Origin of the sequence: uncultured Formosa sp., assembly GCF_947500765.1 — a bacterium.
GTDB lineage: Bacteria > Bacteroidota > Bacteroidia > Flavobacteriales > Flavobacteriaceae > Formosa.
The window spans coordinates 576,714-692,056 of record NZ_CANMTH010000002.1; the positions used below are offsets into that span (position 1 = coordinate 576,714).

Sequence of the window (115,343 nt, forward strand, 5' to 3'; positions counted from 1 at the left end):
AAAAAAGAAAGCGTATTTCTCAAATAGCATCTTTGTTAGCTATTGTTGCTATGATTCCTGCAATTTGGACGTTTATTGATGTTTTAAAAGAAAGTAATTTTAAAAGAGAAGCCCAAGTTTATTTAGATCATGAGTTGAAAGGATTACCTCAATATGATTACATTAAAAGAAATGTAGTCTATAAATATTCGAATGGAAAGGAAGGGTCTAGCTTTGTATTTAATACACATGGTATTGGTTATATTCCAGAAGAAACTATAGAGCTTTTAAAAGCTAAATTAGCCGATTATCCTGCATTAAGACATGCTCATTTCGAATTTAACCAGAGTAGACAAAATGTAGATAATGTAAAATACATGGAGCAATTGCGTTATCGTGATTCTCTAGATTTACTTTCTCAGACTCAAAAAATATCATATTTAGAGAAAAGGGTTGGTCAATTACAATACCTTGAGGAAAAAACTATTCCGTTTGAGAAGATCTTGAAAGAAGTTCATATCAATTATGATAACCTTGACTTGTTTAGTTATTCACCAGTAATCTCGTCAAATTTTGAAAAAATAGATACTATTCCTGTATTTGGTATACGTTGGAAAGCAGATAAGAATCTTAAAGAAGAGGCTATAAATAAAGAACAAGATAAATTAGAACGTTGGTTAAAATTTAAACTGAATTTAGATACTTTAATTGTAGAACGGGTAAAACATTAAACGTTTTCCTCAATATACATTTTTCTTACTTTCTTAAATAATTCTGAAGAATATACAAAGTCTGTAACAACTTCGTTATTGGTTTTAAAAATGGTTTCGTTAGAGCCTTCCCATGCTTTTAATCCGTCTTTAAGAAACACTATTTTTTCACCAATCTCCATTACCGAATTCATATCATGAGTATTTATAACGGTAGTAATATTGTATTCATCTGTAATTTCTTGAATAAGATTATCTATAACTATAGCCGTTTTTGGGTCTAGTCCAGAATTTGGTTCGTCACAAAATAAATACTTAGGTCTATTTACAATAGCTCGTGCAATAGCTACACGTTTTTGCATACCTCCAGAAGCTTCAGATGGTAGTTTATTGTGTGCGTTTTCTAAATTAACACGCTTTAAAACAAAGTTAGCACGGTCGTCCATTTCACTTTCACTAAGTTTAGTAAACATGCGTAATGGAAATTTTACATTTTCAACAATGGTCATAGAATCAAACAAGGCGCTACCTTGAAAAACCATACCTATTTCAGACCTTAAATCACGTTTTTGTTCGTCTGATAGTTTTGAAAATATTCTACCTTCATAAGATATACTACCTTCCTCATAATTAAACAAACCTAACAAACATTTTAAAAATACCGTTTTCCCAGAACCACTTTGTCCAATAATTAAATTTGTTTTTCCTTTTTCAAACGTAGTACTAATTCCTTTTAATATATGGACATCTCCAAATGACTTGTGCAAATCTTTAACTTCAATCATTAGCTTAATAGAATTTGAGTTAGTATGAAATTTAAAGTAATTATAGCTACACTAGTCCAAACAAAAGATACAGTACTAGCTTTTCCTACATCTAATGCCCCTCCTTTCATATAAAAGCCGTGATAAGATGGTATGGTAGCTAAAAAGAAAGCAAAACCAATTGTTTTTATAAATGCATATATAATATGGTAAGGAATAAAATCATCTTGTAAACCAGTTATATAATCATTAACTGTAGCAAAATTTCCAAAAGCACAAGCAGCTAATCCACCTAAAATTCCTAAAAACATTGAAATTGAAATTACAAAAGGATAAAGCATTAAAGCTACAAGTTTAGGAAATACTAAATAGTTAAGGGCATTTATTCCCATAACCTCTAGTGCATCGATTTGTTCTGTAACACGCATGGTTCCTATACTAGAGGTAATAAAAGATCCTACTTTACCTGCCATAATAATAGAAATAAAGGTAGGAGCAAACTCTAAAATCACAGATTGTCTTGTCGCGAAACCAATTAATGATTTAGGAATTAATGGGTTGTCCATGTTTAAAGCTGTTTGTATAGTTACAACACCTCCAACAAAGAAAGATATAAACGCAACGATTCCTAATGAACCTATAATTAGATCATCAATATCTTTAATAATGAGTTTTTTCATCACCGACCACTTGGTAGGCTTTCTAAAAAGCTCAATTATCATTAGTATGTAAGCGCCAATACTGTGTAGATAATTCATAGAATATTTTGTAAGTGCTAAAGTAAAAAAATACTATTACTTATTTAATGATTATTTAAATTAAGAAAGATTTTAAAAACCTTATTTTTGTATTCAAAATTACAATTATTATTTTATGAAAAATTCAATATTACTTTATCTAGCTTGTTTGCTTTGTGCATCGGGCTTTGCTCAACAGGCTCAAGAAGGTGAGTCTTCTGAAATATATATAAAACCAAAGTTAGTTGTTGGTATTGTTGTAGACCAAATGCGTTATGATTATTTGACACGTTTTTATGATAAATATGGAGATGATGGTTTTAAGCGCATGATGAATGAAGGTTTTAATTGTAAAAACAATCATTTTAATTATATCCCCACTTATACGGCACCTGGGCACACATCTATTTATACTGGTACCTCACCAATGAATCATGGTATTATAGGTAACAATTGGTATGATAAAGAACTTAAGACCTCTGTATACTGTGCTGAGGATTCTTCTGTATCTTCTGTAGGAACAGAGAATAAAGCTGGACAAATGTCTCCTCATCGTATGCTAACTACTACTTTTGCAGACGAAAATAGATTATTTACACAAATGGAAGGTAAAACAATTGGTGTTTCTATAAAAGATAGAGGTGCAATTTTACCAGCCGGACATACTGCTAATGCAGCATATTGGTTTTTTGGTGAAGATCAAGGAGATTTTATTACAAGTACTTATTATGAAGACCAATTACCAAAATGGGTAAAGAATTTTAATTCGTCTAAAAAAGCTAAATCATATCTAAAAGAATGGGATACTTTTTATAATATTAAAAAGTATACTGAAAGTGGTAGTGACTTAAATGATTTTGAAGGTGGATTTAAAGGGAAAGAAACAGCAACATTTCCTTATGATTTAAAAAAATTAAGTAAAGAAAATAATGGATTCGATATTTTAAAAAGCACACCTTATGGTAATAGTATAGTTGCAGATTTTGCAATTGAAGCTATTAAGGGGGAAGACTTAGGTAAAGATGATATTACAGATGTTTTAACAGTAAGTTTTTCTTCTACAGATTATGTAGGACATAATTTTGGTGTGAATTCTAAAGAAGTTGAAGACACTTATATTCGTTTAGATAAAGATTTAGGTCGTCTTTTTAAAATGTTAGATAGCTATGTTGGAAAAGGTGAATACACTGTGTTTTTAACCGCAGATCATGGAGGAGTAGATGTACCGTCTTATTTACATTCACAGCATGTTCCTGCTGGATATTTTGCCAAGCAAGAGTTTAAAAATGATTTAAATAGTTTTATGACAAAGAAATATGGAGCTTCAGATTTAATTGAAAATATTAGTAACAATCAAATCTTTTTAAATCGTGAAAAAATTAGTTTGTTAAACTTAAACCTAGAAAGCATGCAACAAGAAATTGCTAATGAATTAATTTCTTATGATAATATTCATTATGTAAGTCCTGCCTTTTCACTTTCTAGTGGTGGAAATGATATTGAAGCTTTATTGAAAAATGGATATAATCAAAAACGTTCTGGTGATGTGCTTTACGAATTAAAACCAGCTGTTATATCTTATAGTAAAACAGGATCGACTCATGGTTCTGGTTTAAATTATGATACGCATGTACCTTTAATGTTTTTCGGAAAAGGTATTAAACATGGTAGTACATTACAAAAAACAGAAGTTATTGATATTGCACCAACGATTTCTGGATTATTAGGAATCAGTTTTCCTAATGGAGCTACTGGTAAGCCATTAGAATTTCTTTTAGATAATTAATTGAAAGCAAAATATTTTTAAACTTTAAAAGCCCTCTATTTTTTATAGAGGGCTTTTCTATAGAATTTGATGTATATAATATACTTCGTAAAAATAAATACGAGTTGTTTTTTAAGAATGTATTTTGGATTAAGAAGGGGAAATATTAATGAGGTTTAGTTTCCTATTTAAGTATATAAAGTTTAATATACTGCTCTTAAATAAGGGATAAAAATAAGTTTAACGGATGAGTTCTTTAACTTGAACCAATAAAATAATACTATTTTCTGTATAGAGAGTAATTGTTAACTAGGTCTATGTAAATGCGTTTTGCCTCGTCTTGAGTAATGTTTTTTACTTGGAATAAAGCATTTGTTTTAAAAGCATTTATAATAGGTTTGTTACTGCTTGGTCTATTATAATCGTTTGTAGCCTTTTTGTAATACGCATATAAGCGCAATAGGAAATCTGCAGGAAAAGGTCCAGGAAGATTATTAATGCGTTTAACGGCATCCCTAAAGTCGATATCTAATTCTTCAGAAGTCATTATAATTCAGCAATAATACTTTCTCCACCTTTAACTTTGTCGTTAAGGCTGACATTAATATTTGTTCCCAAAGGTAAAAATAAATCTACTCTAGAACCAAACTTTATAAAACCAGAATCACTTGCTTGAATAACTTCATCTCCAACTTTAGCGTAATTTACTATACGTTTTGCAAGAGCTCCTGCAATTTGACGATGTAAAACTTTACCAAACGTTTTATTTTCAACTACAACGGTTGTACGCTCGTTTTCTTCACTAGCTTTAGGATGCCAAGCTACTAAAAATTTACCCGGATGGTATTTGCTGAACACTACTTTTCCTCCAATAGGATATCTCGTAACATGTACATTAATAGGAGACATAAATACACTTACTTGTAAGCGTTTTTCTTTAAAATATTCTTTTTCGAACACTTCTTCAATTACAACAACTTTTCCATCTACAGGAGATAATACTTGATTGTCATTAAGAACTCCTTTACGTTTCGGATTTCTGAAAAATTGTAAAATGATTATTAAAAAAGCGAATAGTATAAAAAGCAATAGATTTCGCAACCATGATATAGATACAAAATTGTCTACAGCCAAAAATGATGCAATCACTAAAATAAAAGTGATTAAAATAATTTTAAAACCTTCTTTATGAAACATAATCTATAATTCTTAAAAACAAATAAATAAATGGAGCCGCAAAAATAATACTATCTAACCTATCAAGTAATCCACCATGCCCTGGCATGATAACACCACTATCTTTTACATTAACTTGACGTTTAAATTTAGACTCTACTAAATCACCTAAAGTGCCAAAAACACTTACTATAATAGATAGAATTAGCCATTGGTTAAAGTTCAATGTGTCGGTAAAGGTAGCAATAAAATAGCTAGCAATACATGAAAAAAATAGTCCGCCAATAAAACCTTCTACTGTTTTTTTAGGAGAAATTTTTTCAAATAACTTTTGTTTACCAAAATTTTTACCCACAAAAAAGGCAAATGTATCGTTTACCCATACTAGAATAAATGATCCTAAAAGAATACTAGGATGGTATTCTTCTCCAAATCGGGCTGTTAAAATAAAAAATATGAATGAACTTGAGAGGTAAAAACTAGTTAAAAGAAATCGTTTGAATTTGAATAAAGGAATACCCCGTTTTGAAAATAAATCTTTTATTAGAAATAAATTAACAAAAATGGATAGAACAAGAAGTATTTGTGTTGCTTCGTTAAATCCTTTTAATTGAGGAAATGCGATATGCCAGTATCCAAAAATAAGATACATGATTGTAAATATTACATATGGAGTAAATGTACGAAGTCCTATAAGTTTTTTAAATTCGGCAATAGAAATGATTCCAAAAATAAAAAATAGTATAGTTAATGCATGCTCATTGTAAAGAGATCCAATTAATAAAGCAACGTATATAAAACCAAAAATAGCTCTGGTAAGAATTTCTTTCATGTTAGAGGTCTTCTAAAAGCAGCAAATATAGGTTTTTTGAATTACTACCATAGGTCATGAAGTTTTTTTCCTCCTCCAATTTAAAATGTTTTATTGTAGTAATATTTGTTGGTATTTTTTGCGTGTTTTTAGATTTTATAGCTCTTAACCCTTCACTTATACTGCCTACAATTTGACTTGTAGTAGAAAATACAATAAAATTACCTGGTAAATCTGCAAGTTTTTTTTCAGCGATTTGTTTAGAACAGATTAAAAGGGAACCATCGTCTGCGATTAAACTTTCACAACTAGTTAAAAAATAAGTAGCATCAGTATCATTTGGTAAAGCCATATGTAAACTAGATGAAGCAAATCGTTTTTTTAATTCGTTCTCTAGAATTAGGATTTTTTTGTCTTCCCAACTGTTCTCTTCAATTATATAATCTAAGGTTTGGAATATTTCATCTAAATTTTCGCAATACAAAAACTTACCACCATTTTCCTTAAAGTTTATTGTAAACTTTTCATCTATAGGTAGTTTTATTTCAGGCATGTATTTGCCCCTGTCTTCAGATTGAATTTCCTCTTCTGATTTATTTGATTTGGAACCAAAAAGTTTTCTAAATAGACTCATTAAGACATCTGCGATTAATCTGTGTTAAATAGGGTTTGTTCAAAGATAAAAAATCTTAAATTAACCAATGGTCAATTTAAGATTTTTCCTGCTATTAAGCTTAAATACTTAATAATTTATTTATCTAAAAGCGGTTTTAATTCAGAATCAAAAGGGCGTTTACCAAATATTTTTTCAAGATTATCTTTAAAGATTACTTCTTTTTCTAAAAGCACCTCTGCTAACTCAGTCAATTTGTCCTTGTTATCTTCTAGAAGTTTTATAGCTCTTTCGTATTCTGCTTCAATGATGTCAGATATTTCTTTGTCGATAAGTTCTGCAGTTTTTTCACTGTATGGTTTAGTAAAACCATATTCGTTTTGTCCTGAAGAATCATAATATGTTAAATTACCAACTTTATCACTTAATCCATAAACCGTAACCATAGCTCTGGCTTGCTTCGTTACTTTTTCAAGATCACTTAAAGCACCAGTAGATATTTTATTAAAAATAACTTTTTCTGCAGCACGACCTCCTAATGCAGCACACATTTCGTCTAGCATTTGTTCTGGTCTAACAATTAGACGTTCTTCTGGTAAATACCAAGCAGCACCTAAAGAGCGTCCACGTGGCACAATAGTTACTTTTACTAAAGGTGCAGCATGTTCTAACATCCAGCTAACTGTAGCATGACCTGCTTCATGAAAAGCAATAGCTTTCTTTTCGCTAGGTGTAATAATTTTATTTTTCTTTTCTAATCCACCAACAATACGGTCTACAGCATCAAGGAAATCTTGCTTATCAACAGCCTTCTTACCTTGTCTAGCAGCAATTAATGCAGCTTCGTTACATACGTTTGCAATATCTGCTCCAGAGAATCCAGGCGTTTGTTTTGCTAAGAAATCTGTATCAAGGTTTTCAGATTTTTTAATTGGTTTTAGGTGAACTTCAAAAATTTCTTGACGTTCTCTAATGTCTGGAAGATCTACAAAAATTTGTCTATCAAAACGACCTGCACGCATTAAGGCACTATCTAGAACATCGGCTCTGTTTGTTGCAGCTAATACAATTACATTTGTATTAGTACCAAAACCATCCATTTCTGTTAGTAATTGGTTTAGCGTATTTTCTCTTTCATCGTTAGAGCCAGACATATTGTTTTTACCTCTAGCACGTCCAATAGCATCAATCTCGTCAATAAAAATAATCGCAGGAGATTTTTCTTTAGCTTGCTTGAATAAATCTCTTACACGAGATGCACCTACACCAACAAACATTTCTACAAAATCAGATCCTGATAAAGAGAAGAAAGGCACTTTAGCTTCACCTGCAACAGCTTTTGCTAATAATGTTTTTCCTGTTCCTGGAGGGCCTACAAGTAATGCTCCTTTTGGAATTTTACCACCAAGAGAGGTGTATTTTTCAGGATTTTTCAAGAAATCTACAATCTCTTGTATTTCTTCTTTAGCTCCTTCTAAACCAGCAACATCTTTAAATGATGTTTTTACATCTGTGTTTTGGTCGAATAATTTAGCTTTAGATTTACCGATGTTGAAGATTTGACCTCCAGCACCACCTCCGCCACCAGAAGACATTCTACGCATTATAAATATCCAAACTCCAATTAATAGAATAAAAGGAAGAATACCAATAAGGAAATCTCCCCAAAGGTTTTGTTCTGTTTTATAATTAACAGCAGTTTTTAAATTTTGTTCTTTTATTGTAGATTTTACATCATTTTCAAAATTTTGTAAATCTCCAAATTCAAAACTATAATTTGGTAGTCGCGATGCTGTAGGAAGCAATGTTGACGGTTTCGATTTTTTATGCTCTTCTTTTTGTAATGCTTCGTCTGTTAAAAAGACTTCGGCTTCTCTTTTATTTACAATCTCTACCGTTTCTATATCTCCAGCTCTCAAGTAGTTCATGAACTCTGAGGGAGTTGTAGTACTAGCGTCTTGTAAACTATTACTATTAAAAAGTTGCATTGCAATAAAAATTGCAATAATTGCTCCGTAAATCCAATACGGATTTAATTTAGGTTTCTTATTTGGAGTTTTCTTTTCGTTTGCCATTAAATTTAATAATTTGTTTCAATTATAGTTGTTTTTGCGTCGCCCCATAGGCTTTCAATGTCGTAGTATTCACGTATTTGTTTCTGAAAAACATGTACTACTACATTAACGTAGTCCATTAATACCCATTCTGCATTGTCTTGTCCTTCTATATGCCAAGGTTTGTCCTTAAGTTCTTTACTAACTTTTTTCTGAACAGCATTAACAATAGCATTTACTTGAGTGTTTGAGGTTCCTTCACACACTATAAAATAGTCGCAAACAGTATTTTCAATTTCACGTAAGTCTAAAATATTTATTTCTTTTCCTTTAACATCTTCAATTCCACTTAATATGGTAGAAATTAGCAAGTCTACATTTATATTATCTTTCGCCATTAATTTTATTTAATTTGTACAAAGTTATTATTTTTTAGTTCTTTATACTTTAAAATTTGCAGAAGTTTTCATCCTGCCTATATAAATTATCTATAATGCATATTATCAAACTTGATGCCATCGATTCAACTAACACTTTTTTAAAACAATTAAGTACATGTGAATTGTTGGAAGATTATACAGTCGTAGTCGCTAAACAGCAAACTATGGGACGCGGTCAAATGGGTACTGTTTGGGACTCCGAAACTGCTAAAAATCTAATGTTTAGTGTGTTTAAAGATGTGTCGTTTGTGCCTATAGAAAAACAATTTTATATAAGTATGGTAACTGCTATAGCTATTTATAAAGCTTTAAATAAATTAATGTTACCAAGAGTTCGGATAAAATGGCCTAACGACATATTGTCAGAAGACAAGAAGATTTGCGGAATATTAATAGAAAATATAGTTACACAAAGCGGGTTAAGAGATAGTGTGCTTGGAATTGGTTTAAATGTTAATCAAACAAATTTTAAGAAACTGCCAAAAGCATCTTCAATAGTAAATAAAATAGGAAAAACTCAAGACTTAGATGAAGTACTTCATTATATATTAGTCGAGTTAAAAGAATGCTTTTCTTGGCTAGAAAACGGACAATTAGAACGCATTAAGCAAGAATATGAAAGTGCGTTGTTTAAAAAAAATAAGCCTTCAACATTTTTAAATGCAGAAGGCAATATGTTTGCTGGGTTTATTCTTGGTGTCTCAGAACTTGGTCACTTAAAAGTTTTGTTAGAAGACCAAATTATAGAAGAATATAATTTAAAAGAATTAACCTTATTGTATTAAATAGATTCAGGCATTTTAGTGACTAATGTTTCAATAAATTTTGAAATAGGTCCCTTTACCATCATTGCCATCATCGGGTTAAAATCACCTTCAAATAAAAGTTTTACATCGCTTTTACCTTCAGTAGTTTCGTTAATGTGTCCTACTAGAGAAAAATCTAATTTTCCACCTGCTGCCCCTAATACTATTTTGTTTGGAGGAACAACTTCCTTCTTTTTCAAAATAATTTCAGGCATACCTTTTAATGCAAAAAGAAATTTGTCGTCATCTAAAATTTCAAACTTACTAATATTGTCAGGCATTAGTTTTTCGAAATTTTTAATATCCGAAAGAAAATCAAATACTTCTTGAGATGATTTGTCTAATGTTACTTTTGGAGATTCTAAATTCATGATTTTTTATTTGTTTACTTTTAATCAAATAGCGTTCCATTCACTAGGATTGGAATTCCAATCTGTCAAAGTTTGTACTTCTGCTTGCGAAATATAGTTTGTTTCAACAGCTTGCTCAATTAAACTTTCGTAATTACTTAAGGTTTGAAGTAGTACATTCTCTTTCTCAAAATTTTCTTTAGCGACATTAAATCCGTAAGAGAAAATGGCAATCATGCCTTTTACATTAAGATTTGCATCTCTAAGAGCACGTACTGCGTTTAAGCTACTTTTTCCAGTACTTATTAAATCTTCAATAACAATTACATTTTGTCCTTTTTGGATAAATCCTTCAATTTGGTTTTGTCTACCATGACTTTTTGCCTCAGGTCTGACATATATAAAAGGAACACCCAAATATTCTGCTACTAGCATACCAATACCAATCGCTCCAGTGGCTACGCCAGCTATAACATCTGGTTTACCATATTGCTCTTCTATATATTTAGCCATGGTTTCACGTATGTAATTTCTAATAAGCGGAAATGATAATATAATCCTGTTATCGCAATAAATAGGAGATTTCCATCCAGAGGCCCATGTAAAAGGAGCGCTAGGGCTTAGTTTTATCGCATTTACTTGCAATAATACTTCAGCAGTTTTTCGAGCTGTTTGTTTGTTTAAAATCATAGATACAAAATTACACATTAATTAAAATAATAGTTCTTGTGTATTAAAATAATTTTTTTAAAGTTAATATGTTTGCTTTAAAAATTGATACTTTTACCGCAATTAATACAGGATATTTTTTAATATGTATAAAATATTTGTCAACGACAAGCCAATCATTTTAACCACGGAGGTTGAGAAAGAGACACATTTTAAGAATTACTTATTAGACACCGTTCAAATAGGTAAAGTTATTAAGGAATTAAATACCACTTCTTTAAAGGAAGTGAGATTAATTCATAAAAACCCAGATAAGTTACTTAAAAAGTTTTTAAAAAAACTACCTAATGTTGTTGCTGGAGGTGGAAAGGTTTATAATAAAGATGGAAACATTCTATTTATTTATAGAAATGATAAATGGGATTTGCCTAAAGGAAAAGCTGAGGCTGGCGAAACTATTGAAGAAACATCTTTGCGTGAAGTAGAGGAAGAAACAGGGGTAACTGGGTTGAGAATTACCAAGCCTTTGCATACCACATACCATATATTTAAACGTAACGGAAAATTTAAAATTAAGGTAACACATTGGTTTGAAATGTCTACAGATTTTAAAGGTAATTTATGGCCACAAACTAATGAAGGAATTACTAAGGTAGAATGGTTAAATGAGGTTGAAGCAATTCAGGCTTTAGAAAATTCGTATGCTAATATTAAGCCTCTTATTTAATTAAGCTAGACTTTAAAGCACTGTATAATTGATGTTTTAAAGGTGAAGGTATAACATTTTTTCTAGCAAATTTTTGATTGATTTCTATTTCAATACCTAAATAATTTTCTGGAAACTGTTTGCGTAAATAGGTTGTGAAACCATCTGCGGTACCTAAATATGGGTAATTAAAACGGATTTTTAGATTCGGATTTTCAATACTTATATTCGATTTTAAAGTTTTGCAAAATTCAGATTCTCCACTGTTGGCTGAATCATATAAAAGTCCGATGTCACAAGTTCTAGTCACGTCGTCTAAAACAGGAGTAAAGCTGTGTACAGACAGATGGAGTATAGATTCTCCTATTTGTATGTTTTTTAAAATATAGTTCTCGATAGCATTTCGATATACCATATAATAGGAGTCTATTAAGTATTGTTTTTCTGAAGTTAAAAGAGATTTTGAATATTTTGAAAACAAATTTTTATGATGTAACGATCTGTTTAATTCAATTAACAACCTACTGGTTTCACTATAGTTTGTAAAATTGGCCAATGGTTTCAAGTATTTAAAAACATCTAAAGCACCAATATCAAAACCACGATGCGATTGCAACGTGGTTTCTTTATTTATAAAGTATGGAGAAAACCGTTTTGGAATGTAATTTTCTCCGTGTTCGCAACTTAAAAGTAATTTCATTTTAAAAACAGCGTATTATGTTCAAGACAATTCGCTAAAGATTTATATACGCTTAAAATATTGGTTTCCGAAATATCATTGCCTAAAGCTTTTTCAATTCTAGTTGCCAATGTGCCTTCGTTTAAAATAGTTTCAATAGCATTGTAATGTGCCTTATTAATATTTGGTTTTGCTAATGCGTATAAATGTTTCCAAACGTTTTGGATAGTTGTTGCATCTTCAATATCGAATACATTTAAATAATCTAAATTTTCTATTACTGCAGTTTCTCCGTGTTTAATCGCATCGTTAAGAATAGCAAATAAGTCTTCTTTTATCCAACGTTTTTGTGCAGCTAAAGGAGATAGCTTTTTGTTAACTAATAATTTTAAAGTTTCTATAATTAATGCACAAATGGCTAAATCTGCTTTCGGACATTCTTGAATATCAACCAAGCGAATTTCAATTGCATTTCTGTCGAATCTCGCTATAGCTCCACGAGAATTTAAAAAATGATGATCTAAAATATGATGGGTATCGTACGGTTTAATCGCTTTTTTTATAGGTTCGAAAATTGTAGCGTAATAATCTAATTTAGTAAATACACGTTCTGGAATAACAAGGCCTGTCATTTCAGGAATCTCTTTCTGATTGGTTTTGTAATATTCTAAACGTGTGTCTTTAAAACCTGTTTTTTTTCCTTCTAAAATAGGAGAACTTGCACTTAAACCTGGAATTAAAGGCAAAATAATTCGAATGGCTGCATGTAGTTTTTCAAACTCCTTATCGTCAAAAAAAGGTAGATTTATATGTACGCTTTGCACATTGCTCCAACCGTGATTTTTACAATTAAAAATGCGGTTATATAATTCGTAAACTTCGCTGTAACTGTGTTTCCAAAGTTGTGTGTCTGTAGCCGGATTCATAAATGGATGTGCTGCAGATGGCAATAACTCTGCCTGAAACGGTTTTAAAAGCGCATTAATTTCTGTAATATTTTTATGAAATAATTCGGATAAACCATTTAAACTCTTTGTTGGTCCGTTAGTTTTTAACTCTACAACATGTGCAACCAATTCGTTGCTCCACGCAATTTTACCATTAGAAATGTCTGAAGTTAATTTGCCTTGCTTTTTTGTTAAAAGCGCATCAACAATTGGAACAATTTTTAAATCGGATTGATTTACTAGCATGTATTCTAGTTCAATCCCATAAACATCAAAAAGATGATATTTTTTATTCATTTGAATCTATACGTTTTTTTAATGCTGATAAAATTTCAGTGTAAACTAAATCGCCGTAATAGGCATCTTCTACACCAAAATCGATATTTGGGTTATCGTTAATTTCAATAACCATTGGGACTTTATTTACTACTTTTATATCGACACCATACAGGCCTTTGCCTATTAATTTAGCCGATTTTATAGCCATATTCAATACTTTTTTTGGAACAGATTCTATTGGTAAGCAATCTGCATCTCCATCTTGGTCGTCTTTTTTCTTAGCGTTCCAATTGTAAATTTGCCAATGACCTTTTGCCATATAATATTTACAAGCAAAAAAGGGCTTATCGTCTAATATTCCAATACGCCAATCGTAATCTGATGGGCAAAATTCTTGCGCAATAATTAAATCAGATTCTTTTAACATTTCAGAAACAAGTTCGTAATATTCGGCTTCTGTTTTCGCTTTTTTTACTCCAAAAGAGAATGTAGAATCTGGTGCTTTTAAAACACATGGCAGTCCAACTTTATCTAAAACCATTTGCTTATTGTCTTTATGTACAATTATAGTTTTAGGGGTGTTTATGTTGGCATTCTGTAATGCTTCTGCCATATATACTTTATTACAGCATTTTAAAATGGCATCTGGATAATCTATAATGGCTAGACCTTCTCGCTGTGCTTTTCTGGCAAAAGCATAGGTTTCGTTATTTACTTCTGTGCTCTGGCGAATAAATAAAGCATCAAAAGACGATAAACGCGATAAATCTTTTGGATCGATGATTTCTGCATAAATATTCATCTTTTCAGCTAAATCGATAAACTTTTTTAAAGCTTTGGCATTACTTGGTGGTGCTGGATCTTTCGGGTTTACTAAAATAGCTAAATCAAAATCACTTCTATTTAACTTCGGAATATCATACCGTTTTTTAGAGAAATATTGATTAGCAAATTCTTGAACACTTTCTTTGTGCTCTAAAGGAATTTCAGATTCAGAAATTGCCTTTATGCTTAGTATATTCCACTTTGTGGTATGATTAAATTTTATGCGTAAAAAAGGGACTTGAAAATGCTTGTAAAACAGTACACTTAACTCCTTGTATTTATGAGCCACATTCTGACCAAAATAAATACTTAATGTAAAGTCTTGCGATTTTATATTCTTTAAGCTTTGCTGAATAATATCATCAAACTCGTCGGATACAATTTTAACTAGAGTTAAAGCTTTTAAATCGACAATATTTTTAATAGTAGGTATAGGTAAATGTCCTCTAGCTTCAGCTAAAAGTGATACATAATATCCTTTAGATTGATAAGAATAATCTTTACATAAATTAAATATTCTGGCTTTTTTAAGCAGTGAATACTCTGGATTAGTAAGGTATTCTTGTGAGGAAATTACTTTAATATTTTCAATCGAAAAATTCCATTTTTCAGGTTGATTGACAACAATATACTTATTCATTAATACGCGTCATGGCGATGTAAATTTTAATCAAATGTATATTATTTTTAAATATGATTTACGATGAAGACTTCTTTTTTTATTTTTTTTTAAGGTCTTAGTTTTGATGCTTTTGAGAACTAATAAACGGAATTTTAGGCGCTAGAAAATATCCAGTTAAACTCGCAAATAAAATAGGGATTAGATGTCCGAAACCTGTAAGCGTTGTTAGTAAAATAGTAGTGCTCATTGGTGTTCTTGTAACACATGCATTTATGGCGGCCATACAACTAACAATAGTTAATGTTAAACTAACCGATGGAATAAATTGATGAATGATTAAACCTAAGGTTGTGCCTACGAAAAATAGCGGTATTATAAAGCCACCACGCCAGCCAGAAGTAACCGTAATTGCAATGGCAATAATTTTAAAAATTAAGATGATGAATAATAATTTTAAAGGAAAATGATCACTGATAATCTCGTTAATTTCATGATGACCAAAATAACGTGTAATAGGTAAGTAGTAAGCGATAACTCCTAAAAGTAGCCCGCCAATAAGTGTTTTTATGTAAATAGGAATTGGTCGTTTCTCAAATAATAATTTAAAAAATTTAACACAGTAAATAAAAGACCAACCTACAGCTGTAGCTATAATAGCAAAGAATACTGCGTACCCAAAGTCGAAAATTCCAGAATATTCGTAGGCCGATAAATTCCAAGCAGGTCCGAGACCTAAATGCACAATTAAGGCGAAAATAATATAACTAAAACTACTCGCAACAAGTGCGGGAATAATGGCACGATAATATTCAACAGCATGTTTGTAATGAAGAATTTCTAAAGCGAATAAGCTGCCTCCTAAAGGTGCTCCAAATAGTGCCGTAAATCCTGATGCCATTCCTGCTATACTTAGCGAACGTAGCGCTTCTCCTTTAAGACGAAAAAGTTTTCCTAACCAAGTTCCAATCGATCCTGTAACTTGAACTAATGGGGCTTCAGGACCTAAACTTCCGCCAGAGGCAATACACAGAAATGAAGATAAAACCATAGAGGGATTGTTCTTTGGGTTTAGTTTCCCTTTATTAAAACGGATGTTATTTACAATAAGTTGTATTTCTCCAGGATCTCCAATAAAGTGTATAATTAAGCCTGCCAATAAACCACTAATAGACATGACAGGTATAACTTGCCAACCTTCGAAAAAGGCGATTTTATCTGTTAAAAATTCTAAAATAATCCAATATAATCCTGCTGTTATACCTCCAATGATACCTAAAAAGGCCCAAAGTAAAAACGACCAACTGAAAACAAAAGGATTGAATTTCATGGGGTGATCTAAAATATTGAGATATTTAATTATCTTTTTTTTTCTATGTAATTTCACGTAAGAGAAGGGGTTAAAATAGATATTATAAATAAAAATTTGTTTTTATTTTACTCTAAAAATAGGGTAACGCATATGTGCTTTTTCATAATGATTGCTGTGCTTATGTATCCAATCTAATTGCGCATACCAATTACCAGAAAATGCTTTATCTGCTTGTTTTTTAGCTTCAAATCGGTGTTTAAGTTCTGTATCATTATTCAGTAGTTCTAAAGCTAAATCTTCCCAGACGTAAGGTGAAAAACCTTCTTTTTGCTGAAGAATGGTATCGAAGAAATTCCAGTTAAAAAAAGAATCTACGGCTTGGGGTTCTAAAGTTTCTAATAGATATCGAATTGCTGGCTGACGAGTTTCTATATAATAATCGCCAGTTCTAAATTGTATATCTTCTGTATTTGACTCTACCGCTGTATTTGTGTGTAAATAATGCCCTTCGTAAGGGGTTTTATTAGTGTCAAAATTTGCAATGTGATAGGTTTCTACAGTAAATGTTTTGTCTAATTCTAATCGAGACATTTTTACTTGATTTAGTTTCAATAACTCAATAATAGAATGCCAACCTTGCGGAATAATATATGCTTTTGGAATCTTAATTGTTATAGTTGGTTTAAAATAATTTTGGTATTTTACAGGTTTTGTGAACGGTTTAGATCTGTCGTATTTTAAACGTTTTAATCCCGTAACTTCACTTGTTATATATGTACCTTCAAATCCTTTAAATTGTAAGGTTGAAAATTTTGTTGTGTCTACTATCCAACCTAAATCGTATGTTTTAGCATTTAGAAATGTTTTATTGGCTTCCTCTCTTAATGTTTTAATTTCTTTATAATCTTTTTCAATAATAGAAATCATACTTTTCATAAGTTCATAGGTGCCTTCAACTCTAGGCTTGTACGGTTTAAGCATGTGTGTTTCTACCATCATTCCTAAGGTGTTAAATAACGTTGTATAGCCGGTAGAATATCTTGGGTGGTCTATAAACTGACTAAATCCAATTTCAGGAACTTCATTAAAAACATTAACATAGGGTGTAATGTCCCATTTTTTCGAAGAGAGATTATGTTCCAATTCAGGCATCATTTTAGTGTGTAAATACGTGCCCAAATTTCCGCCTAATTTATTGTGTTGTGTAAATAAATGTGTTAAAGTATATTGGTAATCGGCTCCATTACTTACATGATTGTCTATAAATACATCGGGTTGAACAGTATGAAAAATTTTAGCAAAAGTTCTCGCATTTTTAGTGTCACTTTTTATAAAATCACGATTTAAATCATAATTACGAGCATTTCCTCTAAAGCCATAAGATTTAGGACCATTTTGGTTGGTTCTTGTTGTAGCGTTTCTATTTAAACTACCTCCAACATTATAAATAGGAATGGTGACTAAAACTGTATGTTTAGGCATATCTGTCTTGCCTTGTACAATATCTCTATACAACATCATTGTGGCATCTATACCATCACTTTCTCCAGGATGAATGCCATTATTTATAAGTAAAATACGTTTGTTTGTTCTGATTTTAGAAAAGTCGAAGACTTTATCAGGGCTTAATGTTATAATATGTAAAGGCTCTCCAGAATCTGTTTCTCCAATGGTTTGTATGTTAATTTGTGGGTAAGTTTTGGCTAAAGCTTCATAAAATTGAATAACTTCAGCGTAAGTTGCTGTTTCTAAACCCTCACTCTTTTCAAAATGTGTGATAAAATTATTATGAATTTGTGAGTGTAAGGTGTTAGATAATAGTAATGTAATGAAAGCGGAGACGAATAATTTCATTCTTAGTGTTTTTAAGCAAACTTAATGAAATTATTACATTGAGAACTTGTGAGTCGCCATTTTAACTGTATTTTTGCCCCTCTTAAAAAAGAAAATATGACAGATTTTATAAGGAAAATAACACCAAATGCAAAGGATGATGTTTTGGCAGGGATTACGGTATCGTTAGCGATGATTCCAGAAGTTGTAGCCTTTGCTTTTGTAGCTCAAATTAGTCCTATTGTAGCACTTTTTGGGGCTTTTATAATAGGTATTGTTTCTGCGCTTTTTGGAGGAAGACCGGGTTTAATTTCTGGAGCAGCCGGAGCAGTCGCTGTTATTTTTGTACACATGATTCAAGAAGGACACGCTAAAGGTCTTTTGTTTGATACACCCGTAGAAAATATGGGATATTTTTATTTGTTGGCAGCCGTTGTTTTAATGGGGGTTATTCAAATATTAGCAGGAGTCTTCAAGCTTGGTAAATTTGTGCGTTTAATTCCGCATCCCGTAATGTTAGGGTTTGTAAACGGTTTAGCTATTGTGATTTTTATGGCACAATTGGGTATGTTTAAAGAGAATACTAAAGATGTTTTTGGACAAAACATGCGTAAAACCGAATCTAAAGAATTAGTGTATAATGTAAAGGATAATACAGTAACAGATTTAATTTCTGGTAGTACTCTGTTTTCAATAAACGGTAAATCTATAACCAATATAAATACAGGCAAAGAGGTTTTTATTATGTCGGACAATCAAGTTTTCGATGTAAATACTAAAAAAGTAGTGTTTAATGTGCAGGATAACGGTTTTTACACTGTAAAAGACAGTGGTGTTGTAAAATCTGTGATGGAAGGGAATAAGCTGTATATCATGATAGGTTTGGTTTTGTTAACCATGTTTATTATTTGGGGATTACCTAAATTAACTAAAAAAATGCCAGAGGCATTAACCGCAATTTTAATAGTTTCTCTGATTTCTATTTTTGGAGGACTAGAATCTATTAATGTAGGAGACTTTATAAGAGATGGAGGAGGAGCTGGTCTTAATGGATTTGATGAACTTTCTAGCAAGCTAAATCTTCCTGAACTTTGGAGCCATTTACCATTTAATTTAGATACGTTAAAATTTATTGCACCTTATGCGTTTTTAGCGGCTTCTGTCGGGTTAATAGAAACCTTAATGACTATGAATCTTGTTGATGAATTAACAGATTCTAGAGGAGATGGAAACAGAGAATGTGTAGCTCAAGGAGCAGGAAATATGTTAAGTGGTATTTTTGGTGGAACCGGAGGTTGTGGTATGATTGGACAAACGGTTATTAATATTAATGCAGGTGGCCGAGGACGCTTATCTGGTGTTATGATGGCGATTACATTACTTACTTTTATTCTATTTGCAGATAAATATATAGAACAAGTGCCAATTGCCGCTTTAGTGGGGGTAATGTTTATGATGGTTATTGAAACCTTTGCATGGTCTAGTTTAAGAATCATGAAAAAAATACCAGTTTCAGATGCCGTTGTACTTGTTATTGTTTCGGTTGTAACTGTGTTTTTCGATTTAGCAATTGCGGTATTTGTAGGAGTTATTATTTCGGCATTATCTTTTGCATGGGAAAATGCTAAAAAAATTAGAGCTAGAAAACGTTATTCTGAAGATAAGAAAATAAAAACTTACGAAATTTGGGGGCCATTATTCTTTGGTTCAATCACTGCTTTTAATGAAAAGTTTGATGTTAAAAATGATCCTGACGAAATATATATAGATTTTGTAGAATCTCGTGTAAGCGATCATTCAGCAGTAGAAGCTATTACAAATATTGTAAATAAGTATGAAGCCGAAGGAAAATCAATTAAATTAAAACATTTAAGTGAAGATTGTAAGTTGTTAATGTATAAAGCGAATCCGAAGTTTAAGGATGTTATTATTGAAGATGTTCACGATCCTAGATATCACTTAGCAGCAAATCCGGAGGAATTTCCTAAACCGTTATCAGAATATAAATTTTAAAAAAAAAAGGCACCTAATTAAGGTGCCTTTTTTACTCTTACCGTATCGGGAACGAGTAGCGTATAGTCTCCGTTATTTCTTATAACATCTCTAACAATACTAGAACTGATAAATGATGTTTTAGATGAAGTTAGCAAAAACACAGTTTCAATTTCCGACAGCTTACGATTTGTTTGCGCAATGGCTTTTTCAAATTCGAAATCGGCAGGATTTCTTAGTCCACGTAAAATAAAATCCACATTCATTTTTATACAAAAATCTACAGTAAGTCCTGTGTAAGTCGTTACCTTTACTTTTGGTTCATGTTTAAATGTGTCTAAAATAAACTGAAGACGTTCTTCTAGAGTGAACATATATTTTTTATCAGAATTAATTCCGATAGCTATAATAATTTCATCAAATACTTTTACGCCACGTGTAATTATGTCGTAATGCCCTAATGTTAAGGGGTCGAAAGACCCAGGAAATATGGCGCGTTTCATTGTTTGGTTTGTTAGTGTTTAGTTGTGTGAATTTACAATTTAATTCTTAAAGCTTCTTCTATGGCACTTTCAAATAAGTCTGACAAAGAAATACCTGCTACAGCTGCTTGTTGAGGTAAGATACTTTCTTTTGTCATTCCAGGAACCGTATTTATCTCTAACAAGTGTGGTTCTCCATCTTTAAAAATAAATTCACTTCTAGAAAATCCTTTCATTTTTAAAATCTCATATACTTTTTTAGCCAAAGTATTAACTTGATTTTCTTGCGTTTTTGTTAATCGTGCAGGTGTAATTTCTTGCGATTGTCCCAAATATTTGGCTTTGTAATCGAAAAAATCATTTTCACTTACTATCTCTGTAATAGGTAAGACTTTTGTTTCACCCTTATATGTAATAACGCCAACAGAGACTTCTATACCATCTAAAAACGATTCAATAATAATTTCATCATCTTCTTTAAATGCGGTCTCTATAGATGTTTTTAAGTCTTCTTTTTTATACGCTTTTGTTACTCCAAAACTACTACCTGCTTTGTTTGCTTTAACAAAGCAAGGCAAACCTACTTTTTCAATAATAGCATCTTCATTAACAACATCTCCTAAGTTTAAATAATAAGATTCTGCTGTTTTTATACCATAAGGTTTTAAAATACTTAAACAATCTCGCTTATTATAAGTTACTGCAGCTTGGTACATATTGCAACTTGTTTGAGGCAGATTTATAAGATTAAAATAGCCTTGAAGTTGACCATCTTCTCCTGGAGAACCATGAATTGCATTAAAAACACAGTCGAAGGTTGTCTTTTTACCTTGAATAATTACTGAAAAATCATTTTTATCCACAGGAAATTCTTCATCATTTGCATTCACATACACCCATTTATTTTTGAAAATATGGATTTTGAATACATTGAATTTTGATGCGTCAAGTGATTGGTAAACAACGTTTCCGCTGTTTAAGGAGATTTTATATTCACTAGAATAACCTCCCATGATTATGGCAATATTTTTTTTCATAATAGTAACAAATGATGGAAATAATCGTTTAGCTAAAATATCATTTATTAATCAAAAGTAAAAACAGAACGGTTTTTATATCTTTGCCAATCAAATTCTATAACATGAGCTTTATCAAATTCCTTACTAGTAAAACCTTTTTTCTGAATTTACTCTTAGCGGTAGTCGCTATTTTTGTGTTAAGTTATTTAACTTTAAGATGGTTAGACAGCACTACAAACCATGGTGAGTTTGAAACCGTTCCAGATTTAACTGGGACATCCATATCTGTAGCTAAAGCAGAATTAGAGAAGAATAAATTAGTGATGCAAATTCAGGATTCTGCAAATTATAATCCAGATTATCCTAAATTTTCGGTTATTGAACAAAATCCAAAACCAGGATTTAAAGTAAAAGAAAATAGAAAAATATACATTACACTTAATCCATCAGGATATAGAAAAGTGTTAGTACCCGAATTAACAAATCGTACATTTAGACAAGCAAAACCAACTTTAGAAGCCTTAGGCTTTGTTGTAGGAACCATTAGATATGTGGATAACATTGCTCGAGATATGGTTTTAGAAGTGTCTCATAATGGAGAAGATTTAAAATCAGGCGATATGTTACCTAAAACATCTAAAATCGATTTAGTATTAGGAAACGGTAATAGACCAAATTAAATTATGAGTGATTACACACCACAAAAAGAAGAGACTGAAGACGAGTTATACGAGCATTATGCTTTTACAGCAGAAAAGGGGCAATCACCACTTCGAATAGATAAATATTTAATGAATTTTGTTGAAAATGCTACGCGAAGTAAAATTCAGGCAGCAGCAAAATCAGGTAACATTTATGTAAATGGTATTCCCGTTAAGTCTAATTATAAAGTTAAAGGTAACGATGTTATTAAAGTGCTTTTTGCACACCCACCATACGAGAATTTACTTGTAGGTGAAAATATTCCGATAGATATTGTTTATGAAGACGACGATTTGTTGGTGGTAAATAAACCAGCAGGAATGGTTGTGCATCCAGGTCACGGAAATTATTCAGGGACGTTAATAAATGCCTTAATTTATCATTTCGATAATCTTCCAGAAAACTCTTCTGGACGTCCAGGTTTGGTACACAGAATAGATAAGGATACTAGCGGATTATTAGTTGTCGCTAAGACTGAAGAAGCCATGGCACATTTATCGTTTCAGTTTGCCGAAAAAACATCAGAACGTGAATATGTTGCTATTGTTTGGGGGAATGTAGATGATGAAGAAGGTACCGTTGAAGGTAATATTGGGCGTCACCCTAAAAATAGACTTCAAAACACTGTATTTTATGGAGACGATGCCGATAAAGGAAAAGTAGCAGTTACACATTATAAAGTTATAGAACGTTTAGGCTATGTAACTTTGGTGTCTTGTAAATTAGAAACTGGTCGTACGCATCAAATTCGTGTACATATGAAACATATTGGGCATACTTTGTTTAATGATGAACGTTACGGTGGAGAAAAAATATTAAAAGGAACAACATTTACAAAATATAAGCAGTTTGTAGATAACTGTTTTAAAATACTACCAAGACAAGCGTTGCATGCTAAAACGTTAGGTTTCGAGCATCCTAGAACAAAAGAATTCATGCGTTTTAATACAGATATTCCTGAAGATATGCAACAGTGTATCGAAAAGTGGAGACAATATGTAAAGCATCAAGAGATTGATGAAGCATAAGTATTAGTTATTTAATTATAAGAAATAACAGTATTTATCTATATGTTTTCAGTTGTTTCGGTTGTAAATTTGTATGATTTTAAAATTGAAATCAATTATAAAGTTGAATTGATATAATCCTACGTAAATGAAATTAGTAATATCTCCAGCAAAATCTTTAGATTTTGATCGTAAGTTACCAACAGAAGTTTCAACCGAAGCTATATTCTTAAAAGAAGCAGACCGCTTAAATAAAGTGGTGAAAAAGAAATCTGCAAAAAACTTATCAGAGTTAATGCGTATTTCAGATGCTTTAGGTCAGTTAAATTACCAAAGAAATCAAGAATGGACTTTGCCTTTTACTAAAGACAATGCAAGACAAGCGATTTACGCTTTTAACGGAGATGTCTATCGTGGTTTTGACGCCTATACCATACCAGAAAATAAATTAGAATCACTTCAAAATACGGTTAGAATTTTATCAGGATTATATGGCGTTTTAAAACCATTAGATTTAATTCAAGCCTATCGTTTAGAGATGGGAACAAAGTTACCTGTAGGTACTAATAAGAACTTGTATGAGTTTTGGAAAAAAACAATCACTAAAGCTTTAAATGAAGAATTGAAAGATGATGAGGTGTTTTTAAACTTAGCAAGTAACGAGTATTTTAAAGCTGTAGATGTAAAAACGTTAAAAGTTCCTGTAATAACAGCAGTTTTTAAGAATTTTAAAAACGGAGAATACAAAATGATTGCAACTTACGCTAAATTAGCAAGAGGCTTAATGGCGCGTTATGTTATAGATACTAATGCAGAAACCATAGAAGACCTAAAAGGATTTAATTACGAAAATTATAGATACGATGAGCAGTTCTCAACAAAAACCGAGTTGGTCTTTACAAGATAATAAACGCTCTGAAACAGAACGCGAAGCTTTTAAACCAACAGGAAAAGCCCCAAAAAGGTTATCGAAAATGTATGTAGGTATTGTAATATTAATTACATACCTAACCAGTTTAACATTAACAGTAGGTTCTAAGAAAACATTAGAAATGTGTCTAACTTCAGATTTCTGCTTCAACTCTAAAGACAATGTATTCCTTTATTCATTTTATGTTTTTAGTACCATAGCAATTATTGTACTGGTTATTTTTATAGCTTATAAGTTTGGAAAACGATTTGGAAATGCTGTAAAACAATAATTAATGTTTTACAGTCGGATCTTTATCAATATCAATTTTTAATTCAGGACGTACCTTTTTCTTAATACGCGGACGTCTTGAACCATAAGATCCTCTGTTTATTTTTCCGCGTTTTGTTTTTTTATCTCCTCTTCCCATTGTTTTTCTTTTAAAATACTATTTTTAAAGCAAACTACAAAAACAATGTTTAAACATAGGCATCCTTATGCACCATTTATATCAAAATTAACAACTAAATTAATAGTTGGCACATTGCCACCACCACGATTTTCTATAGGAGATTTAAAAATAGGCGATGTAGATTTTTGTTATGGTAGTATAGATGGACAATTATGGCCTATTTTAAACACGATTTTTGATTTAAATTTAAAATTTGAAACTACAGAGGAAGCCATTACTCAGCGTAAAAATTTTTTAAAATCTAGAGGCATTGGAGTTTGTGATATTGTAGAATGTGCCGAACGTGAAAAAATTGATGCTTCAGACTTAGGAATGAAAAACGTAGAGCTAAGAGATTTGTTAATGTATTTAAAGATGTACCCTAAAGTAGATACTTTATTATTTACAGGAGGAAATAGTAAAAATGGTCCGGAGTATTTCTTTAGAAAACATTTAAAAACATACGGTTTATCTTTAAAAGTTCAAAGCAATGAAGTACCAAGAGAGTATAGTTTTGAATATGAAGAACGGGTTATAAAAACAGTCTCTTTAACAGCACCTTCCGGAGCCGCAAATAGAGCTGTTGGTAGCATGCCATTGTATAAACAAATGAAACACACAAATCCAAAATTCAATACTTTTGATTTTCGTGTGATGCAATACCGTGAATTTTTTTAAAATTTATTCTTTTTTAAATGTGTTTTTTTATCTTTTTTTAGGAAGAAGCGGCGTCTAGCCTCTAAAACCCTTAATAATTTATGTTTTTTAGTATTTAATCTGTATTTGTTTTTTTATTAGTCAATTCTTCATTAATACACATCAAATCATTAAATTTGCGTTTCTTAAAATTTGATGAAAGTTTATGTTTAATAATTTAAGTGAGAAATTAGATAAAGCGTTACACGTTCTTAAGGGACATGGAAGTATAACGGAAGTTAATGTTGCAGAAACCTTAAAGGAAGTACGTCGTGCTTTATTGGATGCCGATGTTAACTTTAAAATTGCTAAAGATTTTACTAATAGAGTAAAAGAAAAAGCACTTGGCCAAGATGTATTAACAGCTTTGCAGCCTGGACAATTAATGGTTAAAATCGTTAAAGACGAGTTAACCGAGTTAATGGGAGGAGATGCCGCAGGTGTTAATTTGTCAGGAACACCTAGCATTATTTTAATGTCAGGGTTACAAGGTTCTGGTAAAACTACGTTCTCAGGAAAGTTAGCAAACTTCCTAAAAACTAAGAAAACAAAGAAACCGTTACTGGTTGCTTGTGATGTGTATCGTCCAGCGGCGATAGATCAATTGCATGTTGTTGGAGCTCAGATTAATGTTGATGTGTTTAGTGATAAAGGAAATAATAATCCAGTTGCTATCGCTCAAGCAGGTATTGCTTATGCTAAAGAAAACGGACACAATGTGGTCATTATTGATACCGCGGGTCGTTTAGCTGTAGATGAAGTGATGATGGCTGAAATTTCTGAAATTCATAAAGCGATTCAACCCCAAGAAACCTTATTTGTTGTAGACTCTATGACAGGTCAGGATGCCGTAAATACAGCAAAAGCATTTAACGATGTTTTAAATTTCGACGGTGTTATTCTTACCAAATTAGATGGTGATACACGTGGTGGTGCTGCAATCTCTATTAAATCTGTAGTCGATAAACCAATTAAATTTATTGGTACAGGTGAGAAGATGGAGGCTATAGATATATTCTATCCTTCTCGTATGGCAGATCGTATTCTTGGAATGGGAGATGTTGTGTCTCTTGTAGAGCGTGCTCAAGAGCAGTTTGATGAAGAGGAAGCGAGAAAACTGCAAAAGAAAATTGCAAAGAATCAATTTGGATTCGATGATTTCTTGCAGCAAATTCAGCAAATCAAGAAAATGGGGAACATGAAAGACCTTATTGGAATGATTCCTGGTGCTGGAAAAATGATGAAAGATATCGATATAGACGATGATGCTTTTAAGCATATTGAAGCAATTATTCATTCTATGACGGTTCACGAACGTACAAACCCATCTGTAATTAATGCGAGTAGAAAAAAACGTATTGGTAAAGGATCTGGAACATCTGTACAACAAGTAAACCAATTATTGAAGCAGTTCGATCAGATGAGTAAAATGATGAAGATGATGCAAGGTGGCGGCGGAAAACGCATGATGCAAGCCATGAAGAACATGAAATAATCTATGTTTAGTTAGTGGTTTTGTTTTATGTAAATAGTTTTCAGAATTAAAGCAAAAGATTACTAAATAATTATAAAAAAGAATATAACATATCACGAAAGCTAATTTATTTATAATTGGCATTCATTATAAATTTGGAGTTAAACTAATAGAGTAAACAGTTAATAACTGATACTGCGATTGAAAACTATTTAAAAGCATGACAATTTTAGACGGAAAAAAAGTTAGTAACGATATTAAAGACGAGATTACCGAGCAAGTCAAAAAAATGAAAGCTAAGGGGGAGAGAGTACCTCATTTAGCAGCTATTATTGTTGGTAATGATGGGGCTAGTTTAACTTATGTAGGTAGTAAAGTTCGCGCTTGCGAGCGTGTAGGTTTCGAATCTACTTTAGTTAAAATGTCTAGTACTACAAGCGAGGTAGAGTTGTTAGATAAAATTAAAGAACTTAATAATAATCCTCAAATAGATGGTTATATTGTTCAGTTACCTTTACCTGATCAAATAGATACTCAAAAAGTATTATTGGCTGTAAACCCAGATAAAGATGTAGATGGTTTCCACCCTACTAACTTTGGGAAAATGGCTTTAGATATGACAACTTTTATTCCGGCAACTCCATTTGGAATTTTAGAGTTATTAGACCGTTACGGTGTAGAAACTAGCGGAAAACATACCGTTGTTATTGGCCGTTCTCATATTGTTGGTCGCCCGATGAGTATTTTAATGGGAAGAAAAGGGTTTCCTGGTAATTCTACAGTAACACTAACACATAGTCATACAAAAAATATTACACAAATTACTTCGCAAGCAGATATTATAATTTCAGCTTTAGGGGTTCCTAATTTCTTAAAAGCAGAAATGGTAAAAGATGATGTTGTAATTATAGATGTTGGAATTACTCGTGTTGCAGATGATACAACCGAAAAAGGATATAGAATTACTGGAGATGTAGATTTTGTAAACGTAAGTAAAAAGGCAAGTTATATTACTCCTGTTCCAGGAGGTGTTGGACCAATGACTATTGCCATGTTATTGAAAAACACATTGTTAGCTTGTGAAAGACATAGAACTAAGGCTTAGAAACTGTCTAGTAAATAATAAAAAAAGCATAATTACAACTACTACGTAATTATGCTTTTTTTTGCTTTAAAGAAGCTCTTAATTAGCTTGTTTTTGGGCTTAAGGTTTAGTTATCAATATCATATAATTAAACTTGAAGAGTTAATAGGAAGTGAAAAAGAAACTTTATTAGTTGTTACTACAAGAAAAACAAGTAAAGAAATAGGGGGTGTTTAAGTATTTAAAAATATACTATAGACTAACGTAAAAGCATATTAAGTAAAAACTTAATTTAAGAGTCATTTGTATATTGGTCTATTTTACATTGACAACTCGTGTAAATCATGTTTTTTTTATGAGTTACTCTCGTCTTCTAGAAGGGTGAGCTGGAGAAAATGTTTTTGTAGAATCTCCTATTAAAGTTTGTAATTCTTTCATTTCTTCCTTCGTAATGTCACGATATTTACCAACGGGCATATCTAATTTAATGTTCATAATTCGAACACGTTTAAGCGTTTCTACTTCGTAAGTTAAATACTCACACATTCTACGAATTTGTCTATTTAATCCTTGGGTAAGAATAATTTTGAATTCGTAAGTTCCTAATTTTTTAACTTTACATTTTTTAGTAACACGATCTAAAATAGGTACGCCGTTAGACATACGTTCTATAAATGTTTGCGAAATAGGTTTGTCTACGGTTACTATATATTCTTTTTCGTGATTATTGCTGGCACGCAAAATTTTGTTTACAATATCTCCATCGTCAGTTAAAAGAATTAAACCTTCGCTAGGCTTGTCAAGACGACCAATAGGAAAAATACGTTTCGGATAATTTATATAATCAATTATATTATCTTTTTCAACACGAGTATCTGTAGTACAAACAATACCAATAGGTTTATTAAAAGCTAAATAAACAAATTCCTTTTCGGTGTAAATAACAGGTTCACCGTCTACAGCCACTACATCGTTACTGCTAACTTTTGTTCCCATTTCAGGTACAACACCATTTATAGTTACTCGACCAGCTTCAATAAGTTTATCTGCAGCTCGACGTGAGCAATAACCTACTTCACTTAAATATTTATTTATACGTTTTAATTCCATTTCCATGTGGTAAAGATACGATAAGTTTATACTTCTAGGAAGTTGTAAATGTGTTCTCTTACTGAAGTGTTATTTAATGAATGCCCAAAGCCTTTAGTGGTAATTAAAGTGCTGTTTTTATAACTACCGTTTAGAAGAAGTGCATCGTTGTAAGGAATAATTGTGTCTTCTTTATCGTGAATAATTAAACCTTTAGTTTTTATATTATTTAAGAATTTAGCCGAAGAAAAAGTGCTAGGTATTACTCCAAAACGTTTAAGAATGGTTTTGTCTAATTGTAGAGTAATGCGATTATTGTATCCTAACATGTTTACATATCTGCTAATAATATCTTTAAATTCTGAGGGCGCTCCTAAAAGAATTAATTTTTCTAAATTTTCACTCTGATACTTGTTCTGAAATGCAGTAGTTGCCATACCTCCAACAGAATGTGCGATAATGGTTTTAGGTTTAAAGCGTTTAGCTACAACATTTATATATTCGGCATAAAGTAAGGCATTAAATTCTTTACTGCCAGATCTTCCATGTGCAGGAGCGTCTAGAGCAACAACTGTGTAGCCTTTTTTGTTTAGTTCTGTAACGTAAGGTTTCCATCTATAAGAATTGCTTTCCCAACCATGAGCAAGTAAAATAGTTTCTTTAGTTCCTAACCAACGATATGTCATTATTGGCTGGTTATTATATATTAGTTCTTCGTTAAAAGCAGTATCTAAAAAATCGACTTGATGTTTTAATATGCGTCCCTTTCTAGGTTTTGTAAATAGATTTAACGCTTTATTTGCAGCATATGGTTTTGATAAATAACTTAATAGGTTAATATAGCTGCCAACCGATTTTACTAAAAGATTTTTCATGCGTTTTCTCTGTTTACTTGATCTAGAGAAAATGCAGGTGTACAAATTGCAATGTATTCACAAGGGGTTTCAAATGGATTTGAATATTGAACACGTGTGTTTTTTTCGATTTTAATAGATTGACCAGCTTCTAAAACCACAACTTCATCTTCAATAATAAATTGTTTTTTTCCTTTTATAATAAATGTGAATTCATCAAACTCTGGTGTTTGAAAAGGCTCTTCCCATCCAGGAGGTGCAATCATATGGGCGATGCTAATTTGAGAGTCGCCAGTAGTTGCGTTTCCAAAATGTTCTTGTATAAGTTTCCCATCGGTAGTGGGTACTTTAAACGGATTTGTAATAAGCGTGTACTTTTTCATATGTTTTATTTTAAAGGTTTTCTTTTTATCATGCCGCCTTTTAAATCTTTTACAAGTCCCATGATAATAAAAGCGTTTTTGTCGATTTTATCAATTTCGGTTTCAAATTTAGCCAATTCTAAACGTGTAACAATGGTATAAATAATGTCTTTTTCTTGTGCTCCACCTTCTAGGTTGTATCCGCCCTTTCCAGTGTAAATGGTACAGGCTCGTCTTAGTTTTTCGGTTACCATAATTCTAATTTCTTCATGTTTTTCAGAAACAATGGTTACACCAATATATTCTTCAACACCATCAATAACAAAGTCTACTGTTTTTGCTGCAGACATGTATGTAAGTATGGCGTAAAGCGCTGTTTCAATAGAAAGAATATAGGCTCCGAAAGAGAAGATTATTATGTTTATTAAGAGTAAAACATCTCCAATAGTCATAGATAATTTACGTCCAATAAATAGTGCTAAGACTTCAGTGCCATCTATAACACTACCACCTCTCATAGCCATTCCGATACCTAAACCTAGGAAAAATCCGCCAAAAACAGAAATTAATAATTTATCGTCTGTAATGGTAGGGTAGTCTATATAGTGTACTACAAAAGCTAGAAATGTAATTGCTAGTATGCTTTTTAATGCAAATTTTAAGTTGAATGTTTTTGCTCCTAAAATTAAAAAAGGCAAGTTTACTATTATTAAGAGGTAACTTAAGGGAATGTTTGTTAAGTTTTGAAGTAATAATGAAATTCCGGTTGCACCACCATCTATAAAGCGATTAGGGAGTAAAAAACCTTTTAGTCCAAATCCAGCAGAAATTACACCAATGCCTATAAAAATGAATTCTTTTATAGCGTGTTTGAGTTCTACTTGAAGTGTTCTAACTATTGGAACTACTTTTTTTAAACTTGCGGGTGCCACTGTCTCATTTGTCTCGAGTTTTTTTCGAGCAATTAATACAAGGAGTTTAGAGACAAGTGCCTTCATGAATTTTTAACGTTTACCAGTTTAAGAAAAAGTATTTGATTTTTGCTGTATCAGGAATTTGAGAGGCTTCAATGTGTAAAGTCATGTCGAATCTTAAATTTGAAGGTAGTTCTTTTTTGTCGATTGTAAATGAAGCACTAAGCTCATCTACAGAAACTACGATAGAATTAATTAAATTATCGATGCTTGATATTTTATAATGTCCCTGAATATCTTTAAATGTACTTATTGAAGAAAGTCCTTTTTCTGTTGTAAAGCGAGAATCGAAAACTTGAACCGTTTGTATTACAGATGTAGAATCCATAATTGTTTCTGGAGTAAGCGTTAATAATTTTGTTCCTCCTTTTTCAAAGATTTCTATTTCGTTAATACTTGCAGTAAATTCTCCTCCAGGAACAAATTTTACTATAGAATCGTTTTTAAAAACAGTTTCTAAATCTTTTACTTGAGTTGTTGAGGTTAAGTTGCCAATACTGTTTTTTGCAATTGAAAAGTTTTCGTTTTTTGTAGAACAGCTAAAGCATGTAATTGCTACCATAGCTAAGCTAAATATGGATTTTTTCATTTTAAGGTAATCTTATGTTGTTAATTTTTTTGAATCGGTGAAAGTAGTTATTTTTTCATCACTTTGTTTAAAATTCCGAATACACTTCTAATAAAAGTAGCACTTGTTAATACTTTTATTATAGGATTCATTGCGGTACTTTTACGTCTAGTAGAGGTTTTTTTTGTGCTCTGTCTTTTGTCTTCGACTTCTGCTTCAGCCTCAGCGTGTTTTATTTTTTCGTTTAATAACTCGTAAGCACTTTCTCTATCAATAGTCTTATTGTATTTTTTAACCATTTTAGATCCTGAAATTAATGCAGAGAGTTCATTATCGGTTAACACATCCATTCTACTCATTGGTGCGCGCATCATGGTTGCTGCTAATGGTGTTGGTCGTCCTTTTTCATCTAAAGCAGAAACTAAAGCTTCTCCTGTTCCTAAATTAGTTAGTACGGTTTTTGTGTCGTAATACTCTGAATCTGGATAATTCTGAGCCGTAAGCTTTATCGCTTTTCTATCTTTTGCAGTAAAAGCACGTAGTGCGTGCTGAATTTTTAATCCTAATTGCCCTAGTACAGCTTCTGGAACATCGGTTGGGTTTTGCGTTACAAAATATAAACCAACACCTTTACTACGAATCAGTTTAACGATACTTTCAATCTGATTTAGTAATGCTTTTGAAGCTTCGTTAAAAATAAGGTGAGCTTCATCTATAAATATTATTAATTCTGGTCTTCCGCTATCACCTTGTTCTGGGAATGTGGTGTATATTTCTGCAAGTAAACTCAGCATAAAAGTCGAGAATAATTTGGGGCGATCTTGTATGTCTGTAAGTCTAAGTATATTAATAAAACCACGACCTTCATTGTCTATGCGTAATAAGTCTTGAACGTCGAAGGAGATTTCTCCAAAGAATAAATCTGCACCTTGTTGTTCCAATTCAACTACTTTTCTTAATATGGCTCCAGTAGAAGCTGTTGAAATTCTTCCGTAAGCTTCTTGAAATTCGGCTTTTCCTTCTTGAGTAGCGTATTGTAATATTTTTTTGAAATCTTTTAAATCTAGAAGGGGTAACTTATTGTCGTCGCAATATTTGAAAATCACAGAAACAATTCCTGATTGCGTATCGGTTAAATCTAAAATACGGGATAATAATATAGGACCAAATTCGCTAACGGTGGCACGAAGTCTTACGCCGTCTTGATTAGATAATGTAAGCACGTCTACAGGGAAGCCTTTAGGCGTGTAAGGAAGACCAATTTTTTCGTGGCGTTTTTCAATAAAACTATTATTTACTCCTGGTTGGGCTAATCCACTTAAATCACCTTTTATGTCCATAAGCAATACCGGAATCCCTTTTTCTGAAAGGTTCTCTGCCATGACTTGTAGTGTTTTTGTTTTTCCGGTTCCTGTTGCTCCGGCAATTAAACCATGTCTGTTTAACGTTTTTAGAGGAATATTTACATAGGCGTTTTTTATAGGTTGTTCATTTAATATGGCAGAGCCCATAGTTATGTATTCGCCTTTAAACGTATTTCCTTCGGTTATCTCTTTAAAAAAAGCGTCGTTATTAGTCATGATTCATAATTTTTTTATAAAAATAGTAATCTTAAAGGAATAGCCTTTAAATCTTTTCAAGATTTTATATGCAAACATAAATCAGTAAACTATCTTTGCACGTTATGAAGAAAGATATTCAAGAGTTGGTAAACAAAGGTGAGATGTTACCTTTAATGGAAGAGTTCTACACTATACAGGGTGAAGGGTTTTATAAAGGAACAGCGGCTTATTTTATTAGAGTAGGTGGTTGCGATGTAGGTTGCCATTGGTGCGATGTAAAGGAAAGTTGGGATGCAGAACTGCATCCGCCAACAGAAACTTCAAAAATTGTTGAGAAAGCAGCGCTTCATAGTAAAACGATTGTTGTTACAGGAGGAGAACCATTAACTTGGGATATGACGGCGCTAACAACACAATTAAAAGCAAAAGGCTTACATGTACATATAGAAACTTCGGGAGCATATCCGTTAACCGGGACTTGGGATTGGATTTGTTTATCTCCAAAAAAACTAAAATTACCCACTGCAGAAGTTTCGGCTAAAGCCAACGAATTAAAAGTTATTATATTTAATAAAGACGATTTTAAATTTGCAGAAGAACAAGCGGCTTTAGTAAACGATGATTGTATTTTATATATGCAACCAGAGTGGAGTAAACGCGATAAAATGATTCCTGAAATAGTAGAGTATGTTATGGCTAATCCAAGATGGAAAGTGTCTCTACAAACTCACAAATACTTGAACATTCCTTAAAAATTAAGGTATACATATTTATACATAGAACATAAAAAAGCCGTTTTCTTAATTGAGAACGGCTTTTCTAATTTTATATATCAAAGAAAATTATTTAACTTTTAAAAGGCATAGATACACGTGTTGTGTCCCATGCTAAAACCATGGTTCCTTGTGCGTCGAAACCAATAGAAAAAGCTTCAATAGATTCAGCATCTACTGATACTAAAGCTGTAGCGCGTGCAACATCATGATCTGCATTATAAGAGTAAGCTCCCCATGCATTTAAATCTTTGTTTAGTATTAACGTCCACGTTTTTTCACCAGGAATTGCGAAAAAAGAATACGTTCCTGCTTTAATAGGAGTGTCTCCAAAATGAGTGTCTTTGTAAAATGTGATTTCTGTAGATTCGTTTGCTCCAGTTCTCCATACTTTACCAAGAGGTGCTAAATCAGATAAAGCACGTCCGTTTAATTGTGGTCTGCTATAAATCACTTTCATGCTTTTATTAGTGTCTTTACTACTAGTAGGGAAAGAAACCGCATCCATAGGACTTTTATCTAGTTTGCTAAATTTTTGTGCATGCATTTCTGTGTTAACGCTAAACGCGACTAATAAACAGAAAACAGTTGCTTTAAGTAATTTCATAATGTTGTGTTTTTTATTGTTTTAATATTATGTCTTAAGTAAAGGTCGATAATTTTTACCAAAGTTTACAAAATTAAAATTTTGAAAGGAAGATCTTGTAGTTTGATTTCATATTTAATAAAAAAGTAATTTTTTTGTTATAAATTGTAACTAATAATAGCTTTGTTGTTTTATAATGCGAATGATATTTTCATATTTGCTTAAGAATTAAAATAAAAAGAATTAAAAATATATAGATTATGTGTGGAATTGTATGTGCATTCGATTTGAAACAAAAGGCGGATGATTTAAGACCTCAGATTTTAGAAATGTCGAAAAAAATCCGTCACCGTGGACCAGACTGGAGTGGGATTTTTAGTAACGATAAAGCTATTATGTCACACGAACGTTTGGCTATTGTAGATCCTGCTTCTGGAAAACAACCCTTATTTAGTGATGATGGAAAATTGGTGTTAGCTGCAAACGGAGAAATATATAATCACCGAGAACTTCGTAAACAATTTGAAGGGAAGTACGATTTTCAAACAGAATCAGATTGCGAAGTTATTCTTGCACTATACAAAGAAAAAGGAGTTGATTTTGTAGATGAAATGAACGGAATCTTTGGTTTTGCAATATATGATGTGGAAAAAGATGAGTATTTTGTTGCTCGCGATCATATGGGAATTATTCCTTTATATATAGGATGGGATCAAAACGGAACATTTTATGTGGCTTCAGAATTAAAAGCATTAGAAGGACATTGTACAAAAATCGAATTATTTCCTCCAGGACATTATATGTCAAGTAAAGATGGAGAATTTGTGAAATGGTACAACAGAGATTGGACAGAATTTGATGCAGTAAAAGATAACGAAACCAGTATTGCTGCAATAAAAGAGGCTTTAGAAGCAGCTGTACACAGACAATTAATGTCTGATGTGCCTTACGGTGTATTGCTTTCTGGAGGATTAGATTCTTCAGTAACCTCTGCAATTGCTAAGAAATATGCTCAGAAACGTATTGAAAGTAATGATGAGTCTGATGCGTGGTACCCGCAATTACATAGTTTTTCTGTAGGTTTAGAAGGATCGCCAGATTTAGCTGCAGCAAGAAAAGTAGCAGACCATATTAAAACGATTCACCACGAAATTAAATTTACAATTCAAGAAGGATTAGATGCTATTCGCGATGTGGTTTATAACCTAGAAACTTACGATGTAACAACCATTCGTGCAAGTACACCTATGTATTTAATGGCTCGTGTTATTAAATCTATGGGAATTAAAATGGTATTGTCAGGAGAAGGTGCAGACGAATTATTTGGAGGGTATTTATACTTCCATAAAGCTCCAAATGCTCAAGAATTTCACGAAGAAACTGTTCGTAAATTAAGTAAATTACATATGTACGATTGTTTACGAGCAAACAAAAGTTTAGCCGCTTGGGGTATTGAAGGACGTGTACCATTCTTAGATAAAGAATTTATGGATGTGGCTATGCGTATTAACCCACAAGATAAAATGATTAACGGAGAACGCATGGAAAAATGGGTGGTTCGTAAAGCATTTGAAGATATGATTCCTGAAAGTGTTGCGTGGAGACAAAAAGAACAATTTAGCGATGGCGTAGGTTACAGTTGGATTGATACTTTAAAAGAAGTTGTTGCAACAGAAGTAACGGATGAGCAATTAGCGAATGCTAAATATAAGTTCCCTTTACAAACACCAACAAGTAAAGAAGAATTTTATTACCGTTCAATTTTCGCAGAACACTTTCCAAGTGATGCCGCAGCAATGTGTGTGCCTCAAGAAGCTAGTGTAGCTTGTAGTACAAAAATTGCACTAGAATGGGATGAGGCTTTTAAAAACATGAATGATCCAAGCGGAAGAGCTGTTGCAAATGTGCATACAGAAGCATATGGTAAAGCTTAAGATAGACGTTTTTATATTTTAATTTAGTGTTTTAAAAACCTCAAAATCTCTAATATTAGAGATTTTGAGGTTTTTCTTATTTTAACATCGTGTTAAAAAATGCAAAAATTTAATATAAGGCTATTTTTAGCTGTTCTAAGCGTGTTTTTAATAATTAACAAATGTTGATAATTTTAAGGCTAATGCCGTTAAGAGCTTTTTAAAACGCTTATATATTAGTATATTTGTTAGTATTCAAAAAATGATACACGCGTGTCATTTTTTTTATGCCAAAAATAGAATTAAAACGTATTCAAAATAATGAGCGAGAAAAGAGAAGAATTTAATAAGGATAATTATTCCGCAGATAGTATCCAAGCCCTTGAGGGAATGGAGCATGTACGTATGCGTCCTTCCATGTATATTGGGGATGTTGGTATAAGAGGTCTTCACCATTTGGTTTATGAAGTTGTAGATAACTCTATAGATGAAGCTTTAGCTGGTCATTGTAACAATATTAGTGTTACTATAAATGAAGATAACTCGATTACTACCGAAGATGATGGTCGTGGTATTCCTGTAGACTTACATAAAAAAGAAGGTGTCTCTGCATTAGAAGTTGTAATGACTAAAATTGGTGCTGGAGGTAAATTTGATAAAGATTCTTACAAAGTTTCTGGAGGTCTTCATGGTGTTGGTGTAAGTTGTGTTAACGCATTGTCCGAGCATTTAAAAGCAACCGTTTACAGAAAAGGTGAAATTTGGGAACAAGAATACGAAAGAGGTAAAGCAATATATCCTGTAAAGAAAGTTGGTGATACAGATAAAAGAGGTACAGTTGTAACTTTTAAACCAGATTCAACAATTTTTAAACAAACGTTAGAGTATAATTATGACACTTTAGCAAGTAGATTGCGTGAATTAGCCTATTTAAATAAAGGTATTACGGTTCATTTAATTGATAAGCGTTTCAAAAAAGAAGATGGTGAATATGAGGGTGAAACATTTCATTCTGAAGAAGGTTTAAAAGAATTTGTAAAGTTCTTAGACGCAAATCGTGAGCCAATCATTACTGAAGTTATCGCTTTTGAAGGTGAAAAAAATGATATTCCTGTTGAGGTTGCGATGATTTATAACACCTCTTATGCTGAAAATTTACATTCTTATGTAAACAACATTAATACACATGAAGGAGGAACACACCTTTCAGGTTTCAGACGAGGATTAACACATACATTAAAAAAATATGCAGATAATTCTGGGTTAACAGATAAATTGAAGTTTGAAATTTCTGGAGACGATTTCCGTGAAGGTTTAACAGCAATTATTTCTGTGAAAGTTCAAGAACCACAATTCGAAGGACAAACAAAAACAAAATTAGGTAACAGAGAAGTTTCAGCATCAGTAAGTCAAGCGGTTTCAGAAATGTTAACCGATTATTTAGAAGAGCATCCAGACGATGCTAAGGTCATTGTTCAAAAAGTGATTTTAGCAGCGCAAGCACGTCACGCGGCACAAAAAGCACGTGAAATGGTTCAGCGTAAAACCGTAATGAGTATTGGTGGTTTACCTGGGAAATTAAGTGACTGTTCTGAGCAAGATCCTACAAAATGTGAAGTATTCCTTGTCGAGGGAGATTCTGCAGGTGGAACGGCTAAACAAGGTCGTGACCGTGCGTTTCAAGCCATCTTACCATTACGTGGTAAAATACTTAACGTAGAGAAAGCTATGAAACATAAGGTTTTCGAAAACGAAGAGATTAAAAATATATTTACTGCTCTAGGAGTTACTATAGGGACTGAAGAAGATAGTCAAGCACTTAACTTATCTAAATTACGCTACCATAAAGTTGTAATTATGTGTGATGCCGATATTGATGGTAGCCACATTGCAACCTTAATCTTAACGTTCTTTTTTAGATATATGAAAGAACTTATTGAAAACGGACATATTTATATTGCAACGCCACCTTTATATTTAGTTAAAAAAGGAGCGAAAAAAGAATATGCTTGGAGTGATGAAGAACGAGATGGTTTAACAGAAAAATTTGGAGGTGCAGCTATTCAGCGTTATAAAGGTCTTGGAGAGATGAATGCAGAGCAACTTTGGGATACTACAATGAATCCTGACTTTAGAACATTAAGACAAGTGAAAATTGATAATGGAGGAGAAGCCGATCGTATTTTCTCTATGTTAATGGGAGATGAAGTGCCACCTCGTCGTGAGTTTATTGAGAAAAATGCAGTGTATGCTAAAATTGATGCATAATAATGCATCTCAAGTATTGTTAAAAGACGTTCTCTATTAATAGTCTTTCCTTTTAGTATGAACTTCGTTTTTTCATTAAAATGAAAATGAGGTCTTTAAATTATAATATTATTATAATTTCAAAGGTCATAGAAGTTGAATTGTATTAAAAGTGGTAAATTAGCAATAAGAAAATAATTTTGAATCTTAAAATAAAATAAAATGAAAGTAACAGTAGTTGGAGCAGGAGCAGTAGGTGCAAGTTGTGCAGAATATATTGCTATTAAAAACTTTGCTTCAGAAGTTGTATTGTTAGACATTAAAGAAGGTTTTGCAGAAGGTAAAGCTATGGATTTAATGCAAACAGCATCTTTAAACGGATTCGACACAAAAATTACAGGTGTAACTGGCGATTATAGCCAAACTGCAGGTAGTGATGTTTGTGTTATTACAAGTGGTATTCCTAGAAAACCAGGAATGACAAGAGAAGAACTTATCGGTATTAATGCTGGTATTGTTAAGAATGTATCTACAAGTTTACTTGAGCATTCTCCAAACATGATTCTTATCGTAGTGAGTAATCCTATGGATACGATGACATATTTAGCGCATAAAGCTACAGGTTTACCTAAAAATAGAATTATTGGAATGGGTGGAGCTTTAGATTCTGCACGTTTTAAATACAGATTAGCAGAAGCTTTAGGTGCTCCTATTAGTGATGTAGATGGTATGGTTATCGGTGGACATAGCGATACTGGTATGTTTCCTTTAACACGTTTAGCAACTAGAAATAGTGTGCCTGTTTCAGAATTTTTATCTGAAGAACGTTTAAATCAAGTAAAAGAAGATACTAAAGTTGGTGGAGCAACATTAACTAAATTATTAGGAACTTCTGCTTGGTATGCTCCAGGTGCAGCTGTATCAGGTATGGTTCAAGCTATTGCTTGCGATACTAAAAAAATATTCCCTTGTTCAGCGTTATTAGATGGTGAATATGGTTTATCAGATATTTGTTTAGGTGTACCAGTTGTTTTAGGTAAAGATGGTATCGAAAAAATAGTAGATATTACACTTAACGATGAAGAAAAAGCACATTTAGCTGCAAGTGCAGAAGGTGTTAAAAAAACAAATGGATTATTAGAATTCTAATTCATTTTAATGTTTTATATAAAAAAGACTGTCTGAAAAGATGGTCTTTTTTTGTGCGTTACAAAGAATAGAAATAAGAAATAAGTGTTGTGTTTTTATTTTTTTCTTTATTTTGGATTACTCCATCCTTCCATAAATGTTCCTAAAGCATAATCTGAAAAATAAAATATCACAAAAAGGGATAAAATTAGGAATGAGATTTTTGATAATTTCTTGTAGTTGATTTTCATAATATTGATTTTGAAGTCTTTAAATACATAAATATTTTTCTTATTATTCAGGCTTTCAACTTCAGTTTTTGTAGGTATTAGGACCTTGCATAATTTCAAATAAAAGGATTAATTACGTATCTTAGTATGACAAAAATTACATGATTATGGGACCAATTATAGTTGCTACAAATTTTTCAAAACTATCAGATAATGCTGAATTATATGCAGCAGCATTAGCTAAACACTTCAATGTTAAGCTTGTGCTTTTTAATGCTTTTCAGATTCCTCTTCATGCCTCAAATACATTATTATCGGCAGAATCTATTAATGGATTAATGCAAAGTAACATTGATAAACTAAAAAAGACTGCTTCAGCCTTAAAAAAAGAATTTGAGATTGAAGTAGACTATCAATGTGTGTACGCACAACTAGAATTTAAAATAGATTATCTTATGGAGCAGAACGATTCGTCGCTTTTAGTAATAGGTATGTCTAGTAAATCTTTAGAACAAAATTTAATAGGAAATCCAACAACAACGTTAATTAGTTTAAAGAAATTTCCAGTGTTAGCGATTCCAATACATGCAAAATTTAAAGGCATGAAGAAAATTCTTTTTGCCTGCGATTTAATGGGTGATGTACCTTTAAAAACATTAGCAAAATTACGTCAGATATCAACGAAGTTAAAATCTGAGGTTACTGTTTTTTATGTCGATAAAAAGATAGACGAGTTGAAGTTTAATCAATCTACACTTGGAAATATTGATAAGCAACTTGAAAAAGTTGATTATTTATATAAAAACGTGAAGTCGGATACAGTGATTGAAGAGATTGAAAAAGAAATAAAAACGTTTCATTCTGATTTGTTAGTCATGATTCCTAGAGAATATGGTTTTTGGGAATCTTTAATTCATAAAAGTAAAACAAGAGTAATGGCTTCAGGGCTAAATATACCATTACTGTCTATTCCTGTAAAGTAATAGAATTCCTTTTTAGAGGATAATCGATTAAAATCTTTTTAATAAGGGAACGTACGCTATATTCTTTAACTGTTTTTTACGCAAAGTAATACTTCTGTGAGTGCTTCTCTTTTTATTGTCAAGAGTCTTGTAAGGACTATTGATAATAAACGTGTAACGATAGAAAGTAATCTTAATTTTTTTATATATTTGGCGCATGAATTTGAAATGGTACATTAGTACTTTAACAGTAATTGTTGCTCTGTTTTTTGGTGTTGCTAGTCAACAACAAAATGCTATACCTAATCAGGAAATTGTATTGCAGTTTTCTGGTGATGTTGTTGTGCATGATAAAGCAGAACATGCCATTTCTATTGTTAAGCAGCAATTACAAAATATTGGTGCCAAAAACATTCAGGTTAGTGAAGATAAAGACGGTATTTTAAAAATTACGTATTATTCTAACTCAGATGTAGATCAAATTAAAAAAATATTATCTGATGATGATATCTTAGAATTTGACGATTCGCCTCAGGAACACGATCACTTTCCTTTCTCAGAACAAACTATAACTTGTAATATTGATGTTTTCGAAATCCATAGCGGTTCCGATTTTGCTTTTACTCATGCAGGAAAAATCGCATTAGAATTAAAAGCAAGTAGTCATCATTTTAATAACACCAATACACATCCGGTTTTTGGATATACTACAGATTTAGTAGAAGTGTCTTCAATTAAAGTTGCTTACAAGTTTTACAAAAATATTGCGCTAGCAATAGATAATAATTCTAAGAAAATACCCGAAGTAAGGGCAGGACCTTTAGTTTAAGAAGGTCTTAAAAGTATTCTTATTTTAAAATAGTTACATTTTATTCTACGTCCTTCATATACATATCATTGTGATGATTGTTTTATATTCATTACTAATAGGTAGCTAGATAAATATATCTATTGCTATTCTTCAATAAAAACTATACATAAAATTTATATGTTGAGTGATTAGTATATTGCTCGCATTTTAAAAAATTGATTAATAAATAATTAAATAATGCAGAATAAAGGATTAGTAAAGTTGTTTGCAGTCTTGTTCGGTCTGGTAAGTATTTACCAATTATCGTTCACGTTTAAGGCAAACAGCATCGAAGACGATGCAAAAGCATATTCAAAAGGAGACTCGGTAAAAGAAGCTCAATATTTGGATTCATTATCAACAGAAAAAGTATTTAACTTAGGTGTTACAGATTATACGTATGGCGAGGTAAAAGACAAGGCTATGAATCTTGGTCTTGACCTTAAAGGAGGTATAAATGTTATTCTTCAAGTGTCTGTAAAAGATATCTTAAAAGGTTTAGCTAATCATACTAGCGAACCAGCTTTTAACAAAGCGTTAGATGATGCTTCAGAACTTCAGAAAAATAGTCAGAATACATATTTAGAAGATTTCTATATTGCTTTTGACAAAATTAAAGGAGATACAAAGTTAGCTTCTCCAGATATTTTTGCAAACAGATCGTTAAGTGATGAAATTACTTTTGATATGACAGACGATCAAGTGAAGCCAATTATCAGTAAGAAAATTGACGAATCTATTACTTCTGCATTCGAAGTATTGCGTAAGCGTATCGATGAATTTGGGGTAACATCTCCAAATATTCAACGTTTAGGAGAATCTGGACGTATTTTAGTTGAATTACCTGGTGTTAAAGATGTAGAGCGTGCTAAAAAATTATTACAAAGTACTGCGCAATTAGAGTTTTGGGATGTTTATAAAGGTGAAACATTAGTGCCTTTTATTATTCAAGCAAACAATGTACTTAAAGAAGAGCTTGCTGCTAAAACAGAAACGACTGAAGATGTTGTAGCTGAAGAAGCTTCAGAAAGTGATTCTCAAATTGATGATTTATTGGGTGAAGCTGTAACAGATTCAACTAAAGTAGCCGAAAACCCATTATTAGATTTAATTAAGGGGCAAGGTTATCAAGGAGGTCCAATCGTGGCTCAATTTGATATTAAAGACAAACAAACTGTTTTAGATTATTTAAACAGATCAGATATTAGAGCATTACTTTCAGTAGAGCAACGTTATGTTAAGTTTGCTTTTGGTATGCCAGAAAAAGATAGTGATGTTGTTGGTTTATATGCATTAATTGGAAATAGAGAAAATGTACCACCTATGAGTGGAGCAGTAGTTACAAATGCAACTCAGCAATACGACCAATTAGGTAAGCCTGCTGTGTCTATGCAAATGAATGCAAAAGGCGCTAAGGTTTGGGAAGAAATGACTGGAAAAGCTTACTCTCAACAAAGTCAAATTGCTATCGTTTTAGATAATGTTGTGTACTCTGCACCTGGTGTAACAACTGGGCCAATTGCTGGAGGGAATTCAGAAATTTCAGGACAATTTACATTAAATGAAGCTGTCGATTTAGCAAACGTTTTACGTGCTGGTAAATTACCTGCTTCTGCAGATATTATTCAAAGTGAGGTTGTAGGACCATCTTTAGGTCAGGAAGCTATTGATAGTGGAGAGATTTCTTTCGTAATTGCATTGGTATTAGTTTTATTATGGATGTTGTTCTATTACGGAAAAGCTGGTGGTTTTGCAGATATTGCAATGGCATTAAACATTTTATTAATATTCGGTGTATTATCTGGATTAGGAGCTGTATTAACATTGCCAGGTATTGCAGGTATTGTATTAACTATAGGTATGTCGGTAGATGCGAACGTATTAATTTATGAGCGTATTCGAGAAGAGATATCGAATGGTAAAGGACAAAGAGAAGCGATTCAAGACGGATTTAGTAATGCTTTATCTTCTATTTTAGATGCAAACATTACTACAGGCTTAACAGCTTTAATCTTATTTATATTTGGTACAGGTCCAATTAAAGGATTTGCAACTACATTACTAATAGGTATTGTAACATCTTTATTTACTGCAATTTTTATTACTAGATTATTAATAGACTGGTATGTAGGTCGTGGTGGAAACTTAGATTTCTCTACAGGAATTACTAAAAACTTATTTAGAAACATTAATATAGAGTTTCTTAAAAAACGTAAAATTGCTTACATCATTTCAGGAACTTTAATAGTAGTTAGTTTAGGATCTTTATTTACTAACGGTTTAGACCAAGGTGTAGATTTTGTTGGAGGTAGAAATTATCAAGTACGTTTTAGTGAAGCAGTTAGTCCTTCAGAATTAATGCCAGCTTTGGAAGGCGCTTTTGGTAGTGCAGATGCTAAAACTTTTGGTAGTGCAGAACAAGTGAAAATTTCAACTAAATATAAAGTAAACGAAACAAGTGCTGAGGTTGATGAAGAAATTAGAAAAGAATTATACACAGCTTTACAATCTCATTTAACAGGTGTGTCTTACGAAGACTTTATTAGCGATAACCAACACAAAACAGTTGGTTTAATGAAATCTTACAAAGTGAGTCCAACAATTGCTGATGACATTAAGAAAGAATCTTTTTGGGCAGTATTAGGGTCTTTAATAGTCGTGTTCTTGTATATCTTATTCCGTTTCAAAAAATGGCAATATTCATTAGGAGCAGTAACTGCGGTATTCCATGATGTTATTATTGTGTTAGGAGTGTTCTCTTTAACTTACAAATTTATGCCATTTAACATGGAAATAGATCAATCATTTATCGCAGCCATCTTAACCGTAATTGGTTACTCTCTGAATGATACTGTGGTTGTATTTGATAGAATTCGTGAGTATTTCCATATACATGAAGGGTGGAGTTTAAGTAAAGTGGTAAACGTATCTCTAAGTAGTACACTTAGTAGAACGTTAAACACATCTTTAACAACATTAGTTGTATTATTAGCAATCTTTGCTTTTGGTGGAGATTCAATTCGTGGATTTATGTTTGCATTAATAGTTGGGGTTGTAGTAGGTACTTACTCTTCATTATTTATCGCAACACCTATTATGTACGATACTTTAGATGCTTCTGAAAAGAAGAGAAAATTAAAAGAAAGTGAAGTTGCTGCATAAGTAAGCGCTTCTTAATATATTATAAAAGCCTTCTAAGCGTAAGTTTAGAAGGCTTTATGTTTTTTGTAATAAAACGATATCACATCCAATTTATTAAATTATTATAACTCGTATTTAAGTGAGGTATTTAAAATATAAACCAGGCTTTAGTCAGTTTAAGTCTGAATGAACTAAAAATGTGTTGATAGTCTGATGTTTATAAAATATTATGTACCATAAAAAAAAGACCTGTAATTTCATTATTGATAATTTATAGCCCCTTTGTTCTGTTTTATGATAATAATATGTATTTATTAGACTTTTTGCAGTTTTTTAAATTCATAATTAAGTATTAATACTTATTTTTGAGTTAAGTAATCGAATAATAACTACGTATATGAAAAAAGTGATAGTTGTAGGAAACGGCATGGTAGGGTATAAATTTTGCGAAAAATTTGTAACTAAAGAAGGAAGTGAAAAATTTCAAGTGACTGTTTTCGGAGAAGAACCAAGACCTGCATACGATCGTGTTCATTTAAGTGAGTTTTTCGAAAATCAAGATGCTAAAGCTTTAGAAATGGCGCCAAGATCTTGGTATGAAGAACATAATATCAATTTAATTACTGATGTTCGCATAACAGATATTCATAGAAGTAAAAAAACAATTACTAGTGCTAACGAAAAAGAGTATGCATACGATTATTTGGTCTTAGCAACGGGGTCTTCTCCTTTTGTACCTCCTATTAAAGGTGTGGAAAAGGAAGGTGTTTTTGTATATAGAACTATTGAAGATTTAGAAGGCATGCTTGCTTATGCTGCTAAACTAAAAGTGAAGAACCCAAATGCAAAAGCAGCTGTGCTTGGTGGTGGTTTATTAGGATTAGAGGCAGGAAAAGCAGTAATGGATATGGGCTTAGAACCACATATTGTAGAGTTTGCTCCTAAATTAATGCCAAGACAATTAGATTCTAGAAGTAGTCAAGTATTGCAGTTAAAGTTAGAATCTATCGGATTAAATATTCATCTAAGTAAAGCAACCAATCAAATCTTAGGAGACGATGGTTACATTACAGGAATGGAGTTTGGCGAAGACGATAAGTTAGATGTAGAAATGTTAATTATTTCTGCAGGGATTCGTCCTCGAGATGAACTAGGAAAGACTTGTGATTTAGACATGGGCGTTCGTGGAGGAATTGTAGTGAATAACAAAATGCAAACATCAGATCCATATATTTTTGCTATTGGTGAAGTTGCTTTATATAATCAGATGATTTATGGGTTAGTCGCTCCTGGTTACGATATGGCAGAAGTTGCAGCTAGTCAAATTATAGGTAATATAGAGGTTTTAATGCCTGCAGAAATAGACATGTCTACAAAATTAAAATTAATTGGTGTAGATGTGGCTAGTTTTGGTGAGCCTTTTATGCCGGCTTCAAAAGGACATTCTATTATTTTTGAAAATAAGACACAACATTTATATAAACGAATTAATGTGAGTCTAGATGGTAAATCTCTATTAGGAGGTATACTTGTAGGCGATGCATCAGATTATAATATGTTACATCAAGTGTTCTTAAACGGAATGCCTATTCCGGAAGATCCGGCGCAACTCATTTTACCTGCTACAGAAGGCGGTGCTTTTGGTAGTGCGTTAGACCTGCCAGACGAAGCTCAAATATGTTCATGTGAAAATGTAACTAAGGTACAGATTTGTGGTGCAATAAAAGATGGTTCTTGCGAAGATTTAGCGGGTGTAATTTCAGCTACGAAAGCAAGTACAAGTTGCGGAGGTTGTAAGCCTATGGTTACAGATTTAGTTACCGAAACGTTGAAGTCTCTAGGTAAGACCGTGAAAAATGTGATTTGTGAGCATTTTGAATATAGCCGTCAAGAACTTTATGGTATTGTAAAAGCTAAAAAATTAACATCTTTTAATGAGGTGTTGGATGCATGCGGAACCGGACACGGTTGTGAGACATGTAAACCTCTAGTATCTTCAATATTTGCTAGTTTGTATAATGATACGCCTAATAAGGAAGATGTTACTCAAGATACTAACGATAAGTTTTTGGCAAACATACAACGTAACGGAACCTATTCTGTCGTGCCAAGAATTGCAGGAGGAGAAGTTACTCCGGAAAATTTAATTGTATTAGGAAGAATAGGAAAGAAATATAATTTATATACAAAAATTACAGGTGGTGCACGTATAGATTTCTTCGGTGCAGAGTTAAATGATTTGCCAGCCATTTGGAAAGAATTAATAGATGCTGGTTTTGAAAGCGGACATGCTTATGGAAAGTCTCTGCGTACTGTTAAAAGCTGTGTCGGCTCTACGTGGTGTCGTTACGGATTAGCAGAAAGTATTTCTTTCTCCATAGAATTAGAGAATAGATATAAAGGATTGCGTTCTCCTCATAAAATTAAAGGTGGTGTATCTGGTTGTATTCGTGAGTGTGCAGAAGCTAGAGGAAAAGATTTTGGAATTATTGCTGTAGAAGGTGGATGGAATTTATATGTAGGTGGTAATGGTGGTGCAACTCCAAGACACGCTCAGTTATTAGCTGAAAAAATAGACAATGAAACCGTTATCAAATATTTAGATCGTTACTTAGTGTATTATATTCAAACTGCGGCGCCGTTAATGCGTACTGCTGCTTGGTTAGATAAATTAGAAGGCGGTATTGAACAGCTTAAAAAAGTAGTGATTGAAGACAGTTTAAATATTGTTGAAGACTTAGAAAAAGAAATGCAATTTTTAGTTGATGCTTACGAATGTGAGTGGAAACAAGCGATTGAAAATGATGAGATGAAAAAACGTTTTAGTCATTTTGTGAATTCAGACGATCGTGATGATAATTTAGTCTTTGTGCCTTTAAGAGATCAGAAAATGCCAAAACTTTGGGAAAAAGAGGTTAAAGAAGTAACCCTATAAGTATATAAGTTATTGTTTTAAAATAGACATTTATGGAAGAAGTACTATCAAAATATAAAACGGTAAAAGCCGATGAAGTTCAGGTGTGGTTTAAAGCAGCTTCAGTTCTAGCATTTCCAACTGATGGTGGAGCATGTGTAAAATATAAAGACTTACAAATTGCTGTTTTTAACTTTTCACGACTAAATGCTTGGTATGCGTGCCAGAATTTATCGCCAGAAAAACAAGAAATGGTTTTGTCTAGAGGTATGTTGGGCGATCAGAAAGGAACACCTAAAATAGCGTGTCCGTTACATAAAAAAACATTTTCGTTAGTGACAGGAGAAAACCTTAATGGCAATCTAGATCCTATTGCAATTTATCCTGTAAAAATAGAAGACAACTTTGTGTATATCGGATTTTCTGAATAGATTTGATAGATATCAAAAACTATAATATTGTGAGTACAAAATTTGAACAGGCCATAGCATTAATCGATGAAAAAAATGCTCAAGACTTAAATCGTGAAATTGAAAACGGAAAATCAATGCCTAAAGAATTGTTGTATTCTCAACGCATGACAGATTGCTTGTTAAACCATATGCCAACAGCCTCTGAAGCCTTGCAAATAGCCGTTCGTGCACAACATATTTGTCGGTGGGAGATTGCTAGAAAGGATTATCCTATGACTAAAGCTGGTTATATGAACTGGCGTAACGATCTTAAAAAGATGCATGCTAATTTAACTGCTGAAATTTTAGAATCTGTAGGTTATGATACCGATTTTATTGATCGTGTTAAATTTATTATTAGTAAAAAAGCATTTAAAAAAGATCCAGATTCACAGACTTTAGAAGATGTAGTATGTTTGGTGTTCCTTCAATATTATTTTGAGGATTTTAGAAAGAAACACGAAGCAGATAAAATAATAGATATTGTCCAAAAAACGTGGAATAAAATGTCTGATGCCGCACATGAAAAAGCGATGACTTTACCTTTTTCATCAGAGAGTCTAAGTGTTATTAAACAAGCTTTGTCTTAAATATAATCCATCTTTAAATGAACGACTTAAGTAGTACGTTAGATAATAGTACATTTAATAGGCTACGTCGTTTATATATTATTGCTTTAAGTGCTATTGCATGTTCTGTGTTTATTAGTCAGATTATTGTACGCAATTTTTTGCAAGATCAGCAGGACGATTCTACTGTAATAAACGTTGCTGGTCGGCAACGTATGCTTAGTCAGAAGCTGAGTAAAGAAGTACTTTTAATAGCAAATACAACTAATGTGTCCCAACGATTGGTTTTAAAAGATACTTTAAAGAATACCATAAATAGGTGGAAAACTTCACATATTGCTTTGCAACAAGGCAGCGATAGTCTAAAACTTTCCGGAAAAAATAGCGAAAAAATTATTGAGATGTTTACGCATCTTCAAGTACCTTTTTCTGCGATGTTCCAAGCTTCTCAGAATATTATTTCAAGCATAGAACAACATCCTGAAATAGATGTATCTCTTTTAGAGCCTTTTGAAGAACAAGTTACCTCTAACGAGTATCTGTTTTTAACAATTATGGATACTATTGTTAATCAATACGATGTCGAGGCAAATAAGAAAGTAAATCTGTTAAGTCATTGGGAGTTGTTTCTAATGATTTTTACCTTAACGTTACTGTTTTTAGAGTTTTTGTTTATTTTTAAACCAACAGCAAAAATGGTTAAAGAAACTATAGCAAAGTTGTTGCGTTCAGAAGAAAAAGCTATTAAAGCCGCTTATGAAGCAGACATGTTACGAGAAGAAAATGAAAAATCTGTAAAAGAGCTTCGTGTGTTAAATCATGCAATGGATAAAACATTGTTATTTGCTAGATTAAAATCAGATGGATCGATTATTCATATTGGCGATAAATTTTCAAAATTATTTAAGGAACCTAAATTCAATATCAATTTAAATTTTTCAGAATTAATTTCAACTGAAAAAAATGATCAGCAATATATCGAACATGTTTTAAAAACGTATCATAAACTAGGTTGGCAAGGCGAAGTAAAAGCAGTAAAAAGTTCTGGAGAACAATTATGGTTGGAAATGTATTTAATTCCTATTCATTCTGAAGTAGAAAATTCTGAAATTTTAATTATAGCTTCAGATATAACAGAAAAAAGACAAGCACAACTAGATGTAGAATCGTTAACTAAACAGAGTTACGAGGAAAAAATGAATCAGCAGAAAATTATTTCTAGTAAAATTATTGAAAACCAAGAGCAGGAACAAAACCGAATAGCAAAAGATATTCATGATGGTATTGGCCAAATGTTAACGGGTTTAAAATATAACTTAGAAAGTGTAAATCTGAATGATTTAGAAAAGGCAACTTCAAAAATTGAAAACTTAAAAAGTTTAACTACAGATATTATTCAAGGGGTTCGTGCCGCAACATTTAATTTAACACCACCAGAATTAAGCGATTATGGTATTGTGCCCGCACTCTCAAAATTAACACAAGAGTTGGCTAAACTTACAGGTAAGACCATCGAACTTTATAACCGTAAAAACTTTAACCAACGTCTAGACTCTTTAGTTGAAATTAATATTTATCGCATTACTCAAGAAGCGATTAATAATGCTATTAAATATGCCGATTCTACATATATATTAGTCTCTATTTCTCATAGCGAACATATGTTAAGTATTAATATAGACGACGATGGCAAAGGCTTTAATGTTAATCGTCCAAAAGATATTAAAACAGGAGTTGGTGGTATGGGCATGACGTTTATGAAAGAGCGTATTAACTACATAAATGGCCGACTGTTTTTAAATTCTTCAGAAGAAACAGGAACACGAATTACACTAAATATCCCAATCTAATTAGGTGCTATTACTTAATTTTTGATTATTTTGCTACGTATTAATTAGAATATATAAGTATATGATAAATGTAGTGTTGGCAGACGATCATGTTTTGGTTCGCGACGGTATAAAATCTTTATTAGAAGATCAGGAAGGGATTCATGTAATAGATGAAGCTTCAGATGGTAAAGAAGCTTTAAAAGTTGTAGAATCTTCTAATCCAGATGTTCTTATTGTAGATATTCGTATGCCAGAAATGAATGGAATTGAAGTTGTTGCCGAGTTAAAAAAGAGAAATAAAACCATAAAAACCTTAGTGCTTTCTATGCACGATTCCGAAGAATATGTTTTAAATGCTATTAATGCAGGTGCCGATGGTTACTTGTTAAAAGGCTCTAGTAAAGAGGAATTTATGAAGGCTTTACATATGATAGCTTCTGGAGGAAAGTATTTTACAGGAGATATATCGTCTATTATTATTAATAATATGATTAATTCAGGAGGACAACATGTTGAAGCAAAAGAGAAACCTGAAGCGACTTTTAAATTAACTAAACGCGAAAAGCAAATCCTAGCTTTAGTGTTAGATGGTAAAAGCAATAAAGAAATTGCTGAAGATTTAGATGTGAGTAAACGTACAGCAGAAGTTCATAGATTTAATTTGATGAAAAAGCTAGATGTTAAAAATTTAATTGAACTTACTAAAATAGCTTCTAAGTATCAATTAGTTTGATTTTGTAATTTATATATTACTGTATTTTAGATTTTTAAATATTGTTTTTGAGGTATTGATAATTTTGTGTTGAATTTTTATTAAGTATGTAATAATTGAAAAAATACGTAATTTTATACGTAGTAATTAAGTATTAATACTTAATTTGCTCAGACCAACGTAAAAATTCAATTGTTATGAATTCAACAAAAGCCACAAAATTAGACCTTTTAAATGTAAAGAGTCTTCCAATCCGAACATTCTGGATTACATCAATAGCCTTTTTCTTATGTTTCTTCGCATGGTTTGGTATCGTACCATTTATGCCAGATGTCGTTAAAGATTTAGGGTTAACACCTTCGCAAAAATGGAACTCCATTATACTTGCGGTTTCAGGAACTGTATTTGCACGTTTACTAATTGGTAAATTGTGTGATAAATATGGACCACGTTTATGTTACTCTTGGTTACTTGTGTTAGGCGCCATTCCTGTTATTTTATTAGGATTTGTACAAACACCTCTTCAATTTTTAGTATGTCGATTTTTTATTGGCTTTATTGGAGCATCGTTTGTAATTACTCAATTTCATACGTCTATTATGTTTGCTCCAAATATTGTTGGAACAGCTAATGCAACTTCTGCAGGATGGGGAAATTTAGGAGGAGGAGCTAACCGATTAGGAATGCCTATAATAGCAGCAGCTGTTATTGCATTTGGTGCAGCAGAGTCTGAAGCTTGGCGTTATTCTATGATTGTTGCTGGAGTTGTCTGTTTCTTAATGGGACTTATATATTATAACTTTACGCAAGATACAATACAAGGAAATTATAAAGATTTAAAAGCTACTGGAGATATGCCAGTTGCTAAAAAAGATGATGTTGGCTTTTTAGAAGCTATTAAAGATTATAGAGTGTGGATTTTGTTCTTAGTATACGCAGCCTGTTTCGGAATAGAATTAACGGTTTATGGAACTATGGATGATTATCTTCAAAACACCTTTCAATTAGAGCGTGTCACTGCTGGTAATATTGTGTTATCGTTTGCTTTGATGAATATTTTTGCTAGAACGCTAGGCGGTTTCTTCGGAGATAAATTTGGAAAATTAAAAGGATTACGAGGTCGTGTTTTATTCCTTGCAGTAATATTAGCTGCCGAAGGGATCATGTTAGCTTTATTTTCTACAGCTACAGGAATAATTGCAGGAATAGTTTTATTAGTGTTGTTTAGTTTAACCGTACAAATGGCAGAAGGAGCCACGTTTTCTGTAGTCCCTTTTGTAAATCCAAAAGCAATAGGTTCTATATCAGGAATTGTTGGAGCAGGAGGAAATGTAGGTGCTTTTTTAGCCGCTATTTTATTAAAATCTAAATCGGCTGTAGCAGAAAAAGCTGCTATTGTAGCAACCGAAGGTCTGGGGGAAGATGTTGTTAAAGCAGCACAATCAGCAGCAGCATCGGAGGCTGTTTCTGGTGGTTTCTTATTAATCGGGTTTACCGTAATGTTTGTAGCCATAGGTGTTTTAGCTATTAAATTTTCAGCAGTTGCAGATGAGATTATTGAAAAAGAAATTGAAGACGATATAGAGGCTGAGATGGTAACACAATCCATTTAAAAAAAATACTTTAAAAATAAAGTTTCAGAATAAAACGTTTCATTACTTTTAGAAGAATAGACAAAATATAACTCCTTAATATGCCTCAACAAGAAATTAAAACAACGTGTTCATACTGTGGTGTAGGCTGTGGTATAATCATAAAGAAAGATGAACATAATAAAGTTTATGTAGAAGGCGATAAGGATCATCCGGTAAACAAAGGGATGTTGTGTTCTAAAGGAATGAATTTACATTATGTAGCAAACGATGTTTCCGATAGGTTATTATATCCGCAAATGAGATGGAGCAAATCTCATCCTTTAGAACGTGTAAGTTGGGATACAGCTTTAGATCGTGCTGCTAAGGTTTTTAAATCTATTATACAAAAATATGGTCCAGACAGTGTGGGGTTTTATGTGTCTGGACAGTGCTTAACCGAAGAATACTACATTGCAAACAAACTAACTAAAGGATTTTTAGGAACAAATAACATAGATACTAATTCAAGACTATGTATGAGTTCCGCTGTTGTCGGTTATAAAAAAACATTTGGTGAAGATTCTGTGCCTATTTCTTATGAAGATATAGAATTAGCCGATTGTTTTTTAATAACCGGTGCAAATCCGGCATGGTGTCACCCTATACTTTTTAGACGTATAGAACAACACAAAGAAAAGAATCCGAATGTAAAAATTCTAGTTGTAGATCCTAGAAAAACAGATTCTGCTAATTTCGCAGATATGCATCTTCAAATCTTACCTGGTACAGATGTAATTTTATATAATGCGATTGGTAGACGTCTTATTGAACGCCGTATGATTGATAAAGATTTTATTAAAGATCATACAGACAATTTTGAAAAATATAAAAAACAAGTGCTTTCTACATCTTTAAAAGAAGCGGCAAGTTTATGCGGTATAACGGTTGATGAAATTAAGAAAGCAGCTCAAATTATTGGAAATTCTAAAGCATTTATTAGTATGTGGGCTATGGGACTAAATCAAAGTGCCATTGGGACTCATAAAAATTATGCACTTATAAATTTATCTTTAATTACTGGTCAGGTCGGGAAACCTGGATCGGGGCCGTTTTCTTTAACAGGACAACCTAATGCCATGGGAGGTCGAGAAGTAGGAGGGATGGCTAATTTATTGGCGGTTCATAAAGATTTATTTAATGAAAAACATAGACAAGAAGTTGCCGATTTTTGGAACGTAGATAAGATTTCTGATAAAGCAGGATATACTGCAACAGAAATGTTTGATGCTTTAGAATCGGGTAAAATGAAAGCTGTTTGGGTAGTTTGTACAAATCCAATGGTAAGTATGCCAAACGCGCATCAAGTAGAAAGAGCATTGAAGCAAGCAAAATTTGTTGTGGTTCAGGATATTTCAAACCGTTCAGATACTTTAGAGCATGCAGATTTAGTTTTACCTGCTGCGGCTTGGTTAGAGAAAGAAGGAACAATGACAAATTCAGAACGTCGTATTTCATATTTACCTAAAGGTATTGATGCTCCAGGAGAAGCCAAACCTGATGTGGAAATTCTATGTGAGTTTGCACAGAAAATGGGATTTAATGGTTTTAATTACAATTCTACAGCCGAAATTTATCAGGAATATTGCGAGATGACAAAAGGCTCGAATATCGATGTTTCACAATTAAATTACGATAGATTAAAAACGGAAGGCACATTTCAATGGCCTGTTTCCGAAGCACAAAAAGGAGGTACACCAAGATTGTTTCAAGATAAAAAATTCTATACACCGTCGCAAAAAGCGATGTTTAATGTGCCGGATTTTATTGCTAATACATCCGATCTGCCAAACGAGACCTTTCCTTTAATTTTAACTACAGGTCGTGTGCGCGACCAGTGGCACACCATGACCAAGACAGGGAAAGTGTCGCGTTTAAAGACACATTATTCTACTCCTGTTTTAGAAATTAGTCAAGTAGATGCTTTTATTAATAAAATTAAAGATGGAGATGTTGTAGAGGTTACAAGTGCAAAAGGTGTTGTAAGAGTGCGTGCCAAAGTAACAGATACAGTTAAAAAAGGTGTGGTGTTCTTGCCTATGCATTGGGGAAAACAGTTAAAAAGTGATTTAAACCGTGCGAATAATTTAACGCATACAATTGTAGATCCAGTCTCTAAAGAACCGGATTTTAAATACACAAGAGTTTCTGTTTCAAAATATAAAAAAGAAAAAGAAAAAATAATCGTAGTCGGTGCTGGTGCAGCTGCTTTTAGGTTTATACAGAATTATAGAGAGCATAGTGAAACCGATCAAATTGTTGTGTTTTCTAAAGAAAGCAATCCATTTTACAATCGTGTTTTACTTCCCGAATATGTTACCGAAGAATTAACTTGGGAGCAACTCCTTAAAATTAAAGAAAAGGAACTGAAAAAACTTCAAATTGAGTTGTTTTCAGACACCTATATTGTAGAAATAGATCGGGATAATAAACTAGCAACCGATAATCATGGAAATTATCATGCTTACGATAAATTAATTATGGCTACAGGAAGTCGTTCTTTTGTGCCTAATGATGTGCAGTTAAATTTACCAGGTCGTTTTACATTGCGTTCAAAAGACGATGCAGATCGTTTTAAGTCATATTTAGATGGCACAAATTTAAAAGCAGAAGATCAGCATGTAACTATTGTTGGCGGTGGACTTTTAGGTTTAGAACTTGCAGCGGCATTAAAACATAGAAATGTAAATACAACAATTATTCAAAGAGCATCTAATTTAATGGAACGCCAATTAGATCCTATTTCCTGTAAATTATTAGCAAAGCATGTACAGGAATTGGGAATTCAGATTTACTTTTCTAATGAAGTAAGCACCGTTTTTGATGATGATAAAACCAAAAACGCCCTGAATATTACCTTAAAAAGTGGAAAAACATTTAAATCTAATGCAATAGTATATGCCATTGGTACGCGGCCAAATATCGAAATTGCAAAATCTAGTGGTGTCGCTTGTGGACGAGGGATAAAAGTGAATCATCATTTGCAATCTTCAGATTCAAGTATTTTTGCTATAGGTGAAATCGCCGAATTTAATAATAATATTTTAGGAATTACGTCTGCTGCAGAAGAACAAGCAGCAATTCTAGCAAATTATTTAGCAGGAGATATTAGCAGTATATATAAAGGATCGGTATCCATGAATATTCTAAAATTTAGCGATTTAGATTTATGTAGCTTAGGGAATATATCGGTGCCAGAACATGATAATAGTTACGAGGAAATTATTTTTATGGACATGTCTAAACGTTATTATAAAAAATGTATAGTAAAAGACGATTTGTTAGTGGGGGCAGTTTTAATGGGCGATAAGAATGAATTTGCAGAATTTAAAACTCTTATTGAAAGTAAAGTAGAATTGTCTGATAAACGAGATAAATTGTTGCGAGGCGCATCTAATGATAAACCTATAGTTGGTAAATTAGTGTGTTCTTGTAGTCAAGTTGGCGAAGGAAATATAACAGAAGCAATAAATAATGGCTGTACAAATTTCACAGAGTTGTGTAATCAAACAGGTGCAGGATTAGGTTGTGGTAGTTGTAAAACAGAAGTGCGGGAGATATTAAATAACCATAAAGTTTTAGCATGATGAAAGCGTTATCTAGATTAGTTGTAAAGGGAGGTGTATTATCGCCAGGAGAGTTAAAATCGATTTGTTTAACCGCAGAAGGTTTGGGGTTAGATACCATTTCTTTCGGATCTCGACAAGATATATTGCTTTCAGAAAAAGTAGATGCTAAAGCCTTAGAAACTATAGATAATCTTCAAGTAGTACCTGCTCATGGCGAAGGTTCTGTAAATATTGTGTCGTCTTATGTAAGTGCTGGGATTTTTTCAAGCACGTCTTGGTTAACAGGTGAGAAATATTTGTACGTCTTAGAACAATTTAGAGAAAATCCACAATTAAAAATAAATATTACAGATCCTAAGCAGCGCTTGGTGCCATTGTTTACTGGGCATTTAAACTTTATTGCATCAGATCATGAAGACTATTGGTATTTGTATGTGCGTTTGCCAGAATGGGAAACAACAGAAGTATATCCTGCATTAATTTATAGTTGGGATATGGCTAAAATTCAGACTACAATTGAAGGACTTTTACAAGAAGAACCAGAAAGTGTAGAGATGATTTTCGATTTAGTAAACGATGCCATCGATACAAATAACAGAACTATAGATAAGCCTTTACAAATTCCATTTTATCCGTTTCCGTATTATGAAGGGATGAATAGAATTGGAAACGATAAGTATTGGTTGGGATTATATTGGCGGAATAATAATTACGATTTAGCTTTTTTAAAGGCGATGTGCGATTTGTGTTCCGATTGTAAAATTGGAAAGATTTCTATCACACCATGGAAATCGTTTATTGTAAAGGATATACCAAATGAAACCAAACTAATTTGGGAAAAATTCCTAGGTAAATTCGGAATTAATGTAAGACACTCGATGTTAGAGTTAAATTGGCACTTGCCAGTTGCTAACGAAGATGCTTTAAAATTGAAGAAGTACTTGGTGAGTAATTTTGACCAAAACGATATTAGTACCTACGGCTTAACATTTGCAATTACAGAATATACTAAAAAAGCATATTATTTTACCTCTATAGTTATCGAAAAGAATGAACAGCCAAAAGGCTTGTCTGATTTTAAAATTAGAGAAACTTATAATTTATTGTATGCTAAGAATTTCGATCCCAATTCTAGAGAATATATCACACATGTACAAGATATAGATCAGGTAGAATTACCTGGATTGCTTATGGAGTTAAGTCAGTTGTATTTTGAACAATTAGGAACCGAACGTGACGAAGAAAAATTGGCTAAAGCAGATAATGAGAGTGAAGATGTTGAGGTGTATCAATGTAAAGATTGTCTGACTATTTATAATGAGGCTTACGGCGATGAAACACAACACATTGTTCCGAATACACCGTTTTCAGAATTACCAGAAACTTATGTGTGCTCACTTTGCGAAGCTCCAAAATCTAATTTCATAAAGAAAATACACAAACGCCATATTAGTCAAGATTAGCCACCAATGGTAATCATACTACGATTGTTGGTGTGATATTCTGGATTGTTTAGTGTTTCGAAATCTGTCATCCCTGCGCGTACAGCAAACTTTTTATGAATTAAATTAGAGATAAGCGGTTCTATATTTTTACCTTGTCTATATGCGGTTAATAAGTTGGTCTCTTGATTAGAAAATAAACAATTTTTTATATTTCCGTTAGCCGTTAATCGAATGCGGTTACAACTGTCGCAAAACGGATTACTTACAGAACTGATAATTCCAAATGCACCTTTGTAGCCTTTTATTTTATAATTTCTAGAGGTGAAATTCGTTTCATTCTCAAGTGAAATTACATCATCTTTATCGAAATAAGAATACGTTTGTTCTAAAATCTCAGCTTGAGTAACAAGCTTCTCCTTATTCCAATTATTACCATCAAAAGGCATGAATTCTATAAAGCGAACAGCTATTGGGAGGTGTTTTGTGAATTTAATAAAATCAATAATTTCATCTTCATTAAACCCTTTTATTAAAACCACATTCATTTTCACATTGAAACCTTGTTCTAATAACATAATAATATTGTCGTACGCGGCTTTAAACTGATTTCTTCGGGTGATAAATGTGAATTTATCTGCTTGTAAACTGTCTAAACTTACATTGATGTCTTGTAATCCAAATGTTTTAAAATCATCAATAAACCGGTCTGCTATAACCGCATTTGTAGTGATAGATAGTTTTGTGTTTAAGGTTGAAAGTTGCTCTAGTATTTTAGAAAAATCTTTTCTTACTAAGGGTTCGCCTCCTGTTAACCTAATTTTAGTTACGCCATGTTTTACAAAAATAGATGCAATTTTAAAAATTTCATCTGCAGACATAATATGAGCTTTAGGTGTTAACGGTACGCCATTTTCGGGCATACAATACGTACAGCGTAAATTGCACTTTTCTGTTAAAGAAATACGTAAATACGAATGCTTACGTCCAAAATCGTCGGTTAATATGTTGGTTTCGCTTATCATTTTAATGTTGCTGGCCTCTTAATATTTTAAACACATGAAGTACGTGAGGGAACACAGCATCCATAGATTCTTTTGCACCATTTGTAGAGCCTGGCAAAGCCAAAACAAGGCAGTTTCCAATTGTTCCTGCTACACTGCGCGATAGCATAGCGTAAGGCATGCGGTCTTGACCATAACTTCTAATGGCTTCTTCAATACCTGGAATACGGCGTTCTAAAATAGGTTCTAAAGCTTCGGGTGTAACATCGCGATATGATAAACCTGTTCCGCCTGTAAAAATGATGAGGTTATTGGTTTCAGAGAGTTCAATAGCTTTACCTCTAATCAATTCAATCTCATCTGGAATGATATCGTAATTCTGAATAGTGACGGCGTTAGTTTCTAGTTTCTCGATAATTGCTTTTCCAGCAAAATCTTCTTTTTTACCATCAGAAATGGAGTCTGAACATACGATAACACTCGCCTTTAAAGTCGAGATTTGTGTGTTCTTAAAGCTGCTTTTTCCGCCTTTTTTCTCAACTAATTTAATGGTTCCTATTTCAATATGTTTGTCTATGGGTTTCAACATGTCGTACATGGTTAATGCTACAACGGAAGCGCCATGCATAGCTTCTACTTCAACACCTGTTTTGTAGATTGTCTTTACGTTGAAAATAATATGAATCTCTAAACCTTCAATGTTATATGCTATTGAAGTGAATTCGATAGGCAAGGGGTGGCAATCCGGAATAACGGTATGCGTATTTTTTACAGCAAAAAGGCCAGCAGTTTTAGCCATTTCGAAAACATTCCCTTTTGGAACTAAATTATTCTGAATAGCTTCAATCGTTTCAGGCTTGCTTACTTTTACAATAGCTGTAGCTGTTGCGGTGCGTAATGTTTTTATTTTGTGGGTAATGTCTACCATCTTATTTTATATTAGTTTTCCATTGGTGGGTGTTGTCTTCAAAGATTTCTTTTCCAAAAATGGGTACTTTATTTTTTATAATATTTACTAAATATTCTGTCGCGGCATATACTTCTTTACTGTGTTTAGCCGATACAAATACAAAAAAACAAATCTCTCCAGCTTTAATTTTTCCTAAACTGTGATAAATATGCATGCACGTTAAATTGAAGGTTTTAAATGCTTTTTCGCGAATTTCTGCAATTTGTTCTAATGCCATATCTTCGTAAGCTGTAAAATCTATTGCAGCTACAGTTTTGCCTTCAACCTCGTCTGCACGCACTTGACCTAAGAAAATATTGTGTCCGCCAATAGTATGTTTACTTTGGTGCTTTGCTATAGAATCTGAAATAAAGCTAGGCGAAATGGCACCTTCAATAAATACAGTTTTCTTTTTCATGAGTTTTACTTTTATAAATAATTAAGTATTAAAATAGTTAATCAAACGTCATGCTGAATGTGTTTTGGCACCTCATTATGCGTCATTTAATTTTATCCGCCTGAAAAAGGAGGTAATAAGGCAATTTCATCTTGTAACTGAAGCGTAATGTCCTCAGAATCCTGAATTAATTTATGGTTTAATGCCACATGAAAAGATGCCGAGTTAAGCTGATATTTCACTTTTAAATCTTGAACCAATTCTGAAAGTGTTAATGGTTTAAAATCCATTTGCTCTTCACTACATTGGGTGTGCTCTGCAAGCATGCCAAAATATTTTATTGTAATCATGTTTTATTCTTTTTTAGAGACTAATCCTTCTGTGATTTTGTTCATTTCATCCACTTTATTCTGAAAATCGCCTTTTAACGTTTTTCTATACAGGTTTAAATTGGATACCAATTCGGTGATATTTTCAGGAATAATTTCCTCAAAAAGCTGACGTAATCGTTTGGCTGTTGTTGGCGATTTACCGTTAGTTGAAATGGCTATTTTTACATGACCTTTAGTGACAACTCCTCCTAAATAGAAGTCGCATTGGTTTGGTGTGTCTGCAATATTTACAAGTAAGTGTTTTGCTTTTGCTTCTTTATTAATTTGAAGATTAACATCTAAATTGTCTGTACAACCAATTACAAAATGCCGTTTTTCTAAATCTGAAATATCATAGGCTTTCTGAATTAAATTAACCTGAGGATGCTGATCTGCCAAGGTTTTTAATTCGTCTAAAAAATCTATAGATATTACGTCTACATTTGCATTCGGACTCGATTTTAATAAGAAACTTAATTTCTCTAAGCCAACATTTCCGCCACCAACAATAAGGACGTCTAGTTGATTTACTTTTAAAAATATAGGGTATAATTCGTTACGTTCCATGTTATTGAGTTATAGGTTCTATGTCTAAATTCTGATATATAAAATCGTCTTCCATAAACTGATCATTAAAATAGGTTAGTAAACTTTTATGTCCGTTTACCACTTCTCCAATAATAATGATTGCGGGAGACGAGAGTTGTTTGTCTTTAACTAAATCGACTATGTTTTCAATGGTGCCAATAGCTTGTTTAGCGTCTTCTTTTGTCCCATTCTGTATAATTGCCACGGGCATATCTGCACGATTATTGTCTTTGTAGATAGTTGTAATTTCAGATAGTTTAGACATGCCCATTAAAATAATAACGGTAGCTGTAGATTGTGCAGCTAACTTTACATCGCTAGACAATGTGCGGCTAGACGTTGTACCTGTAATGACCCAAAAACTTTCAGAGACTCTGCGTTGTGTTACAGGTATTCCAACCGAAGCAGGAACAGCTATTGCAGAAGTAATTCCAGGAATAATTGCTGTTTTAATGCTAAAACGTTCTAAGTAATCGGTTTCTTCTTTTCCGCGACCAAATACAAAGGGGTCACCACCTTTTAGTCTAACTACTTTGCCGTATTTCTGTGCGTAAGTCACTAATAAATTATTAATCTCATCTTGCGTATAGCTATGGTTTCCTTTGCGTTTTCCAATGTATAGTTTTACTGCATCAGGGGCGTGTTCTAAAATGGCCTCATTCACCAAGGCATCATATAACACCGCTTTGGCTTTTTTTAATGCTTTTACGGCTTTTAAAGTCAGTAAATATGGATCTCCAGGACCAGCGCCAACAAGGGTTACTTTAGGTTTTATATTTGTGTTTTTCATGGTTTGCGCTGTATTAGGTTTTGTAATTCGTTAGGCGTATTTATATTGTTAAGGGCTTCAAAATCTCGAGAAGCCACTTGTATGCGGTGATAGGTGGATGCTTGTATTAAACGCATTAATTTTAAATGATTTTGTTGAATAGCTTCTTCAAATCTCTGAAGATTATTCGCGTTATACATGCCAATTAAGGGGTAGTCTCTTGTACTGTCTGATACAAAAGCAATGTTAGAATTAATCACTTTTGAATTGATTAAATACCGTTTTATAATGTGAGTCGATATCATTGGGATATCGCAACTTAAAATTAAGTTTTGTTGGGTATTCGTATGTGTTAATGCCGTATGAATGCCTCCAACAGGACCTTTGTTCTTATAGATGTCTGCCAATAGCGGATAATTATAAACACTATAATCTGTGTTTTCTGTAATGAGATATATCTGATTAGAAATAGGTTTAACCGCATCTATAATCCATTCAATAAAGGGCTTATTGTTAAACACCACCAAGCCTTTCTCTGTTTGCATACGAGAACTTTTTCCGCCACAAAGAATATAAACTGATATGTGTTTTTGAGTATGCATTAAAACATAAATAATTTAATAGATGCCAGTATTAATACAAACGATAGCAGGTAGGTTAATTTTACATTAGAGAATTTCTGACTGCCTAAAATAGCGCCTAGAGTTCCTCCTATTAAAGCAAACGGTATCAAGTAAAAAGACTCGGTAGGGAAACTGTCGTTTTTTAAAAGAAACCCTACAAGGCCTGCCACAGAATTTACAAAAATGAATAGGGCAGATACCGCTGCAGATTCTTTAGTGGTTCCCCAAGCTAAAAGTAAAATTATCGGACTTAAAATAATACCACCGCCAATGCCAATCATGCCAGAAAATAATCCAATACCACAACCAATAATTAAAGCTAAAGGCAGATTTACAGCCTTTTGTGTGGTGTGTTCTTTTCCGAAAACACCTAAAATACGTAATACGGCTATAATTAAAAATACGCCTAAAATTTGCTTGTATAAAGTGGTGTTTATGGTGAGATAACCACCAATAAAAGCAGCAGGAATAGATGTGATTGCAAACGGATAAAAAAGGTTCCATTTAAAATGTCTATTCTTCTTGAAATACCAAAACGAAATCCCACTCACAAAAATATTTAATAGTAATGCTGTTGGTTTTATAATTACAATGGGAAATGAAAATAAAGCCATTAACGCTAAATAGCCGCTCGCGCCACCATGCCCAACCGATGCGTATAAAAATGAAATACATACCAGAATCGCAGCAAATACTATAAATACGTTAGTGCTAAGAAATTCCATTTATAATGGGTTTAAATTCGTTATTTAAAAAGGTTTCACATTTATCATTTAATACTTCAAATTCTTCAATGAGTTGTTTTCCGTAGTCGGTTAAGGTTGAGCTTCCTCCAGATTTTCCTCCAATAGATTTTACTAACAAGGGTTGGTCTGCTAACTGTTCCATGTCGTTTAATAAGTTCCATGCTTTTTTGTACGACATCTTTAATGCTTTTGCTGCCGCAGTTATAGAGTGTTCACTTTCCACTTTCTTAAGTAGTTCAATTTTTCCATAACCTATAAATGGCTTGCCATCTTTTTCAATCCAAATCCTACTTTTAATTTCCATAGCCATCTAAACGTATACAGGTTACTTTATCTTCTTTATTTATATATTCAACATCTTCAGGTATAGTCACCAAAACATTACTCGTTGCAAAGGTATTTAACATAGACGATTGCTGGCTCGGCAAAATACTGACGTTGCCCTCCTTATAATAGGCTTTGAGGAACAGTGTTTTTCCCGTGGTGTTTTTAAATTCAGAATCTATTTTGGCTAGAATTCTTGGTAAGTGATACGCGTTATAGCCCGCATATTTTTTTAATATTGGTAATACGTACACATAAAAACACGTTAAAGCAGATGCCGGATTTCCTGGTAAAGCAAATACAAATTGCTGATCTTTCTTTCCAAACCAAAGTGGTTTCCCAGGTTTCTGGTTTATCTTATAAAACAATTCGTCTACATGGTTTATGTTTAAAGCTTCTTTTACAAAATCGTAATCTCCAACCGAAATTCCTCCAGAAATTAACAGTATATCTCCATAATCTAATGCCTTATGTATGGCTTTTTTTGTTGCTTTTAAAGTGTCTTTGGCTGTAAATGTTTTTACTTTTTGTACTCCAAATCGGTGTAATGCCATGTGTAGCATTACCGAATTACTTTCGTAAATAGCACCTTCCTTTAACGGTTTGCCTTGCTTTTGTAATTCGTTACCTGTTACTAAAATCGACACTTTTGGGGTGTTGTATACCGCTACTTTTTTAATGCCTAAACCGGCTAAAAAGCCAATAGCGGCTTCGTTTAATACAAGTCCTTTTTTTAATACGCAATCTCCTTTATGTACTTGTTCTCCAATAGGTCTAACGTTCGCGCCCTGTCTTGGCATTTTTGTTATGGTAATGGTGTTATCTTGTCTTGTAACGTGTTCTTGCATTATAACCGTGTCTGCATCATCTGGGACTTTTGCTCCGGTAAAAATACGTACGGCTTCTAAAGGGGGTAACGTAATGTGTTTTGCATCTCCTGCTTTAGATTCTTCAGTTACTTTGTAATCTGTTTTATCACTCCAAATAATAGCATAACCATCCATTGCCGATTGTCTGAATGATGGCATATTAATAGGTGCCGAAATGTCTTCTGCCAAAATAGATCCTAAGCTTTTAGATATTTTTACCTTTTTTATATGATGGGATATCATGGTAGAATCTATAATGTGTAAGGCTTGCTGAACTGAAATCATATATTAAAGCGTTATGTCCTGCCGAATATAACGAATAAAAGCATTCAAATTACATAAACTAAGTATTTTTACGTAGTTTTTAAGTATTGCTCTTTATTTTAATAATACGCTAAAGAATTACAGTGATTTATATTAAAACATGTTTTCGAATTACAATGAGATTCGAATGAGTTAAGCGTTCAAAACATTACATTGTAATTTTAATCTTTTAAATTATTTGATTTATGAAATCGTATCCGTTATCAGTAATTATATTGCTTTGTGTCGCTATTTTACTGGTAGATGCCATTACGTTTTACTGGTTGCAATCTGTGTTACAATGGATAGAAGCAGATGTTTATAAGCATCTTATTAATGGGTTATTTGTGTTCTTTTCATTTGGTCTAGTTACCGCCATTATTGTTTTAAAAATCCGCTTAGACCATATCGATGTAAAACGTAAACAGTTACTTATTTCGTCGCTATATGGCTTGACCGTATCGTCTTTTGTACCTAAAATTATGTTTGTAGTGTTTATTACCATCTTAAGTGTTACAAATCGTATGTTTACTAGTATCTTGCCATTGTGGTTAATTCCTGTTTTAGGCGTTATCGCTGGGGTTTTACCTTTCGGAGCTATTGTTTATGCGGTGTTTAAGGCCGTGTATCATTTTAAAATTTATCATATTGCGGTACAGCATGAGGATTTACCTAAATCCTTCGAAGGCTTGCGTGTGGTACATATATCCGATTTGCATTTAGGAAGCTTAAATTATCGTTATAAGGTGTTAGATCGGGTTATAAACATTATTAATAAATTAAAACCCGATGTATTGTGCTTTACTGGCGATTTAGTGAATAATTACGCATGGGAACTTAACGGATGGGAAACCTGTTTTTTAAAACTGTCTCCGGACATTAAGAAATATGCCATTTTAGGAAATCATGATTATGGCGATTATAGTTTGTGGAAAAATGAAGCCGATAAGCAAGACAATTTAGAGCAACTGAAACAGTTTTATACCACCATTCATTTTAAATTATTACTGAATGCGTCTGATATTATTTCTAAAAACAACGAACACCTTCATATTATTGGTGTCGAAAATTGGGGGCTGCCACCCTTTAAACAATACGGAGATTTAAAACAGAGTCTGTCTGGTTTAAAACCTACCGACTTTAAAATATTAATGTCGCACGATCCAACACATTGGAGCGAAGAGGTTGTAAAACATACCAATATTGCTTTAACACTTGCGGGACATACACATGGTATGCAAGCCGGACTTCGAGTTAAAAATAAAGCATGGAGCCCTATACAATATAAGTATAAACATTGGGCAGGATTGTATAAAGAAGCACAACAATATTTATATGTAAATAGGGGATTAGGCTGGTTAGGGTTTCCTGGAAGATTGGGCATGCGTCCCGAGATAACGGTACTGACATTAAAATCTTAAGAAAATAAAAATAGAATTAATCATTAAAAAAATCAAATTATGGATATTATGGGAGTTATAGCAGAAGATAAAAATCAAATGACTTTAATTTATAATTCAGAAACATCTGTAGGAAAACAAACGTTAGCCTATGCAAATGCATCAGATAAGGCGTTGGCTTCTGTAGATATTTCGAAAACTAAAGTTACAGGAACGCAGTGGGCAGAGTTAGCCTCTCGATTAGATATTAATATAGCCGATCTGGTAGATCAAGAGCATGCTAACTTTGTTAAAAACTTTGGAAACAAAGCCGCGCTATTAAGTTCCGAAGATTGGATAAAGGTTTTACATAACCAGCCCGAAGTATTAAAGGGGTGCATTGTTATTAATGGAAAAGAAAGCCTAGTTATTACAAACCCATCAGATCTCGTTAAGTATTTAGAATCTAATAGTGCAGGGATAGACGAATAGTTGTCTTAAGCTTTTACCTGAATACCGTCTAAAAATGTATGCAAGGTAGCTAAGTCGTCTTCGTTAATCATTTCAGTATTAATAGCGAGTGTTTTTGTCTCTGATATTAACTTGTAACCAGATTTAAACTTTTTTATTTCTGTAATGTCACTAATAGCTATCTGTTTTGGAAGCGGTATAGGTTTAGAAATCACATTGTTTTCAATGGTCATATAGGAGGTAAAGCGTTGCACAAAATAGAGACTCAGATATAAAATAGCCAAAATAATCCAGCCGTAAGTAAGAAAGCTAAGTTTAGATTGGTCTGTAAAGCTAATTTTTATAATGGCAATAACACTCCAGACTACTCCTGCTATAAGGTTCATGTTTAGCTTCTTCTTTTTATAGCGTATTTTTATCATGGGGCGTATGTTGTAAGTTATTAATTTAGATAAGTTGAGGTATTCTAAGTGCACTTTTTAATGAGGCATATGTATTTTAAGCTTAGAATGCGTCACGTTCTATTTGTAGGAAACCAATTTACACAATTTTTAAATGTATTAGTCGTTCTTCTGATAAAAAAAAATAGGGATACTAAAATAGTAAACTGCTAAAAATATATTGAAGAGTGATTGCCATACTTCATTTATACTTCTAGCAGTTTTATTTATATAAATTTAGTTCCGTTTATCTATTAGATATTAATTTTGTTATAATAATTTTAAAGGAATAAAAGTTAATCATAATATATATACCTCAAAAAGAACCAACCAGGGATTATAAAAGGTATGTAAGGTAAATTGTAATTGTTTTGATCAAAATATAATTATATAAACAACAAAGATAATAATCCAAAAGAATTGAATATTAAACTTCCTTTAATTGATTTTTATTCAGCAAATTAACAACAACCTGCTTTGTCCAGTTTTTTCTTTAGGTGCACGGTGAACACATGGAAGGACTTTACTTTCGGGATGGTCTATGGCTAATTTCCATAGGTGACCGAGCCCTAAAGTTATAGGGCGTGCGTCAGGTTTTTCTTGATAGTGTAGATCAAAGAAATGTTCAGTTAAAAAAGATTCAAAACCTTCATCTGTTCCCTGATATAGTTTTTTGAGTTCATCACGTATCTCGGGAACAAGCACTTTTTGTATGGCTTGTGAATTTGGCAATATTTCACTAGACTCGCCGTAGTAAGTGCATAAAAAAGTTTCGGTAGGTATAGGTGAGCGATCGACATGAAAAGAATAAACATCGGTAGGAAAAAATGGGTAAATATCATCTCTCTCATAAGACTTGATTATATTAAGTGTTGGAGATGCGCCATGAGCTCTCAACACCTTCAAGTCATTTAAAAGAATTTCACGAGCAAGCTGCCCTTGTTTACTCAATTTAAGTTCACGAAGTTCCTCTGGATTAAGTTCTGCTATATTTTCGTCTAGTTCTACTTTTTTAACTATCTCAGAAAAATCACCTATTAGTTTACGAGTCCAACAATTGGCATTAACCTTTCCATGAAAAGGTGTCGAGATAAGATCTTGAAAATTCGAGACCCAGTGAATTTGATTCTCTGCATGAGATAAATCTATCATAATGGTTTGTTACTGTTTTGTATAATAGTTGTGTATTTTTAACCTGTTTATAGTTAATAAGTATAAAAGCATTTCCCTCCATTCATAATATATTAAATCCAACAATAAAAGATAACGTTTTGTAATCTGATTTTTTACTTAGATAGGATTTTAAAACGTCTCTAGTTGTTAAATACCTTATTTCAAAACTCAATTTTTTATTAAAATTATAACCAATACCAAAGGCATAATTTATACCTGATGTAATCTCAAAATCCCCAGTTCTATCCTCTATACTTGAATTAATAGGAACATCATAAACAAGCGAAATGTTAGTGAAAATTTTTGATTTATCGTTTAAAAATAAATAATATCGAAATCCTATAGGTAACTCTATTGATTTGTAATCTACATCATCAGACTCTTTATAATATTGATATGTTGGTTCAAGTAAAATAGCGAATTTGTTTTTATTAAATGGTAGTATATACTCGGCCTCAACACCAAATCTAAGATTTGTTTTATTAGGAAAATCAATATTTAAATAACTATATATTTTATTTGAAATGTCTATAGAACTAAGATTAACTCCTGGTCTAATGTATAAGTTAAATAGGTCCTTCTTTTCTTTTTCGTTATTATATTTAGTGTAATTTGAATTTTTACAATCATTAAAACGTATAAAGTATTTAATTAAATCTTTACGATAATATTTTAAGTTTTCAATTTTTTGTTTAGAAATAGAAGGACACTTTAATTCGTTTAATATTTGTTGTTTAAATCCGTTATTTTTTTTAATTATGTTGTCGGTAGTTAAATATTGTTTGTAAATGAGTTGTTCAATTTCTTTATTAGATACTGTATAAAAGAAACGACGCAAATTGTTTTCTTGATAATAATATAAATTAGCTTCACCCTCAATTAATACTTTTAAAAATAGGGTTTCGTTAACGAAAATTGGTTTTCTTAAAGTACTTAATTTATTAATTTGTTCAGGCGACTTATCAATGTTTAATGAAAACCTAATGTATTTTGTCGTGTTGACTGAAAATTCTTTTATTGTATTTATACTTTGTTCACTAACTTCTGAAGATTCATTTAGTTTGTAATTAATTTTTGTAGGATTATTTAACCAATCTAGATTTTGTATAAGACATTCTGTTTTTAAATTATTATTATCAATAAAATATCCTTTCTCAAATTTTATTTGTGCGTAAATATTAAAGGTTAGAATAAAAAATAATGCAAATGTTAGTATTTTTTTCATTTGGTAGGTTTTTCAGTTGCAGACTTTGTGTTGTCTGTACAGCTAATGATTTTAATTATTAGTAGTGTAAAAAAAGATGTGAGTTTTTATTAATTACATTTTTTGCGGCTTTTTTGGCCTGTTGTAAACTTGTAAAGGGGGGCAGGTGAAATTTTATGCGGTGTTGGGCATAGTTATTTAGAATAATTTAATAAGCTTAATGTCTTTTTTAGTGTAATGAATTATAGAATTTGAACTTATTTCCATAGTTGTGTTTAATTAATGCCTGCGAGTTTGTGTGTGGTTTGTTAAGTGGTTTAATCAAATAAAAACCGGATAAAAAATCTGTAAGGATTTTCATGGATAAGCAGAAAGCCAGCAATAAATTATATATGGTGTTGTAATGCGTGTTTTCATTCCGTTTTAATATTCAGCCATTTATTTCTCCAAATAGTTATCGTTCCAATAATTCCAAACAAAAAAATCACAAAAATTCCAATTCCGATATTTTTTGGTACAATTTTCAGATTAAAAAACATAAGTACAATTAACGGAAACATTGCTCCAAATAATGGCATTTTTTTATTCAGAAATTTATTACCACAGACAATTATTTTTCCGTTTTCAGATAAATTTCGCAATTCCATTTTTTCACTTCCACACCATTGAATTTTTGCTTTCAAAGTTTCGTTCTTAAACTCGCTTGGTATTTCAATAATTTTTTCTTCTCCGTTTTTCAATTCAGTCAGATATTTTTTTCCGACTAATATTTCATACGAACAATTTTTGTTAAAATTCTCTTTTGGTCTAAATAACGTGATTTTTCTCATATGGTTTAAGCGGGTTTGTATGCGAGGATTTTCCGAAGGAAAATCAGAGTTAGCAAAAAAGCAACTAGCAATTGGTTATAGACGTTCTTAGCAAATGTTTTTAATTACATAGACTTCTTGATACATATGATTTATTACCATTCGAATTAATATAATAACATCCACCTCTTGGCCCTCTATAATAGGTTCTATAATTTCTGATTTTTTTTATTTTTGGTTGGTAAGTATTAGGTGTAATTTGACTTGAATTGGAATTTTCTTTATTAGAAGGTTTACTATTAATCTCGTTAGTAAGTTTAGTATTAGTATCAATTGATTTAATAAAATTAATTGTTGTACTATTTTGATTTATCCAAATCTCATTCATAAACCCACAAAATGAGCCATAACAAACTTGAAACCAACCATTTTTGTAACCTATTATAATAACTTCTTTATCTTCATCAAAAGTTGTAATTATATCACCAAACACACTAGGTTCTTTTTTAAGCTTAGCTCTCTTTCTTGCAATTGAAGTAAAAGAAGAATCTTTTATTTTGCTTAAAAATTTTTCAGACTCTATTCTTGATATTTTTAGCTCAACATCTTTTACAGAATCTTTCAAAATTTTAATTCTGAGTTCGAGATCCTTCTTATGATTTTCTAAAGATTCTACTTTTTCATTTTGAGTGTAGGCAAATATTGAAATTAAAAGAGTGAAATATGTTAGATAGATATGTTTCATCAAATGTTTGCTAACTCCTATTAACCAAAATAAACATAAGTTTATCCCGTAAAGAAGCTTATTAAATTAAGAAGCTTAAAAATAAAACAATTCAATAAATTTAATTTACGGGGAAACCGTAATTAAGCAAAATAGTTTATGTAATATAAGAGTGTTTGGAGCGCTAAGTTTATGTGTTACAAACGGAGAAGTGTGTTAAGAAGAGGGGAAACACAACGGTTATTTTACTGCGTTGTGGAGTGATGCAAAATTTATGTCTGTTTTTTTTTTTTTTTTTTTGCTAGAGCTATCAGGAAGAATTTGTTAGTATTTTTTAAATTTCAGATTAAAGTAATGACTCAAGTTTTAATTTGTATTGTGGTAACAAAGACACATCTTCACCTTTAACTGTCTAGTACAATCTTACACCTAAAAATGTTGTTTGTTTTAATGTTACACTTTTTTATATGTATTGGCTTTATTTATCCATCACATAGTCTAACTTGCTTTTTTTAATTAAATTTTCAATGGTATTGTACGCCTCATCCTCATGCAAAGACTTGTAACAATTTGCTATTTGAATTTTTGAATTTAATTTATCTACCGTTAAGTTTTCACTGCGTTGAAATAGGTTTAAAGCACTTTTATAATTTGTTTTTAAATATTGTTTAACAGCTTCATTATAAAATAAAGAATATCTTTTATTGAATTTTTCAGGTTTAGATGTCACCACCGTAACCTTGCTAGATCTTGAACTCATTCCTCTTACATTTGGCATTTCATAATACAGCTTAGACCATGTTTTTAAAACAGGTATTTTCTTACCATTAATAGTTGGTAAACGCCACATTCCACTAGTCTTTTTTATAGCCTCAACGACATCTAAGTCATATTTTTTATTAATGTGATGAAATATTTTTATATCCTTGACTTGATTAGTTGTGTCAATAATAAATGTAGCATAAGAATATGCTTCTTTATCCTTGGTGTTATGTTTGATATTATCTGTTATAAAGTCGAAGCTATTTTTATATTGATTATTTTTAAATGTTGGAGAGATTAATGCATTTTCGAAATAGATGGTATCCTTATCTTTTAGGAAAAAGTCATTCGGAGTCAGAGTGTTTTTTATATATGCATCTTCTTTAATAAAATAAAGCGTAGTAAGTGCTCCCTTTTTATTTGAATCTTGAATAATTAATGAATCTTTATCCAGTTTTAAAATCTCTTGAGAGTTAAACTTTAATTGCAGTGTTTTACTTTCTATGTTGTAATCAGATTCGATACCTAAATCTTTTGATGATGTGGATAAATAAAATTTACCATTTGGTTTAAATGTATATTTTAGGAAATTAGTAAATTCATTAATTTCCTTACTGTCTGATTTTAAATTTGTCTTTATCCAAGTTCCTAAAATTAAATTTTCAGATTGACTGTAGCTATTTGAGAAAATTAAATTTAATATTATTAGTAATAGAACTTTATAAGTTGTTTTCATGCTTTAATTTTTTTGTATTACTAGCAACATACACACATACAATTACAAGTGAATACAAGACTGTCTAGCAAAGCGCTCGAGTTATTATATTAACTTTAAAAATAAAACAATTTAATATAACGTCGCTACGGTAATACCGTAATTACCTGTGTTTTTTAGGTATAAAAAGGTGTAGGGATATCATCATTTGTTTGAGTAAGATCAGGTGTTGCAAGCACATAATAACCTTTGGTTAAGCTTCGAATTAATCGATTATTTTTATATTATGTTGGTGTTTAGTGTTTTGTTATTTATATAATTTAGGTGTCACAGATATTTTTGTAACAAAATCTCCATTTTTATCATAATACATATAGTCCATGGTGATATTATTATCTCTGTAATATTTTAATTCGGGACTATTTTTTATGTTTTCAATTAAATTTGGTTTAAAGTATTTATTTACGGTATCTAAATTTACTTCAGATTTTTCCAAGTCAAAAAGTGTGTAATGATAAATGAAATTCGTTTTTCCTTTGGTTGAAGCACTATCCAATCGAGAGAATTGATCGGCTTGCATTGGCGTTTGTTTATTTAATTCTGTCGCGGCATTTTTTAATTCAAATTCCAAGTCTGTCTTAAAAAGTTGTTGAGTTCCAAAGTAAGTTAATGCAAAAGCAATTATTCCTACGATTATTCCGATTGCTTTTCCTTTTTCTGTTTTTTTTCCCTTATTCATTTCTGTTTGGTCATTTTCTAGCTTATCGCCAACGTCTTCAATACAAATAACCTTCAGTTTATCCAGTAAAGCTCTCGAGTTATTATATTACTTTAAAAATAAAACAATTTAATATAACGTCGCTACGGTAATACCGTAATTACTTGTGTTTTTAAGGGGATGAGGTAAAGGGAGATAGAAGTGCTATAGTAAAAAGTGAAAGTGGTTTTAGTTGTTTTTTTACTACAGTAGGTATTCTGCTTTGTATTTATTCAATCACATAATTTGGTTCTAATTCTATTATTGAATCTTTTTTTACTAAAAACACTGTTTTTTTATTAAAATACTCTGCCAATTCCCAATCGTCATACACTTTTTTACCTTTAATACCTTTTCTAATTTCTTTTGAATTAAGTAATTTTTTTAAGTTTATATAATTTTTGATTCGAACTTTTTGATTTAAACGCTTTTCAATTAAATAAAAAATATCTTCTGAATTTACATCTTCTTTAAAACTATAATAAGTATAATGCTTATAGGGATGTGTCTTTTTTATCAAATACCTTTTATCGTATTTTATAAATAGAGTGTCTTTTACGTTCGTTTGTGCTTGAATTTTAGAAAATAAGCATAGTGTTAAGAGTGTTAGAATAACTTTTATATTACTGAACATTTTTACAATCTTTGGTTAATATATCTACAGTTTCTAACTATTTAATTTTTTCAGGGTCAATATCTTTGTGGGCTTCAACGTTATGTTCTTTTAATCCTCGCCAAACTAAGCCTCATAAAATAAACCAGTTGATTTTTAACCTCTGCTAATGCTAGTGTTTACTAGGTCGATCTACCAAAAAACATGTATGGTAAAACTCTAAGAGGTATCATTAATTTAAAAGTTTCTTGAGCTTAAGTATTTCTAATGTACAGTATCGCTTATCTTTTTTTTGTTCATAGCTCTAAAATACAATAAATCATATTTTATGAGTGTGGCTTTTTTTATAGAATGCTATGAGATCAATAGTAGATACTAGTGCTAAGCGGGAGCTATAAAATAAATACTTAGTCATGTTTTACATTTGTTAAATTTTAGCTTAGAGTAATTAATTAAGTCAGCCACTAATATCATCCCACCAAACGCGAGTTCTTTTGAATCGTGAAGAAGTAAGTTCCTCAATCACATATATGGATTTAAAAAGTTCATTATAAGTAGAAATAATTTTTAATTTTCCCGTTTTTAAACTTTCGGTTTTCATGGATTCAATAATATTATGTCCTTCTTTTGAGAGTTCTTCTGGTGAATAAAACTTAATTTTATTTATCTCTTCTAAAGATATCGTATCAATTTCTATATTAAAATCATTTTGACTTCCTGTAATTAAAAACCGATCTTTATCTATATAGTAATATATAGTTTTACTACTGTTAAAAGTTACAATACTATCTTTGTTTTTATTAAATAATAAATATTTTTCTTTTTGGGAATACGAATTAAGTGCAAAAAGCAATATCAATATCTTAATTGAATTTTTCATTATCATTTTTAATTTAAACAAAAAGCGGCAATTGAAAAAAATATTTTACTCATAACTGCTTTTTTATCTCTTGTTTAGGATTGTATTTCAACCATTTAATCTTTTCTCCTTTTTCATTAATTGTCTAAGAAAATTATTGATTGATAATAAAAATATCCAGCAACGCACAATAAGTTAACCTTGTCTTTTTTTGTCTCATAATACTCTAAAAATAGTAAGGGATAAAAAAGATAAAAATCTGGATTATTGTTTATAAAATCAATATCCAAAATAAAATCCTTATCTCCTTTAGCTATATTAGTATTTTTAACATAATCTGTAAATATTTTTTGGTATTTATCTTTCATAGTTAAAACCCAAACTTATAATTTGCTTTCTTAATAAAATTTTGAATTTCCTCAGTTATTAAAAGTGTTTCCTGTTTGTTCCAGTTTTGAGGATTGTATTTGCCATTGATTTTAAATATGTTTTTAGAAAGTTTTGTATTATTTTTGATTTCTTGGCTGTTAGGAATAGGGAAAGCAATAAAATGATAAGACATATTAAGAATGTCTGTAGAATGGTTTGTTGCTACTTCTATTTTTTGTTCGACTTTAGCTTGTTTAATCTGTTTTTTCCCATTTAAAGGATTCTTTTGAAATGTTACTGTCAAGGTGTAATCAGTTAAACGATATTTTAAGTTCTTTTTTTCTATATAGTCAGCTCGTGGATTACTATAATTAGCATAGAATTCATCAAAATTATAGGACTTTCTGTCTACAATATAATACCCCTTAGTTTTATTATTTTTAGATTTTGGGATAGCTATGACTTTTGTGTATGTAGAATCTTTATTGGTTTTATATTCAAAATCAAACTCACTTGGGGGCATTTTATTTGATGCTATAAAATTTAAAAATCCTTTCAAATCATACATTTCAAAATCATATTCATCGCTAGATATTTCTGCCTTTCTTAAACCATTTATTAGCACCTTATAATTTTTTTTAGGCATTGGAACTTTATCCGTATCATATAAAGTTTTTCTTTCTAATAAACCATTTATATCAATCAATTTTTGAATTTCATTATTTCTTTTTAAAAGGGCTCTTAAAAAAAATCTTTCTTTATGTGGTAATAGAGCATAATCTGTTAAAACTTTTTTCGCCATTTTATCAAAAAAATTTTCAGAAGATATTATTACCTCTTTAAGCATGAAAGGTTTAGGTTTCAATAAAATAGTATCCTTGCTAATAAAATTTGAAGTAACATCATAAAGAGTTTCATATCCTATAATTCTTATTGTGATTGAGTCTTGTTTTGTGAAAAAATTAAATCTTCCATCTTTATTTGTTACGGCATAATCCTTTTTATCGTTAATGGTGACTAATTCAATAGGATTTTTTGTTTCGGAATCAAGAATTATAGAATTGATATTCGTTTGAGCTGCTAATTTTGTATTAGTTAACATTATAATTACATAGATATATATGTATGTGCTTGTTTTATTCATATCCTTATTTTTATCGTTGAATTTTTTTATAAAAGACTGTCCAAGAAAGAAGAAATAATTAATCTTTTATGGACAATCTTACTAAAAATGGGTTACCACTTCATTTTGTGCGTGAGTTCAGCGTTTCCGTCTGAGTCTACTGAAATTTCGGTCTCATGGTCAGCACCTAACCACCCCATTTCAAATCGTTGTTCAAGTTCTTCTACTTGAAACTTTGCCAATTTTTCTGACATAATAATAAGATTTAAAGTTAAACAATTCTCTGAACAGCTTTAATTCCACACAGAGTTCTACAGAATATTTCATTTTCTACCATTTATCCGTCTTAGTTGGTTCACATTGCACCCAACTCCTTATATCCAAAATAAACATAAGTTTATTCCGTAAATAAGGCTGTTAAATAGTACCCTTAAAAATAAAACAAATCAGTGAATTTAATTTGCGGTAAAACTGTAATAAAATGCATTTATTATTGAGAGCGTGTAGTGTGCATTCTGTTGGGAATTCAGAAAGGAATGGGGAAGAAGATATATAAGCGCAGTATAACTTTACACTGCGCTTTATGTGTGTTATGCTAATTCTAAGGCAATTTCTATCATGTCTTTAAACGTGGTTTCACGTTCTTTGGCAGTGGTACGTTCACCTGTGACTAAAGAGTCGGAAATGGTAAGAATAGATAGTGCATTTACGTTATGTTTTGCTGCTATAGTGTATAAGCCTGCGGCTTCCATTTCTACACAAAGCACACCAAAGTTTGCCCATTGTTTATACGAGTCGAAATCGTCTGCATAAAACTCGTCGCTAGACAATACGTTTCCTGCTTTAATTGGTACGTTTTTATTCTCTGCGCTTTTTGTTGCTTTTTGGAACAGTTCAAAACTGGCTGTAGGGGCAAAGTCTGCACCATTAAAACGGGTTTTGTTAATCCCTGAAGATGATGCTGCCATGGCGATAACAATATCTCGAATTTTTACATGTTCTTGGTAAGACCCTGCGGTACCTACACGAATTAAATTTTTAACACCATAGTCTTTAATCAGCTCTCGACTATAAATAGAAATACTAGGGATTCCCATACCTGTTCCCATAACAGAAATACGTTTTCCGTTATATGTTCCTGTGTATCCAAACATATTTCTAACGGTGTTAAAACATACGGGGTCTTCTAAATACGTTTCGGCAATCCATTTGGCACGTAACGGGTCTCCTGGTAGTAATATAGTTTCTGCAATTTCTCCTCTTTTGGCTTCAATATGTAAACTCATGCTTTAAAATTTAATGTAGAATTATTAGTAAAACTGTAGTGTAGGTTAGGCTTTAGCGTTGTAGGCTTCAACAATCGCAACTCCTGCCGATGCTCCAATACGGTCTGCTCCGGCTTCAATAAAAGCTAAGGCAGTTTCTAAATCTCTAATTCCTCCAGAGGCTTTTACTTTTGCTTGTCCGTTGGCAGTCTCTTTCATTAATTTTACGGCTTCAAGAGTTGCGCCGCTAGCAGAAAACCCTGTAGATGTTTTTATAAAATCGGCTTTTGCTTTCAGGCAAATTTCACTGGCTTTAATAATTTCGGCATCGGTTAATTCGCTAATTTCTAAAATCACTTTTAAAGTAACGTCTCCCATACATGCTTTTACCGCTTTTACGTCGTTGTATACGTATTCAAAATCTCCGCTTCTTAGCATCCCCACGTTTAACACCATGTCTATTTCTTGTGCGCCTTGCTCGATTGCTTTAGTGGTTTCAAAAACCTTAGTTTCTGTGGTTACGGCACCTAAAGGAAATCCAATAGTAGTACACACTTTAACATCTGTACCCGCTAATAATGGTTTTACAACAGGGACATAGAAACTGTTCACACAAACAGAATAGAAATTATATTTGATGGCTTCTTCGCACAACGTGTTAATGTCGGTTACTGTAGCCGAAGATTTTAAAAGGGTATGATCTATATACTTTGCGATATTCATAATTACAATGATTTGAAAAATTAATCAAGTAAAAATACAACGAACGAAAGGCAATAAAAATTATTTTGATAATTAAATCGCTGAAAACGCGACTTTATTTTGCTAAATAGAAAGAAATTATAAGAATAAATAATAATAATCGAATTTATAGCTAAAACTACACTTCTTGCAGTGTCGTTATATCAATGTTAGTCATTTTTAATAGGGCTTCAGTAATTTTTGGAGCACGTTTGCTATCTGCTAGCAATTGGTTTAAAACGGTAGGGATAATTTGCCAAGACACCCCGTAATGATCTGTTATCCATCCAGACTGTTGTGCCTTGCCGCCATGGGTGGTAAATGCATTCCAGAGGTGGTCTATTTCTGCTTGTGTATCGCAATAAATAACAAAGGATATGCCTTTGTTTAAACTAAAATTATATTCAAGATTACTACTTATTATATTAAAGATATTAGTGTTTAGTTTAAACTGAGTAAAGGCTAAGGTGTCTTCAGGGACATTTGGAGTTGTGTTTCCGTAAGGCGATTCCATCAACGATATGGATTTAGGAAACAGAGAGCGGTAGAAGGCAGAGGCTTCCTTGAGTTTGGTAAAATTATTTTCGGTAAATAACAAAGAGGGGACTATGTTTTGTGTCGCGTTTATAGCATCTATATCTAGTTGCCACGAGACACCAAATTGGTCTTTAACCCAAGCGTATTTTTTGCACCAAGGGTATGTGCCTAAAGGCATAATAACAGAGCCTCCGGTGCTTAGTACAGTATATAAACGTTCTATTTCTGTGTTAGAACCACAATACACAAAAAATGAAACGGCACTATTTATGGTGTGTTTTGGTCCGCCGTTACATCCTATAAAACGCTTGCCATCAATTTTAAAGTGTACAAGATTATTCTGTTCAGAAAGTATTTCAGAATTATTAAAAACAGTACTATAATATGTTGCCGCGGCTTTAGCGTTTTGATTAAACCACAGGTAAGGTACAATTTCTGATTGCATAATTAAAAAGATGAGGTTGTGTTATGTAGGCTAATATATCTAAAATTATGTTAGTGCTTAGATGTGGTTGGCGTGCCGTAATGGTGTACAATGTTTAAATAAGGCGAGCGCGACATGCCTCCCGGATTTAAACCCGGTTGTCCTTCGGGAATGCTATAATTTAAATCGCTAAAATAGGTCTCCCAAATGGCATATGTTTTTTTAGTATCTGGCGCAATAAAAGTCATAGGGTACACTTTAAAAACGGGCAGATTGTTATTCGCTGCTTTAAATGCCAAGTGAATCAATTCAGAGCAATAATAACGATCATTATTAATATCGAAATAAGAATCGTATTTTGCATTCATTTTAGAGTTAATAAAAGCGACGGCATCGGGAATTAAGTGTGTATATTCTGGTTTTAGCCTCCCTACAATAACTTTAGGTTGATGTAGGGAGTCTAGACTTCTGCTTAAAAAATCATTTAAAGGAGTTAAAAGTACGCCTTTAGAAACCGCTTCCATTACTTTTAAATCTCCATTTTTATCTTTCATGACTAAGCCAACATGAGAGAAATTATAACCGTTTACACCTTGTGTTACCGCTTCTATGGCGTCACAAAATGGTCCGCAGTCTGCATCTTGAAACACTATATCGCCTTCCTGCAATTTAAATTCCGGAGTAGAATTGCAAGTGTATAGTACTAAAGTTAATGTTACGAAAGTAAGTGTTGTAAAAAGCCTTTTCATACGAAGCGGATTGGTGATTTACAAAGGTATGTAGAAATTACATTTATATAAAACTGTTGTGTGTTCGGGGTATAAATTTATATGCTTTTTTTATCTTCGTAAGATGAATGCTATAGAACCTTTTATTCGAGATATAAACGATTTTCCTAAACCAGGAATTGTTTTTAAAGACTTAACGCCCCTATTAAATAACCCTGAAGCGACCAAGGTGTGTTTGCACCAATTATTAACACTGGTGGGCGACCAACCTATAGATAAAGTGGTAGGCATGGAAGCTAGAGGGTTTTTCTTCGGATTGTTAATTGCGCAAGCCTTAGATGCTGGATTTATACCAGTAAGAAAACCCGGAAAATTACCTCACGAGACTATTTCGGAAACCTATGCCTTAGAGTATGGTAGCGATATTTTAGAAATGCATAAAGACGCTATTAAACCGGGAGACCGTGTGTTAATTCACGACGATGTTTTAGCTACTGGTGGTACTGCAGAAGCCGTTTGTAAACTGGTAGAACGTTTAGGTGGTGTTATTGTACAATGTAATTTTATTATGCAATTAGGCTTTTTAAATGGTAAGGAACGTTTAGAACCACATACGGTGAGTTCGGTACTAACGTATTAGTTTTTTGCTTGGTAAGAGGTGGATGGTGGAATAATGACTGATCTAAAAGTTTATCTTTAAAATTATTTGTTCCATCTTCCTTTTGATGATGTAATTGTTTTATTGCACTACAATTACCATGCTGAAACAGCCCAAAACGTTACGTTAGTTTTTTTTGTACATGTTACGAAAAGTATTCTTAGGCCGGAGGGGTATTTAGGCCTGTAAAACGATTTTCATTTCAATTAATATTTTGAAAAAATAGGCTAATCACCATTTCATTTTTTACCTCTTACCAATCATCTTTCACTCCAAAAATCAAACTATTACTTCGTCCCAATACAGTCCCATTTTAAGAATACGCACCCGAGCCTCTACCGAACAAGACCCGAACGAGACTCGAACCAAACCCCTAAAAAACACGGATTTTGTGTCATGGTAACTCATGCAAGATCAGGGGAGGTCTAAACCTGTCAATTTGTGTCACTGTGTGTCAAGTATTAGCAATATAAATCTTTATCGTTCGTTATAAATCTTCTTCAATCAGTTTGTGTTAACTGTTTGTTATGCAGTTAAATAGAGTGTATTTTGGTGGTCTATTAATCAATAAAACTTTATTATTATGGCTACATTTGAAAAAGGCATACTTGGCGGATTTTCTGGCAAAGTAGGCAATGTTGTAGGGTCGCGGTGGCGCGGCAAAGATGTAATGCGTAGTTTACCGCAACGGGGTAATTATACGCCAACGACTAAACAGGAAGAGCAGCGCGAGAAGTTTAGACAGGTAATCGCATTTTTAACACCCATATTGTCTGTAATAAATATGTACTTTGGGAATAAGCAGGGATCTAAATCACGTTTTAATTTGGCAACCTCTTATCATTTAAAAGAGGCTGTTGTAAATAGTCCGTCAGGGTTTGTTATAGACTACACTAAGGTGCTTATAAGCAAGGGCGATTTACGTGGTTTAGACAATGGTACGGTAGTAGCTGGTGCAGATCAGGCTTTAAATTTTACTTGGGCAGATAATAGTGGGCAGGGTAATGCCTCGGCGTTAGACGAGTTAATGGTTGTAGCTTTTTCTCCAGTCATGTTTACCTTTTATTCTAATTTGTCTGTAGCTACTCGAGATGCGACTACGGGAAGTGTAACCTTGCCAGAATTTATGCAAGGGGCTGATGTTGAGGTGTGGGCATCTTTTAATAAGCCAGGTGCTAGCTTAGCAGCTATAAGCACGTATTTAGGTGTGGTTACGTTGTTGTAAAAGAAGAAGCTTAAAAATTTGCTTGTACTAAAGCGCGTGTTAAGGTGTAATATCATGTTATAGGTTAATGCGCGCTTTGCTTGGGTAATGGTATTGGTGTGTGTCCATAATTAGACGTGTTTATTTAAGTGTTTAAAAGTGTAAGCTTTCGTTTTACTCTAATTTTAAATTGCGTTCGGCTCTAAGTAAAAGTACTTTATTTAAATAGTGTTTTGGAAATATGGGACTGCCTCCTAATTTTAAGCTAGGAACACGATGTTGTTTGCGAAGGCGGTATAATGTACTCCTGCTAATGTTTAAATGTGCTATGGCTTGATCTGTGGTTAGCCATTCTTCATTTTTAAATAAATAGGGGTCTAGGTGTATGTTTTCTATTTGAGATTGCGGGATGTTAGGTGTAATTTTAGTCATCTTTTGTTGCTGTTTATGTTGTTTGTAATGGTTTGTATTTTAGTGCTTTACAACTAATTTAGTGAATTTGTGAATGCAAACCGAGACTTAATGTAAAAATACGTATATTTACGTATGCGTCTGTTTGTTAGTGTGTTGTGTGGTAGTGGTGAGTGGTAATGGTGCTTTGTTGTATGTTTTTTAGGTAAGGTGGCCTTTATGTGTATTTATAAAATATTAAGGTGCATTTTAATAAATTATATCTGCTAATAGAGTACTAAGGTTTAAAGCAGTAAATGGTTTGGTTATGTTAAAAAAAATTGAAGAGATTTTTAGATGTCATATCAGTCTAAAGTTTTATCTTTTACATCCTTAAAGTTAAAAAGTGCCACATTAAATACATATTATGTTACAGTCTACCGATAATATTTTAGCCTTAGATTCTATTTTCAATCAGAACTTAGTCGATTGCCTACCAGGTATATTCTATTTATATGAAGTGATCGGGACAGAAGCCTATTTAAGACGTTGGAATAATAAACACCAAACGGTAACCGAGCGTAGTCATGATGAATTATTAAATACTAATTTGCTATCGTTTTTTAAGGCGCAAACGGTTCCTTATATTAAAGAGCGTTTTAGTGTTATATTAGAAACTGGAAGTGTTAAAAACGTGTATGCTAATATTTTAACTAAATCAGGTTATGAAATTCCATATGTGTTTGAAGGCTATCATCTTTCCGTAGAAAACAGAGTGTTTTTTATGGGAATGGGCATGGATGTAACAGATTTAATGAGTGCTAAAGAACAAATTAAACTGTTAGAGCTACAAAAACAACAAAAAGAAAAAGAGTTGTTTTCTATTGCGTTACAAGAGCAGAAAAAAGAAGAGCTTCTTCAAAATGTATTATTAAAATTAGATGCTATAGAGCGACAAGATGTTAATCATTTACGGTCTAAGGATATAAAATCACTAACCAGCGAAATTAAAAATCATTTCTCTACTCACGATAATTGGCGGGTATTTAAGAAGCTGTTTAAAGAAATTCATTATGATTTTTTTGAAACGCTATCGGCTACTCACCCTAACTTAACTAAAGGAGAATTAAAATATTGCGCCTACTTAAAAATACAAATGCATACCTCTGAGGTGTGTAGTATAATGAATATTTCTAAAGAAGGTTTGGCTAAGAAAAGATACCGATTAAAAAAGAAACTAGGTTTAAAACCTAATGAGCAATTAGATGTATACATTACAACATTTTAAGTAAATAATAGTTTTTGTCCATGTTTTGTCCTGTGGGTGTCCAGGATTTGTCCATCATAATATAACGTTAAAACTACTATTTTTGCCCAGATAAAGACAACTAATCATCTTTGTTAAAAGTGTGATTTTTTAAAATATTTAATCTTAAATATTAATTTAGTAACCAATTTTTTATGAAAAAAAACAAATTTTTTACATTGTTGCTTGTCGGCTTAGCCACAGCAGCATTCGCTCAGAAAAAGCCCAATATTGTGGTGTTTTGGGGAGACGATGTAGGAATGTGGAACATTAGTGCATACCATAATGGTATGATGGGGGGAACCACGCCTAACATAGACCGTATTGCAAATGAAGGTGCGCTATTCACCGATCATTATGCACAACAATCTTGTACAGCAGGACGTGCGTCTTTTATTTTAGGACAACACCCATTTAGAACAGGATTATTAACTATTGGTATGCCAGGTTCTGAACATGGTATTAATGCTGCCGATCCTACGATTGCTGAGCTATTAAAGCCACTAGGATACACAAGTGGACAATTTGGTAAAAACCACTTAGGAGATCAAGACAAGCACTTACCTACTAACCATGGTTTTGATGAGTTTTTTGGAAACCTTTATCACTTAAATGCAGAAGAAGAGCCAGAAACAGAATTCTATCCAAAAGATCCTGAATTCAAGAAGAAATACGGACCAAGAGGTGTGCTTAAATCTACTGCCGATGGTAAAGTAGAAGATACAGGACCATTAACGTCTAAGAGAATGGAAACTGCAGATAGCGAATTTATAGATGCAGCTTTAAAATTTATCGAGAAAAATGCTAAAGCTAAAAAACCATTTTTTGCTTGGGTAAATTCTACTCGTACTCACGTATGGACTCACTTGTCTGATAAATACTTACACAAATCTGGTTACGGTTTATATGCTGATGCTATGATGGAATTAGACGATGGTGTAGGTCGTGTATTAGATAAATTAGACGAATTAGGTATTGAAGACAACACCATTGTTGTATTCTCTACAGATAACGGTGCTGAGAAGTTTACATTCCCTGACGGTGGAACAATTCCATTTAGAGGAGAAAAAGGAACAACTTGGGAAGGTGGATTTAGAGTACCAGCTATGGTAAAATGGCCAGGTCATATTGCCCCAGGAACGGTTATTAACGATATCTTTTCTCAAGAAGACTGGATGCCTACTCTATTAGCGGCAGCTGGAAATCCTAATGTGAAAGAAGAATTATTAAAAGGTAAATCTTTTGCAGGAAAAACATTTAAAGCACACTTAGATGGTTACAACCAATTACCATTATTAACAGGTGAACTTAAAAAAGGAGAAGGTTTAAGACATGAGATCTTTTATTTTGATGCAGCAGGAAACTTAAATGCATTACGTTACGACGATTGGAAATTACACTTCTCTATCATGGAAGGTTCAATTAACGAAGCGTATAGAAAATCGCCAAGTTGGCCACTTATCTTAAACTTAAGAAACGACCCGTTTGAAGTATCTATGGATGCTGCGTTATACATAAGAAATTATGCAGACCAAATGTGGATGATGGTACCAGCACAAAATTATGTTGGTAACTTCTTAGGAACGTTTAAAGAATTCCCTCCAAGAAAAGGTAGTTCTTTAAGTATCGATAAAGTGATACAAACGTTGCAGACACCAACACGAAATTAATTTAATTTATAAGGATATTAAAGCTGATGCAATGTTAAAATTGTATCAGTTTTTTTTTACCTGAAATGAATCTGGAAATGTCTTAAGTTGTTCATTTTTAGATGTATTTAAAAGATCAATATTTTTTTAAACCACTATTATGAAAATTACATATCCTACATTACTAATTATTTCTACTTTATGTGTACTTACAAGTTGTAAAGAACAAACCAAAGTAGAAGGCGCAACAATACCTGAAACGCCAGTTACAGAAGTTGTGCAAACCGATGCCTTAAGTGCATGGGCAGACACTCCTAAAAAACGTATTAAAGATTGGGTAACCGCTGTAACTGCAAAAGGATCTTCAGATTTTATTCCTGTAGAAGATCGTATAGCTGTATTTGATAACGACGGTACCTTGTGGCCAGAACAACCCGTGCCAAATCAGGCTGCATACATGTTTGATTATTTAAAAAAAGAATATCCAAATTATCCAGAATGGCAAAAAGATACCATGATTAGTGCTGTTGTAAAAGGAAATTATGGCCCTTTAAAAAAGGCAGGTATGACAGGCTTGATGACTATTATAGATAAAACACACACATTACAAACAGAAGACGATTTTGAAGCTTCTGTAAAAAAATGGATAGACACAACAATGAGTAAAAAATATAACAAACCTTATAACGAGGTTGTGTATTTACCTATGTTACAATTGTTGGATTATTTAAAAGCTCACGATTTTAAAAACTTCATTGTAAGTGGTGGAGGCGCAGATTTTATGCGTGCATATGCAGAAGAGGCTTACAATATTCCGCCCTACCAAGTGATTGGAAGTTATGGAGAAACTAGATATGAGGTTATTGATGGAAAACCAACAATAACTAAAATACCTGGATCTATTTATGTAGATGATAAAGCAGGAAAACCACAAGCAATTCACCGTTTTATTGGTAAGAAACCTGTTTTCTGTGGTGGAAATAGTGATGGCGATCAAGCCATGATGCAATATACTTCTAGCTCTAAATACAAATCTATGTGTGTTATTTTACACCATACAGATGGAGAGCGTGAGTTCGAATACGACTTGAAAACACTTAGTGGTCATTTAGAAACGGCTTTAGTTGAAGCTAAAGAGAAAAATTGGATGGTAGTTGATATGAAAAATGATTTTATAAAGATATTCGATTTTGAATAAATGCTACTTTGTTAAATGATTAAATTAGAGTTAAATAAATATGAATAACGCATTGTGTGTTTGTTTTTATTATCATATATTTAAGGTAATTCGCTAATTTTAAGCGTTTTTAGGGAAGATGTGTTTATTTCTTTCTATTTTAAAAGTGCATTTAAATCAATAAAACTTAATAACCAACACCAATATTTTATGAAAAAAACCAAATTAATTACAGTACTACTGTTTGCTGTTTGTACTGTAACATTCGCGCAGAAAAAGCCCAATATTTTAGTCCTTTGGGGAGACGATATCGGACAATCTAATATTAGTGCCTATACCATGGGACTAGTAGGGTACCAAACCCCAAATATTGATCGTATTGCCGATGAAGGTATGATTTTTACAGATTATTATTCTGAGCAAAGTTGTACAGCAGGACGTTCGTCTTTTATTTTAGGACAGAGTGTATTACGTACAGGTCTTAGTAAGGTCGGAATGCCAGGAGCAGCAGAAGGGATCTCTGAGAAAGATCCTACTATTGCAGAATTGCTAAAACCTTTAGGGTATACTACAGGACAATTCGGGAAAAACCATTTAGGAGATCGCGACGAAATGTTACCAACCAATCATGGTTTTGATGAATTTTTCGGAAACTTATATCACTTAAATGCTGAAGAAGAACCAGAATTACCAGATTATCCAGACCCGAAACTATATCCAAATTTTGCTAAAAAATACGGGCCTCGTGGAGTTATTCATTCTACGGCCGATGGCAAAGTAGAAGATACAGGACCATTAACCAAAAAGAGAATGGAAACGATTGATGATGAGTCATCGGATGCAGCTATTGCATTTATTAAAAAATCTGTAGCTTCTGGGAAACCATTTTTTGTATGGTGGAACGGAACAAGAATGCACTTTAGAACGCATGTAAAAGACGAACATCGTGGTATCTCTGGACAAAATGAATACGGAGATGGTATGGTAGAGCATGATATGCATATAGGTAAATTCTTAAAAGTTATTGATGAACTAGGCATTGCTGATAACACCATTATTCAATACGGGACAGATAATGGTCCGCACAAAAATACATGGCCAGATGCAGGTGTAAATCCTTTTAGAGGGGAAAAAAATACCAACTGGGAAGGAGGTTGGAGAACACCAGCAATGGTACGTTGGCCAGGCCATATTAAAGCAGGATCAATTTCTAACGAGATTATGTCAGGAATGGACTGGATGCCTACTTATGTTGCCATTGCAGGAGACTCTAAGATAAAAGATAAATTATTAAAGGGGTATACTGCTAACGGTAAAACGTATAAAGTACATTTAGATGGGTATAACTTTTTACCATATTTAACAGGAGAAGTAGAGAAAGGTCCGCGTCAAGAATTGTTTTATTTCTCGGATGATGGGGAATTAATGGCACTTCGTTTTAACGATTGGAAAGTAACCTTTATGCATCAAGAAGCACAAGGAACTTTAGATACTTGGTCTAAACCTATGGTTACGACACGAATTCCTTGGTTATACAATTTACGTAGAGATCCTTATGAATTTGCAACCACAACATCTAACACCTATTGGGATTGGTATTTAGATCATGTGTATTTATTACTACCAGCCTCAGAATATGTAGGTAATTTTATTTCAACGTTTAAGGAATATCCACCACGTATGAAAGCGGCAAGTTTTAACTTAGGTGATACAATGGAGGCGTTAACCTCTGCAGGAAAACAATAAGCAATAATTTGTAAAAGCAAGAAAACCATTCAATACGAGGGTTTTCTTGCTTTACTAAATTGTAAGCATATCTATTATGCTATACATTTTAAGAGTATCTATTTCAATATATTTTTTTAAACCAACTTATTATGACGCCATTTGAAGCTGTAATTAAGCTGAAATCAGCCATGTCCGAATCTATCATCGGACAACAAGAACTTATAGATCGTTTAATTTTAGTGCTATTGGCCGATGGTAATATGCTTCTTGAAGGCTTACCGGGATTGGCGAAAACTAGAGCCATAAAAACATTGGCAACACATTTAGATTGCGATTTAAGCCGCATACAATTTACACCAGATTTATTACCTACAGATATTACAGGGACAGAGATTTATCAGCCCGACGAAGCAGAAAAATTTAGTTTCCAAAAAGGTCCTATTTTTAGTAATCTTATTTTAGCCGATGAGATTAACCGTGCGCCAGCAAAAGTGCAATCTGCGCTGTTGGAAGCCATGGAAGAGCGTCAGGTTACCGTAGCAGGAAGCACCTATAAAATGGAAGATTTGTTTATGGTTATGGCTACTCAGAACCCAATAGAGCAAGAAGGAACGTATCCGTTACCCGAAGCTCAAATGGACCGATTTATTATGCATGTGGTTATCGATTATCCAGATGATGCATCAGAATTAGGTATTCTTCGCTTAAATAAAAAAGAACAAAGTGTTTCCGCAAAAGCAGCCAAAGTGAAGCCTGAAACCATTTCTCAACAACATATTTTTGATGCTAGAAATGAAATTAATGTCATTAAAGTTACCGAAGCACTAGAGAAATATATGGTGAGTTTAATTTCGGCAACACGATACCCAGAACGTTTTGATGAAGCCCTTGCTGGGTGGATAGACTTTGGAGCAAGTCCGAGAGGTACTATTGCTTTAGATCGTTGTAGTCGTGTAAATGCTTGGATGAATGGCAAAGATTTTGTGTCGCCAGATAATATTCAAGCTGTAATAAAAGATGTACTAAGACACCGTATCTCGTTAAGTTATAAAGCCAGAGCAGAAGGTATTACCACCAATCAAGTTATTGATAAAATTTTAGAAGTTGTTGCTGTAGTGGCTTAACATATTTTAAAACGATTCTCTATGAAATCACAAGCTAAAGATAATACCGTATTTTTAACACTCGAGCATTTATTACAATACGAGTGGTTAAACACCGTGCTTAATTTTAATGTGGGGCAACAAAAATCTAACAGTGTATTGTCAGGACGATATGCATCGCGCTTACGCGGAAGAGGACTCGATTTTGAAGAAGCTAGACCTTATGTTATAGGCGATGATACTAGGAATATAGATTGGAAAGTAACAGCTAAAACAGGTGTAACACATACTAAAGTGTTTACCGAAGAAAAAGAAAAACCTGCCTTTATTTTTGTAGATCAAACCCCAACCATGGGATTTGGTTCTGTACATAAAACAAAAGCGGTTGTTGCAGGCGAATTAGCAGCTATTGCAGCATATAAAATATTAAAAGGAGGCGATCGTATTGGTGGGTTGGTGATGAAAGACGAGACTTACGATTTGTTGACTCCTAAACGGGATCAGCGCAATATGCTTCAGTTTTTTCAAAAAATTGTAGATGCCAATCAGGATATTTACAATAGAACAGATTTCGATTTTGCTGAATCGCTAAAAAGCATGATTGCCAAGCTGAACAATATTATTACCCATGATTATTTAGTAATTATAATTAGTGATTTTCATAGATATAATAATGAGATGATTCAGTATTTAAGTGTATTATCTCAACATAATGATGTAGTTCTTGTAAAAGTTTTCGATCCGATGGAAGAAGAACTACCTTCAGAAAAAATGACCTTGACCAATAGTGAGAAACAAATTAGTATTGCTAAAAATAAAGTACAGGTTGTAAAAGATTTAAAGACAGATTTTAAAACAAATTACGATGGCTTTAAACAAGAAATTGATAAATATAACATTACGCTTTTTAAAATAAATACTGTAGATCCGCTAGAAGAACAATTAGTTAATGTGTTTACACAATATATACCAAAATAAACCATGCCGTATTTAGAAGGACATACGTTGTTTTGGTTTCAAGATCCAACAGAAACCACAACCTTAGACTTAGGAGCTATTATAGAACCCAGTCCGGTAGCTTTTACTTTTGGAACTATTGGGTGGAAAATTATAGGTTTTTTATTGGTGGTGCTTATCGCTTTTGTAGTGTATAAAAGCTATATGAATTATAAAAAAAAACAGTATTTAAGAGATGCAGTTACAGAGCTTCAAAAACTGAAAAAACAAACAGAACTATCTCCTGTAGCGCTTATAAACGCTGTTTTATTTGTATTAAAGGAGACGGCTATACAATCTTTTAGCCGACAAAATGTTGCGGGTTTATATGGAAGCGAATGGATTACGTTTTTAGACTCTAAAGACCCAACCACAGATTTTAAAACAGATGAGGCATTTATTTTAGATGCAGTTTATAAGCACGAATTAAACGGTACAGCATCTTTTAATAAAGATCAATTTACTAACAAAAGCATCCATTGGATACAGCATCATGCCAGATAATTTTCAGTTCGCATATCCGTTTGTTATTTTATTGCTGCCTTTGCCGCTACTGGTTTATTGGTTGCTGCCTGCTATCAAAAATAAAAGTAGTGCCTTGCGTTTCCCTTATTTTAATCGTGCTGTTGAAGTGTCTGGACAAAAAGCTAAAAAGGCATCTTATATAAAAAAAAGAAACTGGTTTACTTGGATTGTAATGTACAGTATTTGGTTGTTGCTAATCGTTGCATTGGCATCGCCAGAATTGGTAGGGAAACCTGAAAAAAAGATTAAAACATCACGTAATTTTTTAATCGCTGCCGATATTTCTTTTAGTATGGCCAATACCGATTGGGCTATAGATGGTAAACGTGCTTCACGTTGGGAAGCTGTTAAAGACATTATGAAAGATTTTGTTCAGGAACGTAAAAGTGATCGAATGGGGTTATTATTTTTTGGTTCTAATGCTTATGTGCAAGCACCTTTTACTTCCGACCTAAAAACAGTTAGTACGATGTTGGATGAAGCCGATGTCGGTATGGCTGGACAAATGACCAATATAGGAAAGGCCATTGTTAAAGGCATGGACTTGTTTCAGCGAGATACCATTCCGCATAAAGTGATGCTTATTTTAACAGATGGCGTAGATAGTGGTATGGAAATCTTGCCATTAGATGCAGCAAATTTAGCAAAGAAAGATTCTACCGTAATTTATACCATTGGTATTGGAGATCCAAACGTTCTAGGTTCAGATTTAGATGAGCGTACCCTACAAGAGATTTCTGAAATGACTGGCGGTAACTATTTTAGAGCTAAAGATGCAGAGACACTTCAAGAGATCTATAAGGAATTAGATACGCTTGAGCCTATTGAATACGAAGAAGAAAGTTACACGCCTAAAACCTTGTTGTATTATATGCCTTTAGGAATAGCATTAGCATTGGGGATTTTAGCGGTCGCTATAAATAATGTAATACTCATTGTGAAACGCTTTAAAAGACACTAATCTATGGAGGTTTTGAAAAACATAGATTGGGATAAATTTCATTTTTTACGTGCCGAATATCTTTGGTTAGCCATCCCTGTGGGAATTATTATCCTTTTGGGTATTTTATTTTATGGCGAAAGTAACCGTTGGAAAAAACACATCGCTAAACATTTACAGCCTTACGTGATTCAGAAAGGCACCACTTGGAAATCCCGATTAATACATGTGTCTTTATTGGTAGTGTTTAGTATTGGGTTTATAGCATTTTTGGGGCCAACTTGGAGTGAAGAAAAAGCACCAGCGAAAAAGGTGGCTTCAAAATTGGTTATTGCACTGGATTTATCGCAAAGTATGTTAGCTACAGATGTCTCTCCGAACCGATTGGAGCGTGCTAAGTTTAAAATAAACGATCTTTTAAAAGCGAATCCAAGAGCAGAAACAGCGCTTATAGTGTTTTCGGCGTCTTCGCATACCGTTGTGCCGTTTACTACAGATTATAAGATTATTCAGGATAATTTAGATGGTTTGCAACCGCATATGATGCCTTCTAATGGTACGGGGTTTACCATGTTGTTTGATAAGTTTCAAGGTTTATTTACAGACAATAAAGCGCCAGGACAAATTCTTTTAATTACCGATGATTTGGAAGGGTTAGATATACCAACAGTAAGTGCCTTTGTTCAAGAAAATAATGTCACGCTTAATGTGTATCCGTTTGCCACGGAAGGCGGCGGGCATGTACCGTCTTTTAGAAATCATAAAGTAGATTTAAAAGTTAAAGGGGAGACTATAAATTCAGCTTTACAAACCGATAATTTAAATGCGTTAAGAGGTCTTGAGAACGTAAAGGTTATGGATGTAACCCTAGATAAGAGTGATGTTACCTTATTTGCAGAATCTGTTAGTGATCATTTAATATTTGAAGAAAAACCTAAGAATGAAGATGAAAATTGGGAAGATCAAGGGCGTTGGTTCATTATTCCGCTGATGGTTTTATTTCTGTTCAGTTTTAGAAAAGGATGGAGTTTGTTAACCATCGTGTTATTGGTTAGTTTGTCGTCTTGTGGAGCTTCTGAAGACGAAACACATAAAGACGAATTGAATACTTTTCAGTTTAAAGATTTATGGTATACCAAAGCCTACCAAGCACAAACGCTATATGATGACAAGGATTATATTGCTGCTGCGGAAGGCTTTGAAGATCCGCTTCGACAAGGTGTTGCCTATTATAAAGGTGGCGATTATACAAAAGCGAGAGCGGCCTTTGAAAAGGATTCGACTCCAAACGGATACTATAATTTAGGGCTAACTTATGCCAAGTTAGGGAATCTAGAAAAGGCCCAAGAGATATTTACAACGCTGGTTAAAAATGATCCAAGTATGGAACAGGCGAGTAAGAATCTTCAAAATATAAATGAAGTATTGGCTGGAGTAGATGAGGTGTCGGCAGAAGAAAGTAAAGTAGGTGAGGAAAAACAAAATGCTGAAAATAAACAAAATAAATCTCCAGAAGATCTTAGTGGTGGCGGACAGAAAGCAACCAAAAAAGATATGGAAAAGGAACGTTTAGAAGAAACGGTTGACACAGGGAAACGAAAAGGGAAAGAGTTAGATGAGCTGCCAGACGATTTTAAATCAGGAAAAGGTGCTATTCCAAAGAATATTTTAATGCGTAAAGTAGACGACGATCCTGCTTTGTTTTTAACCAGAAAGTTTAAATATCAAGTGAAGAATAATCAGGTAGAGGTTGAAAAAACACAAACAACATGGTAGCAAAATTTAAAATAATAGCGGTGTTGTTTATGTTGGGGATTAACTTTGGTTATGGGCAGCAATTAATTAGTTATGTCTCTATTAATCACAACGACGCTTATATTGGTCAGCCTGTTCAAATGACGGTTTCTGTGTATTCTAATACTTGGTTTACTTCGGGAATAGATGTAGGGAATATTCAAGTAGAAGGTGCGTTAACGGTTTATTTTAGATCGGTTTCTAATACCAGAACTTTTAGTGGAAAACAATTTTCAGGAGTCGATTTTATATATAATATATTTCCAACTCAGGAAGGTGTAATTACAATTCCAGAGTTATCTATTCATGTAGAGTCTCCGAAACCAGGTGGTTATCAAGGTGTAAAACATATTGTTCATACCAAACCAAAACCCATTACTGTAAAAGGTGTTCCGCCAGGTTATAATCCTAATAATTGGTTAGTATCAAGTACACTTAATGTGAATGAAAAATGGAATATAAGTACCAAAAAAGTTAAGGTTGGAGATGTGTTGCAACGCTCTATTTATAGAACGGCTTCTGGTACTTTAGGCGAGTTTATACCTGCTGTAGTATGGGACAGTATATCTGGTGTAAGTATTTATCCTAAACGACCTGCTGTAAACACGAATAAAACCAAAACATATGTATCGGCTAATCGTACAGACGGTGCTAATTATTTATTTGAAAAGGAAGGTGATGTTACGTTACCAAGCATAGAGTTTGTATATTGGAATTATAACACGCGTAAATTCTATAAGAAAGTTATAGATTCACTTACCATTCATGTAGAAGCCAACCCGGACTTAAGTATGTTAGCGGGTATTAAAAAACAACTTGAAGCAGAGGCTGGTGTGGTTCCAGATGAGGAGCAACCGTTTTTAATTTTAGGATTAACAGTAAAAATATTTGTTCAGTATTTAATACTTGGAATACTCGTTCTGTATGTACTCTATAAATTGTTGCCTTGGTTATTTAGAAAAGGACTTAAAGGGTATAAAAAGTACCATGATTCAGAACACTATGCGTTTAAGAATCTAGAACATGTTATAGGCGGTTCTGATTATTATAAAAGTCTAAATCAGTTTAAAATTTGGTTGCTAAAATTAAATCCAGATATTCCAAGTATGCAAGCCTTTATTACTATTTATGGTAATGAAACGTTACAAAAAGAATATAAAAATTTAGAAGAAAAAGCGATAAGTCATTCTACATCTAGTTTGAATAGTAGGGTGTTTAAATCTGAATTAAAACAGGCTAGAGACCGTTATTTAAAACGTGAAGATCTTTTAAAAGCCGAAACTGAAAAACGAGATGTCACGACGCGATGGCTGAATCCGACATCTTCGGAGAAACGTTTTTAAAATATTGTTTTAAGTTTATGGGTGTAAAATTTCATGGGTATGTTTCTTCATGTTTTCTGCCATTTTTTCAATGGGTAAATCATCGTAATCATTTCCAAAAGGATCTTCAATAGCCTCAGCAATTAATTCTAATGAAGCCAATACGTATAATATAAAAGGTACAGCAAGCACGACAAAATAGCCTAAAGAAAACACATAACCTATAGGGAGTGTTGCGACGTAAAGAGCAATAAACTTCTTAATAAATGTGCTGTAAGAATGCGGAATAGGCGTGTTTTTAATGCGTTCGCATGCGCCACAAATATTGGTTAATCCTTCTAATTCATTATTAACCATTAACAGTTGTTCGCCAGAAATTTTGTTTTCTTTGTAGAGTGAATTTGTTTTCTTAAATATTAGTGCAGCCACTTGGTTTGGACCATGTTTTTTTGTGCTAAAGGCATCTCCTAATTCAGGATGTTCATTTTCATCTAACATAAAGGTTGTGTAATCAGATCTTAAAAAAGCGAATAAACTCTGTGAATACATAGGGATGGCTTTTCTATAAAAATGACGGATAGCAACATCGTCATCCTCTAAAAGAGCATTGAGTTTTATTGCTAAATTTCGACTCACATTTGTTAATGCACCCCATTGTTTTCTAGCTTCCCACCATCTGTCGTATGCGGTATTGGTTCTGAAAACTAATAATAGTGATAAAGCAAAACCTAATAAGTTGTGTACAATGGTGATGTTTTTTACCCAACTTTTGGCCGATAGGTTTAGATATTCGAGTTCTAAGTAGGCTACACCTCCAGAAAATGCAGCAATAAATAATAAATAGGGATATAAATTTCTAAGCGTATCTGATTTATGAATAAAAAATACGGCTTTAAACCATTCTTTTGGGTTGTATATTCTCATGTTTCAAATATAATAGGATATCTTAAATTATTGAAACAGTTTTGAACGAGTTTAATATTATTTCACCTTAAACTAAAACATCCGCCTTACAAGATGTAAGCGGATGTTAAATTTGGAAATAAGATTACTGGAACTAATCCTCTAATAGTTTTTTTATCTCTTCAGCTATAGTATCTACACTACCTTTGTAATTACCTGTTGAAATAAATTTGATTACACCATCTTTATCTATGATGAAGTTTTTAGGAATGTATTTTGTCGCATATTGATTCCATATGTTTTTGTCAGGATCTAGAGCAACATTAAAATCAATACCTTTTTCTTTAAATTGGAGCATTTTTTTTGAAACTATTTCTTCGGTTTCACCACGTGAAATAGGAAGGAAAATAAAATCTTCATCTTTAAATGGTTCTAGGATCTTGTTAGGCATTTCATGAAATTCCATTAAACAAGGTGCACACCAAGTGGCCCAGAAATTTAAAAGTACAACCTTACCTTTTAAATCAGATAATGTTATAGATTCTCCATTAATCATCTGTACCGTAAAATCTTTGGCAGTATCGTTAATGTTTAATATTAATCCTGTGTCTTCTATATTTTCTTTAGCAGGTTTTGGTAACGTATTTAATGTGTTTTGGTTTTCTGTTCTTTCTTCTTCCGTAAATAAATCAATGGTTATTATAAATTCTTTATCACCAATTTTTTCTCCAAATTGAGTAGCAAGTTCGCTTCTAATTGCTTCAGAAACCCCTTTATTCATGCCTTTTATATAGCCATCTGCGGCATAAGCTTCGAGTTGTGAATTTGTTATAATTTGGTTGTTGGCAATGATAACGTAATCCGGTTTTTCGATAGGATGTTCCTGTGCGCTCATGACGACGCTATAGACTGTGAAAATTAATATGAGGATGTGTTTCATGGAAATGTTGTTGTTATATAGTATAGTAGGGGTATTAGTTCTTTTTAAGTATAATCTCTATAACTCCTTCTTTACCTTTTTCACTATATTTTTTTATTGCCGTTTCTCCTTTTAAAACATTAATTTGTTCAATGGTATCTGGATCTAAAGTTTTCATTTCTGTTTTGGTCATTTCTTTTCCGTTTACCAAAATTAAAGGGTATTCTTTATTGGTTGCAGTGTCTTTGTCTTGAGTAGGTTTTGTTGGCTCTGTTTGTTTTTCAGATTTAGTAATAAGTATCACTTCAGAAGTTTCATTAGTTATACTTGTTTTTGCCGTCGAGATACTATCATTTTTAATAGGGGTGTTAACTGCTGTTTGTTCTAGCTCATCTATAGCTGTAGCTTCTGCGGTTTCTTGAGTTTCTTTTACAGTAGTCTGAGTGCTATTTGTTGTGACATGAGTTCTTTTTCCGTCTTCACTTATATACATCACGTTATTATCTGTTAAGTCATCATTAAGTCTTTTAAGGGTAATATTTGATCCATCGCTTGTATGGATAATAAAGGCATCTTTATTATTAGCGTCTACTTTAGCGGCATTTTTACTTGCTGTAAAAACAATGTCTGAATTTGGTTTTTCTGCTCCAATCCTTAACGTTTTGTTGTCGATATTAAGAGTGATTTTGATGGCTGAAATTGGATGATCTGATTCTTTTTTATAAGTTATTTCGCTATTTTCAGATTTAGCATCTATAGAAATATTTGTAATTTCGTTGGTAGCATTACGCTTTACATTTTTAATTTGTAATACAACGTCTTTACTCTTAAAAGATTCAACTAAAGATTCTAAATACTCGTCGGTGTTGTCTTTTGAAATTATGGTAACTAACTCATTTTCGTTAGTATCTTGTAGAGTCGGTTTAATGTGTATGGTGTTATAAACTGTTTTTGTATTAAAACTCATCATAAAAAGGACTAAAGCAGGTGCGATTATAGCATACTTTAATGTATGAATGGTATTCGATTTTGAAGTGTTTAGCATAAGAATTCTTTTTTTAATTAATGAATTATAAAAATTAGTGGTAAGTGCAAATTGATGTGTGTGTATTGTTGTTTTTAATAATAGATTCTGATAGGTTTTAGAATTTGGAGCGTGTTGCATAGCTTCTTGGTCTGCTAGAAATTCTAAATTTTGAATCAATGCTTTTTTATAAAACCAAATAATAGGATTACACCAAAAGAACACGGTAATAATTTTAGAGACTAGTATATCTATAGAATGATATTGTGAGGCATGAATTTTTTCGTGATTTATGATGTGGGTAAGCTCTATTTCTGTAAACTGACTTGGGTTGTAAACAATGTATTTGAAAAATGAAAACGGTGGGATAGCATCATTAGTTAACGCCATGTTGTAATCTTGTTTTTTTGTAATTTTTAATTTTGATATAAATGTTTTTAATGAAATCAATTCAATGATAAACTTTACAAGGAAAAATAAGACACCTAAGCCATATAATAAGGTTGCTAAATTTAGCCAAGTAACTGGTGAAGATGTTGTTTCGCTATCTAGGGGAGTTACAGTTGTAAATTGATAAGCAACTTCTGTTTGATCTATGTAAATAGGGATGATAACAAAAGGAAGTAAGGCTGATGCAATTAATCCAGATAATAAAAACCAACGGTTGCCATTAAAAAAAGTTTCCTTTTGCAACCAAAACATATATACCCCGTAAAATATAGCTAAAATAGCACTGGCTTTTAGAAAATAGTCCATAACTTAATTATTTTGTTCAATAACATTAATAATATCCTTTAACTCTTCTACGCTTATCTTTTGTTCTTTAGCAAAAAATGATACTACATTCTTATAAGAATTATTGAAGTAATGCTCTATGGCCGAATTCATAAATTTTTTTCGGTAAGCTTCTTTAGTCACAATAGGAAAGTATTGGTGTGTTTTACCGTAGGCTGTATAACCAACATAACCTTTTTCCTCTAAATGTCTTATTATTGTAGATAAGGTATTATAGTGTGGTTTATCTTCTGTGATTTCTTCTAACACATCTTTTACAAACGCTTTTTCAAGTTTCCATAAAATATGCATGATTTCTTCTTCTTTGTTTGTTAATTTCTGCATTGTATAAAAGGTTTAATTTATAACTGATTCAAATATATAACTATTTTTGTAGTTATAAAACTAAAATAGTAGTTAGTTAACTAAATTTTTAGTTTTTAATAGGTGTGTTTATTTCATTCGATTTTTTATTAGGCTTAAAGTATTTGTTTTTTTCTGTAGTATATTCGCATAAAATAAATTGTATTATGAGTATCGTTTGGGTTGTTTTAGGATTATTGTTGTTGGTTGTGGGAGGAGAGTTTTTGGTTCGTGCATCTGTAGCTCTGTCTTTTAAATTAAAAATCTCAAAATTAGTAATAGGAATGACGGTGGTGTCTTTTGCTACGTCGGCTCCAGAGCTTTTAGTAAGTTTGCAAGCTGCTTTAGATGGTGCTCCAGATATTGCTTTAGGTAACGTTATAGGTTCTAATATAGCAAACATTGGGTTGGTGTTAGGAATTACAGCTGTTATCTCTCCATTAACAGTAGATAGAGGTTTTTATAAGCTTAATTGGCCAGTAATGATGCTATTATCTATAGTGCTTTATTTCTTTTTAAGAAGCGGATTGATTTTAGATTTTTGGGAGGGCGCAGCGCTTTTTATATCTCTAATTGTGTTTTTAGTAGTCTTAATTAGAAACTCGGCTAAAGATGATTTAGCTATAGATGAATTAGATGATACTTTAAAACAGACATCGACTTTTAAAATCGTATTATGGTTGTTAATTGGTGGCGCTGCATTATACTTTGGTAGTGAATGGTTGGTGCTTGGAGCTATAGATTTAGCAACTTCTTTAGGAGTTAGTGAACGTGTTATTTCTGTTACTATGGTTGCTATTGGAACAAGTGTTCCAGAATTAGCAGCATCTGTTATTGCTGCACTTAAAAAGGAAAAAGCTATTTCTTTAGGAAATTTAATAGGATCTAATATATTTAATATTGCTTGTGTTTTAGGTTTAACAGCTATGATTGAGCCTATAAAAGTAATGAGTTCTGAAATACTAACTTCAGATATTTTTTGGATGTTAGGATTCTCTGCAATATTAATTCCTTTAGTATTCTTACCTAAACAATTTGTGTTAGGGAGATATAAAGGGGCTATAATATTTGTGGCCTATATTGTGTTTTTGGTTACAACATTTACTAAGTAACTAAACAGGTTTTTAATAAGTGAATATGTTATATTTTAGTGTTTTATAATCGCGTATAAAAAGTATGTATTCTTTTATCTGTTTTTATTAAGATTAAAATGTGAAAAGTAGATAGGTTTATGGTTAAGCCATTGGTTTAAGTTTATAATAAGCCATTATATATAGTTTAGTTTGTTTAAAGAGCATAAAAAAACCGTCTAGAACAATATCCAGACGGTTTTTTATTAATATAAATTAACTTAAAAATTAAATTTTTGCAGATTTAACTGTTTTCACAATTCTAGCAGCAATTTTGTATGGATCTGCGTTTGAAGCAGGACGTCTATCTTCTAACCATCCTTTCCAGCCTTTTTCGACTGCAATTAAAGGAATACGAATAGATGCTCCTCTATCTGAAATTCCCCAAGAGAAATCTTCAATAGAAGCAGTTTCGTGTAAACCTGTTAAACGTTGGTCGTTAAACTCTCCGTAAACAGCTATATGTTCTTTTACAACAGGTCTGAAAGCTTCGCATATTGCAGCGTAAGTTTCTTTATCTCCACAAGTTCTTAAAATATTGTTAGAGAAATTGGCATGCATACCAGAACCATTCCAATCCATATCTTTTCCTAATGGTTTTGGGTGGTACTCTATATAGTAGCCATATTTTTCAGTTAAACGATCTAATAAATATCTTGAAATCCATAATTCGTCTCCAGCTAATTTTGCACCTTTAGCGAATAATTGGTATTCCCATTGTCCAGAAGCAACTTCTTGGTTAATACCTTCAAAGTTTAATCCAGCAGCGATACATAAATCTGCATGTTCTTCAACGAAGTCTCTACCGTGTGTGTTTTTACCACCTACAGAACAGTAATACATACCTTGAGGAGCAGGGTAACCACCAATAGGGAATCCTAAAGGTAATTGTGTTTTAGTATCCATTATAAAATATTCTTGTTCAAAACCGAACCAGAAATCATTATCATCGTCATCAATTGTGGCTCTACCATTAGATTCGTGTGGTGTACCATCTGCATTCATAACTTCAGTCATAATTAAATAACCGTTAATACGATCTGGATCTGGATAAATTGCAACAGGAACTAATAAGCAGTCCGAAGAACCTCCTTCTGCTTGTCTTGTTGAAGATCCATCGAAAGACCAGTTTCCTATTTCTTCTAAGGTCCCTTTAAAATCTTCGTGCTCTTCTACTTTTGTTTTACTTCTCAGGTTCTGAGTTGGAAAGTACCCATCTAACCAAAGGTACTCTAATTTAATCTTGGCCATAATTTATTAAATAATAGTTATTAATGTCATTAACAAATATAAATTAATTTTCGACTAACCAGACAAAATAGTGGGGTCTATTCAGAATTTTTATGAAATTATTAGTTAACCCCTGTCTTTTTTAGGGGTATTTGTTTTTTATGATAAGAAGACGTGTTGGAATTTTTATATTTGTAAAAAAATTGAAGGAAATGGCAATATTAAGATTTCATGCTTTAAAACAAACTCTTGAAAGAGTACCTATTTATATAGAGGAAAAAGAAAGGCGTTCAAGTATTTTTGGAGCCAATGTTTTTAATGAATCAACTATGCGTCAGTACCTAACAAAATCTGCATTTACTGAAGTTATGGATGCTGTTTTAAAAGGTACTAAAATAGATCGTTTAGTTGCAGATCATATTTCTACAGGAATGAAGGAGTGGGCGATTTCTAAAGGAGCGACCCATTATACACATTGGTTTCAGCCTTTAACAGGGGCAACCGCAGAGAAGCATGATGCTTTTTTTGAAACCATAGGAGAGGGAGCTTCGATAGAGAAATTTGGAGGCGGAGAATTAGTACAACAAGAACCAGATGCTTCTAGTTTTCCGAATGGCGGAATTAGAAATATGTTTGAAGCTCGTGGGTATACTGCTTGGGATCCAACATCACCTGCATTTATATATGGAACAACATTGTGTATTCCAACTGTATTTGTGTCTTATACAGGGGAAGCATTAGATTATAAAACACCACTTTTACGTGCGTTACAAGCTGTAGATAGTGCTGCTGTGTCTGTATGTAAATATTTTGATAAAAATGTAAAAAAAGTGAATGCATCCTTAGGGTGGGAGCAAGAGTATTTTTTAATAGATAAAGCGTTAGTAGCCTCTCGTCCAGACATTGTAGCTACAGGACGCACATTGTTAGGCCACTCTTCTGAAAAGGGACAGCAATTAGATGATCATTATTTTGGAACCATACCAAATAGAGTAATGTCTTTTATGCGTGATTTAGAACATGAATGTATGTTATTGGGAATTCCTGCTAAAACACGCCATAACGAAGTCGCTCCAAATCAGTTTGAGTTGGCGCCAATTTTTGAAGAAGCCAATCTAGCAGTAGATCATAATTCATTATTAATGGATTTAATGCATAAGACCGCAGAACGTCATCATTTTAAAGTATTATTTCATGAAAAACCTTTTGCAGGAGTAAATGGTTCAGGAAAACATAATAATTGGAGTTTAAGTACAGATACTGGTGTGAATTTATTAGCTCCAGGAAAAACACCTATGAGTAATCTTCAGTTTCTTACATTCTTTATAAATACAATTAAAGCAGTAAATGATAATGAAGAATTACTTAGGGCAGTAATCGCTTCGGCAAGTAACGATCATAGATTAGGAGCAAATGAAGCACCGCCTGCGATAATCTCTGTTTTTATAGGAGATCAATTAACTAAAGTATTAAGTGAACTTAAAAATGTAACTAGCGGAAAATTATCGCCTGAAGAAAAAACAGAACTTAAGTTAAACGTTGTAGGTAAGATTCCTGAAATCATGCTAGATAATACAGATAGAAATAGAACATCTCCTTTTGCGTTTACAGGTAATAAGTTTGAATTTAGAGCTGTGGGCTCTAAAGCAAATTGTGCAAACCCAATGACGGTTTTAAACTCTATAGTTGCTAGACAGCTTATAGATTTTAAAGCGGAAGTTGATATCCTTATCGAGAAAAAGGATATGAAAAAAGATGATGCTATTTTTAATGTATTGCGTGAGTATATTAAAAAATCAAAGAACATTCTTTTCGAAGGGAATGGCTATGGAGAGGCATGGGAAAAAGAGGCCGAGAAACGAGGTTTAAGCAATAATAAATCTACCCCAGAAGCCTTAAAAGTTAGAGTGTCTAAAAAAGTAATAGACTTGTTCGATGGTTTGGGGGTAATGAATAAAGTAGAGTCTGAGGCGCGTTACGAAATAGAAATGGAAGAATATGTACATCGTATTCAAATAGAAGGTCGCGTCCTGAGCGATATAGCTAAAAGTAGAATAGTTCCTACCGCTGTGCGTTATCAAAATATATTAATTGAGAATGTAAAAGGTTTAAAAGATATTTATGGTGCATCTTTTAAAAAGATGGCAAAAGAACAACTTGGTTTAATTGAAGATATATCTAAACATATAGAGGCTATAAATTTTAATGTAACTAAGATGACCGAAGCGCGTAAAACAGCAAATCAAGAAGAGGATATAGAAAAGAAAGCTTTAGCATATTCTTACAAAGTAAATCCTATGTTTTCTGAAATACGTTACCATTGTGATAAGTTAGAATTATTAGTAGACGATGAGCTGTGGCCATTAACAAAATATAGAGAATTGCTATTTACTAATTAATTTAATTATAAAAATGTTACTTAAAAAGCTGTCTACATATTGAACAGCTTTTTTTGTTTCTAAATGGGTTTTTGCTTTTATGCCATGTGTTTTTAATGGTTTATATGTGTTGTAGTTGTTTTTTTATACCTATTTTTCTTAATTCGCACCTTGATTTGAGAGTTAAATCTTACATTTTGATTACGGTTTTACCTCAGAATTGTGCTTTTTATCTAACTTAAATGTGTGTTGTCGAAAACACAAGGAAATGATGCTGTTTAGATGTCTATGGTTAAAATTGTTGCAGATATTTTAATATATTTGTCTCGCTATTAATCTATACAATTTAATTATGAAACAGCTCATTGTAAGTGTGCTGTTGCTATTAGTTGCCACTCTGGTTTTTTCTCAAGCGAAAAATGATTCGCAGGAGCAAAGCGCTACGAATGAAGCAGTTAATGAGCAACCTGTGCAAATGAAAAATTCACTTATAGCTAATCTAAATTAAGCTATTTAAACGTGAAAAAAATTAATTTTAAAGTCATATATCTTCAATCATTTATTCGTTAATTGGTGTTTGAAGATATTTTTTTTGCCTTATATTTTCCTTCTATTTATTCTGTAAAACTAATTTACAATGCTTACTTTTGTAAATCATTTTCAACTTAAAAATCATATGAGTCAAGAAGTCAGTAAGCGATATGCACAACGAGGGGTTTCCGCTTCAAAGTCAGATGTACATAACGCTATTAAAAATATTGATAAAGGATTGTTCCCGAAAGCGTTCTGTAAAATTGTACCAGATTATTTGTCTCAAGACGATGCATATTGTTTAATTATGCATGCAGATGGCGCAGGTACAAAAAGTGCTTTAGCTTATATGTATTGGAAAGAAACTGGAGATGTTTCGGTTTGGAAAGGTATCGCTCAAGATGCACTTATAATGAATATTGACGACTTATTATGTGTAGGTGCTACAGATAATATTATGTTGTCTTCTACAATAGGTCGAAATAAAAATCTGATTACTGGTGAAGTACTTTCTGCAATAATTAATGGTACTGAAGAATTGATTGAAGATTTAAAATCGTTTGGAGTTACTATTCATTCTACAGGAGGCGAAACTGCAGATGTAGGAGATCTTGTAAGAACTATTATTGTAGATTCTACAGTAACGGCAAGAATGAAACGTGAAGATGTTATTGATAATGCAAATATTAAAGCAGGAGATGTTATTGTAGGACTCGAATCTTTTGGACAGGCTACTTACGAAAAAGAATATAATGGAGGTATGGGAAGTAATGGATTAACATCTGCAAGACACGATGTTTTTCATAATTACTTAGCCGAAAAATTCCCAGAGAGTTTTGATGCTGCTGTGCCAAGTGATTTAGTGTATTCTGGAAATATGAAACTAACAGATAAGGTAGAAGGTTCTCCTTTAGACGCTGGTAGGTTGGTATTGTCTCCTACACGAACATATGCGCCAATTATAAAAGCAATATTGTCTAAGTATAATAAAGAGCATATTCATGGTATGGTGCATTGTTCTGGTGGTGCTCAAACAAAAATTTTACATTTTGTAAATGAATTTCATATCATTAAAGATAATTTATTTCCAATTCCACCGTTATTTAAATTAATTCAAGAACAATCTAAAACGGAGTGGAAGGAAATGTATCAGGTTTTTAACTGCGGACACCGTATGGAACTTTATGTATCTCCAGAGACAGCAGAAGATATTATTACAATATCTAAATCTTTTAATGTAGATGCTAAAATTATTGGTAGAGTGGAACCTTCAGAAAAAAAACACCTATCAATTACAAGTGAGTTTGGTCAATTTGAATATGAATAAATAGTCACTTTTTTTAAGTGTAATAGAGTAATGTTAGTATGAAATATAATATTTTTTTTCTTTTTTCTTTTATTGTTCAATTTTCTATTGCTCAACCAGACTCATTATATATTAAGAAAAGACTTATTATAAAAAGTCCAACGCCTACATGGACAAATACAAATAAATTATCACTAGATTTAAATGAAGTTGCTTTTGTAAACTGGAATGCTGGGGGGAGTAATTCTATTTCTGCTATTGTTAGTCAGGTGTCTTCTTTGGATTATACTTTTAAAAATTTTAAGTGGGCTAATGCTTTTAACGCGCGTTATGGTATAAACCAACAAGAAAGCGAAGTTTTGAAAAAGACAGATGATTTGTTAGAGATAAGCTCATCTGTAGGCTATAAACGTTCCGATGCTTCTAAATGGTATTATTCAGCACGTTTAACTTTTTCAACTCAATTTGCAAACGGATATTCTTATCCAGATACTTCCAATCCTATATCTAAATTTATGGCTCCAGGATATTTATTCTTTGGGGGAGGAATGGAGTATGGTAAGGATATAGAAAAATTATCGCTCTATGCTTCTCCTTTAACATTTAAATCTACCTATGTATTAGATCAGGATTTGGCTAATGCAGGTTCTTTTGGGGTGGAGCCAGCGGTTTATGATGATGATGGTAATGTATTAATCCCTGGAGAAAAAGTGAGAGAAGAGCTAGGTATTTTAGTAACGAACTATTATGAAGTAGATGTTGCTAAAAATGTATTGTTAAAAAGTACAGCAAATTTCTATACCGATTATTTAAATAGTTTTGGAAATATTGATGTGGATTGGCAATTGCTTATAGATTTTAAAGTAAATAACTTTATAAAAGCATCTTTAGGTTCTCAGCTTAAATATGATAATGATGTGAAAAATTTAATTGTCATTGATGAAGATGCCGACGAGTATGGCCAGTCTGGTGCTAAAGTACAGTGGAAACAGCTTTTAGGTATTGGTTTTGTTGTAGATTTTTAAATTTAGAAATAAAATAAATAATATTTATTTGTTAACTATTTTATGTTGATAATTTGTTAAATAGCTGTATTTCAGTTTTTTATGTGTTTTTATTGAAAACTTTGAAATAAATTATATGTAATTTGTTTCAAATTCTTACCTATATTTGCAGTCTTGAAATTATTCTAGTAACAACTTAATTAATTAAGACAATGAATGTAGATTCCTTACCTATCCCTCAAAAAACCTATACTCAAGAAGAAGCTTTCGAAGCGTCGTTAAAATACTTTAAAGGAGACGATTTAGCTGCTAGAGTTTGGCTAAACAAATATGCTCTTAAAGATTCTGATGGAAATATCTACGAGTTAACTCCTAACGATATGCACCGTAGAATAGCAAAAGAAATTGCTAGAATAGAAGTGCGTTACCCTAATCCATTGTCTGAAGAAGAAATTTTTGATCTAATAAAAGATTTTAAATATATTGTTCCTCAAGGAAGTCCAATGGCCGGAATTGGTAATCCATTTCAGATTGCATCTCTTTCAAATTGTTTTGTAATTGGTAATAGTGGAGATTCAGATTCCTATGGAGGAATCATGAAAATAGATCAGGAACAAGTACAATTAATGAAACGTCGTGGTGGTGTAGGTCACGATTTATCTCACATTCGTCCAAAAGGTTCACCTGTAAAAAATTCAGCATTAACATCTACAGGTATTGTTCCTTTTATGGAGCGTTATTCAAACTCTACAAGAGAAGTTGCTCAAGATGGAAGACGAGGTGCCTTAATGTTGTCGGTTTCTGTAAATCATCCAGATTCAGAAGATTTTATAGATGCTAAACTTGAACAAGGTAAAGTTACAGGAGCAAATGTATCTGTACGTATCGACGATGAGTTTATGAAAGCCGTAAAATTAAATGGCGAGTATACTCAGAAATATCCAATTTTCAGCAAAAACCCAAAGTTTACTAAAACAATTCAGGCAGACGGTATTTGGAAAAAGATTGTGCATAATGCATGGAAATCTGCAGAACCAGGGATTTTGTTCTGGGATACTATAATTAATGAATCTGTTCCGGATTGCTATGCCGAGTTTGGTTATAAGACGGTATCTACAAATCCATGTGGAGAAATTCCTCTATGTCCTTACGATTCTTGTCGTTTGTTAGCTATAAATTTATTTTCTTATGTTGAAAATCCGTTTACTAAAGAGGCATCATTCAATTTTGAATTATTCAGTAAGCATATTGCTGTTGCACAACGTATAATGGATGATATTATTGATTTAGAATTAGAAAAAATCGATGGTATTTTAGCTAAAATTGATGCCGATCCAGAATTAGATGTTGTAAAATCTACAGAAAGAAATCTTTGGGAAAATATTAAAAATAAAGCTGCCGAAGGAAGAAGAACAGGTATTGGTATAACTGCCGAAGGCGATATGTTAGCGGCTTTAGGTATTCAATATGGTAGTGAAGAAGGAAATGCATTCTCTGTAGAGGTTCATAAAAAATTAGCTATTGAAGCTTATCGCGCTTCTGTATATACAGCGAAAGATCGTGGTGCTTTTGGCGTTTACAATTCTGAATTAGAAAAAAATAATCCATTTATTCAACGTTTAAAAGAAGCCGATAGTAAATTGTATTACGATATGTTAGAATACGGGCGTCGTAATATTGCATTGCTAACCATTGCGCCTACAGGAACCACAAGTTTAATGACACAAACAAGTTCAGGAATAGAGCCTGTATTTATGCCTGTTTATAAACGTAGACGTAAGGTTAATCCTAACGATAAAAATGTGCGTATAGATTTTGTAGATGAGGTTGGAGATTCTTGGGAAGAATATGTTGTGTTTCATCACCGCTTTAAACAATGGATGGAAGTAAACGGTTTCGATTTATCTGCTAACTATTCTCAAGAAGAAATAGATCTATTAATTGCAAAATCACCTTATTATAAAGCAACATCTAACGATGTAGACTGGTTAAGTAAAGTGTCTATGCAAGGCGCTGTTCAAAAATGGGTAGATCATTCAATTAGTGTTACTATTAATTTACCGAATGATGCGTCTGAAGATTTAGTAGGACAATTATATTTGAAAGCATGGGAAGCTGGGTGTAAAGGAGTGACAGTATATCGTGACGGATCACGTTCTGGTGTTTTAATTTCTAACGATGAAAAGAAAGAAGAAGAAACTATTGATGTGTTAACCACATTTCCTACCAAACGTCCTCAAATATTAGAAGCAGATGTTGTGCGTTTTCAAAACAATAGAGAAAAATGGATTGCTTTTATTGGTAAAATAGATGGTAAGCCTTACGAAATATTCACAGGTTTAACCGATGATGAAGATGGAATTTTAATTCCGCGTTGGGTAAATGAAGGCTTAATTATAAAAAACAGAGGAGAAGACGGGCTTAGACGTTACGATTTTCAATACCATAATAAAAGAGGGTATAAAACAACTATAGAAGGGTTGTCTTATAAATTTAACCCAGAATTTTGGAACTATGCGAAGTTAATTTCAAGTACTTTACGTCATGGCATGCCAATTGATAAAATTGTAGACTTAATTAATAGTTTACAATTAGATAGCGAATCTATAAACACTTGGAAAAATGGTGTAGTTAGAGCCCTAAAACGATTTGTTGCAGATGGTACACAAGTTAAAGGACATACATGTAGTAACTGTAATTCTGAAAATTTAATTTATCAAGAAGGGTGTTTAACTTGTAAAGACTGCGGATCTTCTAAATGTGGTTAATATATAGCTTACATTATTAAACAAAAAAAAAGCAAAGGGAAACCTTTGCTTTTTTTTTGAAATTAAAAAACATTAAAACAAGAATTTAACTACAGTTTTGTTAAATTAGAGTGTCCAAATAAAAAATATGTTTTCTAGGAAAATCTGTATTATAACCTTGGCAGGTATTATGATCTTAATAAATATATTTTTTATTGAGTATTTATCTATGGACTATATTAGGCCGCTAAGAGCGATTACTACGTTTTCTTTTTCTTTGCTATTTGTGTTCTTTAAAGGATATAGATATTCTAAATTAGCAATAGCATTTATGTTTTTTTTTCTTTCTGATTTATTTATAATTAAATATGATAAACTTGTGTTTAATAACTTAACATCGGTAGTTCGAACGTTAGGATATTTATTTATAGGGTTACATTTATTACCTAAATTCAAGGTTGAGATAGAGAGTAAAAGGGCTTTAGCTGCGTATCTTATTGCTATATTTTTTTGTGCAATAATGTTTTACGAACTCATAGATATTATGTCTTTAACATTTAAAGATATGGTTCATCGGTATTTGTATTTTTCTTATAGTTTAATACTATTAGGGTTGCTTATTCTAGTGGGGAACTATAATTTTAGATATAATTCTACACAATCTACATCTTGTATGTATTTTACATTCTCTTTTGTTATTTCAGATTTGTTTGCATTTATTAGTTATTATCTCGAGATAGATGCGTTTTATTATCCTACACGAATTTTTTATATTTTAGGTTTAGCGGCTTTAACTGCTTATGCAGTCCTTCCTTTTCAGAGAGAAGTATTATACAAAGACGACTCTCTAGATATATATTAAATTAATTCACTTTAGTACAAATTTTAAAGCATCAAATTATGTATATAATATTGATATGGAGTATTCATAATTTATCGTATTTTTGCACCACAATTTAATAAGGTAGATGTTAGACAAGTTACAAATAGTAAAACAACGTTTTGATGAGGTGAGTGATTTAATCATTCAACCAGATATAATTACAGATCAAAAACGTTATGTGCAATTAAACAAAGAATACAAAGATCTTAAAGCACTTGTAGATAAGCGTGAAGAGTATATAGAACTCACTGAAAATATTAAAGAAGCTGAAGAAATTATTGCAGATGGAAGTGATGCCGAAATGGTAGACATGGCCAAAATGCAATACGATGAAGCAAAAACACGTATTCCTTTATTAGAGGAAGAAATTAAGGTAATGCTTATACCTAAGGATCCGGAAGACACTAAGAATGCAGTTGTAGAATTACGTGCAGGAACTGGGGGAGATGAAGCGAGTATTTTTGCTGGAGATTTATTTAGAATGTATTCTAAATATTGTGAAGGTAGAGGGTGGAAAGTGGATACAGTAGATTATAGTGAAGGAACGAATGGCGGATTTAAAGAAATTCAGTTTGAAGTTACAGGTGAAGATGTTTATGGAACGTTGAAGTTTGAAGCTGGTGTTCACCGAGTTCAACGTGTGCCACAAACAGAAACTCAAGGGCGAGTACATACCAGTGCTGCTACAGTAATGGTATTTCCAGAAGCTGAAGAATTTGATGTTGAAATTAATCCGAAAGAAGTTAGAGTCGATTTTTTCTGTTCATCAGGACCAGGAGGGCAATCGGTAAATACAACCTATTCTGCGGTACGTTTAACGCATATTCCTACAGGATTAGTAGCACAATGTCAAGATCAGAAATCGCAACATAAAAATAAGGAAAAAGCATTTAAAGTATTACGTTCTCGTTTATACGAAATGGAATTAGCAAAAAAGAATGCAGCCGATGCAGAAAAACGTGGTACAATGGTAACTTCTGGAGATAGAAGTGCTAAAATTAGAACCTACAATTATTCGCAAGGCCGTGTAACCGATCATAGAATTGGATTAACACTTTACGATTTAGGAAATATTGTAAATGGCGATATTCAGAAAATAATAGATGAATTACAATTAGCAGAAAATACTGAAAAGTTAAAAGCTAATGACGATGTCATTTAAAAAATAAACAGCCTCGTAAAGAGGCTTTTTTATTGAAAATTTTAGAGTTAAGTATTAAATCTTTAAAAGTACATTACTGTGACTACCGAGCAATTAATTAACCAGATTAAAATAAAAAAATCATTCTTAACCATAGGTTTGGATGTAGATTTAAATAAGATTCCAAAACATTTATTAGAAACCGAAGATCCTATTTTCGAATTTAATAAAGCAATTATTGATGCTACTCATCATTTATGTGTAGCATATAAACCCAACACTGCTTTTTACGAAGCCTATGGTTTAAAAGGCTGGAAAGCTTTAGAAAAAACCATTACTTATTTAAATAATAATTATTCAGAAATCTTTACAATTGCAGACGCAAAACGTGGTGATATTGGTAATACAAGTACTATGTATGCCAAAGCATTTCTTGAAGATTTAGCATTTGATAGTGTAACAGTCGCTCCTTATATGGGAAAAGATTCTGTAGAGCCTTTTTTAGCGTTTAAAAATAAGCATACTATTTTATTAGCATTAACATCTAACCAAGGTGCTTTCGATTTTCAAACTAAATTAATCGATGGTAAAGAAGTGTACAAACAGGTTTTAGAAACTTCTAAAAATTGGGAAAATTCAGAAAATTTAATGTATGTTGTTGGTGCGACTAAAGCAGAATATTTAACCGAGATTAGAAATATTATTCCTAATAGCTTTTTATTAGTTCCTGGTGTTGGTGCACAAGGTGGAAGTTTAAAAGAGGTTTGTAAATATGGTATGACCGAGAATATTGGTTTATTAATTAATTCATCTCGTGGTATTATTTATGCTTCTAATGGTGTAGATTTTGCTGAAGCTGCTGCTGAATCTGCAAAAACACTTCAACAAGAAATGGAAACTATTTTAAACGCTCAATAATTTAAATGTGTTAATCTTTAAAGATCAACTTCACAGAATAATTCAAATACCAACTGTTCCAAAACGGATTGTATCGTTAGTGCCTAGCCAAACAGAATTGTTATGTGATTTAGGTTTAGAAGATGCAATTGTTGGAATTACTAAATTTTGTGTACACCCCAATCATGTATTAGCATCTAAAACAATTGTTGGCGGAACAAAACAAGTTCATTACAATAAAATAAAAGCATTACAACCCGATATTATTTTATGTAATAAGGAGGAAAATGCTAAAGATATGATGCATGAGTTAGAACGTATCGCTCCAGTTCATATTTCCGATATTTATACTTTAGATGATAGTTTAGAGTTAATTAAAATGTATGGTGATTTATTTGATGTTACAGATCAATCTGAAAAGATAATTACACGCATAAAAAAAAGTAAGGCTGAATTTGAAGATTTTATAGCTTTAAAACCTTTAAAGACTGTGGCTTACTTTATATGGAAATCACCTTGGATGGTTGCTGCGAACCATACATTTATAAATTACATGTTAACGCTAAACAAATTAGAAAACGTATTTTCTAAAGCACAACGTTATCCAGAAATTAATATAGAAACAATTAAAAAAGTTCCAGATTTAGTCTTTTTATCGAGCGAACCTTATCCATTTAAACAAGATCATATAGAGGAAGTAGAAACATATTTTCCTGACTCAAAGATTATATTAGTCGATGGAGAAATGTTCTCTTGGTACGGATCTAGATTAATAAAGGCTTTCGATTATTTTAAAGACCTGAATGGAATGTATTATTAGCTTTTACACGAATCATTTCTTTTCTTAATTTAAAAGCTTCAAAATATAAATAGTCACTTAAGCTGGAATCTGTTTGCATAACATTGTATGCTTCTTCGATAAATGATTTATAAAGATTTTGAAGTTCTTCTATTTTTAAGAATTTCTTGATATTTGGTTTTACGTCTCCTACTTTACTAAATTGATTTTTCATGATGTTTGATATTTTCTTAGTATAAAGGAAATATCATGCCAAGTATTGTTTAGTAATAGTTAATAAAATGATAATATTTTATTGTACAGGTAAATTCGATTCTCCTCTTTGTAGATACTTTAAGCGATTTAATTTATTCAATAGCTTAATGGCTTGAAATTCGGAAATATCACTCATTTCAGAATCTGTTTGTCTGAAATTATACGCTTGTTCCATAAGTTGTTTATAGCGTCTAGCGAGTTTTTGCTGGTTTTTTTTTATGGTGTCATATCTGTTCATCTTACTGGCTATTAGTATCTTAAATATACATTAAAAAAAATGAAACTGAAAAATGTCATATCATAAAGTTTTCAAAAAAAAAAGCAACTCTTTTTAGAGTTGCTTTCTGTTGTTAACAAATTAACTAAACTTAATGTTTTTGAATATATCTATTAGATACATTCAAATGTCTTAAAAATAGAGACACACTTTGTTATTTCAATGTTAATTATAAATTATATTAATATTTGATTAATCTTGTAATTCAAAAACCGATTGTAATAAATCTGTAGATCGTGAAGCTGTAGAATTTCTTATTTCTTTTTCTTCAACTGCAATCATAGTGTATACACCGCTTAGTGCTTCGGTAGTTACATAGTCTGTTAAATCAGGATTTACTTTAGATACAAATGGCATGCTATTGTATTTAGAAATTAAAGTGGTCCATATTTTATCGGCACCAACTTTAGTAAACGATTCATTTATTACGGGATTAAATTTATCGTATAAAGCTGTCTGGGTTTTTTCTGTTAAATACGTTGTAGCAGCATTGTCTTCTCCTAATAAAATAGTTTTAGCATCATTAAATGTGATATCTTTTACAGCATCTACAAAAATAGGAGTAGCTTCTTTTACGGCATCTTCTGCTGCACGATTTAAAGCTTTAATACCTTCATCTGCTAAATCTCCCAATCCTACACTTCTTAAAGCTGTGTCTACTTTTTGTAGTTCGCTTGGCATTACAATTTTAACTAAGTCGTTTTTATAAAAACCATCTGTTTGAGTTAGTTTTTCTACTTGTTCTTCTATTCCTAAATTTAAAGCTTCTCTTAATCCTGATGCAATGTCTGTGTCTGAAATAAGACTAGAAAATACAGAAGAATTAGAAGATGTTTCAGATTCGTTAGAGTTATTCGTATCGCTAGTACTGGTCGAGATCTTGCTTTTTAAAGAATTTGCAAGTTCACCTAAGGTTTGTGCCGATGTGCTTAATGATAGTAAAAAACAGCTGGCAATAATAATATTTTTCAATTTTTTTTATTTTAATATTTCAAACGCAAAATTATATCTATAATTTCGAAAAAACGTATAGATTTTAATCTATTTGATAAAATACATATCCGTATTTATGCTTTTTTATAAATACAGGTAATTTAAAGTGATTGTGACCTATATATCGTTAAGATTTTTTTAGTAAAAAATAAGTGTTTTATTATTAAACACCATTACTTTTCTGTTGATATGATGTTTAATGGCTGTAGCCAATACTATTTTTTCTAAATCACGACCTTTAGCAATTAAATCTTCAATAGCTTGAGTATGTGAAACACGAGCTACATCTTGTTCAATAATTGGCCCTGCATCTAAATCTTCGGTAACGTAATGGCTCGTGGCTCCAATAATTTTTACTCCACGTTTATATGCAGAATGGTATGGTTTTGCTCCAGCAAATGCAGGTAAAAATGAATGATGAATATTAATAATTTTGTTGGTGTATTCGTTTATTAATTTAGGAGAAATAATTTGCATATAACGTGCAAGTACAATAAAATCGATCTTGTATTTTTTTAATAATTCTAACTGTTTTGCTTCAGCTTCAGGTTTCGTGTCTTTGGTAACAGGAACATGAAAAAACGGGATATCAAAACTGTCGGCTATAGGTTTTAAATCTAAGTGGTTACTTAAAATAAATGGAATTTCAGCATTTAATTCTCCTGATCTATAACGCCCTAAAATATCGTATAAACAATGGTCGTATTTAG

The 115,343-nt window shown here is 32.4% G+C and carries 113 protein-coding genes (2 of these 113 cut by a window edge); 51 read left to right on the top strand and 62 right to left on the bottom strand.

Features of this window, described 5'->3' with window-relative positions; translation table 11 throughout:
- Positions 1–710: the 3' end of a DUF389 domain-containing protein gene (locus tag Q1B05_RS05605; protein ID WP_299778471.1), read on the top strand. The gene continues 796 nt to the left of window position 1, outside the view; 710 of the gene's 1,506 nt are visible here — the last part of the coding sequence; its start codon lies beyond the left edge, outside the window; it ends in the stop codon at positions 708–710.
- Here Q1B05_RS05605 and Q1B05_RS05610 read toward each other — a convergent pair.
- Complete coding sequence (locus Q1B05_RS05610) at positions 707–1,474, bottom strand: ATP-binding cassette domain-containing protein (protein WP_299778473.1); 768 nt, start codon at positions 1,472–1,474, stop codon at positions 707–709. The two genes, Q1B05_RS05605 and Q1B05_RS05610, sit on opposite strands and share 4 nt — an antisense overlap.
- A complete protein-coding gene (locus tag Q1B05_RS05615; RefSeq protein WP_299778475.1) occupies positions 1,474–2,211 on the bottom strand; it encodes an ABC transporter permease in 738 nt (245 codons plus the stop codon). The genes Q1B05_RS05610 and Q1B05_RS05615 overlap by 1 nt, the downstream gene beginning before the upstream one ends.
- 115 nt (positions 2,212–2,326) lie before the next feature.
- On the opposite strand from Q1B05_RS05615, the gene pafA reads away from it, so the two are divergent.
- On the top strand, positions 2,327–3,976 hold the full coding sequence (gene pafA, locus Q1B05_RS05620) for an alkaline phosphatase PafA (protein ID WP_299778478.1): 1,650 nt from the start codon (positions 2,327–2,329) through the stop codon (positions 3,974–3,976).
- A 259-nt stretch (positions 3,977–4,235) separates the two neighbouring features.
- On the opposite strand, the gene Q1B05_RS05625 is transcribed toward pafA, so the two are convergent.
- The 6 genes from Q1B05_RS05625 to rsfS form a co-directional block, all read right to left on the bottom strand.
- Positions 4,236–4,502 carry an acyl-CoA-binding protein gene (locus tag Q1B05_RS05625; RefSeq protein WP_299778480.1) on the bottom strand — a complete coding sequence of 89 codons (267 nt, stop codon included), beginning with the start codon at positions 4,500–4,502 and terminating at the stop codon, positions 4,236–4,238.
- The gene (locus tag Q1B05_RS05630) at positions 4,502–5,152 is read right to left on the bottom strand and encodes a phosphatidylserine decarboxylase family protein (protein ID WP_299778482.1); all 651 of its coding nucleotides are present in this window, start codon (positions 5,150–5,152) and stop codon (positions 4,502–4,504) included. The genes Q1B05_RS05625 and Q1B05_RS05630 overlap by 1 nt, the downstream gene beginning before the upstream one ends.
- A complete protein-coding gene (locus Q1B05_RS05635) occupies positions 5,142–5,963 on the bottom strand; it encodes a phosphatidate cytidylyltransferase (protein WP_299778484.1) in 822 nt (273 codons plus the stop codon). The genes Q1B05_RS05630 and Q1B05_RS05635 overlap by 11 nt, the downstream gene beginning before the upstream one ends.
- 1 nt (position 5,964) lies before the next feature.
- Positions 5,965–6,576, bottom strand: coding sequence for an LUD domain-containing protein (locus tag Q1B05_RS05640; protein WP_299778486.1), 612 nt, complete (start codon positions 6,574–6,576; stop codon positions 5,965–5,967).
- Positions 6,577–6,692: 116 nt separating this feature from the next.
- Positions 6,693–8,630, bottom strand: coding sequence for an ATP-dependent zinc metalloprotease FtsH (gene ftsH, locus Q1B05_RS05645; protein ID WP_299778488.1), 1,938 nt, complete (start codon positions 8,628–8,630; stop codon positions 6,693–6,695).
- 5 nt (positions 8,631–8,635) lie between these two features.
- Positions 8,636–9,007, bottom strand: a complete 372-nt coding sequence (gene rsfS / locus Q1B05_RS05650) for a ribosome silencing factor (protein ID WP_299778491.1) — start codon at positions 9,005–9,007, stop codon at positions 8,636–8,638.
- A 95-nt stretch (positions 9,008–9,102) separates the two neighbouring features.
- On the opposite strand from rsfS, the gene Q1B05_RS05655 reads away from it, so the two are divergent.
- Positions 9,103–9,834, top strand: a complete 732-nt coding sequence (locus Q1B05_RS05655; protein ID WP_299778493.1) for a biotin--[acetyl-CoA-carboxylase] ligase — start codon at positions 9,103–9,105, stop codon at positions 9,832–9,834.
- On the opposite strand, the gene Q1B05_RS05660 is transcribed toward Q1B05_RS05655, so the two are convergent.
- Together Q1B05_RS05660 and pyrE are read right to left on the bottom strand one after the other, a co-directional pair.
- Positions 9,831–10,226: an SRPBCC family protein gene (locus tag Q1B05_RS05660; RefSeq protein WP_299778495.1), complete on the bottom strand. Its 396-nt coding sequence runs from the start codon at positions 10,224–10,226 to the stop codon at positions 9,831–9,833. The genes Q1B05_RS05655 and Q1B05_RS05660 overlap by 4 nt on opposite strands.
- 24 nt (positions 10,227–10,250) lie before the next feature.
- On the bottom strand, positions 10,251–10,895 hold the full coding sequence (gene pyrE / locus Q1B05_RS05665) for an orotate phosphoribosyltransferase (RefSeq protein WP_299778497.1): 645 nt from the start codon (positions 10,893–10,895) through the stop codon (positions 10,251–10,253).
- A 124-nt stretch (positions 10,896–11,019) separates the two neighbouring features.
- Between pyrE and Q1B05_RS05670 the strand changes: the two genes are divergently transcribed.
- Complete coding sequence (locus Q1B05_RS05670; RefSeq protein ID WP_299778499.1) at positions 11,020–11,601, top strand: NUDIX domain-containing protein; 582 nt, start codon at positions 11,020–11,022, stop codon at positions 11,599–11,601.
- Here Q1B05_RS05670 and Q1B05_RS05675 read toward each other — a convergent pair.
- The 5 genes from Q1B05_RS05675 to Q1B05_RS05695 form a co-directional block, all read right to left on the bottom strand.
- Positions 11,594–12,280 (bottom strand): N-formylglutamate amidohydrolase, encoded by a 687-nt coding sequence (locus Q1B05_RS05675; RefSeq protein WP_299778501.1) that lies wholly within the window; start codon positions 12,278–12,280, stop codon positions 11,594–11,596. The two genes, Q1B05_RS05670 and Q1B05_RS05675, sit on opposite strands and share 8 nt — an antisense overlap.
- Positions 12,277–13,503 (bottom strand): glutamate-cysteine ligase family protein, encoded by a 1,227-nt coding sequence (locus Q1B05_RS05680; protein WP_299778503.1) that lies wholly within the window; start codon positions 13,501–13,503, stop codon positions 12,277–12,279. Before Q1B05_RS05680 ends, Q1B05_RS05675 begins: the two co-directional genes overlap by 4 nt.
- Positions 13,496–14,950: a RimK family protein gene (locus Q1B05_RS05685; RefSeq protein WP_299778505.1), complete on the bottom strand. Its 1,455-nt coding sequence runs from the start codon at positions 14,948–14,950 to the stop codon at positions 13,496–13,498. Before Q1B05_RS05685 ends, Q1B05_RS05680 begins: the two co-directional genes overlap by 8 nt.
- Positions 14,951–15,047: 97 nt before the next feature.
- Complete coding sequence (locus Q1B05_RS05690; protein ID WP_299778507.1) at positions 15,048–16,316, bottom strand: chloride channel protein; 1,269 nt, start codon at positions 16,314–16,316, stop codon at positions 15,048–15,050.
- Positions 16,317–16,361: 45 nt separating this feature from the next.
- Positions 16,362–18,095, bottom strand: a complete 1,734-nt coding sequence (locus Q1B05_RS05695; protein ID WP_299778509.1) for a M14 family metallopeptidase — start codon at positions 18,093–18,095, stop codon at positions 16,362–16,364.
- Between the two features lie 96 nt (positions 18,096–18,191).
- Between Q1B05_RS05695 and Q1B05_RS05700 the strand changes: the two genes are divergently transcribed.
- Positions 18,192–20,087, top strand: a complete 1,896-nt coding sequence (locus Q1B05_RS05700) for a SulP family inorganic anion transporter (RefSeq protein WP_299778511.1) — start codon at positions 18,192–18,194, stop codon at positions 20,085–20,087.
- A gap of 17 nt (positions 20,088–20,104) precedes the next feature.
- On the opposite strand, the gene coaD is transcribed toward Q1B05_RS05700, so the two are convergent.
- Together coaD and Q1B05_RS05710 are read right to left on the bottom strand one after the other, a co-directional pair.
- Positions 20,105–20,569, bottom strand: a complete 465-nt coding sequence (gene coaD / locus Q1B05_RS05705; protein ID WP_299778513.1) for a pantetheine-phosphate adenylyltransferase — start codon at positions 20,567–20,569, stop codon at positions 20,105–20,107.
- A 32-nt stretch (positions 20,570–20,601) separates the two neighbouring features.
- Positions 20,602–21,585 carry a D-alanine--D-alanine ligase gene (locus Q1B05_RS05710; protein ID WP_299778515.1) on the bottom strand — a complete coding sequence of 328 codons (984 nt, stop codon included), beginning with the start codon at positions 21,583–21,585 and terminating at the stop codon, positions 20,602–20,604.
- Between the two features lie 104 nt (positions 21,586–21,689).
- On the opposite strand from Q1B05_RS05710, the gene Q1B05_RS05715 reads away from it, so the two are divergent.
- The 4 genes from Q1B05_RS05715 to Q1B05_RS05730 all read left to right on the top strand — a co-directional run bounded on the left by Q1B05_RS05715 (position 21,690) and on the right by Q1B05_RS05730 (position 24,478).
- On the top strand, positions 21,690–22,247 hold the full coding sequence (locus tag Q1B05_RS05715) for a PASTA domain-containing protein (protein ID WP_299778517.1): 558 nt from the start codon (positions 21,690–21,692) through the stop codon (positions 22,245–22,247).
- A 3-nt stretch (positions 22,248–22,250) separates the two neighbouring features.
- Positions 22,251–23,297 (top strand): RluA family pseudouridine synthase, encoded by a 1,047-nt coding sequence (locus tag Q1B05_RS05720; RefSeq protein ID WP_299778519.1) that lies wholly within the window; start codon positions 22,251–22,253, stop codon positions 23,295–23,297.
- Between the two features lie 127 nt (positions 23,298–23,424).
- The gene (yaaA, locus tag Q1B05_RS05725) at positions 23,425–24,183 is read left to right on the top strand and encodes a peroxide stress protein YaaA (RefSeq protein WP_299778521.1); all 759 of its coding nucleotides are present in this window, start codon (positions 23,425–23,427) and stop codon (positions 24,181–24,183) included.
- Positions 24,140–24,478 (top strand): hypothetical protein, encoded by a 339-nt coding sequence (locus Q1B05_RS05730; RefSeq protein ID WP_299778523.1) that lies wholly within the window; start codon positions 24,140–24,142, stop codon positions 24,476–24,478. Before yaaA ends, Q1B05_RS05730 begins: the two co-directional genes overlap by 44 nt.
- Here Q1B05_RS05730 and Q1B05_RS05735 read toward each other — a convergent pair whose 3' ends face one another.
- Positions 24,479–24,616: a 30S ribosomal protein THX gene (locus Q1B05_RS05735; protein ID WP_299778525.1), complete on the bottom strand. Its 138-nt coding sequence runs from the start codon at positions 24,614–24,616 to the stop codon at positions 24,479–24,481.
- A gap of 45 nt (positions 24,617–24,661) precedes the next feature.
- Here Q1B05_RS05735 and Q1B05_RS05740 point away from each other — a divergent pair, with 45 nt between their 5' ends.
- From Q1B05_RS05740 to Q1B05_RS05750, 3 genes are all read left to right on the top strand, one after another.
- Positions 24,662–25,315 carry a uracil-DNA glycosylase family protein gene (locus Q1B05_RS05740; RefSeq protein WP_299778527.1) on the top strand — a complete coding sequence of 218 codons (654 nt, stop codon included), beginning with the start codon at positions 24,662–24,664 and terminating at the stop codon, positions 25,313–25,315.
- A 184-nt stretch (positions 25,316–25,499) separates the two neighbouring features.
- The gene (ffh, locus tag Q1B05_RS05745) at positions 25,500–26,828 is read left to right on the top strand and encodes a signal recognition particle protein (RefSeq protein ID WP_299778529.1); all 1,329 of its coding nucleotides are present in this window, start codon (positions 25,500–25,502) and stop codon (positions 26,826–26,828) included.
- A 199-nt stretch (positions 26,829–27,027) separates the two neighbouring features.
- Positions 27,028–27,912 (top strand): bifunctional 5,10-methylenetetrahydrofolate dehydrogenase/5,10-methenyltetrahydrofolate cyclohydrolase, encoded by an 885-nt coding sequence (locus Q1B05_RS05750; protein ID WP_299778531.1) that lies wholly within the window; start codon positions 27,028–27,030, stop codon positions 27,910–27,912.
- Positions 27,913–28,251: 339 nt separating this feature from the next.
- Here Q1B05_RS05750 and rluF read toward each other — a convergent pair whose 3' ends face one another.
- The 6 genes from rluF to Q1B05_RS05780 are packed head-to-tail and all read right to left on the bottom strand — an operon-like array spanning position 28,252 to position 33,318.
- Positions 28,252–29,007, bottom strand: a complete 756-nt coding sequence (rluF, locus tag Q1B05_RS05755) for a 23S rRNA pseudouridine(2604) synthase RluF (protein ID WP_299778534.1) — start codon at positions 29,005–29,007, stop codon at positions 28,252–28,254.
- A gap of 20 nt (positions 29,008–29,027) precedes the next feature.
- The gene (locus Q1B05_RS05760) at positions 29,028–29,855 is read right to left on the bottom strand and encodes an alpha/beta hydrolase (RefSeq protein WP_299778536.1); all 828 of its coding nucleotides are present in this window, start codon (positions 29,853–29,855) and stop codon (positions 29,028–29,030) included.
- The gene (locus tag Q1B05_RS05765) at positions 29,852–30,217 is read right to left on the bottom strand and encodes a cupin domain-containing protein (RefSeq protein WP_299778538.1); all 366 of its coding nucleotides are present in this window, start codon (positions 30,215–30,217) and stop codon (positions 29,852–29,854) included. Before Q1B05_RS05765 ends, Q1B05_RS05760 begins: the two co-directional genes overlap by 4 nt.
- Before the next feature lie 5 nt (positions 30,218–30,222).
- Positions 30,223–31,194, bottom strand: coding sequence for a YitT family protein (locus tag Q1B05_RS05770; RefSeq protein WP_299778540.1), 972 nt, complete (start codon positions 31,192–31,194; stop codon positions 30,223–30,225).
- A 13-nt stretch (positions 31,195–31,207) separates the two neighbouring features.
- The gene (locus Q1B05_RS05775) at positions 31,208–31,759 is read right to left on the bottom strand and encodes a hypothetical protein (RefSeq protein ID WP_299778542.1); all 552 of its coding nucleotides are present in this window, start codon (positions 31,757–31,759) and stop codon (positions 31,208–31,210) included.
- Between the two features lie 47 nt (positions 31,760–31,806).
- Positions 31,807–33,318, bottom strand: coding sequence for a helicase HerA-like domain-containing protein (locus tag Q1B05_RS05780; RefSeq protein ID WP_299778544.1), 1,512 nt, complete (start codon positions 33,316–33,318; stop codon positions 31,807–31,809).
- A gap of 104 nt (positions 33,319–33,422) precedes the next feature.
- Here Q1B05_RS05780 and Q1B05_RS05785 point away from each other — a divergent pair, with 104 nt between their 5' ends.
- A complete protein-coding gene (locus Q1B05_RS05785; protein WP_299778546.1) occupies positions 33,423–34,052 on the top strand; it encodes a 7-carboxy-7-deazaguanine synthase QueE in 630 nt (209 codons plus the stop codon).
- 94 nt (positions 34,053–34,146) lie between these two features.
- Here the strand turns inward: Q1B05_RS05785 and Q1B05_RS05790 are convergent, their stop codons facing one another.
- Positions 34,147–34,680 (bottom strand): DUF2911 domain-containing protein, encoded by a 534-nt coding sequence (locus tag Q1B05_RS05790; protein WP_299778548.1) that lies wholly within the window; start codon positions 34,678–34,680, stop codon positions 34,147–34,149.
- A gap of 239 nt (positions 34,681–34,919) precedes the next feature.
- Between Q1B05_RS05790 and asnB the strand changes: the two genes are divergently transcribed.
- The 3 genes from asnB (at position 34,920) to mdh (ending at position 39,968) form a co-directional block, all read left to right on the top strand.
- Positions 34,920–36,593, top strand: coding sequence for an asparagine synthase B (gene asnB, locus Q1B05_RS05795; RefSeq protein ID WP_299778550.1), 1,674 nt, complete (start codon positions 34,920–34,922; stop codon positions 36,591–36,593).
- A gap of 300 nt (positions 36,594–36,893) precedes the next feature.
- Entirely contained in the window at positions 36,894–38,840 is a 1,947-nt protein-coding gene (gene gyrB, locus Q1B05_RS05800) for a DNA topoisomerase (ATP-hydrolyzing) subunit B (RefSeq protein WP_299778552.1), read from the top strand.
- A 201-nt stretch (positions 38,841–39,041) separates the two neighbouring features.
- Positions 39,042–39,968, top strand: a complete 927-nt coding sequence (gene mdh, locus Q1B05_RS05805; RefSeq protein ID WP_299778554.1) for a malate dehydrogenase — start codon at positions 39,042–39,044, stop codon at positions 39,966–39,968.
- 107 nt (positions 39,969–40,075) lie between these two features.
- On the opposite strand, the gene Q1B05_RS05810 is transcribed toward mdh, so the two are convergent.
- Entirely contained in the window at positions 40,076–40,198 is a 123-nt protein-coding gene (locus Q1B05_RS05810; RefSeq protein WP_299778556.1) for a hypothetical protein, read from the bottom strand.
- 146 nt (positions 40,199–40,344) lie between these two features.
- Here Q1B05_RS05810 and Q1B05_RS05815 point away from each other — a divergent pair, with 146 nt between their 5' ends.
- From Q1B05_RS05815 to Q1B05_RS05865, 11 genes are all read left to right on the top strand, one after another.
- Entirely contained in the window at positions 40,345–41,160 is an 816-nt protein-coding gene (locus tag Q1B05_RS05815; RefSeq protein ID WP_299778558.1) for a universal stress protein, read from the top strand.
- Positions 41,161–41,356: 196 nt separating this feature from the next.
- Positions 41,357–41,968 (top strand): hypothetical protein, encoded by a 612-nt coding sequence (locus Q1B05_RS05820; protein ID WP_299778560.1) that lies wholly within the window; start codon positions 41,357–41,359, stop codon positions 41,966–41,968.
- A 219-nt stretch (positions 41,969–42,187) separates the two neighbouring features.
- Positions 42,188–45,151, top strand: a complete 2,964-nt coding sequence (gene secDF, locus Q1B05_RS05825) for a protein translocase subunit SecDF (RefSeq protein WP_299778562.1) — start codon at positions 42,188–42,190, stop codon at positions 45,149–45,151.
- Between the two features lie 376 nt (positions 45,152–45,527).
- Positions 45,528–48,065, top strand: coding sequence for a nitrite reductase large subunit NirB (gene nirB / locus Q1B05_RS05830; protein WP_299778564.1), 2,538 nt, complete (start codon positions 45,528–45,530; stop codon positions 48,063–48,065).
- A gap of 32 nt (positions 48,066–48,097) precedes the next feature.
- Positions 48,098–48,475 (top strand): nitrite reductase small subunit NirD, encoded by a 378-nt coding sequence (gene nirD, locus Q1B05_RS05835; protein ID WP_299778566.1) that lies wholly within the window; start codon positions 48,098–48,100, stop codon positions 48,473–48,475.
- A gap of 29 nt (positions 48,476–48,504) precedes the next feature.
- Positions 48,505–49,086 carry a DUF4202 domain-containing protein gene (locus Q1B05_RS05840; RefSeq protein WP_299778568.1) on the top strand — a complete coding sequence of 194 codons (582 nt, stop codon included), beginning with the start codon at positions 48,505–48,507 and terminating at the stop codon, positions 49,084–49,086.
- Between the two features lie 17 nt (positions 49,087–49,103).
- Entirely contained in the window at positions 49,104–50,915 is a 1,812-nt protein-coding gene (locus tag Q1B05_RS05845) for a type IV pili methyl-accepting chemotaxis transducer N-terminal domain-containing protein (protein WP_299778570.1), read from the top strand.
- 61 nt (positions 50,916–50,976) lie between these two features.
- Positions 50,977–51,630 (top strand): response regulator transcription factor, encoded by a 654-nt coding sequence (locus Q1B05_RS05850; protein WP_299778572.1) that lies wholly within the window; start codon positions 50,977–50,979, stop codon positions 51,628–51,630.
- A 176-nt stretch (positions 51,631–51,806) separates the two neighbouring features.
- Positions 51,807–53,222, top strand: coding sequence for an MFS transporter (locus tag Q1B05_RS05855; RefSeq protein ID WP_299778574.1), 1,416 nt, complete (start codon positions 51,807–51,809; stop codon positions 53,220–53,222).
- Between the two features lie 80 nt (positions 53,223–53,302).
- Positions 53,303–56,827 carry a nitrate reductase gene (locus Q1B05_RS05860; protein ID WP_299778576.1) on the top strand — a complete coding sequence of 1,175 codons (3,525 nt, stop codon included), beginning with the start codon at positions 53,303–53,305 and terminating at the stop codon, positions 56,825–56,827.
- A complete protein-coding gene (locus Q1B05_RS05865) occupies positions 56,824–58,272 on the top strand; it encodes a rubredoxin (RefSeq protein WP_299778578.1) in 1,449 nt (482 codons plus the stop codon). Before Q1B05_RS05860 ends, Q1B05_RS05865 begins: the two co-directional genes overlap by 4 nt.
- Here Q1B05_RS05865 and moaA read toward each other — a convergent pair.
- From moaA to glp, 10 genes are all read right to left on the bottom strand, one after another.
- Positions 58,269–59,276, bottom strand: a complete 1,008-nt coding sequence (gene moaA, locus Q1B05_RS05870; RefSeq protein WP_299778580.1) for a GTP 3',8-cyclase MoaA — start codon at positions 59,274–59,276, stop codon at positions 58,269–58,271. The genes Q1B05_RS05865 and moaA overlap by 4 nt on opposite strands.
- A 1-nt stretch (position 59,277) precedes the next feature.
- Positions 59,278–60,183 (bottom strand): bifunctional molybdenum cofactor biosynthesis protein MoaC/MoaB, encoded by a 906-nt coding sequence (gene moaCB / locus Q1B05_RS05875; protein ID WP_299778582.1) that lies wholly within the window; start codon positions 60,181–60,183, stop codon positions 59,278–59,280.
- Position 60,184: 1 nt separating this feature from the next.
- The gene (locus tag Q1B05_RS05880) at positions 60,185–60,622 is read right to left on the bottom strand and encodes a molybdenum cofactor biosynthesis protein MoaE (protein ID WP_299778584.1); all 438 of its coding nucleotides are present in this window, start codon (positions 60,620–60,622) and stop codon (positions 60,185–60,187) included.
- A 92-nt stretch (positions 60,623–60,714) separates the two neighbouring features.
- Positions 60,715–60,951, bottom strand: coding sequence for a MoaD/ThiS family protein (locus Q1B05_RS05885; RefSeq protein ID WP_299778586.1), 237 nt, complete (start codon positions 60,949–60,951; stop codon positions 60,715–60,717).
- Positions 60,952–60,954: 3 nt separating this feature from the next.
- On the bottom strand, positions 60,955–61,539 hold the full coding sequence (locus Q1B05_RS05890; RefSeq protein ID WP_299778588.1) for a bifunctional precorrin-2 dehydrogenase/sirohydrochlorin ferrochelatase: 585 nt from the start codon (positions 61,537–61,539) through the stop codon (positions 60,955–60,957).
- 1 nt (position 61,540) lies between these two features.
- On the bottom strand, positions 61,541–62,350 hold the full coding sequence (gene cobA, locus Q1B05_RS05895) for a uroporphyrinogen-III C-methyltransferase (protein ID WP_299778590.1): 810 nt from the start codon (positions 62,348–62,350) through the stop codon (positions 61,541–61,543).
- Positions 62,347–62,931, bottom strand: a complete 585-nt coding sequence (locus Q1B05_RS05900) for a molybdenum cofactor guanylyltransferase (protein ID WP_299778592.1) — start codon at positions 62,929–62,931, stop codon at positions 62,347–62,349. Before Q1B05_RS05900 ends, cobA begins: the two co-directional genes overlap by 4 nt.
- Positions 62,931–63,677 (bottom strand): sulfite exporter TauE/SafE family protein, encoded by a 747-nt coding sequence (locus Q1B05_RS05905; RefSeq protein WP_299778594.1) that lies wholly within the window; start codon positions 63,675–63,677, stop codon positions 62,931–62,933. Before Q1B05_RS05905 ends, Q1B05_RS05900 begins: the two co-directional genes overlap by 1 nt.
- Positions 63,664–64,002 carry a LysR family transcriptional regulator gene (locus tag Q1B05_RS05910; RefSeq protein ID WP_299778596.1) on the bottom strand — a complete coding sequence of 113 codons (339 nt, stop codon included), beginning with the start codon at positions 64,000–64,002 and terminating at the stop codon, positions 63,664–63,666. Before Q1B05_RS05910 ends, Q1B05_RS05905 begins: the two co-directional genes overlap by 14 nt.
- Positions 63,992–65,176 (bottom strand): gephyrin-like molybdotransferase Glp, encoded by a 1,185-nt coding sequence (gene glp, locus Q1B05_RS05915; RefSeq protein WP_299778598.1) that lies wholly within the window; start codon positions 65,174–65,176, stop codon positions 63,992–63,994. Before glp ends, Q1B05_RS05910 begins: the two co-directional genes overlap by 11 nt.
- 224 nt (positions 65,177–65,400) lie before the next feature.
- Between glp and Q1B05_RS05920 the strand changes: the two genes are divergently transcribed.
- Positions 65,401–66,615, top strand: a complete 1,215-nt coding sequence (locus Q1B05_RS05920; protein ID WP_299778600.1) for a metallophosphoesterase — start codon at positions 65,401–65,403, stop codon at positions 66,613–66,615.
- Positions 66,616–66,654: 39 nt separating this feature from the next.
- Complete coding sequence (locus tag Q1B05_RS05925; RefSeq protein WP_299778602.1) at positions 66,655–67,065, top strand: hypothetical protein; 411 nt, start codon at positions 66,655–66,657, stop codon at positions 67,063–67,065.
- A 5-nt stretch (positions 67,066–67,070) separates the two neighbouring features.
- Here Q1B05_RS05925 and Q1B05_RS05930 read toward each other — a convergent pair whose 3' ends face one another.
- From Q1B05_RS05930 to Q1B05_RS06005, 16 genes are all read right to left on the bottom strand, one after another.
- Positions 67,071–67,466 (bottom strand): hypothetical protein, encoded by a 396-nt coding sequence (locus tag Q1B05_RS05930; protein ID WP_299778604.1) that lies wholly within the window; start codon positions 67,464–67,466, stop codon positions 67,071–67,073.
- 471 nt (positions 67,467–67,937) lie between these two features.
- Positions 67,938–68,636 carry a hypothetical protein gene (locus Q1B05_RS05935; protein ID WP_299778606.1) on the bottom strand — a complete coding sequence of 233 codons (699 nt, stop codon included), beginning with the start codon at positions 68,634–68,636 and terminating at the stop codon, positions 67,938–67,940.
- 82 nt (positions 68,637–68,718) lie between these two features.
- Entirely contained in the window at positions 68,719–69,882 is a 1,164-nt protein-coding gene (locus tag Q1B05_RS05940) for an outer membrane beta-barrel protein (RefSeq protein WP_299778608.1), read from the bottom strand.
- A gap of 392 nt (positions 69,883–70,274) precedes the next feature.
- The gene (locus Q1B05_RS05945) at positions 70,275–70,691 is read right to left on the bottom strand and encodes a hypothetical protein (RefSeq protein WP_299778610.1); all 417 of its coding nucleotides are present in this window, start codon (positions 70,689–70,691) and stop codon (positions 70,275–70,277) included.
- A 100-nt stretch (positions 70,692–70,791) separates the two neighbouring features.
- Positions 70,792–71,415, bottom strand: a complete 624-nt coding sequence (locus tag Q1B05_RS05950) for a hypothetical protein (RefSeq protein WP_299778612.1) — start codon at positions 71,413–71,415, stop codon at positions 70,792–70,794.
- Positions 71,416–71,872: 457 nt separating this feature from the next.
- Positions 71,873–72,892, bottom strand: a complete 1,020-nt coding sequence (locus Q1B05_RS05955) for a hypothetical protein (RefSeq protein WP_299778614.1) — start codon at positions 72,890–72,892, stop codon at positions 71,873–71,875.
- Positions 72,893–73,178: 286 nt separating this feature from the next.
- Complete coding sequence (locus tag Q1B05_RS05960) at positions 73,179–73,610, bottom strand: hypothetical protein (protein WP_299778616.1); 432 nt, start codon at positions 73,608–73,610, stop codon at positions 73,179–73,181.
- A 247-nt stretch (positions 73,611–73,857) separates the two neighbouring features.
- Positions 73,858–74,262, bottom strand: coding sequence for a hypothetical protein (locus tag Q1B05_RS05965; RefSeq protein WP_299778618.1), 405 nt, complete (start codon positions 74,260–74,262; stop codon positions 73,858–73,860).
- 436 nt (positions 74,263–74,698) lie between these two features.
- The gene (locus Q1B05_RS05970; RefSeq protein ID WP_299778620.1) at positions 74,699–75,121 is read right to left on the bottom strand and encodes a hypothetical protein; all 423 of its coding nucleotides are present in this window, start codon (positions 75,119–75,121) and stop codon (positions 74,699–74,701) included.
- Between the two features lie 116 nt (positions 75,122–75,237).
- Positions 75,238–75,468, bottom strand: a complete 231-nt coding sequence (locus Q1B05_RS05975) for a hypothetical protein (protein WP_299778622.1) — start codon at positions 75,466–75,468, stop codon at positions 75,238–75,240.
- 2 nt (positions 75,469–75,470) lie between these two features.
- Positions 75,471–76,613 carry a hypothetical protein gene (locus Q1B05_RS05980; RefSeq protein WP_299778624.1) on the bottom strand — a complete coding sequence of 381 codons (1,143 nt, stop codon included), beginning with the start codon at positions 76,611–76,613 and terminating at the stop codon, positions 75,471–75,473.
- A gap of 92 nt (positions 76,614–76,705) precedes the next feature.
- Complete coding sequence (locus Q1B05_RS05985; RefSeq protein WP_299778626.1) at positions 76,706–76,834, bottom strand: hypothetical protein; 129 nt, start codon at positions 76,832–76,834, stop codon at positions 76,706–76,708.
- A 348-nt stretch (positions 76,835–77,182) separates the two neighbouring features.
- Complete coding sequence (gene deoD, locus Q1B05_RS05990) at positions 77,183–77,878, bottom strand: purine-nucleoside phosphorylase (RefSeq protein ID WP_299778628.1); 696 nt, start codon at positions 77,876–77,878, stop codon at positions 77,183–77,185.
- 45 nt (positions 77,879–77,923) lie between these two features.
- Entirely contained in the window at positions 77,924–78,580 is a 657-nt protein-coding gene (gene deoC, locus Q1B05_RS05995; RefSeq protein ID WP_299778630.1) for a deoxyribose-phosphate aldolase, read from the bottom strand.
- A 157-nt stretch (positions 78,581–78,737) separates the two neighbouring features.
- Entirely contained in the window at positions 78,738–79,580 is an 843-nt protein-coding gene (locus tag Q1B05_RS06000) for a VOC family protein (RefSeq protein ID WP_299778632.1), read from the bottom strand.
- Between the two features lie 50 nt (positions 79,581–79,630).
- Positions 79,631–80,308 carry a YiiX/YebB-like N1pC/P60 family cysteine hydrolase gene (locus Q1B05_RS06005; RefSeq protein WP_299778634.1) on the bottom strand — a complete coding sequence of 226 codons (678 nt, stop codon included), beginning with the start codon at positions 80,306–80,308 and terminating at the stop codon, positions 79,631–79,633.
- A 103-nt stretch (positions 80,309–80,411) separates the two neighbouring features.
- Here Q1B05_RS06005 and Q1B05_RS06010 point away from each other — a divergent pair, with 103 nt between their 5' ends.
- Positions 80,412–80,927 (top strand): adenine phosphoribosyltransferase, encoded by a 516-nt coding sequence (locus Q1B05_RS06010; RefSeq protein ID WP_299778636.1) that lies wholly within the window; start codon positions 80,412–80,414, stop codon positions 80,925–80,927.
- 601 nt (positions 80,928–81,528) lie between these two features.
- Positions 81,529–82,170 (top strand): DUF6266 family protein, encoded by a 642-nt coding sequence (locus Q1B05_RS06015; protein ID WP_299778639.1) that lies wholly within the window; start codon positions 81,529–81,531, stop codon positions 82,168–82,170.
- A gap of 153 nt (positions 82,171–82,323) precedes the next feature.
- Here Q1B05_RS06015 and Q1B05_RS06020 read toward each other — a convergent pair whose 3' ends face one another.
- Positions 82,324–82,581 carry a helix-turn-helix domain-containing protein gene (locus Q1B05_RS06020; protein ID WP_299778641.1) on the bottom strand — a complete coding sequence of 86 codons (258 nt, stop codon included), beginning with the start codon at positions 82,579–82,581 and terminating at the stop codon, positions 82,324–82,326.
- A 385-nt stretch (positions 82,582–82,966) separates the two neighbouring features.
- On the opposite strand from Q1B05_RS06020, the gene Q1B05_RS06025 reads away from it, so the two are divergent.
- From Q1B05_RS06025 to Q1B05_RS06070, 10 genes are all read left to right on the top strand, one after another.
- Positions 82,967–83,827, top strand: coding sequence for a hypothetical protein (locus tag Q1B05_RS06025; protein ID WP_299778643.1), 861 nt, complete (start codon positions 82,967–82,969; stop codon positions 83,825–83,827).
- A gap of 173 nt (positions 83,828–84,000) precedes the next feature.
- Positions 84,001–85,515, top strand: a complete 1,515-nt coding sequence (locus tag Q1B05_RS06030) for an arylsulfatase (protein WP_299778645.1) — start codon at positions 84,001–84,003, stop codon at positions 85,513–85,515.
- Positions 85,516–85,654: 139 nt separating this feature from the next.
- On the top strand, positions 85,655–86,692 hold the full coding sequence (locus tag Q1B05_RS06035; RefSeq protein ID WP_299778647.1) for an HAD family hydrolase: 1,038 nt from the start codon (positions 85,655–85,657) through the stop codon (positions 86,690–86,692).
- 189 nt (positions 86,693–86,881) lie between these two features.
- A complete protein-coding gene (locus tag Q1B05_RS06040) occupies positions 86,882–88,417 on the top strand; it encodes an arylsulfatase (RefSeq protein ID WP_299778649.1) in 1,536 nt (511 codons plus the stop codon).
- 131 nt (positions 88,418–88,548) lie between these two features.
- Complete coding sequence (locus tag Q1B05_RS06045) at positions 88,549–89,523, top strand: MoxR family ATPase (RefSeq protein WP_299778651.1); 975 nt, start codon at positions 88,549–88,551, stop codon at positions 89,521–89,523.
- Between the two features lie 21 nt (positions 89,524–89,544).
- Entirely contained in the window at positions 89,545–90,480 is a 936-nt protein-coding gene (locus Q1B05_RS06050) for a DUF58 domain-containing protein (RefSeq protein ID WP_299778653.1), read from the top strand.
- 3 nt (positions 90,481–90,483) lie between these two features.
- Complete coding sequence (locus Q1B05_RS06055; protein WP_299778655.1) at positions 90,484–91,002, top strand: DUF4381 domain-containing protein; 519 nt, start codon at positions 90,484–90,486, stop codon at positions 91,000–91,002.
- A complete protein-coding gene (locus Q1B05_RS06060) occupies positions 90,992–91,984 on the top strand; it encodes a VWA domain-containing protein (RefSeq protein ID WP_299778658.1) in 993 nt (330 codons plus the stop codon). Before Q1B05_RS06055 ends, Q1B05_RS06060 begins: the two co-directional genes overlap by 11 nt.
- A 3-nt stretch (positions 91,985–91,987) precedes the next feature.
- Positions 91,988–93,739 (top strand): VWA domain-containing protein, encoded by a 1,752-nt coding sequence (locus tag Q1B05_RS06065; protein WP_299778660.1) that lies wholly within the window; start codon positions 91,988–91,990, stop codon positions 93,737–93,739.
- On the top strand, positions 93,733–95,100 hold the full coding sequence (locus Q1B05_RS06070) for a BatD family protein (protein ID WP_299778662.1): 1,368 nt from the start codon (positions 93,733–93,735) through the stop codon (positions 95,098–95,100). Before Q1B05_RS06065 ends, Q1B05_RS06070 begins: the two co-directional genes overlap by 7 nt.
- 15 nt (positions 95,101–95,115) lie before the next feature.
- Here the strand turns inward: Q1B05_RS06070 and Q1B05_RS06075 are convergent, their stop codons facing one another.
- The 4 genes from Q1B05_RS06075 to Q1B05_RS06090 all read right to left on the bottom strand — a co-directional run bounded on the left by Q1B05_RS06075 (position 95,116) and on the right by Q1B05_RS06090 (position 99,044).
- Positions 95,116–96,003: a bestrophin family protein gene (locus Q1B05_RS06075; RefSeq protein ID WP_299778663.1), complete on the bottom strand. Its 888-nt coding sequence runs from the start codon at positions 96,001–96,003 to the stop codon at positions 95,116–95,118.
- A gap of 133 nt (positions 96,004–96,136) precedes the next feature.
- Positions 96,137–96,922: a peroxiredoxin gene (locus tag Q1B05_RS06080; RefSeq protein ID WP_299778664.1), complete on the bottom strand. Its 786-nt coding sequence runs from the start codon at positions 96,920–96,922 to the stop codon at positions 96,137–96,139.
- 34 nt (positions 96,923–96,956) lie between these two features.
- A complete protein-coding gene (locus Q1B05_RS06085) occupies positions 96,957–98,681 on the bottom strand; it encodes a M56 family metallopeptidase (protein ID WP_299778666.1) in 1,725 nt (574 codons plus the stop codon).
- Between the two features lie 3 nt (positions 98,682–98,684).
- A complete protein-coding gene (locus Q1B05_RS06090; RefSeq protein WP_299778668.1) occupies positions 98,685–99,044 on the bottom strand; it encodes a BlaI/MecI/CopY family transcriptional regulator in 360 nt (119 codons plus the stop codon).
- Between the two features lie 185 nt (positions 99,045–99,229).
- On the opposite strand from Q1B05_RS06090, the gene Q1B05_RS06095 reads away from it, so the two are divergent.
- Entirely contained in the window at positions 99,230–100,174 is a 945-nt protein-coding gene (locus Q1B05_RS06095; protein ID WP_299778670.1) for a calcium/sodium antiporter, read from the top strand.
- Between the two features lie 246 nt (positions 100,175–100,420).
- Here the strand turns inward: Q1B05_RS06095 and Q1B05_RS06100 are convergent, their stop codons facing one another.
- The gene (locus tag Q1B05_RS06100; protein WP_299778672.1) at positions 100,421–101,443 is read right to left on the bottom strand and encodes a glutamine synthetase beta-grasp domain-containing protein; all 1,023 of its coding nucleotides are present in this window, start codon (positions 101,441–101,443) and stop codon (positions 100,421–100,423) included.
- Between the two features lie 191 nt (positions 101,444–101,634).
- On the opposite strand from Q1B05_RS06100, the gene Q1B05_RS06105 reads away from it, so the two are divergent.
- The 9 genes from Q1B05_RS06105 to Q1B05_RS06145 all read left to right on the top strand — a co-directional run bounded on the left by Q1B05_RS06105 (position 101,635) and on the right by Q1B05_RS06145 (position 113,129).
- Positions 101,635–103,821 (top strand): glutamine synthetase III, encoded by a 2,187-nt coding sequence (locus Q1B05_RS06105; RefSeq protein ID WP_299778674.1) that lies wholly within the window; start codon positions 101,635–101,637, stop codon positions 103,819–103,821.
- A 331-nt stretch (positions 103,822–104,152) separates the two neighbouring features.
- Entirely contained in the window at positions 104,153–104,308 is a 156-nt protein-coding gene (locus tag Q1B05_RS06110; RefSeq protein ID WP_299778676.1) for a hypothetical protein, read from the top strand.
- Positions 104,309–104,476: 168 nt separating this feature from the next.
- Positions 104,477–105,658 (top strand): AIR synthase related protein, encoded by a 1,182-nt coding sequence (locus Q1B05_RS06115; protein WP_299778735.1) that lies wholly within the window; start codon positions 104,477–104,479, stop codon positions 105,656–105,658.
- A gap of 38 nt (positions 105,659–105,696) precedes the next feature.
- Entirely contained in the window at positions 105,697–106,662 is a 966-nt protein-coding gene (locus tag Q1B05_RS06120; protein WP_299778678.1) for a DUF3078 domain-containing protein, read from the top strand.
- Positions 106,663–106,853: 191 nt separating this feature from the next.
- Positions 106,854–109,409 carry an adenosylcobalamin-dependent ribonucleoside-diphosphate reductase gene (locus Q1B05_RS06125; protein ID WP_299778680.1) on the top strand — a complete coding sequence of 852 codons (2,556 nt, stop codon included), beginning with the start codon at positions 106,854–106,856 and terminating at the stop codon, positions 109,407–109,409.
- A gap of 169 nt (positions 109,410–109,578) precedes the next feature.
- Positions 109,579–110,250, top strand: coding sequence for a hypothetical protein (locus tag Q1B05_RS06130; RefSeq protein ID WP_299778683.1), 672 nt, complete (start codon positions 109,579–109,581; stop codon positions 110,248–110,250).
- A 106-nt stretch (positions 110,251–110,356) separates the two neighbouring features.
- Positions 110,357–111,433: a peptide chain release factor 1 gene (prfA, locus tag Q1B05_RS06135; RefSeq protein ID WP_299778685.1), complete on the top strand. Its 1,077-nt coding sequence runs from the start codon at positions 110,357–110,359 to the stop codon at positions 111,431–111,433.
- 78 nt (positions 111,434–111,511) lie between these two features.
- Positions 111,512–112,330 (top strand): orotidine-5'-phosphate decarboxylase, encoded by an 819-nt coding sequence (pyrF, locus tag Q1B05_RS06140; protein WP_299778687.1) that lies wholly within the window; start codon positions 111,512–111,514, stop codon positions 112,328–112,330.
- A gap of 7 nt (positions 112,331–112,337) precedes the next feature.
- Positions 112,338–113,129 (top strand): ABC transporter substrate-binding protein, encoded by a 792-nt coding sequence (locus Q1B05_RS06145; RefSeq protein ID WP_299778689.1) that lies wholly within the window; start codon positions 112,338–112,340, stop codon positions 113,127–113,129.
- On the opposite strand, the gene Q1B05_RS06150 is transcribed toward Q1B05_RS06145, so the two are convergent.
- From Q1B05_RS06150 to purU, 4 genes are all read right to left on the bottom strand, one after another.
- Positions 113,101–113,322 (bottom strand): Lacal_2735 family protein, encoded by a 222-nt coding sequence (locus Q1B05_RS06150; protein WP_299778691.1) that lies wholly within the window; start codon positions 113,320–113,322, stop codon positions 113,101–113,103. The genes Q1B05_RS06145 and Q1B05_RS06150 overlap by 29 nt on opposite strands.
- 78 nt (positions 113,323–113,400) lie before the next feature.
- Positions 113,401–113,601, bottom strand: coding sequence for a Lacal_2735 family protein (locus Q1B05_RS06155; protein ID WP_299778693.1), 201 nt, complete (start codon positions 113,599–113,601; stop codon positions 113,401–113,403).
- A gap of 231 nt (positions 113,602–113,832) precedes the next feature.
- Complete coding sequence (locus Q1B05_RS06160) at positions 113,833–114,612, bottom strand: DUF4197 domain-containing protein (RefSeq protein ID WP_299778695.1); 780 nt, start codon at positions 114,610–114,612, stop codon at positions 113,833–113,835.
- Between the two features lie 159 nt (positions 114,613–114,771).
- Positions 114,772–115,343: the 3' portion of a formyltetrahydrofolate deformylase gene (purU, locus tag Q1B05_RS06165; RefSeq protein ID WP_299778697.1), read on the bottom strand. The gene runs 283 nt beyond the window's last position; 572 of the gene's 855 nt are visible here — the last part of the coding sequence; its start codon lies beyond the right edge, outside the window; the stop codon is at positions 114,772–114,774.

Bases quoted from the DNA above. Each gene is read 5' to 3' on its own strand.
- Q1B05_RS05610 (WP_299778473.1), bottom strand. From the start codon at position 1,474: ATGATTGAAGTTAAAGATTTGCACAAGTCATTTGGAGATGTCCATATA.
- Q1B05_RS05615 (WP_299778475.1), bottom strand. From the start codon at position 2,211: ATGAATTATCTACACAGTATTGGCGCTTACATACTAATGATAATTGAG.
- pafA (WP_299778478.1), top strand. From the start codon at position 2,327: ATGAAAAATTCAATATTACTTTATCTAGCTTGTTTGCTTTGTGCATCG.
- Q1B05_RS05625 (WP_299778480.1), bottom strand. From the start codon at position 4,502: ATGACTTCTGAAGAATTAGATATCGACTTTAGGGATGCCGTTAAACGC.
- Q1B05_RS05630 (WP_299778482.1), bottom strand. From the start codon at position 5,152: ATGTTTCATAAAGAAGGTTTTAAAATTATTTTAATCACTTTTATTTTA.
- Q1B05_RS05635 (WP_299778484.1), bottom strand. From the start codon at position 5,963: ATGAAAGAAATTCTTACCAGAGCTATTTTTGGTTTTATATACGTTGCT.
- Q1B05_RS05640 (WP_299778486.1), bottom strand. From the start codon at position 6,576: ATGAGTCTATTTAGAAAACTTTTTGGTTCCAAATCAAATAAATCAGAA.
- ftsH (WP_299778488.1), bottom strand. From the start codon at position 8,630: ATGGCAAACGAAAAGAAAACTCCAAATAAGAAACCTAAATTAAATCCG.
- rsfS (WP_299778491.1), bottom strand. From the start codon at position 9,007: ATGGCGAAAGATAATATAAATGTAGACTTGCTAATTTCTACCATATTA.
- Q1B05_RS05655 (WP_299778493.1), top strand. From the start codon at position 9,103: ATGCATATTATCAAACTTGATGCCATCGATTCAACTAACACTTTTTTA.
- Q1B05_RS05660 (WP_299778495.1), bottom strand. From the start codon at position 10,226: ATGAATTTAGAATCTCCAAAAGTAACATTAGACAAATCATCTCAAGAA.
- pyrE (WP_299778497.1), bottom strand. From the start codon at position 10,895: ATGATTTTAAACAAACAAACAGCTCGAAAAACTGCTGAAGTATTATTG.
- Q1B05_RS05670 (WP_299778499.1), top strand. From the start codon at position 11,020: ATGTATAAAATATTTGTCAACGACAAGCCAATCATTTTAACCACGGAG.
- Q1B05_RS05675 (WP_299778501.1), bottom strand. From the start codon at position 12,280: ATGAAATTACTTTTAAGTTGCGAACACGGAGAAAATTACATTCCAAAA.
- Q1B05_RS05680 (WP_299778503.1), bottom strand. From the start codon at position 13,503: ATGAATAAAAAATATCATCTTTTTGATGTTTATGGGATTGAACTAGAA.
- Q1B05_RS05685 (WP_299778505.1), bottom strand. From the start codon at position 14,950: ATGAATAAGTATATTGTTGTCAATCAACCTGAAAAATGGAATTTTTCG.
- Q1B05_RS05695 (WP_299778509.1), bottom strand. From the start codon at position 18,095: ATGAAATTATTCGTCTCCGCTTTCATTACATTACTATTATCTAACACC.
- Q1B05_RS05700 (WP_299778511.1), top strand. From the start codon at position 18,192: ATGACAGATTTTATAAGGAAAATAACACCAAATGCAAAGGATGATGTT.
- coaD (WP_299778513.1), bottom strand. From the start codon at position 20,569: ATGAAACGCGCCATATTTCCTGGGTCTTTCGACCCCTTAACATTAGGG.
- Q1B05_RS05710 (WP_299778515.1), bottom strand. From the start codon at position 21,585: ATGAAAAAAAATATTGCCATAATCATGGGAGGTTATTCTAGTGAATAT.
- Q1B05_RS05715 (WP_299778517.1), top strand. From the start codon at position 21,690: ATGAGCTTTATCAAATTCCTTACTAGTAAAACCTTTTTTCTGAATTTA.
- Q1B05_RS05720 (WP_299778519.1), top strand. From the start codon at position 22,251: ATGAGTGATTACACACCACAAAAAGAAGAGACTGAAGACGAGTTATAC.
- yaaA (WP_299778521.1), top strand. From the start codon at position 23,425: ATGAAATTAGTAATATCTCCAGCAAAATCTTTAGATTTTGATCGTAAG.
- Q1B05_RS05730 (WP_299778523.1), top strand. From the start codon at position 24,140: ATGAGCAGTTCTCAACAAAAACCGAGTTGGTCTTTACAAGATAATAAA.
- Q1B05_RS05735 (WP_299778525.1), bottom strand. From the start codon at position 24,616: ATGGGAAGAGGAGATAAAAAAACAAAACGCGGAAAAATAAACAGAGGA.
- Q1B05_RS05740 (WP_299778527.1), top strand. From the start codon at position 24,662: ATGTTTAAACATAGGCATCCTTATGCACCATTTATATCAAAATTAACA.
- ffh (WP_299778529.1), top strand. From the start codon at position 25,500: ATGTTTAATAATTTAAGTGAGAAATTAGATAAAGCGTTACACGTTCTT.
- Q1B05_RS05750 (WP_299778531.1), top strand. From the start codon at position 27,028: ATGACAATTTTAGACGGAAAAAAAGTTAGTAACGATATTAAAGACGAG.
- rluF (WP_299778534.1), bottom strand. From the start codon at position 29,007: ATGGAAATGGAATTAAAACGTATAAATAAATATTTAAGTGAAGTAGGT.
- Q1B05_RS05760 (WP_299778536.1), bottom strand. From the start codon at position 29,855: ATGAAAAATCTTTTAGTAAAATCGGTTGGCAGCTATATTAACCTATTA.
- Q1B05_RS05765 (WP_299778538.1), bottom strand. From the start codon at position 30,217: ATGAAAAAGTACACGCTTATTACAAATCCGTTTAAAGTACCCACTACC.
- Q1B05_RS05770 (WP_299778540.1), bottom strand. From the start codon at position 31,194: ATGAAGGCACTTGTCTCTAAACTCCTTGTATTAATTGCTCGAAAAAAA.
- Q1B05_RS05775 (WP_299778542.1), bottom strand. From the start codon at position 31,759: ATGAAAAAATCCATATTTAGCTTAGCTATGGTAGCAATTACATGCTTT.
- Q1B05_RS05780 (WP_299778544.1), bottom strand. From the start codon at position 33,318: ATGACTAATAACGACGCTTTTTTTAAAGAGATAACCGAAGGAAATACG.
- Q1B05_RS05785 (WP_299778546.1), top strand. From the start codon at position 33,423: ATGAAGAAAGATATTCAAGAGTTGGTAAACAAAGGTGAGATGTTACCT.
- Q1B05_RS05790 (WP_299778548.1), bottom strand. From the start codon at position 34,680: ATGAAATTACTTAAAGCAACTGTTTTCTGTTTATTAGTCGCGTTTAGC.
- asnB (WP_299778550.1), top strand. From the start codon at position 34,920: ATGTGTGGAATTGTATGTGCATTCGATTTGAAACAAAAGGCGGATGAT.
- gyrB (WP_299778552.1), top strand. From the start codon at position 36,894: ATGAGCGAGAAAAGAGAAGAATTTAATAAGGATAATTATTCCGCAGAT.
- mdh (WP_299778554.1), top strand. From the start codon at position 39,042: ATGAAAGTAACAGTAGTTGGAGCAGGAGCAGTAGGTGCAAGTTGTGCA.
- Q1B05_RS05810 (WP_299778556.1), bottom strand. From the start codon at position 40,198: ATGAAAATCAACTACAAGAAATTATCAAAAATCTCATTCCTAATTTTA.
- Q1B05_RS05815 (WP_299778558.1), top strand. From the start codon at position 40,345: ATGGGACCAATTATAGTTGCTACAAATTTTTCAAAACTATCAGATAAT.
- Q1B05_RS05820 (WP_299778560.1), top strand. From the start codon at position 41,357: ATGAATTTGAAATGGTACATTAGTACTTTAACAGTAATTGTTGCTCTG.
- secDF (WP_299778562.1), top strand. From the start codon at position 42,188: ATGCAGAATAAAGGATTAGTAAAGTTGTTTGCAGTCTTGTTCGGTCTG.
- nirB (WP_299778564.1), top strand. From the start codon at position 45,528: ATGAAAAAAGTGATAGTTGTAGGAAACGGCATGGTAGGGTATAAATTT.
- nirD (WP_299778566.1), top strand. From the start codon at position 48,098: ATGGAAGAAGTACTATCAAAATATAAAACGGTAAAAGCCGATGAAGTT.
- Q1B05_RS05845 (WP_299778570.1), top strand. From the start codon at position 49,104: ATGAACGACTTAAGTAGTACGTTAGATAATAGTACATTTAATAGGCTA.
- Q1B05_RS05850 (WP_299778572.1), top strand. From the start codon at position 50,977: ATGATAAATGTAGTGTTGGCAGACGATCATGTTTTGGTTCGCGACGGT.
- Q1B05_RS05855 (WP_299778574.1), top strand. From the start codon at position 51,807: ATGAATTCAACAAAAGCCACAAAATTAGACCTTTTAAATGTAAAGAGT.
- Q1B05_RS05860 (WP_299778576.1), top strand. From the start codon at position 53,303: ATGCCTCAACAAGAAATTAAAACAACGTGTTCATACTGTGGTGTAGGC.
- Q1B05_RS05865 (WP_299778578.1), top strand. From the start codon at position 56,824: ATGATGAAAGCGTTATCTAGATTAGTTGTAAAGGGAGGTGTATTATCG.
- moaA (WP_299778580.1), bottom strand. From the start codon at position 59,276: ATGATAAGCGAAACCAACATATTAACCGACGATTTTGGACGTAAGCAT.
- moaCB (WP_299778582.1), bottom strand. From the start codon at position 60,183: ATGGTAGACATTACCCACAAAATAAAAACATTACGCACCGCAACAGCT.
- Q1B05_RS05880 (WP_299778584.1), bottom strand. From the start codon at position 60,622: ATGAAAAAGAAAACTGTATTTATTGAAGGTGCCATTTCGCCTAGCTTT.
- Q1B05_RS05885 (WP_299778586.1), bottom strand. From the start codon at position 60,951: ATGATTACAATAAAATATTTTGGCATGCTTGCAGAGCACACCCAATGT.
- Q1B05_RS05890 (WP_299778588.1), bottom strand. From the start codon at position 61,539: ATGGAACGTAACGAATTATACCCTATATTTTTAAAAGTAAATCAACTA.
- cobA (WP_299778590.1), bottom strand. From the start codon at position 62,350: ATGAAAAACACAAATATAAAACCTAAAGTAACCCTTGTTGGCGCTGGT.
- Q1B05_RS05900 (WP_299778592.1), bottom strand. From the start codon at position 62,931: ATGCATACTCAAAAACACATATCAGTTTATATTCTTTGTGGCGGAAAA.
- Q1B05_RS05905 (WP_299778594.1), bottom strand. From the start codon at position 63,677: ATGGAATTTCTTAGCACTAACGTATTTATAGTATTTGCTGCGATTCTG.
- Q1B05_RS05910 (WP_299778596.1), bottom strand. From the start codon at position 64,002: ATGGAAATTAAAAGTAGGATTTGGATTGAAAAAGATGGCAAGCCATTT.
- glp (WP_299778598.1), bottom strand. From the start codon at position 65,176: ATGATTTCAGTTCAGCAAGCCTTACACATTATAGATTCTACCATGATA.
- Q1B05_RS05920 (WP_299778600.1), top strand. From the start codon at position 65,401: ATGAAATCGTATCCGTTATCAGTAATTATATTGCTTTGTGTCGCTATT.
- Q1B05_RS05925 (WP_299778602.1), top strand. From the start codon at position 66,655: ATGGATATTATGGGAGTTATAGCAGAAGATAAAAATCAAATGACTTTA.
- Q1B05_RS05930 (WP_299778604.1), bottom strand. From the start codon at position 67,466: ATGATAAAAATACGCTATAAAAAGAAGAAGCTAAACATGAACCTTATA.
- Q1B05_RS05935 (WP_299778606.1), bottom strand. From the start codon at position 68,636: ATGATAGATTTATCTCATGCAGAGAATCAAATTCACTGGGTCTCGAAT.
- Q1B05_RS05940 (WP_299778608.1), bottom strand. From the start codon at position 69,882: ATGAAAAAAATACTAACATTTGCATTATTTTTTATTCTAACCTTTAAT.
- Q1B05_RS05945 (WP_299778610.1), bottom strand. From the start codon at position 70,691: ATGAGAAAAATCACGTTATTTAGACCAAAAGAGAATTTTAACAAAAAT.
- Q1B05_RS05950 (WP_299778612.1), bottom strand. From the start codon at position 71,415: ATGAAACATATCTATCTAACATATTTCACTCTTTTAATTTCAATATTT.
- Q1B05_RS05955 (WP_299778614.1), bottom strand. From the start codon at position 72,892: ATGAAAACAACTTATAAAGTTCTATTACTAATAATATTAAATTTAATT.
- Q1B05_RS05960 (WP_299778616.1), bottom strand. From the start codon at position 73,610: ATGAATAAGGGAAAAAAAACAGAAAAAGGAAAAGCAATCGGAATAATC.
- Q1B05_RS05965 (WP_299778618.1), bottom strand. From the start codon at position 74,262: ATGTTCAGTAATATAAAAGTTATTCTAACACTCTTAACACTATGCTTA.
- Q1B05_RS05970 (WP_299778620.1), bottom strand. From the start codon at position 75,121: ATGAAAAATTCAATTAAGATATTGATATTGCTTTTTGCACTTAATTCG.
- Q1B05_RS05975 (WP_299778622.1), bottom strand. From the start codon at position 75,468: ATGAAAGATAAATACCAAAAAATATTTACAGATTATGTTAAAAATACT.
- Q1B05_RS05980 (WP_299778624.1), bottom strand. From the start codon at position 76,613: ATGAATAAAACAAGCACATACATATATATCTATGTAATTATAATGTTA.
- deoD (WP_299778628.1), bottom strand. From the start codon at position 77,878: ATGAGTTTACATATTGAAGCCAAAAGAGGAGAAATTGCAGAAACTATA.
- deoC (WP_299778630.1), bottom strand. From the start codon at position 78,580: ATGAATATCGCAAAGTATATAGATCATACCCTTTTAAAATCTTCGGCT.
- Q1B05_RS06000 (WP_299778632.1), bottom strand. From the start codon at position 79,580: ATGCAATCAGAAATTGTACCTTACCTGTGGTTTAATCAAAACGCTAAA.
- Q1B05_RS06005 (WP_299778634.1), bottom strand. From the start codon at position 80,308: ATGAAAAGGCTTTTTACAACACTTACTTTCGTAACATTAACTTTAGTA.
- Q1B05_RS06010 (WP_299778636.1), top strand. From the start codon at position 80,412: ATGAATGCTATAGAACCTTTTATTCGAGATATAAACGATTTTCCTAAA.
- Q1B05_RS06015 (WP_299778639.1), top strand. From the start codon at position 81,529: ATGGCTACATTTGAAAAAGGCATACTTGGCGGATTTTCTGGCAAAGTA.
- Q1B05_RS06020 (WP_299778641.1), bottom strand. From the start codon at position 82,581: ATGACTAAAATTACACCTAACATCCCGCAATCTCAAATAGAAAACATA.
- Q1B05_RS06025 (WP_299778643.1), top strand. From the start codon at position 82,967: ATGTTACAGTCTACCGATAATATTTTAGCCTTAGATTCTATTTTCAAT.
- Q1B05_RS06030 (WP_299778645.1), top strand. From the start codon at position 84,001: ATGAAAAAAAACAAATTTTTTACATTGTTGCTTGTCGGCTTAGCCACA.
- Q1B05_RS06035 (WP_299778647.1), top strand. From the start codon at position 85,655: ATGAAAATTACATATCCTACATTACTAATTATTTCTACTTTATGTGTA.
- Q1B05_RS06040 (WP_299778649.1), top strand. From the start codon at position 86,882: ATGAAAAAAACCAAATTAATTACAGTACTACTGTTTGCTGTTTGTACT.
- Q1B05_RS06045 (WP_299778651.1), top strand. From the start codon at position 88,549: ATGACGCCATTTGAAGCTGTAATTAAGCTGAAATCAGCCATGTCCGAA.
- Q1B05_RS06050 (WP_299778653.1), top strand. From the start codon at position 89,545: ATGAAATCACAAGCTAAAGATAATACCGTATTTTTAACACTCGAGCAT.
- Q1B05_RS06055 (WP_299778655.1), top strand. From the start codon at position 90,484: ATGCCGTATTTAGAAGGACATACGTTGTTTTGGTTTCAAGATCCAACA.
- Q1B05_RS06060 (WP_299778658.1), top strand. From the start codon at position 90,992: ATGCCAGATAATTTTCAGTTCGCATATCCGTTTGTTATTTTATTGCTG.
- Q1B05_RS06065 (WP_299778660.1), top strand. From the start codon at position 91,988: ATGGAGGTTTTGAAAAACATAGATTGGGATAAATTTCATTTTTTACGT.
- Q1B05_RS06070 (WP_299778662.1), top strand. From the start codon at position 93,733: ATGGTAGCAAAATTTAAAATAATAGCGGTGTTGTTTATGTTGGGGATT.
- Q1B05_RS06075 (WP_299778663.1), bottom strand. From the start codon at position 96,003: ATGAGAATATACAACCCAAAAGAATGGTTTAAAGCCGTATTTTTTATT.
- Q1B05_RS06080 (WP_299778664.1), bottom strand. From the start codon at position 96,922: ATGAAACACATCCTCATATTAATTTTCACAGTCTATAGCGTCGTCATG.
- Q1B05_RS06085 (WP_299778666.1), bottom strand. From the start codon at position 98,681: ATGGACTATTTTCTAAAAGCCAGTGCTATTTTAGCTATATTTTACGGG.
- Q1B05_RS06090 (WP_299778668.1), bottom strand. From the start codon at position 99,044: ATGCAGAAATTAACAAACAAAGAAGAAGAAATCATGCATATTTTATGG.
- Q1B05_RS06095 (WP_299778670.1), top strand. From the start codon at position 99,230: ATGAGTATCGTTTGGGTTGTTTTAGGATTATTGTTGTTGGTTGTGGGA.
- Q1B05_RS06100 (WP_299778672.1), bottom strand. From the start codon at position 101,443: ATGGCCAAGATTAAATTAGAGTACCTTTGGTTAGATGGGTACTTTCCA.
- Q1B05_RS06105 (WP_299778674.1), top strand. From the start codon at position 101,635: ATGGCAATATTAAGATTTCATGCTTTAAAACAAACTCTTGAAAGAGTA.
- Q1B05_RS06110 (WP_299778676.1), top strand. From the start codon at position 104,153: ATGAAACAGCTCATTGTAAGTGTGCTGTTGCTATTAGTTGCCACTCTG.
- Q1B05_RS06115 (WP_299778735.1), top strand. From the start codon at position 104,477: ATGAGTCAAGAAGTCAGTAAGCGATATGCACAACGAGGGGTTTCCGCT.
- Q1B05_RS06120 (WP_299778678.1), top strand. From the start codon at position 105,697: ATGAAATATAATATTTTTTTTCTTTTTTCTTTTATTGTTCAATTTTCT.
- Q1B05_RS06125 (WP_299778680.1), top strand. From the start codon at position 106,854: ATGAATGTAGATTCCTTACCTATCCCTCAAAAAACCTATACTCAAGAA.
- Q1B05_RS06130 (WP_299778683.1), top strand. From the start codon at position 109,579: ATGATCTTAATAAATATATTTTTTATTGAGTATTTATCTATGGACTAT.
- prfA (WP_299778685.1), top strand. From the start codon at position 110,357: ATGTTAGACAAGTTACAAATAGTAAAACAACGTTTTGATGAGGTGAGT.
- Q1B05_RS06150 (WP_299778691.1), bottom strand. From the start codon at position 113,322: ATGAAAAATCAATTTAGTAAAGTAGGAGACGTAAAACCAAATATCAAG.
- Q1B05_RS06155 (WP_299778693.1), bottom strand. From the start codon at position 113,601: ATGAACAGATATGACACCATAAAAAAAAACCAGCAAAAACTCGCTAGA.